Source organism: Mycolicibacter algericus DSM 45454, from assembly GCF_002086455.1.
GTDB lineage: Bacteria > Actinomycetota > Actinomycetes > Mycobacteriales > Mycobacteriaceae > Mycobacterium > Mycobacterium algericum.
This window is the reverse complement of sequence record NZ_MVHC01000007.1, coordinates 1-113,893: the sequence shown is the minus strand read 5'-3', so window position 1 is coordinate 113,893 and position 113,893 is coordinate 1. Positions and strand designations below refer to the sequence as shown.

The 113,893-nt window shown below is 67.9% G+C and carries 113 protein-coding genes and 1 tRNA gene (1 of these 114 cut by a window edge); 46 read left to right on the top strand and 68 right to left on the bottom strand.

Going from position 1 to position 113,893, the window contains the following annotated elements; genetic code table 11:
- From pstS to BST10_RS09535, 3 genes are all read right to left on the bottom strand, one after another.
- On the bottom strand, positions 1–979 hold the 5' portion of the coding sequence (pstS, locus tag BST10_RS09545) for a phosphate ABC transporter substrate-binding protein PstS (RefSeq protein ID WP_083037569.1). 125 nt of this gene lie to the left of the window's left edge; the window shows 979 of its 1,104 coding nt (coding positions 1–979); its start codon is at positions 977–979; the stop codon falls past the left edge of the window.
- A gap of 107 nt (positions 980–1,086) precedes the next feature.
- Positions 1,087–2,004: a mycothiol synthase gene (mshD, locus tag BST10_RS09540; RefSeq protein ID WP_083037568.1), complete on the bottom strand. Its 918-nt coding sequence runs from the start codon at positions 2,002–2,004 to the stop codon at positions 1,087–1,089.
- Positions 2,001–2,783: a winged helix-turn-helix transcriptional regulator gene (locus tag BST10_RS09535; RefSeq protein WP_083037567.1), complete on the bottom strand. Its 783-nt coding sequence runs from the start codon at positions 2,781–2,783 to the stop codon at positions 2,001–2,003. The genes mshD and BST10_RS09535 overlap by 4 nt, the downstream gene beginning before the upstream one ends.
- Positions 2,784–2,843: 60 nt before the next feature.
- Between BST10_RS09535 and lmeA the strand changes: the two genes are divergently transcribed.
- The 7 genes from lmeA to BST10_RS09505 all read left to right on the top strand — a co-directional run bounded on the left by lmeA (position 2,844) and on the right by BST10_RS09505 (position 6,704).
- Positions 2,844–3,635: a mannan chain length control protein LmeA gene (gene lmeA / locus BST10_RS09530; protein WP_041318756.1), complete on the top strand. Its 792-nt coding sequence runs from the start codon at positions 2,844–2,846 to the stop codon at positions 3,633–3,635.
- An 11-nt stretch (positions 3,636–3,646) separates the two neighbouring features.
- A complete protein-coding gene (locus tag BST10_RS09525) occupies positions 3,647–4,063 on the top strand; it encodes a thioredoxin family protein (RefSeq protein WP_083037647.1) in 417 nt (138 codons plus the stop codon).
- Positions 4,064–4,092: 29 nt separating this feature from the next.
- Entirely contained in the window at positions 4,093–4,182 is a 90-nt protein-coding gene (locus tag BST10_RS24335) for an Ms5788A family Cys-rich leader peptide (protein WP_369797625.1), read from the top strand.
- Between the two features lie 94 nt (positions 4,183–4,276).
- Positions 4,277–4,732, top strand: coding sequence for a DUF4395 domain-containing protein (locus BST10_RS09520; RefSeq protein WP_013830469.1), 456 nt, complete (start codon positions 4,277–4,279; stop codon positions 4,730–4,732).
- 39 nt (positions 4,733–4,771) lie between these two features.
- The gene (locus BST10_RS09515; protein WP_083037646.1) at positions 4,772–5,605 is read left to right on the top strand and encodes a sulfurtransferase; all 834 of its coding nucleotides are present in this window, start codon (positions 4,772–4,774) and stop codon (positions 5,603–5,605) included.
- A 1-nt stretch (position 5,606) separates the two neighbouring features.
- Positions 5,607–5,909, top strand: coding sequence for a DUF1416 domain-containing protein (locus BST10_RS09510; protein WP_041318762.1), 303 nt, complete (start codon positions 5,607–5,609; stop codon positions 5,907–5,909).
- A 165-nt stretch (positions 5,910–6,074) separates the two neighbouring features.
- A complete protein-coding gene (locus tag BST10_RS09505; RefSeq protein WP_083037645.1) occupies positions 6,075–6,704 on the top strand; it encodes a heme-binding beta-barrel domain-containing protein in 630 nt (209 codons plus the stop codon).
- Positions 6,705–6,716: 12 nt separating this feature from the next.
- Here the strand turns inward: BST10_RS09505 and BST10_RS09500 are convergent, their stop codons facing one another.
- Complete coding sequence (locus BST10_RS09500) at positions 6,717–7,583, bottom strand: aminodeoxychorismate lyase (protein ID WP_041318769.1); 867 nt, start codon at positions 7,581–7,583, stop codon at positions 6,717–6,719.
- A 46-nt stretch (positions 7,584–7,629) separates the two neighbouring features.
- Between BST10_RS09500 and ygfZ the strand changes: the two genes are divergently transcribed.
- On the top strand, positions 7,630–8,709 hold the full coding sequence (gene ygfZ, locus BST10_RS09495; protein ID WP_083037566.1) for a CAF17-like 4Fe-4S cluster assembly/insertion protein YgfZ: 1,080 nt from the start codon (positions 7,630–7,632) through the stop codon (positions 8,707–8,709).
- 148 nt (positions 8,710–8,857) lie between these two features.
- Positions 8,858–9,025 carry a DUF3073 domain-containing protein gene (locus BST10_RS09490; protein ID WP_013830475.1) on the top strand — a complete coding sequence of 56 codons (168 nt, stop codon included), beginning with the start codon at positions 8,858–8,860 and terminating at the stop codon, positions 9,023–9,025.
- Positions 9,026–9,048: 23 nt separating this feature from the next.
- Here the strand turns inward: BST10_RS09490 and purM are convergent, their stop codons facing one another.
- The 8 genes from purM to BST10_RS09450 all read right to left on the bottom strand — a co-directional run bounded on the left by purM (position 9,049) and on the right by BST10_RS09450 (position 16,588).
- Positions 9,049–10,140 (bottom strand): phosphoribosylformylglycinamidine cyclo-ligase, encoded by a 1,092-nt coding sequence (purM, locus tag BST10_RS09485; RefSeq protein ID WP_013830476.1) that lies wholly within the window; start codon positions 10,138–10,140, stop codon positions 9,049–9,051.
- 34 nt (positions 10,141–10,174) lie between these two features.
- Positions 10,175–11,416 (bottom strand): acyl-CoA dehydrogenase family protein, encoded by a 1,242-nt coding sequence (locus BST10_RS09480; protein ID WP_083037565.1) that lies wholly within the window; start codon positions 11,414–11,416, stop codon positions 10,175–10,177.
- Positions 11,413–12,561 (bottom strand): acyl-CoA dehydrogenase family protein, encoded by a 1,149-nt coding sequence (locus BST10_RS09475; RefSeq protein ID WP_083037564.1) that lies wholly within the window; start codon positions 12,559–12,561, stop codon positions 11,413–11,415. The genes BST10_RS09480 and BST10_RS09475 overlap by 4 nt, the downstream gene beginning before the upstream one ends.
- 88 nt (positions 12,562–12,649) lie before the next feature.
- The gene (locus BST10_RS09470; protein ID WP_083037563.1) at positions 12,650–13,495 is read right to left on the bottom strand and encodes a TauD/TfdA dioxygenase family protein; all 846 of its coding nucleotides are present in this window, start codon (positions 13,493–13,495) and stop codon (positions 12,650–12,652) included.
- Between the two features lie 34 nt (positions 13,496–13,529).
- Positions 13,530–13,865 carry a hypothetical protein gene (locus BST10_RS09465; RefSeq protein WP_083037562.1) on the bottom strand — a complete coding sequence of 112 codons (336 nt, stop codon included), beginning with the start codon at positions 13,863–13,865 and terminating at the stop codon, positions 13,530–13,532.
- Positions 13,862–15,076: an aromatic ring-hydroxylating dioxygenase subunit alpha gene (locus BST10_RS09460; protein WP_083037561.1), complete on the bottom strand. Its 1,215-nt coding sequence runs from the start codon at positions 15,074–15,076 to the stop codon at positions 13,862–13,864. Before BST10_RS09460 ends, BST10_RS09465 begins: the two co-directional genes overlap by 4 nt.
- Before the next feature lie 36 nt (positions 15,077–15,112).
- Positions 15,113–15,871 carry an SDR family NAD(P)-dependent oxidoreductase gene (locus BST10_RS09455; protein WP_083037560.1) on the bottom strand — a complete coding sequence of 253 codons (759 nt, stop codon included), beginning with the start codon at positions 15,869–15,871 and terminating at the stop codon, positions 15,113–15,115.
- A 114-nt stretch (positions 15,872–15,985) separates the two neighbouring features.
- On the bottom strand, positions 15,986–16,588 hold the full coding sequence (locus BST10_RS09450) for a TetR/AcrR family transcriptional regulator (RefSeq protein ID WP_041320201.1): 603 nt from the start codon (positions 16,586–16,588) through the stop codon (positions 15,986–15,988).
- A gap of 101 nt (positions 16,589–16,689) precedes the next feature.
- Between BST10_RS09450 and BST10_RS09445 the strand changes: the two genes are divergently transcribed.
- The 3 genes from BST10_RS09445 to BST10_RS09435 are packed head-to-tail and all read left to right on the top strand — an operon-like array spanning position 16,690 to position 20,347.
- A complete protein-coding gene (locus BST10_RS09445; RefSeq protein ID WP_083037559.1) occupies positions 16,690–17,844 on the top strand; it encodes a spirocyclase AveC family protein in 1,155 nt (384 codons plus the stop codon).
- Between the two features lie 5 nt (positions 17,845–17,849).
- Positions 17,850–18,668 (top strand): CbbQ/NirQ/NorQ/GpvN family protein, encoded by an 819-nt coding sequence (locus BST10_RS09440; RefSeq protein ID WP_083037644.1) that lies wholly within the window; start codon positions 17,850–17,852, stop codon positions 18,666–18,668.
- Positions 18,665–20,347, top strand: coding sequence for a nitric oxide reductase activation protein NorD (locus BST10_RS09435; protein WP_083037558.1), 1,683 nt, complete (start codon positions 18,665–18,667; stop codon positions 20,345–20,347). Before BST10_RS09440 ends, BST10_RS09435 begins: the two co-directional genes overlap by 4 nt.
- Here BST10_RS09435 and BST10_RS09430 read toward each other — a convergent pair.
- The 9 genes from BST10_RS09430 to BST10_RS09390 form a co-directional block, all read right to left on the bottom strand.
- Positions 20,344–20,799 (bottom strand): MarR family winged helix-turn-helix transcriptional regulator, encoded by a 456-nt coding sequence (locus BST10_RS09430; RefSeq protein WP_083037557.1) that lies wholly within the window; start codon positions 20,797–20,799, stop codon positions 20,344–20,346. The genes BST10_RS09435 and BST10_RS09430 overlap by 4 nt on opposite strands.
- Positions 20,800–20,815: 16 nt before the next feature.
- Positions 20,816–22,069 (bottom strand): metal-dependent hydrolase family protein, encoded by a 1,254-nt coding sequence (locus BST10_RS09425; protein WP_083037556.1) that lies wholly within the window; start codon positions 22,067–22,069, stop codon positions 20,816–20,818.
- Positions 22,066–22,395 carry a hypothetical protein gene (locus BST10_RS09420; protein ID WP_083037555.1) on the bottom strand — a complete coding sequence of 110 codons (330 nt, stop codon included), beginning with the start codon at positions 22,393–22,395 and terminating at the stop codon, positions 22,066–22,068. The genes BST10_RS09425 and BST10_RS09420 overlap by 4 nt, the downstream gene beginning before the upstream one ends.
- A 6-nt stretch (positions 22,396–22,401) precedes the next feature.
- Positions 22,402–23,664: an aromatic ring-hydroxylating oxygenase subunit alpha gene (locus tag BST10_RS09415; RefSeq protein WP_083037643.1), complete on the bottom strand. Its 1,263-nt coding sequence runs from the start codon at positions 23,662–23,664 to the stop codon at positions 22,402–22,404.
- Between the two features lie 138 nt (positions 23,665–23,802).
- Positions 23,803–25,320, bottom strand: a complete 1,518-nt coding sequence (gene purF / locus BST10_RS09410; RefSeq protein WP_083037554.1) for an amidophosphoribosyltransferase — start codon at positions 25,318–25,320, stop codon at positions 23,803–23,805.
- 52 nt (positions 25,321–25,372) lie between these two features.
- On the bottom strand, positions 25,373–25,762 hold the full coding sequence (locus BST10_RS09405; RefSeq protein ID WP_083037553.1) for a sterol carrier family protein: 390 nt from the start codon (positions 25,760–25,762) through the stop codon (positions 25,373–25,375).
- 41 nt (positions 25,763–25,803) lie between these two features.
- Complete coding sequence (locus tag BST10_RS09400) at positions 25,804–27,534, bottom strand: alpha/beta hydrolase (protein WP_083037552.1); 1,731 nt, start codon at positions 27,532–27,534, stop codon at positions 25,804–25,806.
- A gap of 10 nt (positions 27,535–27,544) precedes the next feature.
- Positions 27,545–29,848 carry a phosphoribosylformylglycinamidine synthase subunit PurL gene (gene purL, locus BST10_RS09395; RefSeq protein ID WP_083037642.1) on the bottom strand — a complete coding sequence of 768 codons (2,304 nt, stop codon included), beginning with the start codon at positions 29,846–29,848 and terminating at the stop codon, positions 27,545–27,547.
- Between the two features lie 21 nt (positions 29,849–29,869).
- Complete coding sequence (locus BST10_RS09390; protein ID WP_083037551.1) at positions 29,870–31,132, bottom strand: M18 family aminopeptidase; 1,263 nt, start codon at positions 31,130–31,132, stop codon at positions 29,870–29,872.
- Positions 31,133–31,184: 52 nt separating this feature from the next.
- Between BST10_RS09390 and BST10_RS09385 the strand changes: the two genes are divergently transcribed.
- On the top strand, positions 31,185–32,219 hold the full coding sequence (locus BST10_RS09385; protein ID WP_109559463.1) for a Dyp-type peroxidase: 1,035 nt from the start codon (positions 31,185–31,187) through the stop codon (positions 32,217–32,219).
- Positions 32,216–33,013: a family 1 encapsulin nanocompartment shell protein gene (locus BST10_RS09380; RefSeq protein WP_083037549.1), complete on the top strand. Its 798-nt coding sequence runs from the start codon at positions 32,216–32,218 to the stop codon at positions 33,011–33,013. The genes BST10_RS09385 and BST10_RS09380 overlap by 4 nt, the downstream gene beginning before the upstream one ends.
- A 14-nt stretch (positions 33,014–33,027) precedes the next feature.
- Here BST10_RS09380 and purQ read toward each other — a convergent pair whose 3' ends face one another.
- Both purQ and purS read right to left on the bottom strand, forming a co-directional pair.
- Positions 33,028–33,702, bottom strand: a complete 675-nt coding sequence (gene purQ / locus BST10_RS09375) for a phosphoribosylformylglycinamidine synthase subunit PurQ (RefSeq protein WP_013830498.1) — start codon at positions 33,700–33,702, stop codon at positions 33,028–33,030.
- Entirely contained in the window at positions 33,699–33,938 is a 240-nt protein-coding gene (purS, locus tag BST10_RS09370) for a phosphoribosylformylglycinamidine synthase subunit PurS (protein WP_013830499.1), read from the bottom strand. The genes purQ and purS overlap by 4 nt, the downstream gene beginning before the upstream one ends.
- An 83-nt stretch (positions 33,939–34,021) precedes the next feature.
- On the opposite strand from purS, the gene BST10_RS09365 reads away from it, so the two are divergent.
- Positions 34,022–34,660: an MBL fold metallo-hydrolase gene (locus BST10_RS09365; protein ID WP_083037548.1), complete on the top strand. Its 639-nt coding sequence runs from the start codon at positions 34,022–34,024 to the stop codon at positions 34,658–34,660.
- A 12-nt stretch (positions 34,661–34,672) separates the two neighbouring features.
- Here BST10_RS09365 and BST10_RS09360 read toward each other — a convergent pair whose 3' ends face one another.
- The 6 genes from BST10_RS09360 to BST10_RS09335 form a co-directional block, all read right to left on the bottom strand.
- Positions 34,673–36,328, bottom strand: a complete 1,656-nt coding sequence (locus BST10_RS09360; protein WP_083037547.1) for an FAD-binding dehydrogenase — start codon at positions 36,326–36,328, stop codon at positions 34,673–34,675.
- Between the two features lie 19 nt (positions 36,329–36,347).
- Positions 36,348–37,067: a DUF2334 domain-containing protein gene (locus BST10_RS09355; protein WP_083037546.1), complete on the bottom strand. Its 720-nt coding sequence runs from the start codon at positions 37,065–37,067 to the stop codon at positions 36,348–36,350.
- A 61-nt stretch (positions 37,068–37,128) separates the two neighbouring features.
- Positions 37,129–38,475 carry a DUF2254 domain-containing protein gene (locus BST10_RS09350; RefSeq protein ID WP_083037545.1) on the bottom strand — a complete coding sequence of 449 codons (1,347 nt, stop codon included), beginning with the start codon at positions 38,473–38,475 and terminating at the stop codon, positions 37,129–37,131.
- Complete coding sequence (locus BST10_RS09345) at positions 38,475–38,963, bottom strand: glutathione peroxidase (RefSeq protein WP_083037544.1); 489 nt, start codon at positions 38,961–38,963, stop codon at positions 38,475–38,477. Before BST10_RS09345 ends, BST10_RS09350 begins: the two co-directional genes overlap by 1 nt.
- Positions 38,964–39,004: 41 nt before the next feature.
- The gene (locus tag BST10_RS09340; protein WP_083037543.1) at positions 39,005–41,152 is read right to left on the bottom strand and encodes a S9 family peptidase; all 2,148 of its coding nucleotides are present in this window, start codon (positions 41,150–41,152) and stop codon (positions 39,005–39,007) included.
- Positions 41,149–42,045 carry a phosphoribosylaminoimidazolesuccinocarboxamide synthase gene (locus BST10_RS09335; protein ID WP_083037542.1) on the bottom strand — a complete coding sequence of 299 codons (897 nt, stop codon included), beginning with the start codon at positions 42,043–42,045 and terminating at the stop codon, positions 41,149–41,151. Before BST10_RS09335 ends, BST10_RS09340 begins: the two co-directional genes overlap by 4 nt.
- Before the next feature lie 227 nt (positions 42,046–42,272).
- Here BST10_RS09335 and BST10_RS09330 point away from each other — a divergent pair, with 227 nt between their 5' ends.
- From BST10_RS09330 to BST10_RS09315, 4 genes are read left to right on the top strand one after another with little or no spacing between them, the layout of a single operon-like run.
- Entirely contained in the window at positions 42,273–44,426 is a 2,154-nt protein-coding gene (locus tag BST10_RS09330; RefSeq protein WP_013830507.1) for a cellulase family glycosylhydrolase, read from the top strand.
- A 47-nt stretch (positions 44,427–44,473) separates the two neighbouring features.
- The gene (locus BST10_RS09325) at positions 44,474–45,112 is read left to right on the top strand and encodes a hypothetical protein (protein WP_013830508.1); all 639 of its coding nucleotides are present in this window, start codon (positions 44,474–44,476) and stop codon (positions 45,110–45,112) included.
- Between the two features lie 9 nt (positions 45,113–45,121).
- Complete coding sequence (locus BST10_RS09320; RefSeq protein ID WP_013830509.1) at positions 45,122–45,508, top strand: DUF6394 family protein; 387 nt, start codon at positions 45,122–45,124, stop codon at positions 45,506–45,508.
- Positions 45,509–45,511: 3 nt separating this feature from the next.
- Complete coding sequence (locus tag BST10_RS09315) at positions 45,512–47,266, top strand: NAD-binding protein (protein ID WP_013830510.1); 1,755 nt, start codon at positions 45,512–45,514, stop codon at positions 47,264–47,266.
- Here BST10_RS09315 and BST10_RS09310 read toward each other — a convergent pair.
- From BST10_RS09310 to BST10_RS09290, 5 genes are all read right to left on the bottom strand, one after another.
- The gene (locus BST10_RS09310; protein ID WP_083037541.1) at positions 47,178–48,218 is read right to left on the bottom strand and encodes a tellurite resistance/C4-dicarboxylate transporter family protein; all 1,041 of its coding nucleotides are present in this window, start codon (positions 48,216–48,218) and stop codon (positions 47,178–47,180) included. The two genes, BST10_RS09315 and BST10_RS09310, sit on opposite strands and share 89 nt — an antisense overlap.
- A gap of 6 nt (positions 48,219–48,224) precedes the next feature.
- On the bottom strand, positions 48,225–49,643 hold the full coding sequence (gene purB, locus BST10_RS09305) for an adenylosuccinate lyase (protein ID WP_083037540.1): 1,419 nt from the start codon (positions 49,641–49,643) through the stop codon (positions 48,225–48,227).
- 21 nt (positions 49,644–49,664) lie between these two features.
- The gene (gene pntB, locus BST10_RS09300) at positions 49,665–51,086 is read right to left on the bottom strand and encodes a Re/Si-specific NAD(P)(+) transhydrogenase subunit beta (protein WP_083037539.1); all 1,422 of its coding nucleotides are present in this window, start codon (positions 51,084–51,086) and stop codon (positions 49,665–49,667) included.
- Positions 51,087–51,118: 32 nt separating this feature from the next.
- A complete protein-coding gene (locus tag BST10_RS09295; RefSeq protein WP_083037538.1) occupies positions 51,119–52,642 on the bottom strand; it encodes a Re/Si-specific NAD(P)(+) transhydrogenase subunit alpha in 1,524 nt (507 codons plus the stop codon).
- A gap of 118 nt (positions 52,643–52,760) precedes the next feature.
- Positions 52,761–53,378, bottom strand: a complete 618-nt coding sequence (locus tag BST10_RS09290; protein WP_083037537.1) for a TetR/AcrR family transcriptional regulator — start codon at positions 53,376–53,378, stop codon at positions 52,761–52,763.
- Between the two features lie 79 nt (positions 53,379–53,457).
- Between BST10_RS09290 and BST10_RS09285 the strand changes: the two genes are divergently transcribed.
- Positions 53,458–54,294 carry an alpha/beta hydrolase-fold protein gene (locus BST10_RS09285; protein WP_083037536.1) on the top strand — a complete coding sequence of 279 codons (837 nt, stop codon included), beginning with the start codon at positions 53,458–53,460 and terminating at the stop codon, positions 54,292–54,294.
- A 241-nt stretch (positions 54,295–54,535) separates the two neighbouring features.
- On the top strand, positions 54,536–56,500 hold the full coding sequence (locus tag BST10_RS09280; protein WP_133054413.1) for a hypothetical protein: 1,965 nt from the start codon (positions 54,536–54,538) through the stop codon (positions 56,498–56,500).
- A gap of 49 nt (positions 56,501–56,549) precedes the next feature.
- Here BST10_RS09280 and BST10_RS09275 read toward each other — a convergent pair whose 3' ends face one another.
- The 8 genes from BST10_RS09275 to BST10_RS09240 all read right to left on the bottom strand — a co-directional run bounded on the left by BST10_RS09275 (position 56,550) and on the right by BST10_RS09240 (position 63,918).
- Positions 56,550–57,122 carry a hypothetical protein gene (locus BST10_RS09275; protein ID WP_083037534.1) on the bottom strand — a complete coding sequence of 191 codons (573 nt, stop codon included), beginning with the start codon at positions 57,120–57,122 and terminating at the stop codon, positions 56,550–56,552.
- Between the two features lie 54 nt (positions 57,123–57,176).
- Entirely contained in the window at positions 57,177–58,445 is a 1,269-nt protein-coding gene (purD, locus tag BST10_RS09270; RefSeq protein WP_083037641.1) for a phosphoribosylamine--glycine ligase, read from the bottom strand.
- 218 nt (positions 58,446–58,663) lie between these two features.
- Positions 58,664–59,542, bottom strand: a complete 879-nt coding sequence (locus tag BST10_RS09265) for an SDR family NAD(P)-dependent oxidoreductase (protein ID WP_013830520.1) — start codon at positions 59,540–59,542, stop codon at positions 58,664–58,666.
- Complete coding sequence (locus tag BST10_RS09260) at positions 59,539–60,291, bottom strand: enoyl-CoA hydratase/isomerase family protein (RefSeq protein ID WP_083037533.1); 753 nt, start codon at positions 60,289–60,291, stop codon at positions 59,539–59,541. Before BST10_RS09260 ends, BST10_RS09265 begins: the two co-directional genes overlap by 4 nt.
- Positions 60,292–60,308: 17 nt before the next feature.
- The gene (locus BST10_RS09255; protein WP_083037532.1) at positions 60,309–60,737 is read right to left on the bottom strand and encodes a carboxymuconolactone decarboxylase family protein; all 429 of its coding nucleotides are present in this window, start codon (positions 60,735–60,737) and stop codon (positions 60,309–60,311) included.
- A gap of 10 nt (positions 60,738–60,747) precedes the next feature.
- Complete coding sequence (locus BST10_RS09250) at positions 60,748–61,614, bottom strand: NAD(P)-dependent oxidoreductase (RefSeq protein WP_083037531.1); 867 nt, start codon at positions 61,612–61,614, stop codon at positions 60,748–60,750.
- 47 nt (positions 61,615–61,661) lie between these two features.
- Positions 61,662–62,414, bottom strand: a complete 753-nt coding sequence (locus tag BST10_RS09245) for an SDR family oxidoreductase (protein WP_083037530.1) — start codon at positions 62,412–62,414, stop codon at positions 61,662–61,664.
- Between the two features lie 34 nt (positions 62,415–62,448).
- Positions 62,449–63,918 carry an aldehyde dehydrogenase gene (locus tag BST10_RS09240; protein ID WP_083037529.1) on the bottom strand — a complete coding sequence of 490 codons (1,470 nt, stop codon included), beginning with the start codon at positions 63,916–63,918 and terminating at the stop codon, positions 62,449–62,451.
- 167 nt (positions 63,919–64,085) lie between these two features.
- Here BST10_RS09240 and BST10_RS09235 point away from each other — a divergent pair, with 167 nt between their 5' ends.
- The 10 genes from BST10_RS09235 (at position 64,086) to BST10_RS09190 (ending at position 73,395) form a co-directional block, all read left to right on the top strand.
- Positions 64,086–64,724 carry a TetR/AcrR family transcriptional regulator gene (locus tag BST10_RS09235; protein ID WP_041318792.1) on the top strand — a complete coding sequence of 213 codons (639 nt, stop codon included), beginning with the start codon at positions 64,086–64,088 and terminating at the stop codon, positions 64,722–64,724.
- Positions 64,721–65,956: a cytochrome P450 gene (locus BST10_RS09230; RefSeq protein WP_083037528.1), complete on the top strand. Its 1,236-nt coding sequence runs from the start codon at positions 64,721–64,723 to the stop codon at positions 65,954–65,956. Before BST10_RS09235 ends, BST10_RS09230 begins: the two co-directional genes overlap by 4 nt.
- A complete protein-coding gene (locus BST10_RS09225) occupies positions 65,957–66,787 on the top strand; it encodes an SDR family oxidoreductase (RefSeq protein WP_083037527.1) in 831 nt (276 codons plus the stop codon).
- Positions 66,784–68,139 (top strand): cytochrome P450, encoded by a 1,356-nt coding sequence (locus BST10_RS09220; protein ID WP_083037526.1) that lies wholly within the window; start codon positions 66,784–66,786, stop codon positions 68,137–68,139. The genes BST10_RS09225 and BST10_RS09220 overlap by 4 nt, the downstream gene beginning before the upstream one ends.
- Before the next feature lie 10 nt (positions 68,140–68,149).
- Complete coding sequence (locus tag BST10_RS09215; protein ID WP_083037525.1) at positions 68,150–68,353, top strand: ferredoxin; 204 nt, start codon at positions 68,150–68,152, stop codon at positions 68,351–68,353.
- 2 nt (positions 68,354–68,355) lie between these two features.
- Positions 68,356–68,919 carry a nuclear transport factor 2-like protein gene (locus tag BST10_RS09210; RefSeq protein WP_083037524.1) on the top strand — a complete coding sequence of 188 codons (564 nt, stop codon included), beginning with the start codon at positions 68,356–68,358 and terminating at the stop codon, positions 68,917–68,919.
- Between the two features lie 26 nt (positions 68,920–68,945).
- Positions 68,946–70,034 (top strand): NAD(P)H-dependent amine dehydrogenase family protein, encoded by a 1,089-nt coding sequence (locus tag BST10_RS09205; RefSeq protein WP_083037523.1) that lies wholly within the window; start codon positions 68,946–68,948, stop codon positions 70,032–70,034.
- An 8-nt stretch (positions 70,035–70,042) separates the two neighbouring features.
- Complete coding sequence (locus tag BST10_RS09200) at positions 70,043–70,783, top strand: glucose 1-dehydrogenase (RefSeq protein WP_083037522.1); 741 nt, start codon at positions 70,043–70,045, stop codon at positions 70,781–70,783.
- 68 nt (positions 70,784–70,851) lie between these two features.
- The gene (locus BST10_RS09195) at positions 70,852–72,102 is read left to right on the top strand and encodes a cytochrome P450 (RefSeq protein WP_370492387.1); all 1,251 of its coding nucleotides are present in this window, start codon (positions 70,852–70,854) and stop codon (positions 72,100–72,102) included.
- A gap of 162 nt (positions 72,103–72,264) precedes the next feature.
- A complete protein-coding gene (locus BST10_RS09190; RefSeq protein ID WP_083037639.1) occupies positions 72,265–73,395 on the top strand; it encodes an NDMA-dependent alcohol dehydrogenase in 1,131 nt (376 codons plus the stop codon).
- Positions 73,396–73,458: 63 nt separating this feature from the next.
- Here the strand turns inward: BST10_RS09190 and BST10_RS09185 are convergent, their stop codons facing one another.
- On the bottom strand, positions 73,459–73,989 hold the full coding sequence (locus BST10_RS09185; protein WP_013830536.1) for a YceI family protein: 531 nt from the start codon (positions 73,987–73,989) through the stop codon (positions 73,459–73,461).
- 112 nt (positions 73,990–74,101) lie between these two features.
- Between BST10_RS09185 and BST10_RS09180 the strand changes: the two genes are divergently transcribed.
- Positions 74,102–74,506, top strand: a complete 405-nt coding sequence (locus BST10_RS09180) for an HIT family protein (RefSeq protein ID WP_041320216.1) — start codon at positions 74,102–74,104, stop codon at positions 74,504–74,506.
- Between the two features lie 3 nt (positions 74,507–74,509).
- Here the strand turns inward: BST10_RS09180 and BST10_RS09175 are convergent, their stop codons facing one another.
- Positions 74,510–75,967: a sensor histidine kinase gene (locus BST10_RS09175; protein WP_083037521.1), complete on the bottom strand. Its 1,458-nt coding sequence runs from the start codon at positions 75,965–75,967 to the stop codon at positions 74,510–74,512.
- Positions 75,968–76,019: 52 nt separating this feature from the next.
- Positions 76,020–76,739 (bottom strand): response regulator transcription factor, encoded by a 720-nt coding sequence (locus BST10_RS09170; protein WP_013830539.1) that lies wholly within the window; start codon positions 76,737–76,739, stop codon positions 76,020–76,022.
- Between the two features lie 108 nt (positions 76,740–76,847).
- Here BST10_RS09170 and BST10_RS09165 point away from each other — a divergent pair, with 108 nt between their 5' ends.
- The gene (locus BST10_RS09165; RefSeq protein ID WP_041318804.1) at positions 76,848–77,609 is read left to right on the top strand and encodes an MlaD family protein; all 762 of its coding nucleotides are present in this window, start codon (positions 76,848–76,850) and stop codon (positions 77,607–77,609) included.
- A gap of 123 nt (positions 77,610–77,732) precedes the next feature.
- Here the strand turns inward: BST10_RS09165 and BST10_RS09160 are convergent.
- The 5 genes from BST10_RS09160 to BST10_RS09140 form a co-directional block, all read right to left on the bottom strand.
- Positions 77,733–77,808 (bottom strand) — tRNA-Thr (locus BST10_RS09160).
- A 104-nt stretch (positions 77,809–77,912) separates the two neighbouring features.
- Entirely contained in the window at positions 77,913–78,773 is an 861-nt protein-coding gene (locus tag BST10_RS09155; protein WP_083037520.1) for an alpha/beta fold hydrolase, read from the bottom strand.
- A 55-nt stretch (positions 78,774–78,828) separates the two neighbouring features.
- The gene (locus BST10_RS09150) at positions 78,829–79,689 is read right to left on the bottom strand and encodes an SDR family oxidoreductase (protein ID WP_083037519.1); all 861 of its coding nucleotides are present in this window, start codon (positions 79,687–79,689) and stop codon (positions 78,829–78,831) included.
- Between the two features lie 2 nt (positions 79,690–79,691).
- Complete coding sequence (locus BST10_RS09145; protein WP_083037518.1) at positions 79,692–80,519, bottom strand: SDR family oxidoreductase; 828 nt, start codon at positions 80,517–80,519, stop codon at positions 79,692–79,694.
- Positions 80,520–80,584: 65 nt separating this feature from the next.
- Positions 80,585–81,505 carry an enoyl-CoA hydratase gene (locus BST10_RS09140; RefSeq protein ID WP_083037517.1) on the bottom strand — a complete coding sequence of 307 codons (921 nt, stop codon included), beginning with the start codon at positions 81,503–81,505 and terminating at the stop codon, positions 80,585–80,587.
- Positions 81,506–81,569: 64 nt separating this feature from the next.
- Between BST10_RS09140 and BST10_RS23245 the strand changes: the two genes are divergently transcribed.
- Both BST10_RS23245 and BST10_RS09135 read left to right on the top strand, forming a co-directional pair.
- Complete coding sequence (locus BST10_RS23245) at positions 81,570–81,743, top strand: hypothetical protein (protein ID WP_165757185.1); 174 nt, start codon at positions 81,570–81,572, stop codon at positions 81,741–81,743.
- Positions 81,744–81,745: 2 nt separating this feature from the next.
- A complete protein-coding gene (locus tag BST10_RS09135; RefSeq protein ID WP_083037516.1) occupies positions 81,746–83,176 on the top strand; it encodes an alpha,alpha-trehalose-phosphate synthase (UDP-forming) in 1,431 nt (476 codons plus the stop codon).
- A gap of 1 nt (position 83,177) precedes the next feature.
- Here BST10_RS09135 and BST10_RS09130 read toward each other — a convergent pair whose 3' ends face one another.
- The 13 genes from BST10_RS09130 to BST10_RS09070 form a co-directional block, all read right to left on the bottom strand.
- Complete coding sequence (locus BST10_RS09130) at positions 83,178–83,717, bottom strand: hypothetical protein (protein ID WP_083037515.1); 540 nt, start codon at positions 83,715–83,717, stop codon at positions 83,178–83,180.
- Positions 83,718–83,733: 16 nt separating this feature from the next.
- On the bottom strand, positions 83,734–84,243 hold the full coding sequence (locus BST10_RS09125) for a mammalian cell entry protein (RefSeq protein ID WP_083037514.1): 510 nt from the start codon (positions 84,241–84,243) through the stop codon (positions 83,734–83,736).
- On the bottom strand, positions 84,222–84,887 hold the full coding sequence (locus BST10_RS09120; RefSeq protein ID WP_083037513.1) for a mammalian cell entry protein: 666 nt from the start codon (positions 84,885–84,887) through the stop codon (positions 84,222–84,224). The genes BST10_RS09125 and BST10_RS09120 overlap by 22 nt, the downstream gene beginning before the upstream one ends.
- The gene (locus tag BST10_RS09115; protein WP_083037512.1) at positions 84,884–86,590 is read right to left on the bottom strand and encodes an MCE family protein; all 1,707 of its coding nucleotides are present in this window, start codon (positions 86,588–86,590) and stop codon (positions 84,884–84,886) included. Before BST10_RS09115 ends, BST10_RS09120 begins: the two co-directional genes overlap by 4 nt.
- Positions 86,591–86,596: 6 nt before the next feature.
- A complete protein-coding gene (locus BST10_RS09110; RefSeq protein ID WP_083037511.1) occupies positions 86,597–87,754 on the bottom strand; it encodes an MCE family protein in 1,158 nt (385 codons plus the stop codon).
- On the bottom strand, positions 87,751–89,085 hold the full coding sequence (locus tag BST10_RS09105; RefSeq protein WP_019735974.1) for an MCE family protein: 1,335 nt from the start codon (positions 89,083–89,085) through the stop codon (positions 87,751–87,753). Before BST10_RS09105 ends, BST10_RS09110 begins: the two co-directional genes overlap by 4 nt.
- The gene (locus tag BST10_RS09100; RefSeq protein WP_019735975.1) at positions 89,082–90,167 is read right to left on the bottom strand and encodes a virulence factor Mce family protein; all 1,086 of its coding nucleotides are present in this window, start codon (positions 90,165–90,167) and stop codon (positions 89,082–89,084) included. Before BST10_RS09100 ends, BST10_RS09105 begins: the two co-directional genes overlap by 4 nt.
- Positions 90,127–91,164 carry an MCE family protein gene (locus tag BST10_RS09095; RefSeq protein WP_019735976.1) on the bottom strand — a complete coding sequence of 346 codons (1,038 nt, stop codon included), beginning with the start codon at positions 91,162–91,164 and terminating at the stop codon, positions 90,127–90,129. Before BST10_RS09095 ends, BST10_RS09100 begins: the two co-directional genes overlap by 41 nt.
- Positions 91,164–92,363: an MCE family protein gene (locus BST10_RS09090; protein WP_205277428.1), complete on the bottom strand. Its 1,200-nt coding sequence runs from the start codon at positions 92,361–92,363 to the stop codon at positions 91,164–91,166. The genes BST10_RS09095 and BST10_RS09090 overlap by 1 nt, the downstream gene beginning before the upstream one ends.
- 13 nt (positions 92,364–92,376) lie before the next feature.
- Entirely contained in the window at positions 92,377–93,219 is an 843-nt protein-coding gene (locus BST10_RS09085; protein ID WP_083037510.1) for an ABC transporter permease, read from the bottom strand.
- Positions 93,216–93,980, bottom strand: a complete 765-nt coding sequence (locus tag BST10_RS09080) for an MlaE family ABC transporter permease (RefSeq protein WP_083037638.1) — start codon at positions 93,978–93,980, stop codon at positions 93,216–93,218. Before BST10_RS09080 ends, BST10_RS09085 begins: the two co-directional genes overlap by 4 nt.
- 238 nt (positions 93,981–94,218) lie before the next feature.
- A complete protein-coding gene (locus BST10_RS09075; RefSeq protein ID WP_083037509.1) occupies positions 94,219–95,133 on the bottom strand; it encodes a 3-oxoacyl-ACP reductase in 915 nt (304 codons plus the stop codon).
- 77 nt (positions 95,134–95,210) lie between these two features.
- On the bottom strand, positions 95,211–95,405 hold the full coding sequence (locus tag BST10_RS09070) for a ferredoxin (RefSeq protein WP_083037508.1): 195 nt from the start codon (positions 95,403–95,405) through the stop codon (positions 95,211–95,213).
- 190 nt (positions 95,406–95,595) lie between these two features.
- Between BST10_RS09070 and BST10_RS09065 the strand changes: the two genes are divergently transcribed.
- Both BST10_RS09065 and BST10_RS09060 read left to right on the top strand, forming a co-directional pair.
- Positions 95,596–96,774, top strand: coding sequence for an acyl-CoA dehydrogenase family protein (locus BST10_RS09065; RefSeq protein WP_083037507.1), 1,179 nt, complete (start codon positions 95,596–95,598; stop codon positions 96,772–96,774).
- A gap of 10 nt (positions 96,775–96,784) precedes the next feature.
- Positions 96,785–97,882, top strand: a complete 1,098-nt coding sequence (locus BST10_RS09060) for an acyl-CoA dehydrogenase family protein (protein WP_083037506.1) — start codon at positions 96,785–96,787, stop codon at positions 97,880–97,882.
- A gap of 1 nt (position 97,883) precedes the next feature.
- On the opposite strand, the gene BST10_RS09055 is transcribed toward BST10_RS09060, so the two are convergent.
- The gene (locus BST10_RS09055; RefSeq protein ID WP_083037505.1) at positions 97,884–98,366 is read right to left on the bottom strand and encodes a nuclear transport factor 2 family protein; all 483 of its coding nucleotides are present in this window, start codon (positions 98,364–98,366) and stop codon (positions 97,884–97,886) included.
- 29 nt (positions 98,367–98,395) lie between these two features.
- On the opposite strand from BST10_RS09055, the gene fadD17 reads away from it, so the two are divergent.
- The 4 genes from fadD17 to BST10_RS22445 all read left to right on the top strand — a co-directional run bounded on the left by fadD17 (position 98,396) and on the right by BST10_RS22445 (position 102,831).
- A complete protein-coding gene (gene fadD17 / locus BST10_RS09050) occupies positions 98,396–99,916 on the top strand; it encodes a long-chain-fatty-acid--CoA ligase FadD17 (RefSeq protein ID WP_083037637.1) in 1,521 nt (506 codons plus the stop codon).
- 203 nt (positions 99,917–100,119) lie between these two features.
- Entirely contained in the window at positions 100,120–100,812 is a 693-nt protein-coding gene (locus tag BST10_RS09045; RefSeq protein WP_083037504.1) for a lasso peptide biosynthesis B2 protein, read from the top strand.
- Positions 100,812–102,605 (top strand): asparagine synthase-related protein, encoded by a 1,794-nt coding sequence (locus BST10_RS09040; protein ID WP_083037503.1) that lies wholly within the window; start codon positions 100,812–100,814, stop codon positions 102,603–102,605. The genes BST10_RS09045 and BST10_RS09040 overlap by 1 nt, the downstream gene beginning before the upstream one ends.
- Positions 102,606–102,663: 58 nt before the next feature.
- Positions 102,664–102,831, top strand: coding sequence for a lasso RiPP family leader peptide-containing protein (locus BST10_RS22445; RefSeq protein WP_109559461.1), 168 nt, complete (start codon positions 102,664–102,666; stop codon positions 102,829–102,831).
- A gap of 26 nt (positions 102,832–102,857) precedes the next feature.
- Here the strand turns inward: BST10_RS22445 and BST10_RS09035 are convergent, their stop codons facing one another.
- Positions 102,858–104,738, bottom strand: a complete 1,881-nt coding sequence (locus BST10_RS09035; RefSeq protein WP_083037502.1) for an ABC transporter ATP-binding protein — start codon at positions 104,736–104,738, stop codon at positions 102,858–102,860.
- A 301-nt stretch (positions 104,739–105,039) separates the two neighbouring features.
- On the opposite strand from BST10_RS09035, the gene BST10_RS22440 reads away from it, so the two are divergent.
- Complete coding sequence (locus tag BST10_RS22440) at positions 105,040–105,702, top strand: DUF3298 domain-containing protein (protein WP_235673642.1); 663 nt, start codon at positions 105,040–105,042, stop codon at positions 105,700–105,702.
- A 9-nt stretch (positions 105,703–105,711) separates the two neighbouring features.
- On the opposite strand, the gene BST10_RS09025 is transcribed toward BST10_RS22440, so the two are convergent.
- The gene (locus BST10_RS09025; RefSeq protein WP_083037501.1) at positions 105,712–106,143 is read right to left on the bottom strand and encodes a DUF6636 domain-containing protein; all 432 of its coding nucleotides are present in this window, start codon (positions 106,141–106,143) and stop codon (positions 105,712–105,714) included.
- A 144-nt stretch (positions 106,144–106,287) separates the two neighbouring features.
- On the opposite strand from BST10_RS09025, the gene BST10_RS09020 reads away from it, so the two are divergent.
- Positions 106,288–107,088, top strand: a complete 801-nt coding sequence (locus BST10_RS09020) for a serine hydrolase (RefSeq protein WP_235673643.1) — start codon at positions 106,288–106,290, stop codon at positions 107,086–107,088.
- Between the two features lie 42 nt (positions 107,089–107,130).
- Positions 107,131–108,684 carry a succinic semialdehyde dehydrogenase gene (locus BST10_RS09015; RefSeq protein WP_083037499.1) on the top strand — a complete coding sequence of 518 codons (1,554 nt, stop codon included), beginning with the start codon at positions 107,131–107,133 and terminating at the stop codon, positions 108,682–108,684.
- A 4-nt stretch (positions 108,685–108,688) separates the two neighbouring features.
- Here BST10_RS09015 and BST10_RS09010 read toward each other — a convergent pair whose 3' ends face one another.
- Positions 108,689–110,104: a WS/DGAT/MGAT family O-acyltransferase gene (locus BST10_RS09010; RefSeq protein ID WP_083037498.1), complete on the bottom strand. Its 1,416-nt coding sequence runs from the start codon at positions 110,102–110,104 to the stop codon at positions 108,689–108,691.
- A gap of 64 nt (positions 110,105–110,168) precedes the next feature.
- Positions 110,169–111,818: an acyl-CoA synthetase gene (locus BST10_RS09005; protein WP_205277429.1), complete on the bottom strand. Its 1,650-nt coding sequence runs from the start codon at positions 111,816–111,818 to the stop codon at positions 110,169–110,171.
- A gap of 60 nt (positions 111,819–111,878) precedes the next feature.
- On the opposite strand from BST10_RS09005, the gene BST10_RS09000 reads away from it, so the two are divergent.
- Positions 111,879–112,679, top strand: coding sequence for a crotonase/enoyl-CoA hydratase family protein (locus tag BST10_RS09000; RefSeq protein ID WP_083037496.1), 801 nt, complete (start codon positions 111,879–111,881; stop codon positions 112,677–112,679).
- Positions 112,679–113,701, top strand: coding sequence for an NAD-dependent epimerase/dehydratase family protein (locus BST10_RS08995; RefSeq protein ID WP_083037495.1), 1,023 nt, complete (start codon positions 112,679–112,681; stop codon positions 113,699–113,701). The genes BST10_RS09000 and BST10_RS08995 overlap by 1 nt, the downstream gene beginning before the upstream one ends.
- The last annotated feature ends 192 nt before the right edge of the window (positions 113,702–113,893 follow it).

Genomic DNA, 113,893 nt, shown 5'->3' with positions numbered 1-113,893 from the left:
CCGCCGCCGTATCCGCGTCGTAGCCCTTGGAGCAGACGATCTCATAGGTCACCAAGACTAGTGGGTAGGCAGCGGCCTGCTTGGTCCCGTAGAGCGACCGCAGGTCCAGTCGCATGTCATTGCTGTCCTCGGTCACGAACGCGGCGGACTGGATCGCCGCGCCGGCCGACTCGTCGGTGGCGGCGACCACGCCGGCACCCGAGTCGATCATCGCCGAGTGCAGGTTCGCCTGGTCGGCGAAGCCCTTCTCGACGTAACCGATGGCGCCGGGCGTGCTCTGCACGGCCTGCACCACGCCGGCCGATTTCTGCGCGCCCTCACCGACGCCGCCCTGGAACTCGCTGCCGTCGCCCCTGGTCCAGGCCTGCGGCGCGGCGGCGCTGAGGTACTTCTGGAAGTTGTCGGTGGTCCCCGAGGAGTCCGACCGGTAGATCGGCGTGATGGCGATCGCGGGCAGTTCCACGCCCGGGTTCAGGGCGACCAGCGCGGGGTCGTCCCAGCTGGTGATCGATCCGCTGAAGATGCGGGCCAGCACGTCCGCGTTGAGCACCAGGTGCTCCACCCCGTCGAGGTGATACGCCATGCTGATCGGACCGAACACCAGCGGCAGATGCCACGCGGGATTTCCGTCGCAGCGGGCGGCGGCCTGTTCGACCTGCGCCTCGCTCAGCGGCGAATCGGACCCGGCGAAATCGACGTGCCCGGCGATGAACTGCTCCCGGCCGGCACCGGACCCCGTCGGGTTGTACGACAGGTTCTTGCCCGCGCACTCCTTGCCCCACACCTGATTGAACACCGCGATCGCGTTCTGTTGGGCCGTCGAACCCTCGGCGGTCAGCGTGCTCTTGCCGGCACACTCGGCGGATCCCGACGCGCCGGCGCCGGCCGCACCACCGGAGTTGTCGTCACTGCCGCAGCCGCTCAGTGCCAGCCCCAGGGTCGCCGCCAACAGGGCAACACCCGCCGTTGTGGGTTTCATCGCTCCTCACTTCCTCGCTCAGGTTCAAATCCCCCCGGAACGTATGCGCCACTTATGGATGGGAACCGCATGGCAGGTGAACGGGCGGTGAATAGATAGCCGACCGGTCAACCTCCCTCCACCCCGGCGTAGGCGGTGTCGACGCTGTGCACGGCGAAGTTCAGCTGCCGGTAGGTCCGCAACGCCGCGGTGTTGTCCGCCTCGACGTAGAGCAGCACGGTCGGCGCGTCGAGGTCGGCGAGCTCCCGGGCCAGGTGAGCCAGGCCCACCTCGGTGAGCACCCCGCCCAGGCCGCGGCCCTGGGCGGCCGGATCGACCCCGACGACGTAGACCTCCCCGGCGGGTTCCGCGCCGGCGGTGCCGGGGTGGATCTTGGTCCAGTGGAATCCCAGCAGCGTCTGGTCGTCGGTCTCGTCGAAGGCCAGAAACAGCCCGTGCGGATCGAACCAGCCCTCGGCCCGCCGCTCGGCCAGGTCCGCCGCCGTCCAGCCGCCCTGTTCGGGGTGCCAGGCGAAGGCGGCGTTGTTGACGCGCAGCAACTCGGCGTCGTCCGCCGCGCCCGCATAGCTGCGGATCACCACCCCGGCCGGAATCGACGGCTCGGAGATCCCACGTAACGACCGTCGCATCTGCAGCAGCTCGCGCACCGTGACCAGTTGCAGCGCCGCGGCGGTGGCCCGAGCTGCCGGCAGCGTGCCGTGCGCCCAGAACCGGGTTCGCCCTCGGCTCTTCGCCAGCGCGGCGCGAACCATGGCGGAGCCGATACCGCGCCGCCGGGCGTGCGGCGCCACCACCAACTCGGCCATCGGAGCGGTGTCGTCCGGCGGCGCACTCAGGTTCAGGTAGCCCAGCAACCCGTCCGCGGCCGCGGCGACCAGGTGCCCGCTGCGGGTACCGGGGAGCTCGCGCAGTACCTGCTCCCCGACCGGCTCGACGCCGTCATGGTGCGCTGCGGCGGCGATCAATTCCCGAACCTGCCGCTGCTCGTCCTCGTCGAGCGCAGCGCGCCACCCCGGGGTGCTCACTGACTGGCCAGCGACTCGGGTGCACCGTCACCGGCGGAGTCCGCATCGTCGTCGGCCGCGAGATCCTCGCCCGCCTCGTCTTCGTTGCCCGATGCGCCCGCCGGTTTGCCCCGAACCGGCCGGACCGCCTTGTAACCGACATTGCGCACCGTGCCGATGAGCGACTCGTATTCGGGACCGAGCTTGGCCCGCAGTCGCCGGACGTGTACGTCGACGGTGCGGGTGCCCCCGAAGAAGTCGTAGCCCCACACCTCCTGCAGCAGCTGCGCCCGGGTGAACACCCGGCCGACGTGCTGGGTGAGATATTTGAGCAGCTCGAATTCCTTGTAGGTCAAGTCCAGCGGCCGGCCGCGCAGCCGCGCGGTGTAGGTGGCCTCGTCGATCACGAGCTCGCCCAGCTTGGTCTGACCGGAGGCTTGATCGGCGGCCGGGGCGGCACGCCGACCGGTCAACAACCGCAGCCGGGCGTCGACCTCGGCGGGTCCGGTGCCTGGCAGCAGGATCTCGTCGATACCCCATTCGGCGTTGACGGCCACCAGCCCGCCTTCGGTCACGACCGCTATCACCGGCACCGAGCCGGCGGTGGTGCTCAGCAGCCGGCACAGCCCGCGGGCCCCCGCCAGGTCGGTCCGGGCATCGACGATCACCACCTCCGCCGAACCGGCCTCTAGCAGCGCGGAGACCTCCGGCGGCGCTGTGCGCACGGTGTGTGCCAGCAGCGACAGCGACGGCAGCACCACTTCCGGGTGCAGGTCAGCGGTCAACAGCAGTAGCTCCAACGTGGCCCTCCAGCGTCCCAGGTGATCTAACGATAGCGTGCGACCTGCCAGAATGACCGGGTGCGCAGGGTGCTTATCGGGATATCGGCCGTGATCGCGGCGGTGGCGGTCGCAGCTGGCGGGGTCGATTTCGGGACCAGCGTCTACGCCGAATACCAATTGTCCCGGGCGGTGCGCCGGGCCACCGACCTCGGATCCGACCCCTTCGTCGCGATCCTGGGGTTCCCGTTCATCCCGCAGGCACGGCGGGATCACTACGACGAAGTGGAGATCAAAGCCCCTGCCGTCGAGCAGCCGATGGTCGGCAAGGCGATGCTGGAGGCCACCATGCATTCGGTCGACCTGAGCGAGGCGTCCTGGCGATTCCGGCCGGGCGCCAAGATCTCGGTCGCCAAACTGGAGAGCCGGATCATCATCGGCTCGGTGTACCTGGGTCGCTATCTGGGCATCCGCGACCTGATGGTGGAGGCACCGCCGAACGAGACCAACGACGCCACCGGCGGCACCACCGAGTCGGGGATCTCGAGCAATCACGGCCTGGTGTTCACCGGCACGCCGGCCGGCTACGGCAAGCGGGTGAGCGTGGCGGTGGACCTCTCGGTCGGCGGTGCTGACCACAGCACACTGGTGATCACCCCGACCGGGGTGCTCACGGGTCCGGATACCGCCGACCAGCACGTTCCCGAGGAGCAGCGGGCCGCGGTGCTGGCGGCGTTCCACGGCAGCGTGCCGCAGCAGCGGCTGCCGTTCGGGTTGGTGCCGACCAGCCAGGGTGCCCGCGGCTCCGATGTGATCATCGAGGGCATCGCCGAGGACATGACCGTCACCCTGCCGGAGTTCCGCCCGCGGTGAGCGTGGTCGCGATGCTCACCGGCCTGCTCCTGGCGGGCGTCATCGGGTGGTGGATGAGCCGGCGGGCCGGGGCGCTCAAGGCGGTGGCGGCCACCGCCCCGGAGATCGGCGCAGACGACGGCGGTGCTGCGTTTCTCGGGTTGCAGCCCGGCCGCCCGACCGTGGTGCATTTCTCCGCGCCCTGGTGCGGACCCTGCGCCGGGGTGCGGCGGGTGGTCGAGACGGTCTGCGACGACCTGGGCGGCCCGGGAGAGATAGCGCATCGCGAAGTCGACATCGACACCAACCCCGCTGCGGCGCGGCGGTTCTCGGTGCTGTCGTTGCCCACCACGCTGATCTTCGACGCCGCCGGCCGGCAGCGCTACCGGGCCGCCGGTGTGCCGACGGCCGCTGCGCTGCGGTCGGCGCTGGAGCCGTTATTGGCTTGAACGCCCCGGCATTGGGTAGGCTGTTCGTCGTGTTCGCCCGCCTTGAGCTTGTGCTCACCAAGCGTCGCGCAGTCGATCTGTGCCGCACCGCGGGCTGCTGCTGTTGTCGTTGCCGCTGAGTAGCCGCGTTCTCGCGTCGCTCTGGGAGCCGCCCGGTGAATCCGTGGCATGTCTCCACCCAGCCATTCGCCACGACAGCCAGGGAGCAACACCATGCCGGACACCTCCTCCGACACCGGGCAGGTAGACGTCCGGGGTCCCCGGTTCAGCGCCTGGGTCACCACCGCGGTGCTGGCGGCCGTTCTGCTCACCTTCGAGGTCAGCCCGGCCGGTGCGACCGTCTTGCTTGCCGGCCAGGCGGTGGCGTTCGCGATCGGCGCGGTGTCGGGCCCCCGGCGCCACCCCTACGGTGTGCTGTTCGCCCGACTGCTGGCGCCGCGGCTGAGTCCGGCCAGCGCGCGCGAGCCGGTGGCTCCGCTGAAATTCGCCCAGCTCGTCGGCCTGGTTTTCGCCCTGATCGGACTCGCCGGTTTCGCCGCCGCCCCGGTGGTGGGAATCATCGCGACGACCGTTGCGCTGGCGGCGGCCTTCCTCAACGCGGCCTTCGGCATCTGCCTGGCCTGTCAGCTTTACCCGCTCGTCGTCCGCCTGCGCCCGACGGCGGCATGACCGCAGCGGCTGCCTCGAATCACCGAAAGGATGCCCGCCATGGCTCGCTCTGACGTCCTGGTCTCCACCGACTGGGCCGAGAGCAATCTCGACGCGCCGGGCACCGTCTTCGTCGAAGTCGATGAAGACACCAGTGTCTACAACACCAACCACATCCCCGGCGCGATCCGACTGGACTGGCGAACGGACCTGCAGGACCCGGTCCGTCGCGACGTGGTCGACGCCGCCGGATTCTCCAAACTGCTCTCCGAACGCGGTGTCGGCAACGACGACACGGTGGTCCTCTACGGCGGCAACAACAACTGGTTCGCCGCGTTCGCCTACTGGTACTTCAAGCTCTACGGTCACGAATCGGTCAAACTGCTCGACGGTGGCCGTAAAAAGTGGGAGCTCGAGGGGCGCCCGCTCTCCGGTGAGCAGGTCACCCGTCCGGCCACGTCCTACACGGCCAAGCCGCTCGATGAGTCGCTGCGGGCGCGGCGCGACGAGGTGATCGCCGCGATCAACACCAAGAACCTCATCGACGTGCGCTCCCCGGAGGAGTTCTCCGGCAAGATCCTGGCGCCCGCGCACCTACCCCAGGAGCAGAGCCAGCAGCGCGGCCACATCCCCAGCGCGATCAACGTGCCTTGGAGCCGCACCGCCAATGAAGACGGCACCTTCAAGTCCGACGAGGAGCTGGCCAAGCTGTACGCCGCCGCCGGCTTGGACGGCGAGAAGGAGACCATCGCGTACTGCCGGATCGGTGAGCGCTCCTCACACACCTGGTTCGTGCTGCACGAACTCCTCGGACACCGGAATGTCAAGAACTACGACGGCAGTTGGATGGAATACGGCTCCCTGGTGGGCGCCTCGATCGAATTGGGAAGCTGATATGTGCTCTGGACCGAAACAAGGACTCGTCTTGCCGGCCAACGTCGACCTGGCGAAGGAGACGGTGATCACGGGCCGCGTGGTGGACAGCTCCGGTGCGACCGTCGGGGGCGCTTTCGTGCGACTGCTGGACTCCTCCGACGAATTCACCGCGGAGGTGGTCGCATCGGCGACCGGTGACTTCCGGTTCTTCGCCGCACCGGGCCTGTGGACGGTGCGGGCACTGTCCTCGGCGGGCAACGGTGACGCCGTGGTGTCACCGTCGGGCGCCGGTCTGCACGAGGTCGACATCAAGGTCGCCTGACGACTCGCGATAGACTGCCCCCGTGGTGCTGTTCTTCGAGTTGATGCTGGTGGCGGCTACGGGCCTGATCACCTGGTTCGCGCTGTACACGCTGTATCGGCTGATCACCGACGAGATGTGAGCGCCCCAGACGGTGACGCGCAGGGCGGCGGCGACCGTCCGGTCATCCCGGGTTCCGGTGACCGTGCGATAGCCGCGGCTGCCGAACGGGGCGCCCGGACCGCGGCCCGCAATATCCCGGTCTTCGAGGACCTTCCGGTCAGCGACACGGCCAACCTTCGTGAAGGCGCCGATCTGCACGACGCCCTGTTGGCACTGCTGCCGTTGGTCGGGGTGTGGCGGGGCGAAGGCGTGGGCCACCATGCGCACGGCGACTACCGGTTCGGCCAGCAGATCGTGGTCTCCCACGACGGCGGTGACTACCTGAACTGGGAGGCGCGGTCCTGGCCGCTCGATGATGCCGCCGAGCTCACCGGGCCGGCCCTGCGGGAAACCGGCTTCTGGCGTTTCAACAGTGATCCCGGCGATCCGGAGGAGTCGCAGGCGATCGAGTTGCTGCTGGCGCACTCGAGCGGCTACGTGGAGTTGTTCTACGGGCGCCCGCACGGCCCGGCGTCTTGGGAGTTGGTCACCGACGCGCTGGCGCGCAGCAAATCGGGTGCGCTGATCGGTGGGGCCAAGCGGCTTTACGGGATCGTCGCCGACGGTGACCTGGCCTACGTGGAGGAGCGGGTGGACGCCGACGGCGAACTGGTGCCGCACCTTTCGGCGCGGTTGGCCCGCTTCGTCGGCTGATCGGCCGCGGCGTCAACGGCCGATGGCCTGGTCCACCAGCCCGCTGATCTCTTCGCCGGGCATTCGCGGGTTGAGCACCCGGCCGTCCAGGGTGTTCACCCGCGCAGCCAGGGTGATGCTCGAGACCAGCCAGATATCTTGCGCGGCAACAAGGTCCGCGGCGCGCAGCGGCATGTACTCGCAGCGGTACCCGGCGCCACGCGCCACCTCGAACAGCGCCTCGGCGGTAGTGCCGCGCAGAATCGGCTGCGACGAGGGCGGGGTGATCAACCGTCCTGGTTCCACCAAGATGACGGTGGAGCGCGGGCCTTCCAGAACGAAGCCGTCGGAGCTGACAAAGATCACGTCGTCGGCGCCCTGCCTGGCGGCGTGGCGCAGCGCGGCCATGTTGACCGCGTACGACAGGGTCTTGGCGCCGGCCAGCAGCCACGGCATCGGCTCTCCTTGCGCCGGCACACCGCGGTCCAGGGTCAGCGCCGTCACGCCCGCTTGCCGTGCCGCGATGATGCGAGCCGGCAGCGGGGTGATCATCACGTATGCGGTTGGCTGCGGGTCATTTTGGGAGCCACTTTCCCGGCCGCGACTGTAGATCAGCCGCAGTGCCCCCTCGCCGGCCGTCGTCCACTGCCGCACCGCCGTGTCGATGGCGTCTCGCCACGCGGCCAGATCCGGCGCGGGCAGATCCATCAGCTCCGCCGAACGGGCCAACCGCTGTAGGTGGGCCTCGAGCAGACAGACCGAACCATCGCGCACCAGCAGCGTTTCGAAGACCCCGTCGCCGCGCAACACCGCCAGGTCGTCCGCGTGCAACAACGGGCGGTCCGCGGCCACCGGGCCGCCGCCCACGGTGACGATGGTCACGACGTCATCGGCGGGCATCGACCGGGCATAGACCCTGAGCGTAGCGGCTCCGTAGAGTTGACATGTGCCTGCCGTCCCCGCCCCAGATTCCGGGCCCGACGCCGGTGCGATCTGGCACTACGGCGATCCGTTCGGCGAACAGCGGTGCGCCCAAACCGAAGCCGTCCTGGTGGATCGTTCGCATCGCGCGGCGCTCACCGTGAGCGGCTCGGAGCGCCAGACGTGGCTGCACACGCTGTGCACCCAGCACGTCGCCGAGCTGGCTGACGGCGCCACCACCGAGAACCTGACCCTGGACGGCAAGGGCCGCATCACCAATCACTGGGTGCAGACCGAACTGGGCGGGCGCACCTACCTCGACACCGAGCCGTGGCTGGGCGATCCGCTGACCGAACACCTTCGCAAGATGGTGTTCTGGGCCGACGTGACGATCCAACCGGCAGATCTCGCGGTGCTGTCACTGCTGGGCCCCCGCCTCGCCGACCCCGCGGTGCTCGACGCACTGGGCGTTGCCGCGCCGCCCGGCGAGGCGGCGGTGGCGATCGGAGACGCCGACGGCTTCGTGCGGCGTGGCCCCGGCGAGCACGCGCTGGAGCTGGTGGTGCCGCGCGCCGAGAAGGGCGACTGGCAGCGCCGGCTGGCACGTGCCGGGGTGAAGCCGGCCGGTATCTGGGCCTACGAGGCCGAGCGGGTGGCGGCGCGGCGGCCGCGGCTGGGACTGGACACCGACGAGCGCAGCATCCCGCACGAGCTGAACTGGATCGGCGGTCCCGGCGTCGGCGCGGTGCACCTGGACAAAGGTTGCTACAGCGGGCAGGAGACTGTGGCGCGGGTACACAACCTGGGCAAGCCGCCTCGGATGCTGGTGCTGCTGCATCTGGACGGATCGGTGGACCGGCCGTCGACCGGCGACCCGATCTCTTCCGGTGGGCGCCCGGTGGGCCGGCTGGGCACCGTGGTGGACCACTTCGAGCTGGGCCCGATCGCACTGGCACTGCTCAAGCGCGGGCTGTCGGCCGAGACACCCCTGTCGACCGGGCCGGACGGGCAGGTCAGCGCGGTGATCGATGCCGAATCGATGCCGCCGCCCGATGCGCCGGGCGCGGGACGGGTCGCCGTCGACCGACTGCGCGGCCGGGCCTGATCCCGGAGTTGACGGGCGTCACACCTCACAGGCCTGGTCGGCAGTCGCGCGCGCGGCACGGTAAGCTGTCGGCAGGACAATACACACACTCAGATCGGAGCCGCCTGCTTGTTGGGGCCGCTCCGTTATTGCGCGAGGGGGTCCCCCCATGGGCCGCGGCCGGGCTAAGGCGAAGCAGACCAAGGTTGCTCGTGAGCTCAAATACAGCTCACCGACCACCGATTTCACCCAGCTACAACGTGAGCTGGCTGGGTCTGACAAATCCAACCACGACGGCGACGACTCGTGGAGCGGCGACGACGACTGGCGTCGCTGAGCACTGCGGCGTAGCGCCCGTCGTCAGAATCTCGGGTGCTGCCCGACGAGCTTGGCGCCGGCACCGGCCCTGGCGCTCTTGCCGGCCTTGGCCACTGTGCCGAGCGGCCAGCAGTCGACATGGCGAGCGGTCAGGATCGCAAGCGCCCGGTCGGTGTCTTCCGGTGCGACTATCGCGACCATGCCGACGCCCAGGTTGAACGTCTTCTCCATCTCGGCCCTGCTCACCCGGCCGCGCTGCGCGATCATGCCGAACACCGGCGCGGGCGTCCAGGTGCCCCGATCCACCTCGGCGATCAAGCCGTCCGGGATGACGCGGGCCAGGTTGCCGGCCAGCCCGCCACCGGTGACGTGACAGAAGGTCCGCACCTGCGTCTCGGCGGCCAGCGCCAGGCAGTCTTTGGCGTAGATGCGGGTCGGTTCCAGCAGTTCCTCGCCCAAGGTGCGGCCGAACTCCTCGACATGGCCGGCCAAGTTCATCCGGTCGATGTCGAGCAGCACCGCGCGGGCCAGCGAATAGCCGTTGGAGTGCAGTCCCGAGGAGCCCATCGCGATCAGCACGTCGCCGGGGCGAACCCGGTCCGGTCCCAGCACGTCGTCGGCCTCCACCACACCCACGCCGGTCGCGGAGATGTCGTAGTGATCCGGTTCCATCAGTCCGGGGTGTTCGGCGGTCTCGCCGCCCAGCAGCGCACAGCCGGCCTGCACGCAGCCTTCGGCGATACCGGACACGATCGCGCTGACGCGTTCGGGCACCGTGCGGCCGACAGCGATGTAGTCCTGCAGGAACAGTGGCTCGGCACCGCACACCACCAGGTCGTCGACCACCATCGCGACCAGGTCGATGCCGACGGTGTCGTGCTTGTCCATCGCCTGGGCGATCGCCAGCTTGGTCCCCACCCCGTCGGTGGAGGACGCCAGCAGCGGCTCGCGGTAATCGTTGCGCAGGGCGAACAGCCCGGCGAACCCGCCGAGCCCGCCCCGCACCTCCGGCCGGGTCGCCCTGGCGGCCAGCGGCTTGAACAGTTCGACGGCCCGGTCACCGGCCTCGATGTCCACACCGGCCGAAGCGTAGGTGACGCCCTGGGCGCTCGAATGTGCTGCGGGATCCGTCATCGCGGTAAGGCTACCGTGCTCGCGCGTGCCGCGGTCAGGCCCTGTTGTGTCGGACCTGGTTGAACGGGACGCCGCGGTCGGCGGCGTATTCACGGGGCAGGCCGAGGACCCGCTCGGCGATGACATTGCGGGCCATCTCGTTGCTGCCGCCGCCGAGCGCCACCGTCTGGCGGGACAGGTACCGCTTTCCGACCTTGAGCAACTGCGCGTCGTCGACGACGCCGAGCGGGCCGGCGACCTCGGTGGCGGTGTCGACCTCCAGGAAGGTGACGTCGGAATGGAACAGCCGGATGAGCGAGCCCGCGGCGGGCGGCAGCGCCCCGGTGCGCATGGCACGCCCGACATGGTCGACGAGACAGTCGCGGACCATCCGGCGGGCAAGCACCCGGCCGATCTTGTCCTGGGTCAACGGGTCGTCGGCGGTCCCGGCTTCGGCGGCAAGGGTGAGGAAGTCACCGGCGGCCATCTCGGTGCGTTCGGCGCCGCGGCCGCTGGCGAACTCCGAGCCCTGCCCGACCGCGCGCCGCTCATGGAACAACAGTCGGGAGGCGACGTCCCAGCCCTTGTTGACCTCACCGACCACCGCGTCGTCGCCGAGGCGCAGTCCGTCGAAGAACTCCTCGCAGAACTCGTTGGATCCGTCGACCTGTTCGATGCGCCGCAGTGTGACGCCGGGCGCGTCGATCGGCATCAGGAACATGGTCAGGCCGTCGTGCTTGGGCACCGTCACGTCGGTGCGGGCCAGCAGCAGCCCGTAATCGGCGGCAAAGGCACTGGTGCTCCAGGTCTTGGCCCCGCTGATCACCCAGCCGTCGCCGTCGCGGTCGGCGCGGGTGATCAGCCCCGCCAGATCCGACCCGCCACTGGGCTCCGAGAGCAGTTGGACGAGCACCTCGTCACCGCGTAGCGCGGCGCCGATGTGCTCGCGCTTCTGCTCCTCGCTGCCGGTGTCGAGCAGCGTCGCGCAGCAGATGGTGAAGGTCGGGACGTTGAGGATCAACGGCATCTCGTAGCCGTCGGATTCCACGTCGAAGGCCTTCTGGTAGCCGATGTCCAGTCCGAGGCCGCCGTATTCGCGCGGGAAACAGATCCCGGCGAAGCCACCCTCGTAGAGGCGTCGCTGGAGTTCGCGGGCACGCTGCCAGGCGCCCTCGTCGTCACGACCGTTGCGCGGCGGCTGCTGGGGGTCCAGCCGCGGCATGTTGTCGGCCAGCCAGGCACGCGCCCGGGCGGCGAACTCCGCCACGCTGAGCTCGGTTGCGGCGGTCTGGCTCATGCGGCGGGCTCCGTCGAGTTCGCGGCGGTGAAGATCGCCTGGTGATGCTCGCCCGGGGTGCCGAGCAGATTGCGGTACAACGTGATCCTCCGCAGATAGACGTGCAGGTCGTGCTCCCAGGTGACGCCGATACCGCCGTGCAGCTGGATGCACTCCTGGACCAGCAGGCCGGCGTGCTCCCCCAGATAGGATTTGGCGGCGCTGGCCCACATCCCGGCGTCCGGGGTGCGCGCGGCGATCTTGTCGACGGCGCCGGCGGTGATGGCGCGTGCCGCGTGCAGCCACATGGTCATGTCGGCAAGCCGGTGTTTGAGCGCCTGGTAGGACGCCAGCGGCCGGCCGAAACTGTAGCGGTCGCGACACCACTCGATGGTCAGCGCCAGCACGGCGTCCAGGATCCCGACGGATTCGGCGCACGCCAGCGCGATGCCGACCTGGGTCTGCCGGTCGATGAGGGCCGCGGTTTGCGCGGCCGTGCCGACGACCACCTCGGCCTCGACGTCGTCGAACTCGATGCGGGCGTACTGCTTCACCAGGTCGATACAGGTCTGCGGGCGCACCGTGACGCCCGGGGCGTCGGAGCGGATCAGGAACTGCTGCAGCGCGCCGTCGTCGGTGCGGGCGCCGACGAGAATCAGGTCTGCCTGCGCGCCGGCCTCGACCCGGTCCTTGACGCCGTTGAGCCGGTAACCGGTTCCGGCGGCCTTCGTGGTGGCCGTGGCGGTAGCGCTCGGCGCATGCGGGCGGAAGGCCCGACCCGGTTCATCCGCAGCCCAGGTGCCCACCTGTTCCCCGGCTACCAGCGCGGCGATGCTCTCGGCGTGGGCGTCGGCGTTGTCGGCGTCGATCAGACCGGCCAGCACGGTGCTCACCGGGTACAGCGGCCCCGGGCCCACCGTGCGCCCGCTCGCTTCGGCGATCGCCGCCAGGTCGTGCAGACCGCTTGCCGAGACGCTGCCGCCGCCGAGCTCCTCAGGCACCAGCAGGCCGGCCCAGCCGAGTTCAGCAGCCCGATTCCACCACGCCGGGTCATAGGAGCGGCCCTGGGCGTGCAGCTCGCGTTGCGCGCTGATCGCCGCGGTCTTGTCGAGAAACGCCCGCGCGGTCGCGACGAACAGCTCACTCTCGGTGGACAACTCGGTCATGTGGTCTCCTCCTGGACGCTAAAGGCCTTGACCGCCACGCCAAGTAGACCGTATCGCCGACCGTTCTGACACACCGGCTCCCGCCGGGTCACCGGATGGGCTCGTCGCCGAGCACCGTGGTGCGCAGCATCTCCCGCGGGGAGTCCGGATCGTACGGGGCGGCGCGGTGCAGCACGCCGCGGTTGTCCCAGATGACGGTGTCGCCGACCGACCAGTTGTGGCGGTAGACCTTGTCGGGGACGGTGGCGCGCTCGAGCAGTTCGGTCAGCAGCGCGCGCCCCTCGTCGAGATCCATGCCGACGATGTAGTCGGCGGAGGCGCCCAGCACCAATGACTTTCGACCGGTGTTGTGTGTCCACACCAGCGGATGGGTGTGGGTGGGCCGGGCCCGCCACCTCGCGAGCTCTTCCGGTGTCGGGTCGGGGGTGACCCGGCGCTGAGAGGCTTCCAGCGAGTGCACCACCTGCAGGGCGCCGAAGCGGTGCTGCTCCTCGTCGGTGAGCAGGTCGTAGGCGCCATAGGAACTGGCGAACTCGGTCTCGCCACCCCGCTCGGCGACCTGCACCGCGGAGAGCACGGTCGCCTTCTGCGGGCACTCGTCGCCCATCGGCGTGCAACCGTCGATGTGCCAGTCGAACGTGGCGCGCAGGTAGCTCGCGGCGGAATTCTTCGCGCTGTTCAGCGTGATCGGGTAGATCCCGGCCACCTCGTGGTGGCCGTCCGAGGAGAAGTCCACGCTGCCCAGCCGCCCGCAGAACGCCACCTGGTCGGTGGGCTCAAGATGCAGATCCCGAAACACCAGGACCCCGTTGCCCTCCAGCGCCTCGAGCACCGCGGCGCTGAGGTGATCGTCGTCGACCAGTCGTTCCGGCTGGACACCGATGACCTCGGCGCCCACCGAGGAGGTGAGTTTGTTGATGGTGAGCAGACTCATCGGCTGCGTCCTTTCGGGCAGGGCACTCCGGCGGTCACGGAACGGGCCAGCGGGTGCGGATCATGACCGCGTCGGCGGCGTCGACGGGGGCGGGCTGGTGCATGACCTCGACCGCCATGGCCACCATGACCAGGGAATAGATCAGGTGCAGCAGGTTGAGCGCGTCCTCGGGAAGCTCGTCGAGGGCGAACTTGTCGCAGTAGTCGATCGCCTCCTCCAACCGCGGGAAGAACGCGTCGTAGAACACCCGCAGCTCCGGGATGGTGCTGGCCAGCCGCTGACTGAATCGTTCGGTTTCGGTTGGCAAGCACCAGGTTTCGGCGAACCTCTCCAGCTCGGCGAAGGCGCTCGGCAGCTTCTTGGCGGTCACCGGGGCCCTCCCGCGCCGACGTGGTCGCGCCGGTAGTCGTCCACCCAGTCGTTGACCACCTGGTGCAGGTGCCGGACCAGGATCTCCTGATCGTTGAGCGGGAAGTCGTCGACGATGCCGTACTCCAGCGCGGCTTGGGTGCCGCCGAGCATGCCGGCGTCCTGAAGTGCGAACTCCTTGAGCACCACCGAGGCAACCTCGTGTTCGATGCGTTCACGCACGGTGCGGGCCGGGTGAAAGTAGGTGTGGGCCTCGAACCGGTGGGTGTTGTGCGACGTGGGCCAGTACCGGTAGAGCAGGTACCAGCCGCCGTAGATGAGGATCTCGGTGTTGGGGAAGATCTGGAAGTTGCTGATCCCCCATGGTTCGATGCCGCCCGGGTTCACCCCGGCCGGTATCTCACCGATATCGGGGGTCTCCCAAGGACCGACCAGTCCGCTGCGGGTGGCGCGCTCGATCGGGTACATGTACTCCGGCGGCAGCAACCAGCGGCGCCGCCCGGCGGTGGACACCAACCGGTGCGGCCCGTCGACTTGGAAGTGACCGCAGGTGAAGCCGGCATCGGGCACTCGCACCGCGGCGGGAACCTGCTGCGAGTGCAGCGCCGGCACGTGGTAGTACTCCTGGAACGCGTCGGCGAAGATCTTCCAGTTGCTGTTGTTGTGCGCCACCCAGTCGTAGCGTTCGGTCAGTTTCTCGAACGGGTAGTCGTCGAGACCGGTGATCATCGGCCCGAGGAATTCGCGCAGACCCTGCCGCGGTTCGGCGGCGAAGTTGATGAAGACGAAGCCGTTCCAGATGTCGCAGTGGACTGCGATCAGGTCCGGCTTGGCACCGTCGAATCCGTGGCTGCCGCGGCAGCGCTTGCAGGTGAACTCCTGGCATTGCCCGGCGGTCTCGCGGTCCGGGAAGTCGTCCCAGACCAGCTTCGTGGCGCACCGCGGGCAGACGTTGTGGAATGCGCGAACCCCGCCGTCGGTGCGCACCAGGATGACCGATGCCCGGGCCGCTTCGATCTCCTTGGTGACGTAACTGCCGTGGTCGGGCGCCTCCTCGACGCGGCCGACGTTGAGCCAGGCTCGTTTGAACACCGCCTCGCGCTCGACCTCGTAGAACTCGGGCGAGGTGGAGTCGGCGAACGAGACCGGGCCGGTGCCGAGCCCATAGTGCTCGGTCCACGAACCCACTGCGGGCCTACCGGATCGTTGCATCTGAACCTCCCTGATTACCCGGCGAAATACGCTGTGTCACATCACTGATCCGCCGTTGACGCCCAGCACCTGACCGGTGATGAAGCCGGCCTCCTCCGAGCACAGGAACCCGACAGCCGCGGCGATGTCGGCGCCGGTGCCCAGCCGGCCCAGCGGGATGTTGGCGGCGATCTGCTCGTTGGGCGGCAGGTGTCCGGCCGCCTGCGACTGGTGTTGCATGGGCGTCTCGATTCCCGAGGGCGGGATGTTGTTGACCGTGATGCCGCGGCCGGCGTACTCGCGGGCCAGCGACTTGGTCAGGGTGATGACCCCGCCCTTGGACGCCGCGTAGTGGGCCGCGAACGGTGTGCCGCGCTGGGCACTGGACGACGAGATCATCACGATGCGCCCCCAGCCGGCCTCGACCATGTCCGGTAGCGCGGCCTGGCAGCAGTGGAAGGTGCCGGTGAGGTTGACGTCGATGATTCGCGCCCACTCCTGCGGCGTGATGTCGGCGAAGGCGGAGTAGCCGAACACGCCCGCGCTGGTGACCAGTGCGGCGACCGGCCCCAGCTGGCTGCGCACCTTGGCCAGGCCGTCGTCGACGGCGACCCGATCGGTGACGTCGACCCCGACTCCCAGCGCAGTGACCCCCAGGCCGCGAAGGTCGTCGGTAACCCGCTGCGCAGCTTGGTCATCGACATCGAGAACGGCGACGCGATAGCCGCGGCGGCCCAGTTCGTGACAGGTGGCCTCGCCCATGCCGGAGGCTCCGCCGGTGACCACGGCGACCCGCGGCGACACCTCTGTGGTCATTGCATCCCCTTCGGCGCCGATCGGCGAATCACAACTGCGCACTGCATCGTGACGGATATTATCAAGTACTTGTCATTAATCTCAAGTGCCGGGCGCTGCACCGCTGACAACCGGTCAGGGCAGCTTGATCATGGAGACGTACATCGCCACGACCGGCCGATACAGATCGACGTCGTCGAGCCGGCTGGCCAGCACGGCCGAATCACTGGTGGCGACGAGAACCTGGGCCAGCGTCAATGCGGGGATCAGCAGCGTTCCGCCCAGCCGTTCGACACCGGCGACGATGAACTGCGCCAGCTGCTCGACGACCTCGGCCCGCTTGGCGGCGACCCGCTCCCGGGCGTCGGGGTTGCGCAGCAGATACAGCGCGAACTCGTGCCCGAGCGCGGCGTGCTCTGCGCCGCGGTCTTGACTCAGCTGCCGCCACCGCTCGGCGATGTCGTCGAGTTCCCGCGCCCCGATCTGACTCGCGCTCGCCATCACCTCGGCGAAGTTCTCGAAATAGCGCCGCCAGTACCGGTCGCTGACGGCCAGGAAGAGCTCCTCCTTGGCGCCGAAGTGCTTGTAGATGGCGCCCTTGGTGTAGCCGGCGGCCTGGGCGATGTCATCGAGAGTCGCGGTGGTGAAGCCCTTTTCGGCGAACACTTCTTCGGCGGCGTCCAGTAGCAGCGAACGCGTGTGAGCCAGCCGCCGCTCCCGGGTCCACCGCTCCACCATGCCCGAGATCATCCCACAGAATCTGCGATACCTATTGGCAACTCAGATACCGATGAGTATATTTCGGCACACACTGCGTCATCCGGGAAGGGGACCGCAACATGGGTAGCGGCGTGCCGAGCCAGCAGAACGTGTCAGTTGCCGCGCGGCCGGAGTCCGCCGGCAGTCGAGGCGGCGGGGCCATCCGGATCTGGGCGGCCGCCGGCGGCGCGCTGCTGGCGCTGCAGCTGTATGTGTGGGCGCGTTGGATCACCGGCCCGTACTTCGAACGCGTCCCGGTCGGACCGAACGATCCGCCGATGTACATGAAGGTTCCGCTGATGGCCAACGCCATCGTGCTGTGGGTCGGCCTGCCGTTCGCCATCTGGTGGTTCTTCATCCGCCCCTGGCGTCGCGAGCGGCGAATCACGTTGGACGGCATGCTCTTTTTATCGATCGGCCTGATGTTCTTCCAAGACCCGCTGCTCAACTACTTCAACACCTGGTGCACCTACAACACCTGGCTGTTCAACCGGGGCGCCTGGACGTCGCACATCCCCGGGTGGGCGTCACCGGAGGAACCCGGCCGCCAGGTCGCCGAGCCGCTGTTGACGAACCTTCCGGGCTACGCCTACGGGGTGCTGCTGATCACCATCGTCGGATGCGCCGTGATGCGAAAGATCAAGGCGCGCTGGCCCGGCATCAGCAATCTTCGCCTGATCGCCGTGACCTATGCGATCTCGTTCGTCTTCGACTTCGTCATGGAGGGCCTGGTCCTGCTGCCGATCGGCCTGTACACCTACCCCGGCGCCATCCGGTCGGTGTCGATCAATGCCGACACCTACTACCAATGGCCCGTCTACGAGGGACTCATGTGGGGAGCGGTGCAGGCGGCGCTGTGCTGCCTGCGTTACTTCACCGACGATCGCGGCCGCACCGTCGTCGAGCGCGGACTGGATGGCGTCCGCGGCGGATTCGCGCGGCAGCAGTTCACCCGGTTCCTGGCGATCTTCGCCGGGGTGAGCGCGTGCTTCTTCGCCTTCTACATGGGCCCGGCGCAATGGATCGCCCTGCATGCCGATCCGTGGCCGCAAGACCACCAGAAGCGCTCCTACTTCACCGGCGGCATCTGCGGCGACGGGACCGACAAGCCGTGTCCGCATCCGGCCCTGCCGATGCCGTCCAACCGGTCCGGCTACATCAATGTCGACGGCCAACTGGTGATGCCCGACGGGGTTTCGGTGCCCCCGATCGTGCCCTTCGAGCCCGGGAAGTAACAGTGCTGAACAACAGCTCCGCCACATCGGCCGAAAGCCGTACCGGGGCGCCCTTTTACCGGGCGGTCGGCGATGAGATCGAAGTCTTTCGGGCGGCGGCGCGTCGCGGGCTGCCGGTGCTGTTGAAGGGGCCCACGGGATGCGGGAAGACGCGTTTCGTGGAGGCCATGGCCGAGCAGTCGGGTCGCGAGCTGATCACCGTCGCCGGACACGAGGACATGACGTCGGCGGACCTGGTGGGCCGATTCCTGCTCAAGGGCTCGGAAACGGTCTGGGTCGACGGTCCGCTGACCCGTGCGGTACGCGAAGGCGCCATCTTCTATCTGGACGAGGTGGTGGAGGCGCGCCAGGACACCACCGTCGTCATCCATCCGCTCGCCGATCACCGCCGTGCCCTGCCGGTGGATCGACTCGGCACGACGGTGCCGGCGGCACCGGGGTTTCAGCTGGTGATCTCCTATAACCCCGGGTACCAGAGCGTGCTGAAGAATCTCAAGGAGTCGACCCGGCAACGGTTCGTCGCCATCGAGCTCGGCTTCCCGCCGGCGCAGGCCGAGATCGACATCGTCTCGCACGAAACCGGGGTCGATCCGCAGACGGCGCAGGCTCTGGTGGCACTCGGCAACGCCATCCGGAACCTGGACGGCTCACCGCTGCGCGAGGGCGCCTCCACCAGGATGCTGATCCTGGCCGGCGGCCTGGTCGCCGAAGGCCTCGGCCTGCGCAGCGCAGTCCAGGCCGCCATCGTCCAAGTCCTCTCCGACGACACCGACGTCATCCGCGCGCTCGGTGAACTCGCCGACGCCGTACTTCCCCCGATGTGAGCGCGCCGGGCCCGGCCACGCCCGACCGGTTCACGTTCATCGCCGGCTACCTCGCGGGCCGGTCGGTCGAGGTTGCGCAGGCGCCCGCGGGCGAGGCCGCACACACCAACGGGCATGCCATCTTCGTGTCGGCGGGCGCATCGGCGGCGACGCAGCGCCGCGAGATCCTGGTCCAGGGCGCGCTGCTGGGCGCCGGGAGCCTGGAACCGCGGCTGGTCAAGGCGCTGCGGGCACGCCCCTCGGTGGCCCGGCGCTATCTAGCGCTCGAAGGCGACCGGGTACTGAGCGACGTCGCCACCCGGCTGCCGCTGGCGGCGGCACTGCGCTCCGGGTCGCCGCCGCGTACCGCGACGGCCGACGAATCGCTGCGGCTGGCCAGAACGCGGGTCAACATCGCAGACCCACCGGAGTGGTTCGGTGTCATCAAACCCGCCCGGCTGTTGCAGTCGGCCGGCACCGCCAGCGCGAAAGCCGCCGACGCCGACCTGCGCTTCGAGCTCGTTGCCACCGACGCACCGGCAGACGATGACGATGACGAGACGGACGCCGGCCAGAGCAGGATCCTCAAGTTGTTCGACAACCCGGTCTTCAATTCGCCAGCCCTCTCCGAGTTTCTGCGAAAACTGCTCGGCGGCTCGCGGTCCGGCGACAGCAACTCCGGCGGTGAGCTGTCGGCCCGCACCCTGCGCCGGACGCGGTCGGCCGGACCGAACGCCCGCCCGCTGCCCAGCCGGATCCGATTCACCGACGAGAAGCCGGCGGCAACGGCGGGTATCGGCGGAGCCTGGTATCCCGAGTGGGATGTCTTCAGCAACACCTACCGGCCCAACTGGTGCCGCGTCGTCGATTTCCCGCTCACCGCCGCCGCACCCCCCTCCGGCGCCGGTGTGATCCACGATGATGTGCTTCGCCGGCGGCTGTCGCGGGTCGGCTTGGGGCCCAAGGTGTTACGGGGAAAGCCCGACGGGGACGAGCTGGACCTCGAGGCGCTCGTCGATGTGTTCGTGGACTTGCGCTCCGGCCATTCGCCACCGGAACACGTCTACACCGAACGGCGCAAGCTTGCCCGCAATCTCGGCGTCCTGATCTTGCTGGATGCGTCCGGATCGTCGACGGACACCGACCCGGCAGGCCTCGCGGTGCATGACCATCAGCGCCGAGCGGCCGCCACGCTGGCCGTCACGCTCGAGGAGCTCGGCGATCGGGTGGCCGTCTATGCGTTCCGGTCGCAGGGCAGGCACTGTGTTGAGCTGCCGGCGATCAAGACCTTCGGGCAACGTTTCGGTGCGGTCGGGCGGGCCCGGCTCAACCAGCTCCAGCCGTCGGGCTACACCCGGCTCGGCGCCGGGATCCGCGGCGCCGCGCAGATCCTCAAGGCCGAGGCGGGCACCCCCAATCGGCTGTTGCTCGTCTTGTCGGACGGCTTTCCCTACGACGTCGGCTACGAAGGCCGTTACGCCGAGGCCGACGTCGGCAAGGCCATCGAGGAACTCCGCGCAGACGGCCTCGGCTGCCTGTGTCTGACCATCGGCGCCACCGGCGAGACCGACCGGCCGGTCTTCGGCGCCGCCGGCCATGCCAGCGCCACGACGCTGGCCGCGTTGAGCCCGCGGATGGACGAGTTGTTCTCGGCGGCGCTGGCCGAACTCGCCGCGCCGAAACCCGGGCCCCGACGCTAGTGAGGCTCGACGTGGTCGTCGAACAGGGTATGCCCGGTGCCCTGCTCGACGACGCGGGTCAGCAGCGCCCGCAGCGTCTCCTGTTCCTGCGCGGTCAATACGCCGAACACCTTCTCGTGCGCGGCGATCGCGTCGGCGACCACCGCCGAGGCCACCGAACGCCCCTCATCGGTGAGATAGGCCCGCAGGATTCGGCCGTGCCGCGGATCCTGCTTGCGCTCCACCAGACCGCGTCCCTCGAGCGCGCTCAGCGCCAGCTGTACGCCCTGCGGAGTGATCAGCAGCCGGCGCGCCAACTCCGCGCCGGACAGCCCCGGCTCGCCGGCCAGTTGGCGTAACAACCCGATCTGGGCGGTGCTCACCCCGTAATCGCTGATCGCCTCGTTCACGGTGGTCAGCGAGTAGTAGAAGGCCTGCTTGAGCAGCCACAGGGTATTGCGGTTGAGATCCATGTCCCCACTTCCCAGGTCAGCTGCGCTTGAAGACTCGGCCGTCCTTCATGACGAACCGCACGTCACCGGTGACTGCGATGTCGCGGGTCGGGTCGCCGGGCACCGCGATGATATCGGCGCAGTAGCCCGGCGCCACCCGGCCGAGTTCGTGCTCGGCGGCGATGAGTTCGGCGCTGGTGGTGGTGGCCGCCCGCAGCGCCTGTACCGGTGTCATGCCGCGCTGCACCAGCGCCGCCAGCTCCTTGGCGTTCTGGCCGTGCGGGATGGCCGGCGCGTCGGTGCCGCACGCTATCTTCACGCCAGCGGCGATAGCCTTGGGCAGCATGGCTTTTGCGCGCGGAAACACCTCGGCGGCCTTCTTGCGCAGCTCGGGGGCGATACGGTCGACGGCCATCGCGTCGGTGAGATAGGTGGTGGACACCAGGAAAGTGCCGTGATCGACCATCATTGCGATGGTCTCGTCGCTGGCCAGGAAGCCGTGCTCGATGCAATCGATGCCGGCCCGGATGCAGGCCTGGATGGCGACGTCACCGACGGCGTGGGCGGCCACGCGCACCCCGGCCCGGTGGGCCTCGTCGGCGATCGCGGCGAACTCGGCATCGGAGTACTGCTGGGCGCCCGGCGAGGTGCTGTGCGACATGACGCCGCCGGACGCCGAGACCTTGATCAGCTTGGCGCCGTGGCGAATCTGGTACCGCACGCAGGCGATCACGTCGGGTACCCCGTTGGCGATGCCCTCGGCGACCGACAGTGGCATGATTCCGGGCGCCAACCGCTGGAAGACCGTCGGATCCAGGTGCCCACCGTAGGGCGTGACGGCATGGCCGGCGGGATAGATGCGCGGGCCGACGTGCCAACCCTGGTCGATGGCGCGCTGAAGTGCGACGTCGAGCAGATAACCACCGGTCTTGACCATCAGGCCGAGGTTCCGCACCGTGGTGAATCCGGCTTCCAGCGTGGTCCGCGCGTTCACCGCCGCCCGCAGTGTGCGATAGACCGGGTCGTCCTGTACACCGTGCATGGGCGTGGGCAGCCCTTCGGGGCTGCCCGGACCGCCGATGAGCAGGTTGAGTTCCATGTCCATCAGGCCGGGCAGCAACGTCACGTCACCGAGGTCGATGTCCTCGGCGGAATCGGCTACCGGCGCTTCGGGATTGAGCGCCGCGATGCGCCCGTCCTCGATCACGATGACGGCCGGCGACCGCAGCACGCCGGCATCGATGTCGAGCCACCGGGCGGCCCGCAGCACAGTGGTCCCGGTCTCGCTCACGGGAACGGCTCGGCGACGCACTCGATGACGGCGGCCCCGGAGTCGGGAACCGTGGGCTGCTTCCAGGATTCGGCCGGGAACGCCACCGTGATCATGGAATACAGCAGATGCATCAGGTTGAGGACGTCCTCGGGCAGGTCGTCGAGGCTGAACTTGTCGCAGTAGGCCAGCGCGTCTTCGGCGCGCGCCGTGATGGCATCGTAGAACGCCTGCATGTCCGCCATGGAACTGGCCATCCGCTTGGCGTAGCGCTCCGGTTCAGAGGCCAGGCACCAGCCGTTGAAGGGTTCGAGGTCGGAGAACTCGGTCGGCAGCATCGCGGTCATGGCAACTCACACCTTCGCGTTCGCGTGCTCGTATTCGGCGATCCATCGGGCGGTTTCGTGGTGGAAGTGCCGGATCAGCACCTCCTGGTCGTTGAGCAGGAAGTGGTCCACCGCTCCGGTGCCGAGCATCGTGTGGGTGGCCTCCAGCGTGCTGGCGTCCTGCAACCCGTACTCCTTGAACGATACGGCCGCGAGTTCCTGGGCGACCCGCTCGCGGGGCGTGCGCGGCTGCGGGAAGTACAGCGTGCCCTCGAAGATGTGCGACTCGTGCGACGTCGGCCAGTAGTGGTAGGTCAGGTACCAGCCCTGGCCCCAGAACAGGATGGTGAAGTTGGGGAAGATCTGGAACGAGTCCAGGCCCCAGGGATCGCAGTTGGCCGGGTTGAGGCCGTCGGGAACCGGACCGATGTCCGGCGGGTCCCACGGGCCGAACAACCCGCTCTGACAGATGTCCTCGATCGGCTTGCGCATCTCGGCCGACATCTCCCAGGCCCGCACCCCCGAGGTGCTCACCAACCGGTGCGGCCCCTCGAGCCGGTAGTGCGGCGCTTCGAAACCGGCCTCCTCGGCCGCCACCCTGAACGCTACGGGTGTCTGGTTCCCGTGTAACACCGGAGCGTGGTAGAACTCCTGGAACGCGTCCAGGAACAGCTTCCAGTTCGAGTTGACTTCCGAACGGTACTGCCAACGCGATGTCATCTTCCCGAACGGGTAACCCGCCAAAGCCGTGACCATCGGGCCGAGGAATTCGCGTAGCGACTGCTCGGGCGCCGCGGCGAAGTTGACGAAGATGAAGCCCTCCCAGACTTCGCAGTGCACGCCGACCAGCCCGTAGCGGCTCTTGTCCAGGTCGAAGAACTCCTCTTCCTGCTGCACGTAGGTCAGGTTGCCGTCGAGGTCGTAGCGCCAGCCGTGGTACTTGCAGGTGAACTGGCGGCAGTTCCCGCTGGTCTCCTCCAATGGCATGGTGTCCCACACCAGCTTGTTGCCGCGGTGCCGGCAGACATTGTGGTAGGCCTTGACCTCGTCAGATGTCGTGCGCGCCACGATGATCGAGGTGTTGGCGACCTTGAGTTCCTTGGTGTAGTAGCTGCCCTTGCGTGGAAGTTGTTCCACCCGACCGACATTGAGCCAGGCGCGCTGGAAGATCGCCGCCCGCTCCTTCTCGTAGACCGCGGGGCTGATGGAATCGCGGTAGGACACCGGTTCGGTACCGAGTTCATAGTGCTGGGTCCAACTGCCCTCGGGCGGCTTGGGAAAACGCGCCACAACCACTCCTGTCCTGGCCTGATGACGTCAGGGACGAGCTTCGATGGCGCCGACGCTATCGAAGTGACCGATCTAGTGTCAAGTAGTTGATACTTGTGCCGGGGCTTCGGCCCGAAGGGCCGCGGATGCCGCGGGTGGTTAGGGCTTACTCAGCGCCGGGTCGATGTCACTCTCGGCCTGTAATGCGGTGGTGGCAAGCATCTGCTCGACGACGTTCTTGCCCAGCGCACTGTCACCGGGCAACTCGATCGGGTAGTTGCCGTCGAAGCAGGCGCTGCACAGTCGCGACTTGGGCTGCTCGGTGGCCGCGATCATGTCCTCCAGCCCGACGTAGCCCAGACTGTCCGCGCCGATGGTGCGCCGCACCGCCTCGAGCATCTCGGTCTCGTCCTCGACGACGTTGGCGATCAGCTCGGCCGGTGAGGCGAAGTCGATGCCGTAGAAGCACGGCCATTTCACCGGTGGGGACGCGATCCGTACGTGCACCTCGATGGCGCCCGCCTCGCGGAGCATCCGCACCAGTGCCCGCTGGGTGTTACCGCGCACGATCGAATCGTCGACGACGATGAGCCGCTTGCCGCGGATGATCTCGCGCAGCGGGTTGAGTTTGAGACGGATGCCGAGCTGGCGGATGGTCTGCGACGGCTGGATGAAGGTCCGCCCGACATAGGCGTTCTTGGTCAGGCCCTGCCCGTAGTCGATGCCGGACTCCTGGGCGTACCCGACCGCGGCCGGGGTGCCGGACTCGGGCACCCCGATGACCAGGTCGGCGTCGACCGGATGTTCGCGGGCCAGCCGGCGGCCGATCTCCACCCGGGTGGCGTGCACCGACCGGCCGCCGATGGTGCTGTCGGGTCGGGCGAGGTAGACGTACTCGAACACGCAGCCCTTGGGGGTGGGGTTCGCGAATCGGGACGAGCGCACCCCGTCGGCGTCGATCGCCAGCAGCTCACCGGGTTCGATGTCCCGAACGAACGAGGCGCCGACGATGTCCAGCGCCGCGGTCTCCGACGCCACCACCCAGCCGCGGTCGAGCCGCCCCAACGACAGCGGGCGCACACCCCACGGGTCGCGGGCCGCGTAGAGGGTGTTCTCGTCCATGAATGTCAGGCAGAAGGCGCCGCGCGCGGTCGGAAGCAGTTCCAGCGCCGCCTGCTCCAAGCTGGTGTCTGCGGCGCCGTGCGCCAGCAGCGCTCCCAGGATGTCGGAGTCGGTGGTGGCCACGCCGGGACGACGGGTGTCGATCAGCCCCAGCCGGCGGGCGCGGCCGGCCAACTCGGTGGTGTTGACCAGGTTGCCGTTGTGGCCCAGCGCCACCCCGGTGCCCGCCGCGGTGTTGCGGAACACCGGCTGCGCGTTCTCCCAGGTGGTGTCACCGGTGGTGGAGTAGCGGCAGTGGCCGATCGCCACGTGGCCGGGCATCGCCGCCAGCGTCTGCTCCTCGAACACCTGGCTGACCAGGCCGAGGTCCTTGAACACCAGCACCTGCGACCCGTCGCCGACGGCGATACCGGCGGCCTCTTGACCGCGGTGCTGCAACGCATACAAGCCGTAGTATGTGAGCTTGGCTACGTCTTCGCCGGGAGCCCAAACGCCGAATACGCCGCACTCCTCGCGGGGGGAGTTCTCAAGGTCTACGGGCTGCTGGTCCGGCACGTTTTAGCTGCTCCAGGGGGACGGGCCTCAAGTGACGGTCTTCAGTCTACGGTCAACATGCGTCAAGTTTCACCAACGGCAGCCATCCGGCGATCTCGGCGGCCCGCGAGCCGGACAATCGCAGCTTCGCGGCGGCGGTCGCCTCGGCGGTGCTGAGCAGGCCGGCGGCCAGCAACAGCCAGCTGCGGGGGTCGGTCTCGACGACGTTGGGCGGGGTGCCTCGGGTGTGTCGCGGCCCGGCGATGCACTGCACCGCGACAAAGGGCGGCACCCGCAACTCGACGCTGGCGCCCGGGGCCGCCTCGGCCAGGCTGCGGGCGGTCAGCCGGACCGCGGCGGCCAGCTCGGTCCGGTCCGGGGCGGGCAGGGTCTCGTCGCGCAGCCACGCGGCGACCGCCAGCACGGCGGCGCGCGTCTGCGCCGGATCGGCGGGGGCGGGCATGTGCCTCAGGGTATTCGGGTGCCGCGGGGCTCGTCGCAGCCCTACGACACCGGGCCGTCGCTACCACGCGCCTCGCGCAACGCGGCGCGCACCCGCTCGGTGTCGGCCGGTGTCCAACCCTGCTGCGGCAACACCGCCATCCAGCCGTCCAGGATGGTGTCGGAGTAGTTGTGGCCGTGCCCGGCCGGCATCGCTTCGCCGTGCGCCAGGTCGGCACTGACCTGCCAGAACGTCACCACCGGGTACCAGCGCATCGACGCGGTGCGGTCCGGGCCGGGAGGCTCGGTGAGCCAATCCGGCCGGGCGAACAGCAGATCCGGCGACCACCACACCACCGGGTCGGAGGCGTGCTGCAAGAACAGCACCCGCGGGCCGTCCCACGGCGGCGTGGCGATCCGGGCGATCTCGGCTGGATACGTGGCCTGCGAGAACCGCACGGTGCGGCCGTTGTCGTAGCGCGGCAGCGTCGCGGTGCTGCCCGGGTCGCGTCGCACCATCAGCGCATGCCACAGCGGGCTGGCCTGCGGGGGTCCCACCCACAGCACCGCGTCGAAACCCATCTCGGCGATGTCGGGCAGCCAGTCGAACGCGGCCTGACCGGCCATCGCTCCCAGGCTTTCGCCGTAGAGCACCAGCTTGGGCCGATGGTCGGCCGGCAGGCGTTGCCAGCGCTGCGCGATGGTATGCACCAGCAACCGGCCGGAGTCCATCGATTTGCGCTGGTCGGCCAGGAAGGAGATCCAGCTCGGCAGGTAGGAGTACTGGACGGCGACGATCGCGGTGTCACCGTTGTAGAGCAGCTCCAGCGAGTCCGCGGCAGCCGGATTGACCCAGCCGGTGCCGGTGGTCGGTATCACCACCAGCACCCGGCGGTCGAAGGCCCGGGTGCGTTCCAGTTCGTCGACCAGCAGTTCCATCCGGTCCTGGTCGTCGTCGGCGCTGTGCAGGCCGGCATAGACACGGATGGGCTCGCGGGCGGGCCGCCCGTTGATCCGGCTCAGCTCCCCCGCGTGTGCACCGCCGGAAACGAAGCTGCGGCCCTGGCTGCCCAGGGTCTCCCAGGGCGCCAGCGACGCCGGGCTGCCGGACCGCTCCGGCTGCTGCGGCTGGATCGCCCAGGGTTTGGTGGCGCTGTTCTCGGGCTGGAACACCGCGCTGGCACCGGCGAAGAAGCCGCGGATGAGCACCCCGTTGATCAGGCTGACCAGCAGCACGACGACGATCGCGGTGCCGATGAAAAGCGCGACCTCGCTGTGCAGATGCCATCGCCGGATCAGCGCCCGCGCCAGCAGGCGGCTGGCGTCGATCAGCGTGCGCACCGTCGACACCAGGGCGGCGGCGACACCGCTCGCAACGGCCAGCGTGCGCAGGTAGCCCAGCGTTGCCGGGCCCTCGATGCCCAGCAGTTCGGAAACCTGCCGCTGCCAGCCGGCGGCCGGGATCAGCATGAGCACGCACGCGGTCGGCGCCGCCACCACGACGGCCGCCTTCAGCACGAGCAGCACCCGTTTCGACGGCGGCCACCACCGGGCGCCGCGCAGCACGAACCGGTCGACCGCCGCGCCGATCACCACTCCCAGGCCGTATCCGAAAGCGGCGTTGATGCCACCGATCAGCCCTTGGAACAGCCAATCGCGCGGTAGCAGCGACGGGGTCAGCGACAGACAGAAGAACAGCGCGCCGAACGCCACGCCGACGAACTTCAGCCGCAACAGCCCCCACGCCCACACGAAAAGTGGATGCCTGCCCGGGGGTGCGGCCGTGGTCCCCATGCCGGTACGGCTATCCGAAGATCCCCGGCAGCACCGCCTCCGACGTGCTGCGCAGTTCGGCCAGCGACACGCTGAACTGGCCTTGGACCTCGACCTGCTGCGAGGCCTGGTCCACCACACCGACGCGGGTCACCGGCAGACCGCGTGCCTCGCACATCGACCGGAACCGACTCTCCTCGGTGCGCGGCACCGCGACCAGCACCCGCCCCGCCGACTCGGAGAACAAGAAAACAAACGGGTCGGCAGCCTCGGGGCCCTCGGGAATGAGGATGCGACAACCGGTTTCGCCGGCGATCGCCGATTCGACCACGGCCTGGATCAACCCGCCTTCACTCAGGTCGTGGGCGGCGGAGACCAAGCCGTCGCGCGATGCCGCGCGCAGCACGTCGGCGAGCAACTTCTCCCGCTGCAAGTCGACCTTCGGCGGCAGGCCACCCAGGTGGTCGCCGGTCACCTGCGCCCAGATCGATCCGTCGAACTCGTCGCGGGTGTCACCGAGCAACAGCAACGTCTCGCCCGGCTCGACGCCGAACGCGGTCGGCAGCCGGCGGTTCACATCGTCGATGACGCCGAGCACCCCGACCACCGGGGTGGGGTGGATCGGTGTCGCGCCGGTCTGGTTGTAGAAGCTCACGTTGCCGCCGGTGACCGGAATCCCCAGTGCCGCACAGCCGTCCGCCAGACCGCGCACCGCCTCGGCGAACTGCCACATCACGCCGGGGTCTTCCGGGGACCCGAAGTTGAGGCAGTTGGTGACGGCGACCGGCGTGGCGCCGGTGACCGCCACGTTGCGGTAGGCCTCCGCCAGCGCCAGTTGGGCGCCGGCGTAGGGGTCCAGCTTGGTGTAGCGGCCCGAGGCGTCGGTGGAGATGGTGATTCCGCGTCCGGATGCCTCGTCGATGCGCAACATGCCGCCGTCGGCGTGCTCGGCCAGCACGGTGTTGCCGCGCACGTAGCGGTCGTACTGCTCGGTGATGAAGGCGCGGCTGCACAGGTGTGGACTGCCCAGCAGCGCAAGCAGAGTCGCGCGGAGCTGCTCGCCGGAGGCCGGTCGCGGAAGTTTGTCGGAGCGGTCGGCGTTCAGCACGTCCTGGGTGTCGGGGCGCTGCACCGGGCGGTGGTAGACCGGTCCCTCGTGGGCAACCGTGCGGGGCGGCACGTCGACGACGGTCTGCCCGTGCCAGGTGATCTGCAGCCGGTCGCCGTCGGTGACCTCACCGATCACCGTGGCCAGCACCTCCCACTTGGCGCAGACCGCCATGAAGGCGTCGACGTTCTCCGGGGCCACCACGGCGCACATCCGCTCCTGCGATTCGCTGGAGAGCACCTCGGCGGGGGTCATGTTCGCCGCCCGCAGCGGAACCTTCTCCAGTTCGACCGCCATGCCACCGTCACCGGCCGATGCCAGCTCGGAAGTGGCGCAAGCCAATCCGGCGCCGCCGAGGTCTTGGATGCCGACCACCAGGCCGGCGGCGTAGAGCTCCAGGCAGCACTCGATGAGCACCTTCTCGGTGAACGGGTCCCCGACCTGAACCGACGGGAGTTTCTTTCTGCCGCTGCCGGTTTCGTCGCCACCGAAAGTGTCCGATGCCAGCACCGACACGCCGCCGATGCCGTCCAGCCCGGTGCGCGCCCCAAACAGGATGATCTTGTTGCCGGTGCCCGATGCGAACGCCAGGTGCAGATCTTCCTTCTTGAGCACCCCGACGCAGAGCGCGTTGACCAGGGGGTTGCCGGCGTAGCAGGGGTCGAAGACGGTCTCGCCGCCGATGTTGGGCAGGCCCAGCGAGTTGCCGTAGCCGCCGATGCCGCGCACCACCCCGTCGAGCACCCGGCGGGTGTCGGGGGCGTCGGCGGCGCCGAACCGCAACTGGTCCATCACCGCCACCGGGCGCGCGCCCATCGCCATGATGTCGCGCACGATGCCGCCCACCCCGGTGGCCGCGCCCTGATAGGGCTCCACGTAGGACGGGTGGTTGTGCGACTCGACCTTGAACGTGACCGCCCAGCCGTCGCCGATGTCGACCACACCGGCGTTCTCACCGATCCCGGCCAGCATGGCTTTGCGCATCTCATCGCTGGTGGTCTCGCCGAAGTAGCGCAGGTGCACCTTGGAGGACTTGTAGGAGCAGTGTTCGCTCCACATCACCGAGTACATGGCCAGCTCGGCGTCCGTGGGCCGGCGGCCCAGGATGTCGCGGATGCGCTGGTACTCGTCGTCTTTGAGGCCCAGCTCGGCGAACGGTTGCGGATGGTCGGGGGTAGCGGCGGCGTGTTCGACGGTATCTATGGCAGGCCCGGGCGTCACGGCCACAGTGTAGGGCACCGATTTCACTCAGTCCGGCGCCAGGAACGCCGCCAGCGCTGCCGCGTAGGCCGCGACGTCGCGCGCGCCCATGAGCTCGCGTGCCGAATGCATGGCCAGTTGCGGTGCGCCCACGTCCACGGTGGGGATACCGGTGCGCGCCGCACTCATCGGGCCGATGGTCGACCCGCACGGCAGGTCGGCGCGATGCTCGTAGCGCTGCAGCGCGACCCCCGCTTGGTCGCAGGCCTGCGCGAACGTCGCTGCGGTGCGGCCGTCGGTGGCGTACCGCAGGTTGGGTTGCACCTTGAGCACCGGTCCGGCGTTCACCGCGATCTGATGGCCCGGCTCGTGCCGGTCGGGGTAGTTGGGGTGGGTGGCGTGGGCCATGTCCGCCGACGCCAGCGTCGAGCCGGCCAGCCGGCGCAGCAGGTCCTCCCGGTCGCCGCCGGCGGCCAGGGTGATGCGCTCCAGGACGGTGAGCAGCAGATCCGACTGGGCGCCGTGATCCGAGGTCGAACCGACCTCCTCATGGTCGAACAGCACCAACACCGGCAGGTAGCGACTACGCGTGGTGGTGGCCGTGGCGACCAGCGCGGCCAGCGCCGCGTAGCAGCTGGCCTGGTTGTCCAGCCGCGGCGCGCTGACGAAGTCGCGGCCCAGCCCGGTCACCGCCGACGGCGCCAGGTCGTGGGTCATCAGGTCGAAGCCCAGCACGTCGCGGGGTTCCACACCGGCGCGTCCCGCCACATAGCCGAGGAAGTCCGGAGACCGCCCATCGCCCCAAACCGCGTTGACGTGGCGCTGCGGATCCAGCTTGACCGCTGCACGGTCGTCGGCCAGGTGGATGGCCAGCTGCGGCACCCGCAGGATCGGCTCGTCGATGCGGACCAGGTGGTGGGTTCCGTCTCGCAGCGAGAGCCGCCCGCTGACGCCCAGGTCGCGGTCCAGCCAGGAGTTCAGCCAGGCGCCGCCGTAGGGCGCCAGCGCCACCAGCTGCCAACCGGCGACCTCGCGGGCGGGATGCTGCTTGACCCGCAGGTTGGGGCTGTCGGTGTGGGCGCCGACGATCCGGAACGGGGCGGCCGGGTCGGTGGCGCCGGCGGCGTCCCAGGCCATCAGCGAGCCGGCCCGGACGGTGAAGTAGCGCCCGGGGGCCCCGGGCCACCGATCGGCCTCGGCGAGCTCGGTGTAGCCGGCTGCCCGCAGCCGTTCGGCGACGGTCAGACAGGTGTGAAAGGGCGATGGAGAGGCGTCGATGAACTCGCATAACCCGGTCGCGGTGGCCGCCATGGGCTCAAGTCTTTCGCATCCGGACCCGGGCGGGGACGTTAGGGTCGATACCGTGCCGTCCCTTCAGCCAGTCACCACCCCGTTGACCTGTGCGGCCATTTTCCTGGTCGCCACCATCGAAGAGGGCGGTGAGGCCGCGGTACACGAGGCGTTGCCGGACCTGGCGGGATTCGCGCGGGCGATCGGCTTCCGCGACCCGACCAAGCGGCTGGCGCTGGTGACTTCGATCGGCTCGGACGCCTGGGACCGGTTGTTCACCGGGGCCCGCCCGGCCGAGCTGCATCCGTTCGTCGAGTTGACCGGTCCCCGGCACACCGCGCCGGGGACCCCGGGCGATCTGCTGTTCCACATCAAGGGCGAGACGATGGACGTCTGCTTCGAGCTGGCGGGACGCATCGTCAAGGCGATCGGCGACGGGATCACGGTGGTCGACGAGGTGCACGGCTTCCGGTTCTTCGATAATCGCGACCTGCTCGGGTTCGTCGACGGCACCGAGAACCCGGTCGACGAGGAGGCGCTCGAGGCCACCGCGGTGGGCGACGAGGATCCCGACTTCGCCGGCGGATCCTATGTGCACATCCAGAAGTACCTGCACGACATGGCCGCCTGGGAGGCGCTGCCGGTCACCGAGCAGGAGCGGGTGATCGGCCGCACCAAGGCGGACGACATCGAGTTCGACGACGACGTGAAGCCGGCGAACTCGCATATCGCGCTGAACGTGATCACCGACGAGGACGGCAACGAACTGGACATCGTGCGGCACAACATGCCGTTCGGCTCGGTGGGCTCCGGCGAGTCCGGTACCTACTACATCGCCTATGCGCGCAGCCCGGAGATCACCGAGCAGATGCTGCGCAACATGTTCCTGGGCGACCCGCCGGGCAACACCGACCGCATCCTGGATTTCTCCACCGCGATCACCGGTGGACTGTTCTTCACCCCCACCGCCGACTTCCTCGACGATCCGCCGCCGCTCCCGGGCGTGGCGGTCCCGGCCCCCACTGAGTCCGCCACGCCCGTCGAGACCGCCGGACCCGGCGTTGACGGCTCACTGAATATTGGCAGCCTGAAAGGATTCTCGCAATGAACAACCTGTATCGCGACCTGGCCCCGGTCACCGAAGCGGCCTGGGCCGACATCGAGCAGGAGGCCGCCCGGACCTTCAAGCGGCACATCGCCGGGCGCCGGGTCGTCGATGTGAGCGAGCCGGCCGGACCGACGGCGGCCGCGGTGGGCACCGGCCGGCTGACCGGGATCGCTGACCCGGCCGACGGTGTGGTCGCGCACCTGCGCGACAGCAAACCGCTGGTGCGCCTACGGGTTCCGTTCACACTGTCGCGTGCCGAGATCGACGATGTCGAGCGGGGCTCGCAGGACCCCGACTGGGACCCGGTGAAAGCGGCGGCCAAGAAGCTGGCGTTCGCCGAGGACCGGATCGTCTTCGGCGGCTACCCGGCCGCCTCGGTGGAGGGCATCCGCAGCGCGAGCTCGAACCCGGAGCTGACCCTGCCGGAGGACCCGCGCGACATCCCGGACGTGATCACCCAGGCACTGTCGGCGCTACGGCTGGCCGGGGTGGACGGCCCGTACTCGGTGCTGTTGTCGGCGGACGCCTACACCAAGGTCGCCGAGACCTCCGATCACGGCTACCCGATCCTGGAGCACCTGCGCCGGCTGGTCACCGGCGACATCATCTGGGCACCGGCGATCGACGGCGCGTTCGTGCTGACCACCCGGGGCGGCGACTTCGATCTGCGCCTGGGTACCGACGTGTCGATCGGTTACCTGTCGCACGACGCCGAGAACGTGCAGCTGTACCTGCAGGAAACGCTGACATTCTTGTGCTACACCGCCGAGGCCGCGGTCGCGCTGACCTGCTAGCACGTTCGCGCGGCTCAGGCCGCCAGCACCGCGTCCAGTGCGGAGTAGAACAACCCCAGCCCGTCGTCACTGGGACCGGTCAGGGCTTCGATGGCGTGCTCGGGGTGCGGCATCAGACCGACCACCCGGCCGTTGGCCGAGCTCACCCCGGCGATGTCCCGTAGTGAGCCGTTGATGTTGTCCAGGTAGCGGAACACCACCCGGCCTTCGCCCTCCAGCTCGTCGAGCACCTGCGGGGGGGCGACGTAGCGGCCCTCGCCGGACTTCAGCGGCACCAACAGGTCCGCGTCGGCGTCGAACCGGGAGGTCCAGGCCGTCTGGTTGGAGGCCACCCGCAGCCAGACGTCGCGACAGACGAAGTGCAGGCCGGCATTGCGGGTCAGCGCACCGGGCAGCAGCCCGGCCTCGCAGAGCACCTGGAAACCGTTGCAGATGCCCAGCACCGGTAGACCCCGCTTGGCGGCGTCGACGACCTCCCCCATCACCGGGGCGAACCGGGCGATGGCGCCGGCGCGCAGGTAGTCACCGTAGGAGAACCCGCCGGGCACCACCACCGCGTCGACCCCCTTCAGGTCGGCGTCGGCGTGCCACAGGCTGACCGGTTCGGCACCGACGAACCGGACGGCGCGTTCGGCGTCGATGTCGTCGAGGGTGCCGGGAAAGGTGATGACGCCGACCCGGATGCTCACGGCGTCTCCCGGCTGATGGTCCAGTCCTCGATCACCGTGTTGGCCAGCAGCGATTCGGCGATCTCGGCGAGTGCGGCATCGTCGATCGAATCGTCGACCTCGAGTTCGAAGCGCTTGCCCTGCCGCACGTCCGACACGCCGGTGTGTCCGAGCCGGGAAAGCGCTCCGGCGATCGCCTGCCCCTGCGGGTCGAGGATCTCGGCTTTGGGCATCACGTGCACAACCACCCGGGCCACGCGCGCTCCCTACTGTCGATGAGGATCGGTCGCGTCAACAATACCGATGCCCATCCGTGGCGCCGGAGCGCACAATCGTAGGCATGCGACTGACTCACTTCGGCCATTCCTGTCTGCTCGCCGATTTCGTCGACACCACGGTGCTGTTCGACCCCGGAACCTTCTCGCACGGCTTCGAGGGCATCACCGGGCTGACGGCCATCCTGATCACCCACCAACACCCCGACCACGTCGACACCCAGCGGCTACCGGCCCTGATCGACGCCAACCCGGAAGCCGCGCTCTACGCCGACCCGCAGACCGCCGCCCAACTCGGATCGCCGTGGCGGCCGGTGCACGTCGGGGATTCCTTCGAGCTCGGCTCGGTGCGGGTGCGCGGTGTCGGCGGGCAGCATGCGGTGATCCATCCCGAGCTGCCGATGATCGACAACATCTCCTATCTGGTCGGTGACGCCGGGCATCCGGCCCGGTTGATGCACCCCGGCGACGCGTTGTTCGTGCCCGGCGAACCGGTGGACGTGCTGGCGGCCCCGGCAGCGGCGCCGTGGATGAAGATCGCCGAGGCGGTCGACTATCTGCGCGCGGTGGCGCCGCGCGCCGCGGTGCCGATCCATCAGGGCATCATCGCGACCGACGCCCGTGGCATCTACCACGGCCGGCTCGCCGAGATGGGGCGCACCGACTTTCAGGTGTTGCCGCCCGAGAGTGCCGTGGCTTTTTAACCGGCGGTGCCTTTAGGTGATATCGCCGGCGGCTCCCCGGCCGGCGGCACGTCCGGAGAAGATGCACCCGCCCAGGAAAGTGCCCTCCAGCGCCCGGTAGCCGTGCACCCCGCCGCCCCCGAAGCCCGCCACCTCGCCGGCCGCGTACAGCCCGTCGATCGGCTTACCGTCGCCGCCGAGCACCCGGGAGTCCAGGTCGGTCTCCAAGCCGCCCAACGTCTTACGGGTCAGAATGTGCAGCTTGACCGCGATCAGCGGACCGGCAGCCGGATCGGTCAACCGGTGCGGGGCCACCACCCGGCCCAGCCGGTCACCCAGGTAGGCCCGGGCCCCGCGGATCGCGGTGATCTGACCGTCTTTGGAGAACCGGTTGGTCACCTCACGGTCGCGCGCGGTGACCTCGGCAGCCACCGTCGCGTAGTCCAGCGGCGCCACGTCGGGCAGCTCGTTCATCCTCGCGACCAGATCACGCAGCGAATCGGCGCTGACGAAGTCGATCCCGCGGTCGACGAACGCCTGCACCGGCGGCGGTGGCCCCGACCGCGCCCGCGACGCGATCAACTTCCGCAGGCTGCGCCCGGTCAGGTCCGGGTTCTGTTCCTGACCCGACAGCGCGAACTCCTTCTCGATGATCTTCGCGTTGAGGACGAACCAGGTGTAGTCCTGCCCGGAGCGGGCGATGTGCTCCAAGGTGCCCAGGGTGTCGAAGCCGGGATACAGCGGCCCGGGCAGCCGGGCGCCGGCCGCGTCCAGCCACAGCGGCGACGGGCCGGGGATGATCCGGATGCCGTGGCCCGGCCAGATCGGGTCGTAGTTGGTGATGCCCTCGGTGTAGTGCCACATCCGGTCCCGGTTGATCACCCGGCCGCCGGCCGCCTCGGTGATCCCGACCATCCGGCCGTCGACGTGGGCGGGCACGCCGGCCAGTAGTTGTGCGGGGACACGGCCCATCCGCTCCGGCCAGTTCTGCCGCACCAGCTCCAGGTTCCCGCCGATACCGCCGCTGGTCACCAGTACCGCGGGCGCACGGAACTCAAACTGCCCCAACGTGTTCCGTGACGATGCGACACCGCGCGGCGTAGTCGACGGTTCCAGCACACTGCCCCGGACCCCGGTCACCCGGCCGCTTTCGACGATCAGTTCGTCGACCTGGTGGCGGTGTGCGAAGCGGACCCTGGAGCGGCCCCGCAGCCGGCCCGCGAAGATCTCGACCAGCGCCGGCCCGGTCCCCCAGGTGATATGGAACCGCGGCACCGAGTTGCCGTGCCCGATCGCGCCGTAACCACCCCGCTCGGCCCAGCCGACCAGCGGGAAGACTTTCAGGCCGCGGGCGGTCAGCCAGCTGCGCTTCTCGCCGGCCGCGAAGTCGACGTAGGCGTGCGCCCATTGGCGCGGCCAGTGGTCCTCGGGCCGGTCGAAGCCCGCGGTGCCCAGCCAATCCTGCAGTGCCAGTTCATGGCTGTCGCGCACCCCGAGCCGCCGCTGCTCGGGGCTGTCGACGAAGAACAGGCCACCGAAGGACCAGAATGCCTGCCCGCCCAGATTCGCGCTGTTCTCCTGGTCGATGATCAATACCCGCTGGCCGCGCTCCACCAGTTCGCAGGCCGCCACCAGGCCGGCCAGACCCGCCCCGACGATGATCGCGTCGGCGTCCGCCCTATCGCTCATGGCGTTCCAGGGTAACGACTCAGGCGCTCAGCTCCGAGGCCACGTCGGCTACGTCGGCCGCGACCGGCCACCGGTAGGGCACCGGTCGGCAGCCGTAGCCCAGCGCCGTGTCCACCGCGTCCAGCATGGCCGCCACCACGCCGGGTTGGCTCAGCTGTCGAGCACCCACCGAGAGCCGCACCACCCCGCCGCGGCGTGCGATGCGTTCACTGGTCCCCACCACCATCCGGCACCACCAGGGCGCGGTCAGAAAACCGGCCCCGACGCCGACCACCCGGGCCCGCACCGTGCGGTCGAGCACCAGGTCGGTCATGGCGTGCAGTCCGGCAAGAAGGCGGAACCCGTTGCGCGGCAATGCCAACACGGTTCCCGGCGATACCGTCCAGCCCGGCGCGGCGAACAGCCGGGTGCGCAACCCGAGGTGTTCCAGCACGCGGTCGGCGCCCAGTAGCCGCAGGTTGGCCTCGTGCGCGGGCAGGGTGGCGAACTCGCCGCGACGCTTCTTGGTGGCCGCCTCATCGAAACCGTGCAGCACGATCGCGGCGCCGGCTGCCCGCCGTTGCGTCAGCCAGTCGACGGTGCCCGGGTCACGGTCGAGCCGGTAGTCGGCGCCCAGCCGCGGTGCCACCAGCAGCGACACCGGTACGGCGCGGGTGTCCAGTTGCGCGCAGAACGCCTCGGCATCGGCGCGGCTACGTGCACCGATGCCCGAGACGGAGACGATCAACTGGCCGGTCACGCCATCATTGTGGCCGGTGCAGGTGACCGGCCGGTGACATCGGGAAAGACGTCAGCCGGCGTTACGGGTTCATCCGGCGGCGACGACTGTGGTTGGCCGGGTCGGTGCTGTTGGCGGCGATCGCCCGCAACCGTGCCAGGTCGCGGGGATGCAGGTTCGGCATCTTGGCAAGCGAGTCCAGCAGCAGGTCGGCCTGCTCACGCAGCGCGGGAAGGTGCTCGGGACGGCCGGCCTCCTCGACATGACCGGCCAGCATCCGCAGCACCCGCAAGATCGCGGCCGCCACCATGGGCTGAGCCGGTGCGACCTGACGGAGCTGATCGAAGCCGTGCGCGATGTACTCCTTGGCGTTGAGGCCCCAGGGCCGCAGCAGTATCCGCCCTTCCGGGCCGGCTACCGCCACCAGCGGCAACGGCGCCACCAGCAGGCGGCGCAGCAGGCTGCCGACGCGCAGCGTCGCCTCCACCGCGGTGGTGGGGTCGTTGATCGCCGAACTCAGTGCGCGCAAGCCGATGTCGACGAGCTGGCGGAACGCGAAGTCGACGTCTTCCTGCATGGTGCGGCTGTCGCTGACGGCGATCGCCCTGGTCAGCTTCTGCCGCACCCGGTCCGGGTTGTCCGGCGCCGGCCAGATCGTGACCAGCGGCTGGCCCAGGTGAATGTAGGCGCCCACTCGGGTGTCCAACCGGATCTTGGTGTTCGGTGGGATGGCGGCCAGCAGCCGCCGGGTGTCGACCCGGCTGATCCAGCCGTTGCCCGGCGAGGTCAGTCGCAGCGCGTCCCGCGGAGCGTCCATGTCGGTTTCGGGGGCCGGTTGCTCATCGGCTGCGGCGGCCATGACGGTGTCGATCACCATCGAGCCCTCCGCCGCGATCTCCCGCACCACCTGACCGACCTCGAGCCGATGGGCCAGGTGGTCGATGTGGGCGATGATCGTGATCACCGTGACGATCGTCAGCACGACCGCGACCGTCACCGTCACCGGCGGCGCGCGGTGCGGCGAGGATCCGTCCAGATCCGGCAGGCTCAGCACGCAGTACACGAACGTCGCGACCAGCAGGCCGATCACGACCTGGCTGAGCCGATCCCGGATGAACCAGCGCATCACCCGCGGCGACAGCTGCGAACTGGCCAGCTGCAGGCTCACGATGGTCAGCGAGAAGATGACCCCCGCGGTGGTGATGGTCGCGCCGGCGATGGTGGACAGCAGCCAGGTGGCCACCCCGCTGTCCATCTTCAGCAGGAAGCGGGGCGACGGGCCGACGTGCCGATCGAGCACTCGGCTGCCGACGGCCAGCAGCATGCCGCCGAACACGATCAGCAGCGGCAGCAGAAACAGACTCTCGCGAAACCGGTAAGCCAGCGCCAACGCCCGCACACTCGGGAAGCGCTCCGAGCTGGGACGCATCAGCTTGGCAGGACCGCCTCGATGGCGGCGATCACCTCGGGCGCATCGGGCACCGTGGTGGGCCGGAAGCGATTTGCCACCACCGTCCCCGGAGCGAGCAGAAACTTCTCGAAGTTCCATTGCACGTCGCCGGCGGTGCCATCGGCGTCGGCGGTCTTGGCCAACTCGGCATACAGCGGGTGACGATCATCGCCGTTGACGTCGGTCTTGGCCAGCAGCGGAAACGTCACCCCGTAGGTGGTCGAGCAGAAGTCCTGGATCTCCTCGGCGGTCCCGGGCTCCTGACCCATGAACTGGTTGCAGGGCACCCCCAGCACCGTCAGACCGCGGTCGGCGTAGTCCCGGGCGAGCTTCTCCAGGGCGCTGTATTGGGGTGTGAGCCCGCATTTGGACGCGACGTTGACGACCAGGACCGCTCGATCGGCGTAGTCGGCCAGGGACGTGGACCGGCCGTCGAGGGTGGTCAGCGGGATATCGGCGAGGCTCATGGCCGCGAGGTTACCCGTTGCCGGTGGCGACTGCGATCAGCTCAGCCCGATCGGTGTTCGCCGGGAACGTCGCAGCCGGCCATGGCCAGCAGCCAGGCGTAGCAGAACGCGGTTTCCTTCCAGCGTTCGTACCGCCCGGAGATGCCGCCGTGGCCGGCGCTCATCTGGGTTTTCAGCAGTACTTGGCCGGCGTCGGTCTTGTTGTGGCGCAGCGCCGCAACCCACTTGGCCGGCTCGACGTAGAACACCCTGGTGTCGTGCAGTGACGTCATCGCCAGGATGGGCGGGTAGTCCCGGGCCGTGACGTTCTCATACGGCGAATAAGACTTCATGTAGAAGTAGACGTCCTTGTCGTCCAGCGGGTTTCCCCACTCATCCCACTCGGTGACCGTCAGCGGCAGCGACGGGTCCAGGATGGTGGTCAGCGGGTCGACGAACGGAACCTGGGCCACCACGCCGGCGAACAGTTCCGGTGCCAGATTGGTGACCGCGCCCATCAACAGTCCGCCCGCACTGCCGCCCATCGCCACCAGGCGCCCCGGTTCGCAGACCCCGGACTCGACCAGGTGGCGTGCCACGGCGACGAAGTCGGTGAAACTGTTCTTCTTCTCCAGCAACTTGCCGTGCTCGTACCAGAGCCGGCCCAGTTCGCCGCCGCCGCGGACGTGCGCGACGGCGAAGACCATGCCCCGGTCCAACAGCGACAGTCGGGCGATCGAGAACTGCGGGTCCTCACACATCTCGTAGGCGCCGTAGCCGTAGAGCAGGGTCGGCGCCGGTAGCTCGATGCCGGCCCGGTGCACGACCGAGACCGGGATGCGGGTGCCGTCCTCGCCGTAGGCCCAGTCGCGGTACTCCACATAGTCTTCGCGGCGGTAGTCCCCGAGTACCGGCTGTTCCCGTAGCAGTGTGCGTTCGCCGGTCGCGAGGTCGATGTCGTAGATGCGAACCGGCGTGATGAACGACGTCGCACCCACCCGGAGTTTGGGGCAGTCCCAGTTCGGGTTGGCCGCCAGGCCCGAGGAGGTCAACTCGGTGTCGAATGTGATCTCCTGCGGCGGTGAATAGTCGCCGTCGCTGCTGATCGGCCACAGCTGCAGCCGCGGCAGCCCCTCGGCGCGGTAGCCGACGACGAGGTGGTGCGCGAAGGCGTCCACTCCGTCGAGCCGGACGTCATCGGCTCCGGCGATCAGGGTCTGCTGCGCGGCCGGGTTCCCCGCGTCCGCCACGGGCACCTGCACCAGGGTGAAGTTGACCGCGCCGTCATTGTGCAGGATGAGAAACCGGTCGCGGCCGTCGAGGATCGCATGCTCCACCGAGTACTCGACGCCCTCGCGGCGGGGCAGCACCACGGTGAACTCCGCGTGTGGGTCGGCGGCGTCGGCGTAGTGCACCTCGGAGGTGACCGCCGAGCCGGCGGCGATTAGCACGTAGGCGTCACTGCGGGTGCGCCCCACCGACAGCCAGAACCGCTCGTCATCCTCGTGATAGACCTGCTCGGCGGGTTGACCGGCGCCGATACCGTAGCGCCACACCGTGTCCGGGCGCCAGGCCGCGTCGACCGTGACGTAGTAGACGGTGCGGCTGTCGGTCGCCCAGGTCACCCCCGCGCCGATTCCGGCGATCTCGTCGGGGAACAGTTCGCCGGTGCGAAGATCCTTGAATCGCAGCGTGTATCGCTCGTCGCCGACGACGTCGACGGAGTATGCCAAGATGTTGCCGTCCGGACTGACACCGGCGGCGCCCAGTGCGAAGAAATCGTGCCCCTCGGCTTCGGCGTTCTGGTCCAGCATCAGCTGCTCGCCGGGGATCTCGATGTCCCCGGCGAGTCGAGGTGGATCCCAGTCGTCGGGCGAGCTGACGGGACAGCGGCATTGGACGCCGTATTGCTTACCTTCGAAGGTGCGGGCGTAGTACCACCAGTCGCCGCGCCGGGTCGGCACCGACAGGTCGGTTTCCTTGGTGCGGGCCTTGATCTCGTCGAAGACGCGTTGCTGCAACGGTTCCAGGTGCTCGGTAGCGGCGTCGGTGTAGGCGTTCTCGGCTTCCAGATGAGCGATCACCGCGGGGTCGGACTTGTCGCGCAGCCATTCGTAGGGGTCGACGAAAACGTCCCCGTGGTGGGTGCGGGTACTGTGCACCCGCTTGGCCGACGGGGGATCCGGCAGCGTTCGTGAACCGTCGGTCATGCCGCGTGGCCGACCCAGTCATCGAAGGACAGGCCCGAGATCCGTTCGTAGGCCTCGATGTAACGGGCGCGGGTGGCGGCGATGATCTCGTCCGGCAACGGCGGAGGCGGCTCGGTACCGGCCCTATCCCAGCCCGAGTCTGGGCCGGTGAGCCAGTTGCGGACGAACTGTTTGTCGAAGCTCTCCTGCACCACGCCGGCCCGGTACTGATCGGCTGGCCAGTACCGCGACGAGTCGGGGGTGAACACCTCGTCGGCCAGCAGCAGGTTGCCGTGTTCGTCGACGCCGAACTCGAACTTGGTGTCGGCGATGATGATCCCCTTCGTCAGCGCATGGTCGGCCGCCTGCAGGTAGACCTGCAGGGTGCGGTCGCGCAGCTGGCCGGCCCGCACCGGGCCCACCAGGTCGATCACCCGAGCGAACGGGATGTTCTCGTCATGTTCGCCGATCTCGGCCTTGGTGGCGGGGGTGAACAGCGGGTTGGCGAACTTGCTGGCCTCCACCAACCCCGGCGGCAGCGGGATGCCGCAGACCGATCCGCTGCGCTGGTAGTCCAGTAGGCCCGAGCCGGTCAGGTAGCCGCGCGCCACACACTCGATCGGCATCATCTGCAGTTCGTGCACCACCAGCGCCCGGCCCAGCACCTCCTCGGGGACGCGCGGATCGTCGGGCGGGCCCGCCAGGTGGTTGGGCGCGTCGACCAGGTCGAAGAAGAAGACGCTCATCGCGGTGAGGATGCGCCCCTTGTCGGGGATCTGGCTGTCGAGGATGTAGTCGAACGCCGAGATCCGGTCGGTGGCGACGAACAGTAGGTGGTGGTCGTCGATCCGGTACAGTTCGCGGACTTTGCCGCTGGCCAGGTGCTGATAGTCGGAGAGCGCGGGACGCGACATTGCGCCAGCCTAACCGGGCGAACATGCGCGACGCGCCGGCGGCGGGCGCGTGGGCACTCCGCAAGGCGGGGGATCCCCGAACCACTGATGGGGCCGCCGCATCAACCTGGCCGAGTGGCCGGTCGTCCACAAACCCGGACAACGACCCAATCATCGCCTACAGTTATTTGTTAGGCTTCTCACACCTGACTCATATTTAAAATCCAGCCGCGAGGGATCGTCCAGCCATGGCTCACGCACACACCGTCTCGGAGAATCGCCGGCCGCCGCGGCTGAGCGGCCGCACCCGACTGGCCGGCGCGGCCGTGGTAGCCGGGGTGTCGTTCGGGTTCGGCCTGGCCCCGGTGAGCGCCCCGACCGCTCACGCCGAGGTCATCGAGGACGCCTTCGACCAGCTGCTGGCCGGGATCGCCGCCGACTGGGGCGACCCGTTTGCGGCGTCGGCCACCAGCTTCGACTTCACCGACTGGTTCCAGCACTCGATCTACCTACCGGTGCACGACGGACTGCAGCAGTGGCTGGACAGCACAGCCGGCCAGCAGGTGGCCGAGTTCCTCAACGGGTTCGGCTCGCATGTGATCGGTGACGGGGCCGCCGGCACCGCAGACAACCCGAATGGCGGCGCGGCCGGTTGGTTGTTCGGCGATGGCGGCGCCGGCTGGGACAGCGACCAGGCCGAGGTCGGCGGCGGAACCGGCGGCGCGGCGGGACTGTTCGGCAACGGAGGCGCCGGCGGCGCGGGCGGTGCCGGGGCTCACGGCGGCGCGGGCGGGGCCGGCGGCTGGCTGCTGGGCAACGGTGGCGCCGGCGGCGACGGTGGCGCCGGCGGTGACGGCGGTGACGGCGGCAACGGCATCGGGCTGTTCGCCGCCGGCGGGCACGGCGGTGACGCCGGCGACGGCGACAGCATCAGGTCCGTTGCCGGGCACCCGGTGCCGGCCCTGGGCGGGGCCGGCGGCAACCCGGGGGTGGCGGGCACCCACGGCGCGGTCGGCGCCTTCGGCACCGCGGGCGGCGGCCCGCCCACCGGAAGCGGTGCCTTCAGCACCGCCGGCACCTGGCTCACCGACGCCGACGGCCGGGTGCTGATCCTGCACGGCGTCAACGAAGTCAACAAGGGTGCGCCGTTCACCCCGGAGGCCAACCACTTCGACGAGCAGCACGCCGCGTACCTGGCCGCCAACGGCGTCAACGCGGTGCGGGTCGGGATCATCTGGGCCGGGGTCGAGCCCAACCCCGGCGAGATCGACTATGGGTACCTGGCGTCGATCAAGGCCACCGTGGACCTGCTCGCCAAGCACGGCATCGTCAGCGTCCTCGACATGCACCAGGATCTGTACAGCGACACCATCACCGGCATCGGTGACGGGGCGCCGGAGTGGGCAGTGCAGACCGGCGATGCGCTCAACATCAACTTCGGCTGGCCGTGGAACTATCCGCTCAACTTCGCGGTGAACCACGCCTGGGACGCGTTCTGGACCAACTCCGCAGCACCGGACGGGATCGGCCTGCAGAACCACTACGCCGCGATGTTCCAAGCTGTCGCCGGCTACTTCAACGGCAACCCGAATGTCGCCGGCTACGAGATCATGAACGAGCCCTGGCCGGGCTCAGGCTATCTGTCGACCGCGTTCGGCAACCCGTTCTTCGACACCCAACAGCTGTCGCCGTTCTACGACCAGGTGACCGCGGCGATCCGGTCGGTCGACCCGACCACCCCGATACTCTTCGAACCCAACACGCTGTTCGGCAACCTGCCGGTGCCCACCCACGTGACCCCGCCGGACGATGACAACCTCATCTTCGCGTTCCACAGCTACTGCCCGTGGTTCGAGGTCCTGGGCACCGACATCGGTTGCTCGGCCTACGAGGGCTTCATCATGGATCAGGCCGCCGCCTACACCCAGACCCACGGCCTGCCGGGGATGCTCACCGAGTTCGGCAACACCACCGTTCCCGGCGTCATCAGCAACGCGACCGGCGCCGCCGACAAGCACGGATTCGGCTGGCTGTTCTGGGATTACAACAACGTGCTGGTCGGTGACATGGCGCAGCCGCCGACCGGGGACAACGTGGCGACCGACGCGATGCTCACCCTGGCCGCGCCTTACCCGCAGGCGGTGTCGGGCATCCCGGGCACCTGGTCGTTCACCGAAGGCACCTTCGCGTTCAGCTACTCCACCGCAATGGCCGACGGCTCCGGCCAGTTCGCCGCCGGCGCGCACACCGACATCTCAGTGCCGACCAGCATCTACCCGGACGGCTACCAGGTGGTGGTCACCGGCGGCGAGGTCGCCTCGGAGCCGAACGCCCCGGTGCTGGTGATCGCCTCCGACGCCGGCGCTTCCGTCGTCACGGTGACGGTGACGCCCAACAGCTGAGCCGCACCACCGCACCAGACGGCATCAACTGTGCTGGGATCAACGACATGACGTCACGGTTGCTGCCCTACGCCACCTCCCCCGGCCGCCTGCTGGCTCAGTTGTTCAGCGACGCCATCGTCGCGGTCTGGACCTTCCTGTGGGTGCTGGTCGCGCTGGCCGTGCACGGGGCCGTCGCCACCATCGCCGGGGTCGGACGGCAGTTCGAGCAAGGCGCCAACGGGGTGGCCGAGAGCCTGGCCTCGGCCGGGCACAGCGCGGATCGCATTCCGCTGGTGGGCGATGCGGTGAGCAAGCCACTGACCGCGGCCGGCGAGGCGGCAGTCGACATCGCCGGCGCCGGCCACAACCTGAACACCACCGCCGGCTGGCTGGCCTACCTGCTGGCGATCGCGGTGGCGGCGCCACCGATCCTGGCGGTCGCGATGCCGTGGCTGGCGTTGCGGCTGCGATTCTTCCTGCGCAAACGGGCGGTGCTGGCGCTGGCCGCCACGCCGGCCGGCCTGCAGTTGCTGGCACTGCGCGCGCTGGCGAACCGGCCGCACCGCGCGCTGACCGCGGTCAGTCCCGACCCGGTCGGCGCATGGCGGCATCAAGACCTCCCCGTGATCGCCGAACTCGCCGCCGTCGAGCTACGGTCTGCCGGGCTGGCGCGACATCCCCGATCCCTGAGCGCGGCGAGTTAGGCTGCGGTCGTGAACCTCGAGAAGGTGGTTTTCGGTTTCTTTGTGTTGCTAGCGGCGACATTGAATTTCGGGTTCTTCGTCGGCGACATCGGCGACCCGCTCATCCACAATCCGTGGGAACTCTTCCTCGCCCTCATCGTCGCCTTCATCACCTCGATCCTGAAGTTCGGTGACCGCACCCAGCTCGGAGCGGTCCATCTGGCGACGAGCCTGGTCGCGCTGCTGCAGCTCGCCGGCGCAGCGACGATGTGGGTTTACTACACCCAGGTGTCCAGCTACGGGCTGGACGCACATGCCATCGCCAGCGTGGTGTCGCTGTCCGGCGGGGCGCTGTTGGCCAACATCGTGTCGGTCACGCTGCTGGTGGTCGAAACGGCGTCCTTCAGACGTCGATAGCAGATGCCCAACTCCCTGCACCTCTTGGCGTTCTGGACCCGGCGACCGAACAAGCCGCGGCCCAAGCCGATCCGAGTCCCGACGACGGTCGAGACCACCGAGGTCATCTTCTTGTTCATGCGGCGGATGCGCGCACCGTTCATTGTCGTCATCGCCATGTTCAGCGTCTGCACCACCGGCTTGATGCTGATGCCCGGTGTCGATGCGCAGGGCAATCCCTACCGGCTGACCGTCTTCGATGCGTTCTACCAGATGACGATCACGTTGACGACGGTCGGCTACAGCGAGGTGCCTCACGCCTTCAGCTACCCGCAGCGGATGTGGCTGTCGATGTCGATCTACCTGGTCGTGATCAGCTGGGCCTTCGCCATCGGCGTCTTCTTCTCCGTCATCAACGACACCGCCTTTCAGGACGCCATCGCCGCGCAGCGGTTTCGCCGGCAAGTCCGCCGGATGGTCGAGCCCTTCGTCATCATCGCCGGCTACGGCCAGGCCGGCCGGGCCGTCGGCGCCGAACTCGACGAACACGGGCGCCGGTTCGTCGTCATCGACAAACAGGAATCCAGAGTCGCATCGGTGACATCGGGGCAACTCAGTTCCGACGTCCCGGCGATCGAGGGAGATTGCGCCAGCCCGCCCGTGCTCGGCGTGGCCGGCCTCGCTCACCGCGACTGCGAGGGCGTCCTGGCCTTGACGAACGATGACGACGCAAACCTCGCGGTGGTGATGACCGTGGCGCTGCTGCGGCCTGAAGTGCCCGTGTTCACCCGCTGCAGCGACCCGAAGATCCAGGCCCGTATCGAGCGCTTCGCTCCGGCGGGAATCATCAACCCCGCTGACCGGTTCGGTGACTACCTCGCGCTGTCCATTCATCGCCCGGTCAATCACCAGCTGCTTCGCTGGCTGATGGACAACGAAGAAGACCAGCTGCCGCCATTGCGGCGGGGACTGGCCACCGGCCGCTGGGTGGTCTGCGCCGACCCCGAGTTCGGTGACGAACTGGTACGTGATCTCACCGCCAGCGGGCTGGCCGTAGACCTCGTCGACCCCGCCGAGGATGAACTCGACGTCGCCGATGCCGTCGGATTCATCGCCGGGACGAATAGCGACACCACGAACATCGCCGTAGCAGAGCAGGCAAGGTTGGCCAACGCGGACGTCTATCTGGTGGTCCGCCAACAGACCAACGCCAAGAAAGCCCTGCTCGACGCGTTGCAGATCGACTCGGTTTACATCGCGCCCGAGCTCGTTGCCCGCGAGGTCCTGGCCCGAACCCTCACACCGGTGTTCTGGAGCTTTGTTGAACACGCCTTCGGGCGCGATGAAGCTTGGGCCACCAGGGTGCGCGACCACCTGCAGGAGACCTGCGGGCGGCGCACGCCCAGTCGTGATGTCATCGTGTTGTCGGCCGAGCAGGCTCCGGCGATCGCGGACTGGTTGCGACGTGGGGAGACGCTGACGTTGGGCGATCTCATCCGCCGGCCCGACGACCGGGAGGTGCGGTTGCCGCTGGCCGCGTTGGTGCTGATGCGAGACGGTGCGCCGACGTTCATGCCGGACCCGGACACCACACTGGCGCTCGACGACCAGGTGCTGCTCGTCGGCAAGCCCGAGGGGCTGTCCCAGGTGCGCGAGGTGTGCAACTACCCTGCCACGGTGGAGTACCTGGCTACCGGCCGCGACGTGCCCTTGACGTGGGTATGGGCCAGGCTGACCGCGCGGATGCGCCGCCGCGCCGATGCAGCGCGGCCGCACTGAGGGCTCGCGCGCGCAGCAACCCGGCGACTGCCACGATCAGCCAGGCGGTCAACGCGTTCCAGTAGAACACCAGCGACAGGGTCTGCAGTGCGGGCATCCGCAGTTCGGTGGCCATCGCCCCGGTGGCCACCGAGTACATCCCCAATGGGAATACCAGCGCCCACCACGCGCCGGTCAATTTGAGGACCGCCGGGCGCCGGTTGATCCGGTGCAACACGAAGTAGACCAGCGGAGGGATCCATAGGCTGGCCGCTACCCAGGTCACGGCGGTGACGGCCCGTACGGCCCCGGCCGGCCAGCCCACCGCCACGCCGTAGATGGTGTGACCGGCCAGGGTGGCGATCGCCAACGCCCCCATCAGAATCCAGTCGTCCGGTTCGAGGCCGTCCCGGTCTTTGCGCTCGTGGACGGCGCGCCACAGGATCAGCCAGGTCATCGCGATGTAGATCGCGATCGCGAGCAGCCAGACCGCCATGGCCACCGCCGTCCAGCCGCGATCACCGGTGTGCCGGGCGACCTGAGCGGCGAGGATCGCCAGCCCCGATGTCCCGACGCTGGCCAGTTCCCAGGCGCCGTGGGCACTGCCACGCAGCGCGACCCGACCACCGGCAGCCAGGTTGCGGCACGTCAAGATCAGCAACACCAGCCACGCCGTCAGCGCAATCGCGCCCAGCATCCGCACCACCACCGGGTGGGTGACAAGCCGCGAATCCAGCACCGCGCACGCGGCGACGAACGTGAACAACCGCAGCGTCACGTCGGGGTCGCGAAGGTCCCAGCGGGTGACGGCGCGCGCTGCGACTGCCCCCAACACCACCAGCAGACCGGTTGCCAGTACCCCCAAAGTGTCTGAAAGCCACCAATATTGATGATTGCGGGCGGCAATCGACAAGATGCCGGTGGCCATCACCGCCGCGAAGGCGTCCGGTCCCGGCCACCGCGTCACGCTCATGCGCGGTTAGAGAATCGCGCCTGGAACGTAGCCGGCCGCCGACGGATACCGCTCGACCAGCGCGGTGACCTCCGCCATCATCTGGTCGACCTGGTCGGCAGCCGCACCGGTGAACGCCTGCCGGTCGGCGATCGCCACATCGAGGGCGGCGCGGTCCAGCGGCAGCCGCTCGTCGGCGGCCAGCCGGTCCAGCAGGTCGGGTTCGGCGCCGCGTTCGCGCATCGCCAGGGCGACGGCCACCGCGTGCTCCTTGATGACCTCGTGGGCGGCTTCTCGACCCATCCCGGCGCGCACCGCGGCGATCAGCACCTTGGTAGTGGCCAGGAACGGTAGGTAGCGGTCCAGTTCGCGGGTGATCACCGCCGGGTAGGCGCCGAATTCGTCGAGCACGGTCAGGAACGTCTCGGTCTGTCCGTCGATGGCGAAGAACGCATCCGGTAGCGCGACTCGGCGCACCACCGAACAGAACACGTCGCCCTCATTCCACTGTGCGCCGGCCAGTTCGGCGGCCATCGACGCGTAGCCGCGCAGCACCACCTGTAATCCGTTGACCCGCTCGCAGCTTCGGGTGTTCATCTTGTGGGGCATCGCCGACGAGCCCACCTGGCCGGGCGCGAAACCCTCGGTGACCAGTTCGTGACCGGCCATCAGCCGGATGGTGTGGGCCAGCGACGACGGCCCGGCGCCCAGTTGCACCAGCGCGGACACCACATCGTGGTCCAGCGATCGGGGATAGACCTGGCCGACACTGGTCAAAACCGTGGAGAATCCCAGGAATTCGGCAACTCGGCGCTCCAGTTCGGCGAGCTTGGCGGTGTCGCCGTCGAACAAGTCGAGCATGTCCTGGGCGGTGCCCATCGGGCCTTTGATACCGCGCAGCGGGTAACGGCCGATCAGCTCTTCCAGCCGCTGCAACGCGATCAGCGTCTCCTGGGCGGCCGAGGCGAACCGCTTTCCCAGCGTGGTGGCCTGGGCGGCGACGTTGTGGCTGCGCCCGGCCATCACCAGCTCACGGTTGGCCTCCGCGTGCAGAACCAGCCGGATCGCGACTGCCACGCCGTGTCGGTGCACCAGCCTCAGAGACTGCAGGATCTGCAGCTGTTCGACGTTCTCGGTCAGGTCGCGGCTGGTCATGCCCTTGTGGACGTGCTCATGGCCGGCCAGCGCGTTGAACTCCTCGATGCGCGCCTTGACGTCGTGGCGGGTGATTCGCTCGCGGGCGGCGATCGACTCGAGGTCGACATTGTCGAGCACGGCCTCGTAGTCGGCGATCGCTTCCTCGGGTACCGGCACGCCGAGCTCGGCCTGCGCCCGCAGCACCGCCAGCCACAGTCGGCGTTCGGCGACGATCTTGGCCCGCGGCGACCAGATGTCGGTCATCGCGGCGCTGGCGTAGCGGGTGGCCAGCACGTTGGGGATGCTCACGAGCAGCTAGCTTACGGCCCCCTACAGCGCGTGCAGGATGTCCTCGACCCGATCCTTGGCGTCCCCGAAGAGCATCGCGGAGTTCTGCCGGAAGAACAGCGGGTTCTGCACGCCGGCATAGCCCGATGCCATCGAGCGCTTGAAGACGATCACGTTGTCGGCCTCCCACACGGTCAGCACCGGCATGCCGGCGATCGGGCTGCCCGGATCCTCGGCGGCGGCCGGGTTGACGGTGTCGTTGGCGCCGATCACCAGCACCACCGAGGTGTCGTCGAAGTCGTCGTTGATCTCGTCCATCTCCAGGACGATGTCGTAGGGCACCTTGGCCTCGGCCAGCAGCACGTTCATGTGCCCCGGGAGCCGGCCGGCGACCGGGTGGATGCCGAAGCGCACGTTGACCCCGCGCTCGCGCAGTTTGCGGGTCAGTTCGGCGACGCCGTACTGGGCCTGCGCGACGGCCATGCCGTAGCCCGGGGTGATGACCACCGAGTCGGCGCCGGCCAGCAGTTCTGCCACCCCTTCGGGGGTGATCTCACGGTGCTCGCCGTAATCGGTGTCATCCGACGGGCCGGCCTCGATGCCGAAGCCACCGGCGATCACCGAGATGAACGACCGGTTCATCGCCTTGCACATGATGTAGGACAGGTAGGCACCCGAGGAGCCGACCAGTGCACCGGTGATGATCAGCAGGTCGTTGGAGAGCAGGAAGCCCGATGCCGCAGCCGCCCAGCCAGAGTAGCTGTTGAGCATCGAGACCACGACCGGCATGTCGCCACCGCCGATGGAGGCGACCAGGTGCCAGCCCAGCGCCAGCGCCAGCACGGTGACCACGATCAGCAGCCACAGCTGCGGCTCGTTGACGAACCACACCGTCAGCGCGAAGAACGCCACCAGGGCGCCGACGTTGAGGAAGTTCTTGCCGGGCAGCATCAACGGGTTGGACTTCATCCGCGCCGACAGCTTGAGGTTGGCCACGATGGAGCCGGTGAAGGTGACCGCACCGATGAACACGCCGATGAACACCTCGGCGGAGTGGATGCCCAGCAACCCCGAGGCCGCCAACTCCTGGGCGTCGGCCCCCTGCATGTCGGCTTCGATGTGCAGGTAACCGTTCCAGCCGACCAGCACGGCGGCCAGACCGACGAACGAGTGCAGCAGCGCGATCAGCTCGGGCATGCCGGTCATCTCGACGACCTTGGCCCGCCACAGCCCGATCGCCGCGCCCACCACGGTCGCCCCGATCAGCAGCGCCAGGCCGACCGGCTGGATGCAGCGGTTGACCGCCAAGGCGATCGTCGCGGCCAGCGCCACCGTCATGCCGAGAATGCCAAAGCTGTTGCCGACCTTGGACGTTTCGTGCTTACTCAGCCCGGCCAGCGCCAGGATGAACAACAGCGCCGCGACGATGTATGCCGCCGAGGCGGCGGTGTCGATCGAGAACATAGGGGTCTACTCCAAATCGGGGTGCGCAGCGCCTAGCTGCGGGAGAACATGGCCAGCATGCGGCGGGTCACCGCGAAACCGCCGAAGACGTTGATGCTGGCCAGCAGGATCGCCGCGGTCGCCAGTGCCGTGATGGCCGGATCGCCGTGCCCGATCTGCAGCAGCGCACCGACGACGATGATGCCCGAGATGGCGTTGGTCACCGACATCAGCGGCGTGTGCAGCGCGTGGTGCACATGCCCGATCACGTAATAACCGATCACGATCGCCAGCGCGAAGACCGTCAGGTGCACCTGCAGCGCCGCCGGCGCCAGCGCCACCAGCGCGAACAGCACCGCCGCCGCGGCTACCACCAGACCCAGCCGCCGACCGGCCGTCATCGGCGCCTTCGACTCCTGTTTGGCCACCGGAGCTTCGGCGGCCTTGGCGGGGGCGGCCGAGACCTGTACCGGCGGCGGCGGCCAGGTCGACTCGCCGTCGCGCACCACGGTCATCGACCGCTGCACCACGTCGTCGAAGTCCAGCACCAGCTGGCCGTCCTTGCCCGGCGTCATCAACTTCATCAGGTTGACCAGGTTGGTGCCGTAGAGCTGCGACGCCTGCGCGGGCAGCCGGCCGGCCAGATCGGTGTAGCCGATGATCGTCACCCCGTTGTCGGTGACGACGGCCTGGTCGGCCACCGTGCCCTCGACGTTGCCGCCGTTGGCTGCGGCCATATCCACGATCACGCTGCCCGGGCTCATCGAGGCGACCATGTCGGCGGTGATGATCCGCGGTGCCGGCTTACCGGGGATGAGCGCGGTGGTGATGATGATGTCGACGTCTTTGCACTGCTCGGCATAGAGCTCGGCCTCGCGGGCCTTGTAGGAGTCGCCCATCTCTTTGGCGTAGCCGGTTGCCGAGACCTCGGCCTCGGGATCTTCGATCGACAGATACTCGCCGCCCAGGGATTTCACCTGATCGGCGACCTCCGGCCGCGGGTCGGTGGCCCGCACGATCGCTCCCAGGCTGCCGGCTGCGCCGATCGCGGCCAGGCCGGCGACGCCGGCGCCCACCACCAGCACCTTGGCCGGTGGCACCTTTCCGGCGGCGGTCACCTGGCCGGTGAAGAAGCGGCCGAACACATGGGCGGCCTCCACCACGGCGCGGTAGCCGGCGATGTTGGCCATCGAGCTCAGTACGTCCAGCGACTGCGCACGCGAGATCCGGGGTACCGCGTCCATCGACAGTGCCGTGATCGGCCGGCGGGCCAGATCCTCCACCCGATCCGGGTTCAGTGCCGGTGCCAGCAGGCTGACCAGCGTCGCGCCCGGCTTCATGGCATCGAGCTGCTCGGTCGCGGGGGCGTTGACGCCGAAGACGATGTCAGCGGCGCGGGCGTCGCCGATTGTGGCGCCGGCTTCGACGTAGGCGGCGTCGGTGAACGACGACGCCTCTCCCGCACCGGCGTCCACCACCACCTCGTAGCCGAGCTTGATCAGCTGGGCGACCGTGGTTGGCGTCGCCGACACGCGCGTCTCACCGGGCTGCGCCTCGGATAGGACACCGATATTCATGACGTAGCTCTCCGCATTCGCTTCTCGTAGGCGTTTCTGGGCGTCTTGGCACCCCCCGGTTACCCGCCAGTAGCAAAGTAGCGACAAAGGGGTCGAGGCAGCATACCGTGTGAGCTTCTCAGGCTGACACTGCGCGCTGATCCAGCGGCGCGAGCAGGTCGATAACGTCGATCACCGCCGCCCGGGCGACGGCCCGCGGTCCCTGGCGGTCATCAACCAGGGCCGCCATCACCGCCCCATCGACCATGCAGACCAGCGCATGCGCCATCTCGACCCGGGCGATCCGCCCGGAACGCTCGACGGCTTCGGCGACGGCATCGGACCGTTGGTGCAGGATGCGGCGCTGGATTTCGCGGAGGGCGGGCTGCCGGGCGCAGACGATGGACCGCTCATACCGCGAGATGAGCTGTTCGGTGACCTGCGAGCCGTTCTCCTCACCCACCAGCAGATCCACCAGCATGTCGGCCGTCGTTTCGGCGCTGCGCCGGCGCCGGGACAGGCCGGCGATGCGGGCCCGCAGCTGAGCGACCTCCAACATTCCGATGTGTTCCACCGCGCTGGCGATCAGGTCCTCCAGCGACGAGAAGTAATAGGTGGTCGACGCCAGCGGCAGGCCGGCCCGCTGCGCCACCGCGCGGTGTCGCACCGCTTCGAACCCACCCTCACGCAGTAGCTCGGCGGCAGCGCTGATCAGCGCATACCGTCGGCGTTCGCCCTTGGGCGTGACCGCTGTCATCACGCCTAGAGATGCTGCCAGCAGAGCTATCGCCGCATCATGGGTTTGCGTCTTTTCGGACAAACCGCGCTCCGCTGGCATGATGGCCGCCATGCCCGGGTTGAGCCGACGAGCGGCGTTGCGACTCGGGGCCACCGTGGGCGCGGCGGGCGCGTTGGGCGTGAGTTCGTTGATCGGCGTCCGGCCCGCGCGGGCCACCCCGACGCTGCCCACCATGACGACCGGTTCGTTCGCCTCGGCCGCGCGCGGCGGGATCTCGACCAATTGGGCGATCGCCCGGCCGCCGGGACAGACCGAGTCACTGCGCCCGCTGATCGCGTTGCACGGCAAAGGCAGCGACGCGGCGACGGTGATGGCCGGCGGAGTGGAACAGGGCCTCGCCGAGGCGGTCGCCGCCGGCCTGCCCCCGTTCGCGGTGGTGGCCGTCGACGGCGGCGGCAGTTACTGGCACCGGCGCACCTCCGGGGAGGACTCCGGCGCGATGGTGACCGACGAGTTGCTGCCGCTGCTGACAGACCAGGGACTGGACACTTCTCGCGTGGCGTTCATCGGCTGGTCGATGGGTGGCTACGGCGCGCTGCTGCTCGGGGGCCGCCTCGGTCCGCGCCGAACCGCGGCGATCTGCGCGGTGAGCCCTGCGCTGTGGCTGTCGCCCGGTGCGACGGCGCCGGGCGCGTTCGACGGCGTGGCGGACTTCGCGGCGAACTCCGTCTTCGGGATGCCGGCCCTGGGATCGATCCCGATCCGGGTGGATTGCGGCGACTCCGACCCCTTTTACTCGGCGACCCGGGCTTTCATCGACCAGCTGCCCAATCCCCCCGCCGGCGGCTTCTCCCCCGGCGGGCATGACGGGTCCTACTGGAGCTCGCAGCTCCCGGCCGAGCTGACCTGGGTAGCCCCGCTCTTGACTGCTTAGTCAATTCCTCAGCCCCAACCTGGGATAGCGAGACCGACGTATCCTCGCAGCCCGGCCGCACCCATTACCGCAAATATGTGTCTACGTCCGAGATTCCCTCGTTTTGTCCGCTAAACCAGCCGAAATTTCCCGCATCATGGCCCGAATTGCCCTTGTGTGACAAAGAACACTCCGAGTAATTTTTCTAAACGTACTCATAGGTAACTCGACTATTCCTGAGCCCGACAGATGGGAACTCCCGATGACGAATCGAATCCGGATGGCCGCTGCTGTCGCCGCAGCCGGCGGCGGAATTCTGACCGCGGCGTTTCTGCAGGCGGCCACGGCTGTCGCAGACAGCGGATCCGAGACCGGCTTCACTATCGGCGATATCAGCTTCACCGACCCGGTGGCGATCGACGCTCTGACCGGCACGCAGACCGATGGCTATGAAGCTCTCACCCCGATGTTCGCCAATTCCCCGCTGCTGTCGCTCGGCAGCGACAGCCTGCTGGGTCTCTTCAGCCTCGGGTCGCAGCAGTTCACCATCGAGGACAGCAGCGGCGAAACGCTCGGCACACTTCTGACCTCGACCAACGTTCAGAATCTCCTGGGCATCGTCACCGCGCAGTTCACCGTCACCAGCAGCACTGCGGCCGACGGCCTGACCGCCGCGCAAGCCGCCGAGCTGCCCACCGACGGCACGGTGTACAGCATCACCAACCTCGGCGGCGGCTTCGCGAACGTCTACGTGGCCGTGCCCAACGCCGACGGCACGGCCGCGTCCAGCATCACCAACACGTTCGTCACCCCGTTCGGCAACTTCGACCTACCGACCCCCTATGACGCCATCGCACCGCTGGACCCGGGCGTCCCTCTGGAAGCCCTGGGGAACGCATCCGGCATCAGCGGTCTCAGCGACAACGCGTTCACCATCGGGGACACCACCTTCGACCCGGGCAGCGACGGCATCGACATCCCTATGCCGTTGTCCTTGTCCAGCTTCGCGCCGCTGCTGCGTTTGGAAGCCAGCGCCCTCAATATCTCCGGTAGCGGCCTGGAAGGCACCCAGGCGGAGCAGGAATTCACGGTGTACGCCGACGGTACCGACGCTGGCACCGTCCACACCTTCCTCTGGTACTCCGACGTGCTCGGGATCGACAGCACCCAGTTCACCGTCGGCGCCATCGACCCGGCCACCTCCACGCTCGAAAGCGCCCTAGCCGCCGACCTCGACTTCAGCAGCGCCGATTTCACCGCAGCAGAGCTGGCGAATGCCCTGGCCGCCAATAGCGACATCCTGCACTATGGCAGCGGTGACATCACCAGCAATGATGTTCTCATCTCGCTTCTTCCCAGCGATCTCAACCTCGCCGGCAGCGACATCACCAACGATGACATCGCCAGCGTGCTCAACAACATCAGCCTTGCGGGACTGCCCACCGTCGGGACGGTCTACAGCGTCACCGATTTCGGTGGTGGTTTTGCAAACGTCTACGAAGCCACCCCGGGAACCGGCGGCGGGTCGGCCAGCATCACCAACACCCTGGTAACCCCGTTCGGTAACCTCAACCTACCGACGACCTTTGACGCGACCGCACCGCTGGACCCAGCTGCGCCGTTGGGTGCGCTCGCCGCGACATCTGACAGCGCCGCCCTCAGTGACAACGCGTTCACCATCGGCGGTACCACCTTCGACCCGGGCGCAGACGGGTTCAGCACCGACGCCAGCTATCCGCTGTTCGGTATCGCACCGCTGCTGCAGATTTCCGGCGTCAACGCGCTCGGGGCCTTCCTGCCTACCCAGGACGGCATCTCCGTGTACGACGACAGTGGTGCCACGCTGGGCACGGTCAGTTTCGGCGAGAACATGTCGAACATTCTCGGGATCGAGACCACTCAGTTCACCGTTACCTCGGTCGACGCCGCTTCCGGTCTGACCGACGCCCAGCTTGCGGACCTGCCGACACTGGGCACGGTCTACAGCGTCACCGACCTCTGGGGCTTCACCAACGTCTACGAGGCCATCCCGAACGCCGACGGGACGGCGGCCGCCAGCATCACCGACACCTTGATCACCCCGTTCGGCAACATCGACCTGTCGGGCATGTTCAGCATGTTCGACGCTATCGCGCCGCTTGACGCCGGCGATGCCGTGTCGGGCATCGACGACGCGACGTCAGCGGTCGTATCGGCTTGGGATCCGCTGGCGTTCTTGGGTTTCTGAGCTAGGGCCGGCTGATCGGACCCGGCAGAGTCCGGTCAGCCGGCTGCGGTTACTGGCAGAGCTTGCCCAATGCCGCGATGCGCGCGTCAAGATCGCGCCCCAGCTGCTCCCGTTCTGAATTCGGTTGCCCGACTAGGTAACTGAGGTTCAGATGCTCAAGCTCGCCGGCCATCGCGCGGGCCGCTTCCGCGATATCCTGTGAAACGGCGGCCTTCTCTTCAACGCGACCCCGCAGGTATGCGGCACCCGCCGTCAGGGACAGCCTCGCGTTGGCGGCCACCGCAAGCTGGGCAACCGGGTTCTCGGGATCCGGGTTCTTCAGGTGCATGTTGTTGGCCACCGCCTGGCGCGCGAGCACTGCCGCAGCACACACATCTTTCTTCGCGTCGGCAACCTGCTGATCCGAGAAATTGGCCGACGTCGCGGATGCCGGGAGCCACCAGGCAACCGCCGCGCCGGCCAAGGCTCCGGCGACGAGCGCAATCGCCGCCGCGAGAAGCAGGGGCCCCTGAGCTGATTTCACCGGCGCTTGGGCCGCCGGTCGTTTCGCAGCCGCAGGCTGCTCCGATGGGTGATCCTCGTCGGCCGACTCAGCAGCGTCCAGCTCGGTTTCGTCAGACATACTGGGTAACTGTACCGGCGCCCTCGCCGAGCCGACCGAGGATGTTGGGCTCGGCTAGATCCGAATCTTGTCCTCGGCGGCCGCCAAGCCGATATCGGTGCGGAAGTGGCTACCGGGCAAGCGGATCGAACCGAGGGTCCGGTAGGCGGCCGCGCGGGCCGCGGCCAAGTCGTCGCCGACACCCACCACCGATAGCACCCGGCCACCGGAGGACACCACCGCCCCGTCCTCGCGGAGCACGGTGCCGGCGTGCAGCACGGCCTCACCCTCGGCGCCCACGATCACGTCCCCGACGCGGGGCCGGCCGGGATAGTTCTCCGCGGCCAGCACCACCGTCACCGCCGAGCTGTCCCGCCAGCGCAGCGCACCGAACTCGCTGAGCCCACCGGTGGCGGCGGCGTGCAGCAGCTGCCCGAGCGGCGACTCCAGGAGCGCCAGTACCGCTTGGGTCTCCGGATCCCCAAAGCGGCAGTTGAATTCGACGACAGCCGGCCCGGTCGAAGTCATCGCCACTCCGGCGTAGAGCAGCCCGGCGAACCGGCTGCCGCGGCGCACCAGTTCGGCGGCGACCGGCTTGACGATGTCGGCGACGATCCCCGCCGCAGCCTCTCGGGACAGCCAGGGCAGCGGGGCATAGGCACCCATGCCGCCGGTGTTGGGGCCGGCATCACCGTCACCGACCCGTTTGAAATCCTGCGCCGGCAGTAACGGAACCACCGTGTCGCCGTCGACGACACAGAACAATGACAGCTCGGGGCCATCCAAAAACGATTCCAACAGCACCGGATGTCCGGCGTCGAGCAGTCCGGCGGCATGCGCCCGGGCCACTGCGCGGTCCGGCGTCACCACCACTCCCTTGCCGGCGGCCAGCCCGTCGTCCTTGACCACCCAGGCCGCCTCGCCGGCATCCGGGCCGAACCGGCTCAGGGCAGCGTCCAGGTCGGCCGGGCTGTCGACGATCTCCGAGCGGGCGGTGCGCACCCCAGCCGCGGCCATCACGTCCTTGGCGAACGCCTTGGAGCCTTCGATGCGCGCGGCGTCCCGGGACGGCCCGAAGCAGGCGATGCCCGCGGCCCGCACCGCGTCGGCAACGCCCAACACCAAGGGCACCTCGGGCCCGATCACCACCAGGTCAGCAGCGACGTCACGGGCCAGGGCGGCGACCGCCGGACCGGAGGTGATGTCGACCTCGCGTTGTTCGGCGACCGCTGCGGTGCCGGCGTTGCCCGGTGCGATCACCAGGTGATCGACTTTCGGGTCGTTGCGAAGGGCCATGAGGAGCGCATGTTCCCGGGCGCCGGAACCGATCACCAGGACGCGCATCGGCGCCACTCCTCTCTCATTTCCCCTCGCATCGTCGTCGGCGGGGCGCGAGACCAAGGATATATAGCAAGACCGCCCGGTACGCGGCGACGGGCCTACGTGACCGCCCCCCCGGAGGGCACCGTCTGCGCCATCGCCACCGTCGCCGCCGTTACCGCCGTCGCCATTCAGCCCGCCCGGCTCGGCGCTGCTGGCGTCTCCCGAGTACTTTCAGCGGGTCAACTGCCCGTCACCATGGCGTGCAACTCCGCGATCGACCATGGTGATGAGCCATGGTGATCGCGGTAGCCCAGCACCGCGGGGGCGGGACGGTCGAATCGGCCGACGAAGCCTCCGGATGCCAGGAACACCGAGCCGGTCACCGTGCTCGCCAGGTCGCTGGCCAGGTAGGTATACAGCGGTGCCACGTAGCCGGTCGGCGCCGGATCCAGCGACGCCTGCATGGTGAACTCATCCAGCAGTCCCCGGGCGTGCAGGTCGCGGATGTGCTGCTCGTAGTCGGCGCCGGTCGACAGACGCGTCTTCGCGCCCGGACAGACGACATTGGCCCGAACGCCGTGCTCCGCGAGCTCGGCCGCCATCGCCAGCGTCAGGGAGTTGATCGCCCCCTTGCCGGCGGGATAGCCGGTGCCGCCGTAGTCGCCCAGGAAGGCCACCGAACCGCTGTTGACGATCGACCCCCGTCGCTGCTCGGCCATGATGGGGGCGGCGGCCCGGCAGGTGTGGAATGCCGTGCCGAGATGAGCGTCGAGCAGTTCCTGGAACTGCGCGCCGGATATCGACAGGATCGAGGAACCGGGCGGTTCAGCGATGCCGGCGCAGTTGATCAGCACATCGACGCTGCCGTATTCGTCCCGGCAGGCCGCCATCAACGCCGTCGCGGTCGCCTCGGCGTTGGCGGCCCCGGCTACCCCGACGGCCCGACCTCCCGAACCGGTGATCGCCGCGACGGTGCCGTCCACCGCATCCGGATCCCGGCCGTTGACCACGACGCCGGCGCCGCAAGCCGCGAGTAGGTCGGCGACCGCCCGGCCGACGCCCCGGCTGCCGCCGACGACGACGGCGGCCCGCCCGGAAAGCAATGTCTCGTCGGTCATGGTGTCGAGGTGAAGGCCGCCAGCGCCTCGGCGTTGGCGCCGGAACCCATCAGCTCGACGAAGTAGGCGTTCTCCCGCTCGCGGGCGGCCGCCACCCCGGGCAGGGTGGGCGCAGCGATGCTCTTCTTGACCGCCATCAGGCTGGCGAGCGGTCGCGCAGCGAGGACCTCGGCGTGCCGATGCGCCTCCGCCATCAGGTCATCGGGCTCGCAGACCTTCCAGACCAGGCCCATCTCCAGGGCTTGCTCGGCGGTGATCCATTCCGAGGACATCAGCAGCCAGGCGGCGTTCTGCCGGCCGATCAGTCGCGGCAGCAGATACGACGAGGCCGCCTCCGGCGCGACACCGAGACTGGTGAACGGGCACATCAGCCGTGCGGTCGACGACATGAACGCCAGGTCCGCGTAGCCGAGAATGGTCGTGCCGATGCCGATCCCGATTCCGTTGACCGCGCAGATCAACGGCTTCGCGAACCCGTTGAGCGCGTCGATCAACCCCAGGAAGCCGTGCCGGCCCGGAGTGAAATCCGTTGCGGTGACGCGCGCCTGCATCTCCTTGAGGTCGGTCCCGGCGCTGAAGGCGCGGCCGGCGCCGGTGAGCACCACGACCGCCACCTCGGGATCCTGCGCGGCCTCCAGCAGCGCCTCGGTGGTGGCGTCGTAGAGCGCCTCGTTGAAGGCGTTGAGCGCCTCGGGTCTCGTCAGGGTCAAGGTCCGCACCCGCCCCGCCGTGGTGATCTCCAGGCTCATGCTGCTCTCCGCATTCCCTACCCGCCGCCGTGCATCTTGACCGCGGCGTCGACGTTGGCCTTCTTGTCCTCGGCCTGGCCCTTAGCCGCGGCCTTCTTACGCCTGGCCACGACGGCGTCGACCGCGCCGTTGAGCGCCGATCCCAACGGGAACCCGAGGTAGTGGGTCACAAAGACCGCCATCTCCTTGAGTTCGGCCTCGGTGAGCTCGCCGTTGAGCAGTGCGGCATTGATCTGTATCTCAGCCAGGTCGCGGTTGCCGACCGCGGCCACCGCCGTCAGCGTCATGATCCGCTTGTCGCGCATCGACAACCCCGGGCGGGTCCAGATCTTGCCGAACAGGTGGTCGACGGTCAGATCGAAATACGGGTCGCCCTCGAAGTCGGGCATCTCCCAGCCGTAGACCTCGTTCATCTTGGCCAGCCCGGTACGGCGCAGTTCGTCCATCAGATCTCTCCTAGTCGTTGGTATGCGGCACACCGAGGCCCGCGGCGAGCCCGGCCAGCGCAACCTGGGCGAGCGGAAGGTCGACTCCGGTGGCCTGGCCCAATGCCAGTGCGAGGCTGAGGTCTTTCTCCCCGAGCCCGCGGGTATGGGTGAAGGCATCGTGCAGGAAGTGGTCCGCCGGCAAGGGCGCCGTCGAGTCGAGCAGCATGATCGCGCCGGGCCCGCCGGTGAGCGCGTCGGTGTGCCGCACCACGCGGCCCAACGCCTGCAGATCCAGCCCTGCCGCCTCGGCCAATTTCATGGCCTCACCGGCAGCGGCGTAAGCAGTGAACGTCAGCATGTTGCGCGCCAGCTTCATTCGGGTGCCCGCCCCGGGCTCGCCGGCATGGATGACCAGCGACGCCCATTGCTTGAACGCCGGCTTGATCTGTTCGTAGACCGCGCGGTCGGCGCCGACCATGGTGGCCAGCTGACCCTTCTCGGCGGCGCCGGCACCGCCGCTGACCGGTGCGTCGATGACGTGGATACCCTGCGGCTTCAGCTGCCCGGCCAGCTCGGCAGCGGTGGTGTCGGCGATGGTCGAGTGGATCGCGATGACGGTGCCCCGCTTCGCGTTGACCGCCAGTTCGGCGACGACCTCGCGGACCTGGGCGTCATCGAGCACCGTGACGCTGATGATGTCGGCTGCCGCCGCGACGTCCGCGAGGCTGTCAGCCGAGCTGGCCCCGGCCTCGACCAGCGGGGTCATCGCTTCGGCGCGCACGTCGAAAACCGTTACACCGCCGGGCCACTCGACCATCCGCTTGGCCATCGGCGCACCCATGTTCCCGAGCCCGATGTAGCCGAGGCGCGGCGTTGCCTCAGTCGCTGCGCTCATAAATTCCGACTCCTCCTCATCGCTTCGCTCTGCGTCGTCGCCGGTGGCTATGAGCGGATGATCTGTCCGCCGTCGACGTTGAAGATCTGTCCGGTGATCCACGACGCCTGGTCCGACAGCAGGAACAGACACATCGGAACCAGGTCCTCGGGCGTGCCCATCCGTGCGAGCGGCAGCTGCTGCACCATCTGCTTCACAATGGCCTGCGGAGTGGTGACTCGGTTGGCCTCGGTGTCGATCGGGCCCGGTGCGATCGCGTTGATCCGGATGTTGCGCCAGCCCAGCTCACGGGAGAGCTGCTGGGTCAGGCCGTTGACACCGACCTTGGCCAGCCCGTAGAAGTTCGCGTACACCCACGCCGCGGTCGACGACTGGTTGACGATGGCGCCGCCGCCGCGCTGGGCCATGTGCTCGTAGACCGCGCGGGTGCAGATCAGCGCACCGTCGAGGTTCACCCGCATGAACTTCTCGTAGTAGTCCCACGGCACGGTCAGCAGCCCGTCGAGCTTCATGCCGCCGAAGATCGCGGCGTTGTTGACCAGGTAGTCGATCCCGCCGAATTCATTGACCGCCGCATCGGCCATGGCCTGCGCGGACTCCGGGTCGGAGACGTCGACTTCCACCGCGAGGGCCTTGCCGCCGTCAGCGACGATCTGCTTGGCGACGTTCTGCGCGCCCTCGAGGTTGATGTCGGCGACCACCACGGCGGCGCCCTCAGCGGCCAGCGCCGCCGCGTATGCCTGGCCGATCCCGCCACCGGAGCCGGTGACGATGGCCACCTTGTCGTCGAATTGCCCCATCTGCTTGTTCTCCCTTGAATCCCGTTATCGATTATCAGTTCGCTGCTGTCGCAATGGCTTTGATCTCCAGGTATTCCTCGAACCCGGCGACACCCATCTCGCGTCCGTTGCCGGACTGCTTGTATCCGCCGAACGGCACGTCCGCCGAGTACCAGACCCCGCCGTTGACGTTGACCGTCCCGGCCCGCATCCGGGCCGCCACCGCGGCCGCTCGCTGCGCGGCGGCGCCGTAGACGGTGGCAGACAGCCCGTAGGGCGAGTCGTTGGCGATCCGCACCGCGTCGTCGTCGCCGTCGTGGGCGATCACGGTGAGCACCGGGCCGAAGATCTCCTCCCGGGCCACCCGCGCATCGTTGGTCAACCCGGCGATGACGGTGGGCTCGATGAAGAAGCCGGCGGGTTGATCGGCCGGGCGGCCACCGCCGCAGGCGAACTCACCACCCTCGGCCAGGGCCAGGTCCAGGTAGCTCTGCACCCGGTCGCGCTGGCGCGCCGAGATCACCGGACCGCAGACCGTGCCGGGCTTGGTGGGGTCGCCGGGCTTGATCGAGCCCATCGTGCCGGCCGCGATGGCCACTGCCTCGTCGTAGCGAGCCCGGGGCACCACCAGCCGGGTGGTGATCGCGCAGCCCTGCCCGGCGTGCAGACAGACCGAGAAGCCCGCCACCGAGCAGGCCGCGGCGAGGTCGGCGTCGTCGAGCACCACGAAAGCCGACTTGCCCCCCAGTTCCAGAAAGACCTTCTTGATGGTGGCGGCCGCGTCGGCCATCACGCTGCGGCCGGTGGCCGTCGAACCGGTGAACGAGACCATGTCCACCCGAGGGTCTCCTGCGAGCATGGCGCCCAGCGTGTGGTCGGTGGAGGTGACGATGTTGACGACGCCCGGCGGGATATCGGTGTGCTCGGCGATCAGCTCCCCGAGCACTGCGGCGACCCACGGGGTGTCGGGCGCGGGTTTGAGTACCACGGTGTTACCCGCGGCCAGCGCCGGGCCGAGCTTGGCCAGATTGATCTGGTGCGGGAAATTCCACGGCGTGATGGCGCCCACGACCCCGACCGCCTCGCGCACCACCGACCGGCGAGTGGGAATGCCCAGCGGGGTGGCATGGCCGAGATCCTGCGTCCATTCGTAGCTTTCGGCGGTGTCCGCGGCGAACCCGAGGTCTTCGACCGGGCCTTCAAGCTGGGCACCGGCGGTGAGCATCCGCGGCGCACCCACCTCAGCGATCGTCAGCTCCCGCAGCTCTTCTACCTGCTCGCGCATGGCCTCACGCAGCTGGCGTACGCAGCGCACCCGCAGCTCGGTGTTGGTCGACCAGTCGGTGTCGTCGAATGCCCGCCGTGCCGCGTCGATGGCGCGGTCCATGTCGGCGCTGTCCGCGTTGGCCGCCTCGCCCAGCACCTCCTCGGTGGCCGGGTTGACGGTGGCGAACCCGCCGGCCCCGCCGGCGGTCAGCTTTCCGTCGATGAGCAGCCGGCTCACGCCGTCGGCCAGTAGCGCCATCAGTCACTCCCACAGCTTCCCGGTGCCCGTCCGAAATTGGACACTTGTCTGTTATCGCTCGGTCGAACCCTAGCGGCAGAATTGCGACTCTGGCAACCCGGCGGCCGAGAAAACCTTATTTCCCAGCAGACTTGCCCAACCAAGCCGCCGTCGGCTACGTTGGACAGGTGTCCAGCGAATCCGTGGCGGCAGTCACACCGGCGAACGGCGCACCGGCGGTACCGTCGACGGTTGCGGGCGCCCCGGGCACCCGCAACCGTCGCCAGGAGGAGACCTTCCGCAAGGTGCTGACCGCCGGGGTCGAGATGTTGCGCGAAAAGTCCTACGCGGACCTCACCGTTCGTGCGGTTGCGGCGCGGGCCAAGGTCGCCCCGGCGACCGCCTACACCTATTTCTCGTCGAAGAACCACTTGATAGCCGAGGTCTACCTGGACCTGGTGCGTCAGGTTCCGTACTTCACCGATGTCAACGAGCCGATGCCCAGCCGGGTCAACCAGGCGCTGCGGCACCTGGCGCTGGTGGTCGCCGACGAACCAGAAGTCGCGGCGGCCTGCACCGCGGCGTTGCTCAGCGGCAGCGGCGATCCGGCGGTGCGCACGGTGCGAGACCGGATCGGCGCGGAGATCCACCGCCGCATCGTCTCTGCGATCGGCCCCGGCGCGGATCCGGAGAAGGTCTCCGCGTTGGAGATGACGTTCTTCGGCGCGCTGGTCAACGCCGGCAGCGGCGCCTTCACCTACCACCAGATCACCGATCGGCTGTCCTATGTGGTCAGCCTGATCCTCGAATCAGGAGCTTCGCGATGAGCTTGCAGGCTGTGACTTCCCAGACCTCCGGCCCGCCGGTCCTCAACCCGTACGACTACGACTTCCACGAGGACCCGTTCCCGTACTACAAGCGGCTGCGCGACGAAGCCCCGGTGTATCACAATGAAGAGCTCGACTTCTGGGCGATCTCGCGCCACACCGATGTGCTGCACGGGTTCCGCAACAGCGACGCGCTGTCCAACCGTGACGGTGTCTCCCTGGATCCGGTCTCCCGCGGCCCGCACGCCCAGCTGGTGATGTCGTTCCTGGCGATGGACGACCCGCAGCACCTGCGGCTGCGGACCCTGGTGTCCAAAGGCTTCACGCCGCGCCGGATCCGCGAGCTCGAACCGAATGTGGTGCGGCTGGCGCGCCAGCATCTGGACAACGCTATCCAACCGGGCTCCGACGGCACCTGCTCGTTCGACTTCATCAACGACTTCGCCGGCAAACTGCCGATGGACGTCATCTCCGAGCTGATGGGAGTGCCGGAGGCCGACCGGACTCGGATTCGCGAGCTGGCCGACGGGGTGCTGCACCGCGAGGACGGGGTGACCGATGTGCCGCAGTCGGCGATCCAGGCGTCGATGGATCTGATGACCTACTACAACGAGATGATCGCCGACTTCAAGAAGAATCCGGCCGACAACCTGACCTCGGCACTGCTGGAGACCGAAGTCGACGGAGACCGGCTGGGCGACTCCGAGATCCTGGCGTTCCTGTTCCTGATGGTGATCGCCGGCAACGAGACCACCACCAAGCTGCTCGGCAGCGCCATCTACTGGGGGCACCGCAACCGCGACCAGCTGACGCCGCTGTTCGCCGACCGTTCCCGGATCCCGCTGTGGGTCGAGGAAACGCTGCGTTACGACACGCCCAGCCAGATTTTGGCGCGCACCGCCGCCGAGGACTACACGGTGGGCGGCACCACCATCCCGGCCGAGTCGGTGGTGCTGCTGCTGCCCGGTTCCGGTAACCGCGACGAGCGGGTCTTCGAGGACCCCGACACCTTCCGGATCGGCCGGGACATCGGCTCCAAGCTGCTCAGCTTCGGCAGCGGCGCCCATTTCTGCCTCGGCGCGCACCTGGCCCGGATGGAGGCCCGGGTGGCCCTTGAAGAACTCTTCAACCGGATCAGCGACTACCAGGTCGACGAAGCCAACGCCGTACGGGTGCATTCATCGAACGTGCGCGGCTTCGCCGACCTCCCCATCACCATCAAGGAGGCCTAAGTGCCACGTTTCGACCCGCCCCCAGCTCGCCGGCCCGCCATCGTCGCCGGGGCGTCCTCGGGTATCGGTGCCGCCACGGCTGAAGAGTTGGCACGCCGCGGTTTTCCGGTGGCCTTGGGAGCGCGTCGCGCGGACAAGTTGGCGAAGCTCGTCGATACTATTCGCGCCGACGGCGGCGAGGCGGTGGCGTTCCCACTGGACGTCACCGACGCCGACTCGGTGAAATCTTTTGTGGCGTCCAGCATTGATGCGTTGGGCGAGATCGAGCTGCTGGTCTCCGGGGCCGGCGACATGTTCCCCGGCCGCATTCACGAGATGAGCACCGAGGCGTTCAACGACCAGATCCAGGTGCACCTGATCGGCGCCAACCGGCTCGCGACCGCAGTGGTGCCCGATATGGTGGCCCGCCGGCGCGGTGACGTGATCTTCGTCGGCTCCGATGTGGCACTGCAGCAGCGCCCGCACATGGGCGCCTATGGCGCAGCCAAATCCGCACTCGTCGCCATGGTGAACAACATGCGGATGGAGTTGGAGGGCACCGGGGTCCGGGCCTCGATCGTGCACCCGGGCCCGACAATGACCGAGATGGGCTGGAAGCTCTCCGCCGAGCAGGTGGGCCCGATGCTGCAGGACTGGGCCAAGTGGGGCCAGGCCCGGCACAGCTACTTCCTGCGGCCCGCCGATCTGGCCCGCGCCATCGCGTTCGTCGCGGAGACCCCACGCGGGGCCCATGTCGTCAACCTGGAAGTGCAGCCGGAGGCGCCGCTGCACGACACCGACTCCGATCGCCAGCACCTGCAACTGGGTGAGGAAGGAATGCCGCAATCATGACTGTCACGACTGAGGTTCCCCGGGTCTCGGGAGGCGAGGCCGAGCACGGCCACCTCGAGGAGTTCCGCACCGACCCGATCGGGTTGATGCAGCGGGTGCGCGACGAATGCGGGGACGTCGGCTGGTTTGACCTGGCCGGCCGAAAGGTGGTGCTGCTGACCGGCGCCGAGGCCAACGAGTTCTTCTTCCGGTCCACCGACGACGAGCTCGACCAGGCCGCGGCCTACCCGTTCATGACCCCGATCTTCGGCAACGGCGTGGTGTTCGACGCTCCGCCGGAACGACGCGCGGAAATGCTGCACAACACCGCGCTTCGCGGCGACCACATGAAGCGGCACGCCAGCACTATCGAGCACGAAGTGCGCAAGATGATCGAGGGGTGGGGTGAGAGCGGTGAAATCGATCTACTGGAGTTCTTCGCCGAACTGACCATCTACACCTCGACGGCCTGCCTGATCGGGCAGAAGTTCCGCGAGGAACTCGACCACCGGTTCGCCGAGCTGTACTACGAGCTGGAGCGCGGCACCGACCCGCTGTGCTACGTCGACCCGTATCTACCGATCGAGAGCTTCCAGCGCCGCGACGCGGCCCGCGTCAAGCTGGTCGAGCTGGTGCAGGGCATCATGGACGGCCGAATCGCCAATCCGGAGACCGACAAGAGACGCCGGGACATGATCGACGTCATGGTCTCGATCCCCGACGAGAGCGGCAATCCGCGGTTCTCCGCCGACGAGATCACCGGGATCATCATCTCGATCATGTTCGCCGGCCACCACACCAGCTCCGGGACTTCCGCCTGGACGCTGATCGAGTTGTTGCGCCACCCGGAGGCACACGCGGCCGTCATCAGTGAGCTCGATGAGCTCTACGCCGACGGCGGTGAGGTGAGTTTCCATGCGCTGCGCCAGATCCCGAACCTGGAGAACGTGCTCAAGGAGACGCTGCGGCTACACCCGCCGCTGATCATCTTGATGCGGATGGCCAAAGGCGAGTTCGAGGTCTGCGGCTACCCGATCCACGAGGGCGACATGGTGGCGGCCTCTCCGGCGGTCTCCAACCGGATCCCGGAATCCTTCCCGGAGCCGAATGAGTTCGTGCCGGAACGCTATAACGAGCCGCGGGAGGAAGACGTCCTCCAGCGCTGGACCTGGATTCCGTTCGGAGCGGGCCGGCATCGCTGCGTCGGCGCGGCGTTCGCCACCATGCAGATCAAGGCCATCTTCTCGGTGCTGCTGCGCGAGTATGAGTTCGAGATGTCGCAGCCGCCGGAGACCTACCGTAACGACCATTCCAAGATGGTGGTGCAGCTTGCCCGCCCGGCCAAGGTGCGCTACCGGCGGCGAACCAAATAAGGGGGTTCCCATGGCTTTTCGAGTCAAGGTCGATCTGGACCTGTGCCAGGGCCACGCCATGTGCGAGCTGGAGGCGCCCGACTATTTCCGGGTGCCCAAGCGCGGCAAGGTCGAGATCCTCAACGACGAGCCACCGGAATCCGACCGTCGCCAGATCGAAGAGGCCGTGCGGGCCTGTCCCACCCGAGCGTTGTCCATTGAAGAGAAGGAATAGAAATGCCGACCTCCCACCCCCACTCCCGCGAGATTCTCGAAGACTGGGTCGAGCGCTGGTTGCAGGCCAACCGTGACGCCGAAGCCGCCGGCGACTGGCGCAATCTGGCCGACTTCTACACCGACGATGCCACCTACGGCTGGAATATCGGCCCCAAGGAGGACGTCATGTGCGTCGGCATCGACGAGATCCGGGACATCGCCCTGGGCCTGGAGATGGAGGGGCTGGACAACTGGCAGTACCCGTACCAGAAGGTGCTCATCGACGACAAGCAGGGCGAGATCGTCGGGTTCTGGAAACAGGTCGCGACGGACTCCGATGGAGTCGAATCGGAGATCTACGGCTTCGGCGGCAGCTGGTTTCGGCTCGCCGACAAAGACGGGCGGCCGCTCATCGAGTGGCAGCGTGACTTCTTCGACTTCGGTCACGTCCAGAAGCTCTACCTGGATCTGATGACTGCCGGCAAACTCTCCAAAGGCATGCAGAAGCGCATCGAGCGCAGCCTGGCCGGCGAGAAGCTCCCCGGCTACTACCCGCTCGGCAAGTCGCCGGTACCGCTCTGGTAGCCCACAACTGACACCCAGGAGAACACGTGGCCATCCGTGTCGCTCTGATCGGCACCGGCAACGCGGGGCGCATCGCCCTGCGGGGGCTGATCGGCAATCCCGCATACGAGCTCACCGGGGTGTGGGTCTCGACGGCCGCCAAAGTGGGTCGCGACGCCGGTGAGTTGGCCGGCCTCGACGTCCATACCGGCATCGCCGCTACCGATGACTTCGATGCGATCATCGGAGCCAAGCCGGACGCTGCTGTCTACTGCGCCATGGGGGACACCCGTCTGCCCGGCGCCCTGCGCGACGTCTGCCGGCTGCTCGCGGCGGGCATCAACGTCATCGGCACCGCGCCCGGGGTACTGCAGTACCCGTGGGGTGTCATCCCGGATAAGTTCATCACTCCCGTCGAAGATGCTGCCCGCCAGGGCAATGCGAGTGTCTACGTCAACGGCGTCGATCCCGGCTTCGTCAATGACCTGGTGCCGTTGGCGTTCGCCAGCACGTGCGAACACGTCGAGCAGATCCGCTGCCTGGAGATCGCCGACTACGCGACCTATGACGGTGCCGAGGTGATGTTCGACGTAATGGGCTTCGGCAGTCCCCTCGACGAAGTCCCGATGCTGCTGCAGCCCGGCATCTTGAGCATCGCGTGGGGCGCCGCGATGCGCGAGCTGGCCAACGGGTTGGGTGTGACCCTGGATGCCATCACCGATTCCGCTGAGCGTGAACCGGCGCCTGAGGCGTTCGACATCGCGGCCGGGCACATCCCCAAGGGCGGTGTCGCCGCACTCAAGTTCGAGATCCGCGGCATCGTCGACGGCCATCCGCTGATCGTGGTGGAGCACGTCACCCGACTGCGCAGCGACCTGCGGCCGGACTGGGCGCAGCCGGCCCAACCGGGTGGCTCCTATCGCGTGGAGATCACCGGCGAGCCCTCGTACACCGTCGACATCCGCCCGACCAGTCGCCACGGTGACCACAACTACGCGGCGATCGCGGCCGGGGTGGGACGAGTCGTCAACGCCGTTCCCGCCGTTGTCGCAGCACCGCCGGGCATCGTCACCACATTGGACCTGCCGTTGGTCACCGGCGGCACACAGATAATCACCGAATCATCGAAAGGCTGAGGACAGCTATGGGGCGTGTCGCCGGAAAAGTAGCTCTGATCAGCGGCGGTGCGCGTGGGATGGGCGCATCTCACGCTCGCATGCTGGTCGCCGAGGGCGCCAAAGTGGTCATCGGCGACGTGCTCGACGAGGAGGGTGCGGCGCTGGCGGCCGAGCTCGGGGACGCCGCGGTCTACGTGCACCTCGACGTCCGGGACCCCGAGCAGTGGGCCGCTGCCGTGACCGCCGCCGTCGACGGGTTCGGCAAGCTGAACGTGCTGGTCAACAACGCCGGCACCGTTGCGTTGGGCTCGCTGCGCAAGTTCGACCTGGACCAGTGGCACGCCGTGATCGACGTGAACCTCAACGGCACCTTTCTCGGCATGCGGGCGGCGATCGACTCGATGATCGCCGCGGGCGGCGGATCCATCATCAACGTGTCCTCCATCGAGGGGCTGCGCGGCGCACCGATGGTGCACCCCTATGTCGCCTCGAAGTGGGCGGTGCGCGGGCTGTCCAAGTCCGCCGCCCTGGAGCTGGCGCGTCACAACATCCGGGTCAATTCGCTGCATCCGGGATTCATCCGCACCCCGATGACCGAGCATCTGCCCGAGGACATGGTCACCATCCCGCTCGGCCGGCCCGGCGAGTCAGAGGAGGTCTCCACCTTCGTGGTCTTCCTGGCCAGCGATGAGTCCTCTTATGCCACCGGTTCGGAGTTCGTCATGGACGGCGGTCTGGTCACCGACGTGCCGCACAAAACCGGTTGACATCAGGTCATACACATGACCATCATGTGTATGTTCGAAGTTGGCTCGGCAGCCCGCGACAATCAGAGGTGTTCGTCTTGACATCAACGCAACCAGCCTGTCCGTTCGGCCCGGGTTTCGATTTCACCGATCCGGACGTCCTGTTGCACGGCATGCCGATCGCCCAGTTCGCCGAGTTACGCAAGACCGCCCCGGTCTGGTGGAACGAGCAGCCCGCGCACAGCAACATCTTCGATGACGGCGGCTACTGGGTGGTCAGCAAACACCAACACATCAAAGAGATCTCACGCGACAACGAGGTGTGGTCGACCAACGCCAAGGGCGCAGTGATGCGGCTGCCCGACGGCATCACCGCCGACCAGTTGGAGCTGACCAAGGCGCTGCTGATCAACCATGACCCGCCCGAGCACACCCGGCTGCGCAAGCTGGTGTCCCGATTGTTCACCCCGCGATCCGTGGGCGCGTTGGAGGAGAAGCTGGCGCAGTCGGCGCGCGATATCGTTGCGGCGGCCGCCGAGAAGGACAGCGGCAACTTCGTCGATGACATCGCGATGAAGCTGCCGCTGTTGGCGATCGCCGATCTGATCGGGGTGCCCGAGGCCGATCGCGAGAGGTTGTTCCACTGGACCAACTCGATCATGAACACCGATGACCCCGACTTCGACTCTGATCCGGCCATGGCCAATGCCGAGTTGATGGGTTACGCCTACACCATGGCCGAGCAGCGGCGGCGCTGCCCGGCCGACGACATCGTCACACGGCTGGTCCAGGCCGACATGGACGGTGAATCACTCGGCGAGACCGAGTTCGCGTTCTTCGTGATCCTGTTGGCGGTGGCGGGCAACGAGACCACCCGCAACGCCATGACTCACGGCATCAACGCCTTCGCGGAGAACCCCGATCAGTGGGAGCTCTACAAGCGGGAACGCCCCGAGACCGCCGTCGACGAGATCGTCCGCTGGGCCACCCCGGTGCATTGCTTTCAGCGCACCGCCAAGATCGACACCGAGATCGGCGGGGTGCCCATCGGGCAGGGACAGCGGGTCGGCCTGTTCTACAGTTCGGCCAACTACGACGAGGAGGTCTTCGAGCGACCCTTCGCTTTCGACGTCCTGCGTGATCCCAACCCGCATCTGGCGTTCGGTGGACAGGGTACGCACTACTGCATCGGCGCGAACCTGGCCCGTATGGAGATCCGGTTGATGTTCGATGAGATCGCCAACCAGCTACCCGACATCACCAAACTGGCCGAGCCGCAACGGCTCCGTTCGGGCTGGATCAACGGGGTCAAAGACCTACAAGTCGCCTACCACGGCTAGACCCGATCCATGGCACTCTCGGTCAATCAGACGGTTGGTTGGGCGACCCCTTCCCCCGGGCTGTGACGGGCTATAGGCTGCGACGAGTGGGCTGCCCAGAGTCCCGAGCTAGGACCGGGGCCGTTTCCTAGCCGGATATTCGAGAATGAAAGCAGGTTCGTGGTGAAGACAAAGGGTGCGTTGCTCTGGGAGTTCAACAAGCCGTGGTCGGTCGAGGAGATCGAGATCGGTGAACCCCAGAAGGACGAGGTCAAGATCCAGATGGAGGCGGCCGGGATGTGCCACTCCGACCACCATCTGATGACCGGAAGCATCCCGATGGCCGGTTTCCCCGTCCTCGGCGGGCACGAGGGCGCGGGCATCGTCACCGAAGTCGGCCCCGGCGTGGAGGACATCGCGCCCGGTGACCACGTGGTGCTGTCCTTCATTCCCTCCTGCGGTAGCTGTCCGACCTGCCAGTCGGGGCTGCGCAACCTGTGCGACCTGGGCGCGGGACTGCTCAACGGCGTGGCGGTCAGCGACGGCACCTTCCGCGTCACGGCCCGCGGCCAAGGCGTGTACCCCATGACGCTGCTGGGCACCTTCTCGCCGTGGATGGTCGTGCACAAGACATCGGTGGTGAAGATCGACCCGGCCATCCCGTTCGAGGTGGCCTGCCTGGTGGGTTGCGGCGTCACCACCGGTTACGGCTCGGCGGTGCGCACCGCCGACATCCGTCCCGGCGACGACGTCGCGATCGTCGGCGTCGGCGGGGTGGGCATGTCTGCCCTGCAGGGCGCGGTCAATGCCGGCGCGCGCAACATCTTCGTCATCGATCCGGTTGATTGGAAGCGTGACCAGGCACTGAAGTTCGGTGCTACGCACGTCTATCCGGAGATCAATGCCGCCATGGGCGGGATCATGGAGGTCACGGCGGGGCTGATGGCCAAGAAGGTCATCGTCACCGTCGGTGAGGTGCACGGCACAGACGTCGACAATTACATGATCCTGACGGCCAAGGGCGGAACCTGTGTGCTCACCGCGATGGGCAGCATGCTCGACAACCAGGTCACACTCAACCTGGCGATGCTGACACTGCTGCAGAAGAACCTGCAGGGCACCATCTTCGGCGGCGGCAACCCGCAATACGACATCCCGCAACTGCTGTCGATGTACAAGGTGGGCAAGCTGAACCTGGATGACATGGTGACCCGCCAGTACCAACTCGAGCAGATCAACGAGGGCTACCAGGACATGCTCGACGGCAAGAACATCCGCGGCATCATCCGCTACACGGATTCTGATCGCAGTTGACTCTGCGCTGAGGGCGAAGAAGTGCGAGAAGCACCCGCCCTCAGTGCAGAGTCAACGCCAGGACTAGACCTTCCGGAACACCACGCTGGCCTTCAGCTTGGTCTTGTTGCCGACCATCCCCAGAAAATTGCCCTCGACTGCGAACTGCTTGCGAGTGACGGTTGTCTCGGTGGTCAGCCGCACGCCACCGTCACCGAGCGGGGTGATGTCGACCTTCAGCGGCAGCGGCCCGGTGATGCCCTTGACGGTCAGGTCGGCGTTCAGTCGGGCCGCGTCGCCACCGGCCGGTTCCCCGCTCTTGACCACGATGGTGATGTCGGGGTAGTGGTCGGTGTCGAAGAAATTCGACCGCCGCAGATCATGGTCGCGGGTGCCCAGGCCGGTGTCGATCGAAGCGGCCTTGATATCGATGCGGCCCGACACGGTCTTGGCGTCCTTGATCTCGCCACTGCCAGAAAAATCGGTGAACGCGCCACGTACCTTCAGCGCGCCCCACATCGTGCCGTTCTCGAACCGGATGCTCGACTGCTCGGTATCGAGGCTCCAAACGCCGACCGCCTCGGGACTGCTGAGAAATGTTGTGACAGCTGACATCTCATCTCCTCTACCTGTGGCGTGACGAGCACCCGCCAGGGGCACCAGCGTGTCTTCGATAATACGCAGCTACGCCCGCTATATCCGGCACTCGACGCATATGCTGAAGTTCATGAGCACTGTCTTCACCAAGATCATCAACCGGGAACTGCCAGGTCGATTCGTTTACGAGGACGACGACGTCGTCGGTTTCCTGACCATCGAACCGATGACGCAGGGCCACACCCTGGTAGTGCCCCGCGCCGAGATCGACCAGTGGCAGGACGTCGACGGCGCCGTGTTCGCCGGGGTGATGGCCGTGGCGCAGCGAATCGGCAAGGCGGTGTGCCGGGCGTTCGACACCGACCGCGCCGGCATGATCATCGCCGGCCTGGAGGTCCCGCACCTGCACGTCCACGTCTTTCCGACTCGCAGCCTGTCCGATTTCGGCTTCGCCGGCGTGGACCGCAACCCGTCACCGGAATCGCTCGACGAGGCGCAAACCAAGATCAAGGCTGCGCTGTCCGAGATTCCTTGATGTTCAGTTGATTTCGGCGGGTAACTCGGCCGGCTGGGCCGCCGTCTCGGCAAGACGAGGTACTGCGACCCGAAAGGTGCAACCCTGACCGGGTGGCGAGCTCACGGTGACGGTGCCGTGATGGGCACGGATCAGCGAGTCGACGATCGAGAGTCCCAGACCCGTGCCGCCGCTGACTCTCGCCCGCGACGAGTCGGTGCGAAAGAAGCGCTCGAAGGCCCGCTGCACGTCCTCCTCGCTCATCCCGGGACCCTGGTCGACGACCTCGAGGATCGCGTCGCCGCCGGCGGTCCCGACCCGCACGGTGATCGCGGCGTCTTCCGGAGTGTGCTCCAGCGCATTGGACATGAGATTGCTCAGCACCTGACGCAGCCGGGCTTCGTCACCGAGCACCTCGGGGGTGCCCGGGCCGTCGAAGACCTCCAGTTCGATGGCGCGGTCCGGCGCGATCGCCCGGGCGTCGTGCACCGCGTCGGTCGCCAAGACCAGCAAGTCGACCCAGCGCCGCTCCAGCGGCCGCTGGGCATCCATGCGGGCCAGCAGCAGTAGATCCTCGACGAGCAGGCCCATCCGGCGGGCTTCGCTCTCGATGCGAGACATCAGCAACTCGACGTCACGGGCCGCACCCTGCCGGTACAACTCCGCGAAGCCGCGGATCGTGGTCAGTGGCGTGCGTAGCTCATGGCTGGCGTCGGTGATGAACCGGCGCATCCGCTCCTCGGAGACACGCGCGTTGTCCGCCGAGGCAATCGAGGAGGCCACCGCCTGCTGAATCTGCGCCAGCATGCCGTTGAGCGCGAGCGAGAGGCGCCCCACCTCGGTGCGCGGATCACGTTCGGGCACACGGCGATCCAACTGGCCGGCGGCGATCGCCGCCGCGGTCCGCTCAACCTCGGCCAACGGGCGCAGGCTGCGGTTGACCACCAGATACCCGGCGGCCCCGAGCACCAGCAGTACCCCGACACCGATCGCCACCCGCGACCATGCCAAGTAGCGCAGCGTGGCCCGCGGGTCCGACAGATCCCTGGCCACCGTGATCAGCCGGCCGCTCTCAGCGTGCACCGACAGCGCCCGCCACTGCACGCCCGACCCGTCGACCGAGCCGATCGTGACCGGCACCGACCCCACGTCGTTGTCCGGTGGCAACAGCGGCTCGGCATTCTGATCGTTGACGACCGTCCAGACGCTGCCGTCGGGGTCGACGTCGCGAACATAGAAGCTCGTCGGCGGCCGGCCGGGGTTGGGATCCTCGTCCGCCTTCACCGGTGACCGCCCGCGCTGCTCAAGCGCCCAACCGTGCGCCGCGTCGATCAGCGTGGCGTCGATCCTGCTGATCAGCCGGTGCCGCAGGATGGTGGTCACGGCGTATCCCTGTGCCAGCAAGCCGATAGCCACCATGGCCAGTGTGGCGGCGACCAGGCTGACGCGCAGGGGCAGGATGCCGCGCGGGGGTTTCGCCATCCCTCTATCCTTCGTCCGATCCCCCGCGCCCGGCAATCACCGGCGGCATTCGCTAGCGCGGCTCGCGCAACACATAGCCAACTCCGCGCAGCGTGTGCAGTAGTCGCTTCTCGCCGGTGTCGATCTTGCGCCGCAGATAGGAGACGTAGGACTCCACCACATTGACGTCACCGCCGAAGTCGTAGCGCCAGACGTGGTCGAGGATCTTCGGCTTGCTCAGCACGGTGCCGGCATTGATCACGAAATAGCGCAGCAGGGTGAACTCGGTGGGCGACAACGACACCGGCTGACCCGCCTTCCATACCTCGTGGGTGTCCTCATCGAGTTCGATATCGGCGAAGCTCAGGCGCGAGTTGCGTGGCTCACCGGCACCTTTGCCGGCCCGGCGCAGGATGACTCGCAGCCGGGCCACCACCTCCTCCAGGCTGAACGGCTTGGTCACATAGTCGTCGCCGCCGAGGGTCAGGCCGGTGATTTTGTCCTGCAACGAGTCACGCGCGGTCAAGAACAGTGCCGGGGCGTCGATACCGTCGGCGCGCAGCCGGCGCAGCACACCGAACCCGTCCATCCCCGGCATCATCACGTCCAGGATCACCGCGTCCGGCCGGACCTCGCGCGCACGGTCCAGCGCCGCCGGCCCGCTGGATGCGGTGTAGACCTCGAACCCCTGGAATTTCAAGCTGACCGACAGCAGCTCGACGATGTTGGTCTCGTCATCGACGACCAGGATGCGGGCCTCCGGTGCGGCGTCTTGCGCAGCTGTAGCTCCCATGGGGTCAATTCCCTCCCGAACGGGTGAAAATAAACTGGAAACCGGCTGTGTGTTTGTTGTCAATCAAACTACCTGATATCGGTGGGGTTTCGCCCCTACACTGACCTGGTGGGCCTGGCCAAACAGCTGATCGCCGTGTCGACCGCGCCGGCGCGGATCGGTCTTTCCATCGCCGATGCCGGACTCGGGGTCGCCACCGCGGCGCTCGGGCTGGCCCGGCAGACCCTCGGCGAACCCGAGACCCACGGGCCCGCCAACTCAATGGCACAGATGCTGGGCCTGGAGGACGCCATCGCCCGGGCCAACCGGCTCGCCAAATTGATGGACGACGACGCCCCACTCGGCCGCGCCCTGGCTCCGGGCGGCCCGGCTGACCGACTGCTGGCTCCCGGGGGCCTGGTCGACCAACTGACCGGGCCGGGAGGCGTCCTCGACCGGCTCACCGCCGAAGGCGGCGGGCTGCAGCGGGCATTGCAACCCGGCGGACTGGTGGATCAACTGACCGACGAGAACGGATTGATCGAGCGACTGTTGTCCGAAGACGGCCTGGCCGACCGCCTGCTGGCCGAGGGCGGGCTGATCGACAAGCTCACCGCGCGCAACGGCCCGCTGGAGCAGCTTGCCAACGTCGCCGACACGTTGAGCCGGCTGGCCCCGGGGATGGAGGCGCTGGAGCCCGCCATCGAGACCCTGCAGGAGGCGGTGATCGCGCTGACCATGGTGGTCAACCCGCTGAGCAACATCGCCGAGCGCATTCCGCTGCTGCCGCGCCGGTCCAGTCGGCGCCCGCCGCCACCGCGGACCGTACGCTCCCAGCGAGTGGTCGACCCGGACCCGACCGACCTCGAGCGACCGACCGAGCCCCATTAGGCTCTGGCACCGTCTACGATGGCGTCGCGCGACCCCCGGTGCGCTCCCAGCGGGCGACTGAGTCTGCAGCCGAGACAGGTCACTGTCATATGACAGACGCTATCCGCCGGTACCGAGAGGTAATGGAGCCGCGTGAGAGACTCGAACTCTCGACATCCGCTTTACAAGAGCGACGCTCTACCAACTGAGCTAACGCGGCCGGGGCCGGCTCGATGAGCCATGGCGATTGTACGACGGGTGGTGCCGCCCGCTCCCGCCGACTTGGGCGGAGGACGGCCAAAGCCGGCGCTGCCGGGCGTGGAATCAATCGCGCCGCAAGAAGTCCAGCACCACCGACTCGAAGGCGTCTTTGGCCTCGATCATCGTCCAGTGCCCGCAGTTGGGGAATACGTGGAACTCCGCGTTGGGGATGGTGCGCATCGGGATCAGCGCCATGTCCAGCGGGCTGACCCGGTCGTCGCGGCCCCAGGTGACCAGGGTCGGTGCCTTGACCCGGTGCATCATCGACCACGGCAGCGGGCCCTTGGACGCCTGCATCATCTTCACCATGTTGGTGAAGGCTTCCTTGCCGTACATCCGCCGCGCACTCGCCAACGTCTCGGCGTCGGTCGCCAGGGCCCAGCGCTCCTCAATGAGCTGCTCGGTGATCACCTTCGGGTCGTAGACCATCGACTCCAGCCACCGGATCAGGCTCTCCCGGCTGGGGTTGTCGGTGAATTCCTGCAGCAGCCGGATGCCCTCGGCCGGCCCGGGGGTGAGAAGGTTGGTGCCGATGCCGCCGATGGTCACCAGCTTGCGCACCTTCTCCGGGCTGTTGATGGCGTAGTTGATGCCGACGCCGCCACCCATCGAGTTGCCGACGATGCTGAACTGGTCCAGGCCCAGCGCGTCGGCGAACTGCCCGACCGCGCCGAAGGCCGACACCATCGGGTGCCCGCCGAAGTCGTCGCTGACCCCGAACCCGGGGAATTCCAGCACGAGGCAGCGGAAGTGCTCGGCGAAAGCCGGCAGCACCCCGCGGTAGTTGCGCCACCCGGTGACGCCCGGTCCGGAGCCGTGCAGCAGCAGCAATGTCGGGCCGTCACCGGCCTCGTGGTAGCGCAGCACCCCCTGCTCGATGGTGACCTCGCGCAGGGTCTCGTCGTGGCTCAGCTCTGCCGGCATTTCTCTCCTCAAGATCTCTCGAAGTCTTCTGACACGCTAACGCGAACGGCGCCGGTCAATGCGCCGGGGGAGCCGCACCGCGGAACGCCCTGAACCGCACCAGGTAGCGCGGTAGCCGCGACAATCCGACGCTGCGCGGCCAGTCGTCAGCGCGGAAGTAGGCGTCCGAACCGCCGTCGACAAAGATCACGCTGCCGCAGAGGAATTCGGCGGCATCGGAGAGCATGAACAGCATCCAGTCGGCCAGCTGGCCGGGATCGCCGAAGCCGCCGACCGGTACCGGAAAGCTGCGGACCGCGGTCTCCTGCCTGGGGGAGGCGAGCTGCTTCTCCAGCAGCGGCGTCATGATCGCCCCCGGCGCCAGGGCGTTGAGCCGAATCCCCGCCCCCGCCCACGGCGGCTCGACGGCCCGTCGGCGCACCCAGTGCGACACCGCGATCTTGGAGGCCGCGTAGGCGAACGACGGCGCGCCCGGCCCGAGCAGTCGCAGCCGGCGCAGCGCCTTGGCCGCTTTCCCGGCCAACAGTGCCCGCACCGCCGATCGCGGCACCACCGGCACCGTGGTCGTCGAATTGCTGGCGACGACCACCACTTTGGCGGCGCCGGATGCGGCCAGCGCCGGGCGCCATGCCTCCAGTAGCTCGACGACCCCGAAATAGTTGACCTGCAGGATCAGCCGCGTCGCGCCCGGGGTGGGCCCGACGCCGGCGGCCAGCACCGCACCGTCCAAGCGACCCCCGCACAACGCGAGCACTTGCTCCCCCGCCGCTGCTCGTCCCTCGGGGCCGGACAGGTCAGCGATGACCTCGGCATCGCGCAGGTCGACGCCGATCACGGTGTGCCCGGCCGCGCGCAGCTTCTCCGCGGCCTGCTGCCCCATACCGGATGCCGAGCCGGTGACCGCGTAGACGCCCACGGCTATTCGCCGACCACGCCGCGCAGGCCGTCGGCGCCGAACGCCGGCTCCAGCATCGCCGTGAAGTCCGGGCCGCGGCGCAGCATCTGCCCGCCGTCGACGTTGATGACCTGGCCGGTGATGTAGCCGGCAGCGTCGCTGAGCAGGAACAGCGCCAAGTCGGCGACATCTTCTACCTCACCGACCCGCGGCAGCGGGGTGCTGACCCGGTAGTCCTCGGCCAGTGCCGGGGTATCGAGGACCACCGACACCAGGTCGGTGCGGGTCAGGCCGGGGCGGATGCTGTTGACCCGCACCCACGAGGCACCCAGTTCGTCGGCGGCCAGCTGCATCAAATGGTCCAGCGCCGACTTGGTGGGACCGTAGGCGCCGAACCAGCGGTGGGTGTTGCTGGCCGCGATCGAGGAGATCCCGACGAAGGAGCCGCCGCCGCCACGCACCAGCGCCCGCCCGGCGTGTTTGAGCACGTACATGGCGCCGTTGATGTTGAGGTCAACAGTGCGCCGCCACGCCTCCGAGTCGATCTGGGTGATCGGACCGATGGTCTCCGAACCGCCGGCGCAGTGCACCACCCCGTGCAGCCGACCGCTTCCGCTCACGGCGGCGTCGACGGCTGCGATCACGCTGTCCTCGTCGGTGACGTCGGTCGCCTGGTGGCGTACCCCGATCTCGTCGGCCACCGCGGCCAGCCGCTCGGCATTACGGCCGACGATCAGCACATCGGCCCCGGCGGCGGACAGCGCGGCCGCCACCGCCTTACCGATACCGCTACCGCCACCGGTGATCAGGTAACTGCGGCCGTCGAACGAAATCCGCGACGAAAGTGTCACACCGACCCCTCACACCAAAACTGGAACATGTTCTACCCATGGAACCATGCTGGCCGGAGCTGTGGCTACGGCTGGTCGCGACGGGCCACGTCAGTGGCCTTGGCGGTGCGCCAGTCGGGTACCTCCGGCGGCAGCGCGACCGGAAACTTGTTGTCGTTATGCGCCGACCAGTGCGCGTGGCCGAGTTGATGGATATGGAACCCGTGGCGCAGCGCCTCGGAAAAGCCCATGGCGTCGGCGGCGGCGTTGACCGAGTCCTTGATCAACAGCGCGGCCATGGTCGGAAGCTGCGCGATGCGGCGGGCGAACTCCAGTGTCTTGTCCGCCAGTTCCTCGACACCGAACACCTTGGAGACCATTCCCAGCCGGTAGGCCTCGTCGGCATCCAGCGAGTCCCCGGTCAGCAGCAGTTCCTTGGCCTTGCGCGGGCCGAACTCCCACGGGTGGGCGTAGTACTCGACGCCCGGCATGCCCAGACGCACCCCCACCACGTCGGAGAACCGGGCGTTGTCGGCGGCGACGATCAGATCGCACGCCCAGATCAACATCAACCCGGCGGAGATGGCGTTGCCCTGCACCTGCGCGATGGTGATCTTGCGCAGCTCCCGCCAACGGCAGGTGTTCGAGAAGTAGTAGTGCCACTCCTGCAGGTAGGTTTTCTCGACGACCGGTTCCCGGGTGCCGCCGTGGCTCCGGAAACTCGGGTGCTGGCCCGGCCCGGCCCGGCGCTCGGCCACCGCCGCCTCCGAGCCCAGGTCGTGGCCGGCGGAGAAATTCTCACCGCGCGCCGCCAGTATCACCACCCGCACGGCGTCGTCGGCCTCGGCCCGGGCGAACGCTTCGTCGAGCTGCACCAGCAGGGTGCGGTTCTGCGCGTTGTGGGTCTCCGGACGGTTCAGCCAGATCCGGGCGATGCGGCCGTCGTCGAGGATTTCGTAGTCGACGAGATCGCCGACCTGCTCTGATGTGGTCTCCGATGTCGCCACTGGACCTCCGCCCTCGTTGTCGTCCGCCTCACAGGTTACGGCGCACTTCGCTAGAGTCGACGGCATGCCTGCTAAATCCGAACCCGCCGAGATCGACGACGTGGAACCGCTGGCCGACAGCACCGCACGCCAAGCGCGGCGAGTCGTAGCCGCCTACGCTGAGGACGCCGACGAGTGCCGGGTCTTCCTGTCCATGCTGGGGATCGGTCCGGCGAATACCGAGAAGCCCGGGGCCTAGCGGTGCCGGGGTCGGGGGGCCAGGCCGACTTCGTGGTGGTGGCCAACCGGCTGCCGATCGACATCGACGTACTGCCCGACGGCACGACGGCGTACAAGCGCAGCCCCGGCGGGTTGGTCACCGCGCTCGAGCCGCTGTTGCGCAAGCGCCACGGCGCCTGGGTGGGTTGGCCCGGCACTCCGGACGGGCCCGCGGAGCCGATCGATATCGAGGACCTGCGACTGCATCCGGTAGCACTGAGCGCCACCGATATCGCCGACTACTACGAGGGATTCTCCAACGCGACACTGTGGCCCTTGTACCACGACGTGATCGTCAAGCCGATCTACCACCGGCAGTGGTGGGAGCGCTACGTCGACGTCAACCGCCGGTTCGCCGAGGCCACGTCGGAGGCCGCCGGACCGGGCGCGACGGTGTGGGTCCAGGACTATCAGTTGCAGCTGGTGCCCAAGATGCTGCGAAGTCTGCGTCCGGACCTGACCATCGGATTCTTCCTGCACATCCCGTTCCCACCGGTGGAGCTGTTCATGCAGCTGCCGTGGCGCAGAGAGATCGTCGACGGCCTACTCGGCGCCGACCTCGTCGGTTTCCACCTGCCCGGCGGCGCGCAGAACTTCCTGTTCCTGTCCCGCAACCTGACCGGCGCGGCCACCTCGCGCGGCGCGGTGGGGGTTCGCGGCAGGTTCGGCGAGGTGAGTCTGCCTGACCGAACCGTGCGTGTTGGCGCCTTTCCGATCTCGATCGACTCCGGCGAGCTCGACCACAAGGCGCGTGAGCGGGGAATCCGGCGGCGCGCCAAGGAGATCCGGGCCGAATTGGGTCATCCGCGCAAGATCCTGCTCGGCGTGGACCGGCTGGACTACACCAAGGGGATCGACGTCCGGCTCAAGGCGTTCAACGAGCTGCTCGCCGAGGGCCGCGCCAAGCGCGACGACACCGTGCTGGTGCAGCTGGCGACACCCAGCCGGGAAAGGGTGGAGAGTTACCAGATCCTGCGCGAGGACATCGAACGCCAGGTCGGTCACATCAACGGCGAGTACAGCGAGGTCGGTCACCCGGTGGTGCACTACCTGCACCGCCCGGTCCCCCGCGACGAGTTGATCGCGTTCTTCGTGGCCAGTGACGTCATGCTGGTAACCCCGCTGCGCGACGGGATGAATCTGGTCGCCAAGGAGTACGTGGCTTGCCGCAGCGACCTGGGCGGCGCCCTCGTCTTGAGTGAATTCACTGGTGCGGCAGCAGAATTGAAGCAATCCTACTTGGTCAACCCGCACGACCTGGAGGGCGTCAAGGATGCCATCGAGGCGGCGATCAACCAGAACCCCGAAGACGGCCGCCGGCGTATGCGTGCGCTGCGCCGCCAGGTGCTGACCCACGACGTCGACCGCTGGGCCCGATCCTTCCTGGACTCGCTCGCCGAAACGGCCGACTAGCTCAGCTGCACAGGTGAATCGGGTTGTCCTGACAGGTCAGCGGGTAGCGGACCACCGGGTTGGGCAGCGGCGACACGAACGTCAGGGTGAACGGGTGCTTTTCGAGCCCGGGCTGCCAGCCGCAGACCGCATTGTGTGACTGGGTGTAGGTGCCGCGCAGCGACGTGTCGAACTGGTACATCTCTTCGCTGCCGGCGGTGCTGCCGTCCGGGCATCGGGTACCGGCCAGCAGCGGCGTGTGGTAGGACCACAGGCCGTTGGACAGCCGGTAGGAGCCGGCCTGCCCCGGCGGGCCGTTGCTTTCGACCTGCAGCCGGCAACCGATCGCCAGATTCAGCGGCACCCGGCCGTCGCCCACGGTGGGCACGCACAGCGGGTAAATCTTCCACGTCGCCGTGGTGCCGGCGCCGTTGTAGGTGTAGATGCCCTCCAGGGTGCCTTCCGGCAAGGCATCGTCGTCCGCGGCGGCCTCGACGGCCAGCCCGGCGCTCGCCGCCACCGCGATGCCGAACGCGGCCAGACCGCGAATGAGCTTCCTCATGGCGCAATCCTCTCAGCTAGATCGGCGCGATGTTGCTGATCAGCCACTTGCTGTCGACCTTGCGGAAGTCGACCCGCAGCCGACTGCCCTCGTAGAACTTCTCCTTGGACTTGCCCGTGACGGTGCGGTTGACGAACACCAGCACCGAACCGGTGGTCCGCTTCGCGTCCAGCGGTCCCACGCCGACGACGTCAACCTGGTTCACCAGCTGCTTCTCCCGGGCCTGCGGGATGATCTCGTTGACGGCCCGGGCCTCGAACTCACGCCGGTAGTCGTCGGTGAACATCGGATAGGTTTCGGTCAGGCTGCGTTCCACGGTGGTGTAGTCGTAGCCGAGCACCTTGGGGATCTCGTCGGCGGTCAGCTTGGCCAACTCGGTGCGGGCCAACTCCTGCCCCCGCGTCGCGACCCGGCTCCAGTACAGCGAGCCGGCGGTGGCGCCCAGACCGACGAACACTCCGAGCAGGACCACCAGCAGAGCCACCAGGGCCGACCATCGCCGGTTCATCGACTGCCGTCCGGCCATTTGAGGTCGTAGGCGGTCATGTTGCCGGCATCGTCTTCGTGCACGATGATCCGCAGCGCGTAGGGCTGCGACGGCTTGTTGACGCCGTCGGCATCCGTGGCGGTCGCGCGCATCGCGACCAGGACCGAGGCGTTGCCGGCCACTTCATCGCGATCCTCAAGGGCTGCGGCGTTGATGACCGCCTCCGAGCTGTGCTTGGTCTCTCGCAGCAGCGCCTTGAGGTTGTCCGCGTTGCCGGCCATGGTGTCGCGCAGCGGTCCGCTGGTGCCGGCCACGAAGCGGTCCACCTGCTCGTTGATGGTGTCGGGCGTGTAGGTGTACATGTTCAGCACGGTCTGGACCGCGGTGTCGACGAAGCGCTGGTCACGACTCTCGGCCGCGGTGGCGTGCCGGTGTTGCAGCAGCAGCACGCCGACCAGACCGCCCAGCACGACGCTCGCCACCAGGGCGGCCGCTGCCGCAACGACAGCGGCCTGACGCGCGTTGGGCTGTCGCCGCGGCGGTGGGCCGACCGGGCGGACCGCCCGCACGGCGGCCCGACCCGGGGTCGGAACGACGGTCGTGGCGACCTCGGCGGCGTCACCGGCCGGTCCGGCGGCCCGCGAGGCCCGGCGACGAGCTCTGGCCTCCTCGGGACCGGTCACGTCTGCCTCGGCTCGAGCATCAGGTCGGCCCAGTTCTCGGCCGGCAGCCATTTGTCGGCCCCCGAGACGAACACTCCGGTGCCGCCCGCCGGGTCGACGAACTTCCCGGTGCGTTGGTCATAGCTGCTGTAGGCGACCCCGTTGGCCTGCGCCTCGGCCGGCAATGGTCCGGGAGCGGGCCCGGGGGCCGGTCCCGGCGCGGGGTCCCGTCCGTAGGGCGGCAGGCCGCCGTTGCCGCCGGGGCCGGTCGGCAGGTTCTGGTCCGGCGGGGCGTAGTACGGCCACGGTGCCGGCGGATTCGGGCCGAGTTCGTTCGGCGGGTAGGGCAGCGGGTACGGCGGATTGGGCGCCGGACCGGGACCGGCCGGCACACCGGGAGGCAGCGCGACCACCGGCGGGCCGGGGTCGTAGTCCGAACTCGGTGGGATGTACGGGAATTTGTTCATCGGCGTGATCATCCGCGGGTCGGTGATCGGCGTGTCGTACGGCACCGGCGGACCCCGCCACGCATTGCTGCCGATCGGGACGAAACCCTTCGGGTCACGGCAGAGCTGAATGGTCGGCGCCCGCTTGCCGGGATACTCCATGCACGGGTAGTTGCGCGCCCCGCGGACCGCGACCGAATCGTTCTGGGCCGCTTTGCAGTACAGCTCCTTGGGCAATTCACGCACTGTCTCATCAGCGGGCGTGCGCATCTCGGTGAACGGCAGGAACCCCACCGTGCACGGCGGCGGGTCGTGCATGTCGATCTTGAAGTCCAGCTTGACGCCCTCTTCCATCGGGACGCCACCGGCAACCGTCATCAGCGCCGCCATCAGTGCGGGGAACACCACCAGCGCCTGCTCGATCGAGTTGCGGTAGATCACCCCGACCCGGCCGAAGTTGGCAATGCTGGCCGCCAAGGTCGGGAACGAGGCCCGGATCCCGCTGAAGGTGGTGTTCGCCTCGTCGGCGACACTCGGCAGGACCTGCAGCACCTCGCGGAGTTGCGGATCGGCATTGCGCACCTCGGTGGTGACCACCGCCAACGATCGGGCCAGCGTCTTGATGTCGTCGCCGCTGCGGATCTGGGCATCCAGGAACGGTTCGAACTGATCGATCAGGCCCTCGGTCGCCGCGAAATTGGTGTTGGCTTCATCGATCAGCTGCCGCGACGACGCGATCATCCGGGCCAGCTCCTGCCCGGAACCGTTGAAGCCCTCGAAGGTGTTGCGCAGCAGGTCGCGAAGGCGGCTGTTGGCGACGCTGTTGACCAGTGTCTGGGCCTGGTCGAGCATCCCAGCGATGTCCTGGCCTATCGCGGTGCGGTCCTGGCCGATCCGCGCGCCGTTGTGCAGCGCCCCGGCGGCCGCGGCTCCTTCCGGTGGAACCAGGTCGATGTACTGCTCCCCGATCGCAGACATGCTCTTGACGGTTGCGGTGACGTTGCCCGGGACCTTGGTGCTGCTGTTGAGCCGCATCTGGGCGTCGATCCCATGGTCGGTGAGACGGACGTCTTCCACCCGGCCCACCGTCACGCCGCGGTAGGTCACGTTGGCGCTCTGGTAGATTCCGCCGCCGGCGATGAAATCGGCGGTCACCTTGTAGGTTCCGATCCCCATCCGGCTGGGCAGGTGCAGGTACAGGATCGAGATCGCGCCGACGGCCAGCACGGTGACCACGGCGAAGATCCCGAGTTGGATTCGGACGAGGCGGGTCAGCATCGCAGGTCATTCCTCATATCGGACAGCCGTGCCGGGCGGGATCTTGAACGGGTCGGCCGCCTGCCCGGACAGGTTCGCCATTTCACCGATCAAGAAGTCGGGCGGATTGAGCACGTCGTGCATGTGCGGCATGTTCGGGTCGAACGCGCCGGTGGTGAACACGGTTTCGCCGAATCGCCGCAGCGTCATGTCGAAGGTGACGTAGACGTTCAGGAAGTCGCCGCGCACCGCGTTGCGCAGATACATCGACGGGAACGGGAAGGTCGGAATGAACGGGAACGCCGTTACCAACTCGTTGGCGTTGTCGGCGAACGCCTTGATGACCGGGTAGAGGTCCTTGATGTCGGCGGCGAAGTCCTCTTTGGTCTCCGTCATGATCCGTGACCCGACGGTCGCCAACCGCTGCAGCGCTCCGAACGCATCCACGATGTTGGCGCGGTTGTCGTTGAGCACCTGCAGCGCACCCGGCATGGTCTCCAGGGCCCGCGCGAGGCTGGGGGCACTGCGGGCCAGGGTAACGCCGATCCGGTTGAGCCCCTCGGCGGCGGCGATGATGTCATGGGCCTGGCGGTCCAGCGATGCCGTCAGCTCGGCGAGCCGGGGCAGCAGTCCGGCGAAGGTGCCGGCCCGCCCGGCGACCGCCGCGTAGGCCTCCTCGGTGATGTCCTGCAGCGCGCCGAGATTGCCCTGGTTCACCACCACGCCCAGTGAGGACAGCACCTCTTCGGTGCTGGGGTAGCGCCCGGTGCGGCTGAGCGGGATCTGGTCGCCGGGAGCGAGTCGGCCGGTCGGGGCCTCGTCGTGGGGTGCGGAAAGTTCGATGTGCTGGGATCCCAGCAGCGAGGTCTGGGCGACTTTCGCGGTGGCATTGGCCGGAAGCTGAACATTGCCGTCCAGCGACAGTTTGACCGCCGCAAAAAAGCTGCCGTCCGGTTGCTGCACGGCTTCCAGACCGGAGACGCTGCCCACGGTGACGTCGTCGACCATCACCGGCGAGTTCTGCGGCAGCGTGGTCACGTCCGGTAGTTGCACCGTGATGTTGTAGGACCCTCGGCCGTGGCCCGCGGTGCCCGGCATGTTCAGCGAGTTCAGCCCACCGAACTGGCAGCCGGACAGCACCAGCGCTCCGGCCCCCAGAACGCAGGCAAGAGATTTCACCCTCATCCGCCCTCCCGTGGTGCGCCGGCCCCGGGCCGCTGCGGGCCGTGCGGACCGGGTGCCTGGCCCAGCTGTCCCGGCTCCGACGGCGGCAGGAACAGCGCGGCGACGTCATCGGTGCTCGGCGGCGTGACACCCGGTGCAGGCATCCACTTCAGGTAGGGCACCGGTGTCTGCGCCTTGGCTTCGGTCTCCGGGGTGTCGTAGATGATCTGGCCCTTGTAGGCGGTGATCGAGTTGATCGGATGGAACAGGAACGGCACGAAGTTCATCGACCAGCGCCGCATCACCGGCCCCATCCGCTCCTTGCAGATCTCGGCCCGCTTGAAGTTGTCCGGCACCGAGCCGACGTCGAAGATTCCGCCGCAGATGAACTGCACCGGGTTGGCGAAGTCGGGCAGCGACAGCAGACCGCTCAGGGTGCCCTGCGCGGGGTTGTAGATCTGGTAGAAGTTGACCAGGCCGTGCGGGGTGATGTGCAGCACCTGCTCGAAGTTCTCACTCTGGTCGCTGAGCAGCTTGCTGAACTCCGAGAGCTTGTTGACCTGCGCGATCAACGCGTCGTTGTTGTCGTGCAGGAATCCGCGCACGTCGCGCAGCGCCTGGTTGAGGGTGCCCAGCGTGACATCCAGGTCGACCGAGCTGTCTGCGAGCACCGCCGAGACGGCCGCGGCATGATCGGTGAACTGCACGATCTGCTCGTTGCTGCCGGACAGTGCGTCGACCAGCACCTGCAGGTTCTTGACGGTGCCGAACAGATCCGTGCGCGAGTCACCGAGCCGTCCTGTGGTCGCCGACAGCTCCCGCAGTGCGCTGCGGAACGAGTCCCCGTTGCCGTCGAAGGTGTCAGCGGCCTGGTTGACGACCGCGCTCAGCGCGCCGTTGAGTTTGCCCTGCTCGGGCGCCAGTTGCGCACTGAGCTGCGTCAGTTCCTTCTTGACCTCGTCCCATTCGACCGGGACCGCGGTGCGGTCTTCGCCGAGCACCGCGCCGTCGGCAAGCCGCTCGCCGCCGGTGTAGGCCGGAGCCAGTTGAATGACCCGCGCCGAGACGATGTTGGGCGCCATCAGCACCGCGTGCACGTCGGCCGGCAACGGCACGTCCCTGTTCACCGACATGGTGATCTTGACGTTCTCCGCGCGCGGCTCGATGGACTCGATCCGGCCGACCGGTACCCCGACCACCCGAACGTCGTCGCCCGGGTACAGGCCCACCGCCGAGGCGAAGTAACCGGTGATCCGGTAGCCGCGCTGCGCCGGCAGCACCAGGTACACACCGGCGGCCAGCAGCGCGGCCAGCGCCCCGGCGAGCAGAATCCGCAATGACGGTCGCGTCATGGCGACTTCGGCTTTATCACGGTGCGCTCGGAGATCATCCCGCGCAGGTAGTCGGCCAGGCTGTCCGGTAGCTTGCCGGGCTGGAAGTACATGTCGAGCAGCACCTCCGACATGGTGGGCGGCGGCATGCCGTAGAGGTTGATCTGGAAGCCCGGACCCGAGGCCACCACCTCACCGAGCGTGGTGGCGTATCCGGGCAGCCGCTCCATCGCCCCGGCGATCCGGTCCTTGCGTTCGATCAGGTTGTCCATCACCAGGTTGAGTTTGTTCAGGGTCGGGCCGATTTCGGCCTTATTGTCGGCGACGAAGCCGGAAAGCTGCTGCGACACATCGTCGATACCGCCGATCAGCGCACCGATCGCTTGACGGCGTTCGTCCAGCGCTGCGAAAAGTTGGTTGCCGTCGAGCACCAGCTGGTTGACCTGCTCGGCACGCTGGTTGAGTACTCCGGTGACCGACTTGGCGTGGGTCAGCAACTGGCCCAGCGCTTCATCGCGGCGGTTAATGCTGCGCGACAGGGCGGCAACCCCGTCCAGCGCCCCGCGCAACTGCGGCGTCGCCTCGCGCATCGAATCGGTGAGCACCTGCAACGCTTCCTCGAATCGCGGCTTGTCCAGATCCCGGGCGTTGCCGCCGAGGTCCTGCAGCGCGTTGTTGAGGGTGTACGGGGCACGGGTGCGGTCCAGTGGAATCTCGGTGACCGAACCGGCGCCGGCGGGCGTGATCGACAGTGCCTTCTCGCCCAGCACGGTGTCGGTGCGGATCGCGGCCAGCGACTGGTCGCCCACCCGGATGTTGCGGTCGACGGAGAAACTCACTTTCGCGCTGGCTCCGGCCAGCACCACCTTGGTCACCTTGCCCACCCGGATACCGGACACCGTCACGTCGTTGCCGGGAATGATGCCGCCGGCGTCGGCGAAATAGCCTTGGTAAACCTTGCCCTGCGGCCAGAACGGCAGGCTGGTGTATCCGAAGGAGACCAAGAGCACGCATGCCACCAGTGCGATGCCCAATGTGCCGGTGCGAACCGGGTTTACGCGGTCAATTTTTGACAGGAGAGCACCTCCCCTTGCTGGTGTCATTCTGGCCGCCCATCGGCAGAATGATGTCGCTGCCCGCCGGCCCGTTCAACTTCAGGGAGACCGTGCAGTAGTTGATGTTGAAGAACGAGCCGTAGGCGCCGAGCGCATTGAGCCGCAGGTAGTTCTCCTCCAGCGGGTCGATGACGTCGTTGAGTTCCTGTTTGCGCTTATCCAGCACGGTGGCCAGCGGCCGGGCGTTCTCGATCACGCCCTGCAGCGGCCGGCGGGTGCGGCGCAGTGTGTCGGTCAGGTCGGTCTCCACCGACGCCAGCGGTCCGATCGCCCCGGCGATCGCGTCCTTGCCCTCTGCCAATCCGGTGATCAGCTGCTGCAGCCGGTCGACGGTGGCGTCGAACTGCTCCCGCTTGTCATCGACGGTGGACAGCACCGTGTTCAAGTTGTTGATCACGTCGCCGATCAGCTGGTCGCGGGAGGCCAGTGTGGTGGTGAACGAGTTGGTGCTGGAAAGCATCTGCGTCAGCGCGCCGCCCTGGCCCTGCAACAACTCGATGATCGCGTTGCTGACCTCATTGATCTTGTTGCCGTCCAGACCCTTGAGCACCGGGCGCATCCCGCCCAGCAGCGCGTCCAGGTCCAGCGCCGGCTGGGTGTTCTTCCGCGCGATGGTGCCGCCGGGCGGTAGTTTGCGCAGATCGCCGGCGCCGGAGGCGATCTCCAGGTACCGGTCGCCGACCAGGTTCTCGTAACGGATCAGCGCGCGGGTCGAGTCGTAGATCTGGTAACGCTTGTTGACGTCGAAAGTGACGTTGACGCTGTTGTCGCCGGCCAGCTCGACGCGTTTCACCGTGCCGACCGGGATTCCGGCGATCCGCACATCCTCGCCGCCCTTGAGCCGGGAGGCACTGGCGAAATTGGCGTGGTACGTGTGGTTGGACGCGAACCGGAACTCGCCGAACACCACCACCAGCCCGGCCGACACCAGCAGCATGGCGAGCGTGAAGATGGAGACCTTGATCAGCGTGCTGCGGGTGCTCATCAGTACTCGTCCCGTTCGGCAAAGGCCCCGTTGAACAGGAACTGCGCGGTCGACGGCGCGTCGAACTGCACCTCGGTGTTCGGCTGAAACGGGATGTAGGCGCTGTCGGTGACCAGGAACGGCGACCGGAACCAGGAGCCGCCGTACTGCTTGCTCGGAATGTCCGGCAGGCCACGACAGTTGGGGCCACCGGTCGCGTTGGCCACCGGCAGGCTCTCCGGATAGGTGTAGGCCGGTGCGCCCGGGATGAAGCTGGAGTGCACGTAGAGCGCCGGCTTGGTGCCACCGATCGACGGACCGAATTTCTCCAGCGCACCTTGGATTCCCCGGAACAGGCAGCCGAACTCCGGCGAGTACTCGGCCAGCAGAGAGCCCAACGCCCGGAACCGGGTGATGCCGGCGATGAAGTCGTCAGCGGCCGGCGCGAACGTGTCGTAGCCGTTGTTGGCCAGCCCGGTGGTCGCCAGCAGCGCCTTGTTCAGGTTGTCGCGCTGGTCGACCAGCGTCTTGCTGATCGTCGGAACATTGTCGAAGATGGTCGCCAGATCCGGGGCGGCGTCGCCGTAGATGTTGCCGACCACCGCGGTCTTGGCGAAACCCGACTGGAGCTGCGGCAGTTTCGGGTTGAGCTTCTCCAGGTAGCCGTTCAGCCCGGACAGCAGCGCGCCCAGGTTGTCGCCGTTGCCGCGCAATCCTTCGGCCAGCGCGCTGATAGATCCGTTGAGCTGCACCGGGTCGATCTTGTCCAGCAGATCGGTCAACTTCTGGAACAGCGTGTTGGCTTCCAGCTGCACGTCGGAGGCCTGCACATCGGCGCCGCTGCGCAATGCCTTACCCGACGGCACCGGCGGCGGAATGAACTCCACCGCCTTGGCTCCGAAGATGGTGTTGCTGGCGATGTGCACGGCGGCGTTCGACGGGATGTATCGCATCGCGGCGCTGTCGATGGCCAGCGCGAGCTTGGCCTGCTGGCCCTGATACGTGATCTCCTTGACCTTGCCGATCTGGATACCGCGGTATTTGACCTTGGCGTCCCTCTCCATCACCAGGCCGGCCCGCGGCGACGTGACGGTGACCTTATCGGTGGAGCTGAAGACGGAGACATAGGACAGATAGGTGAAGACGGTGGCGGCAACCAGGAGCGCACCCAGGACTGCCGCGGCAATCCGCACCTGGGTACGCCTCGATCCGTTTTCCACCCGTATGTCCTTGCTATCCCGAGAGGTTGAAGTTACCGGACCCGCCGTAGACGGCGAGTGAAACGAACAACGTAATGACTACCACGACCACCAGCGACGTGCGCACCGCCTGACCCACCGCGATACCCACGCCGACGGGTCCGCCGGCCGCGTTGAAGCCGTAGTTGGTGTGCACCAGCATCACCGCGATCGACATGATGATCGCCTGCAGGAAGGACCACAGTAGGTCGGTCGGAATAAGGAAGGTATCAAAGTAGTGGTCGTAAAGGCCTGGCGACTGCGCGTTGATGAACACCGTGGTGGACCGGGCCGCGAAGAACGCCGCCAGCACCGACAGTGAGTACAGCGGGATGATCGCGATCAGGCCCGCCACCAGCCGGGTGGATACCAGATACGACACCGCGTGTACCGCCATAGATTCGACGGCGTCGATCTCCTCGGCGACCCGCATGGCGCCGAGCTGGGCGGTGGTGCCGGCACCGATGGTGGCCGCGAGCGCGATCCCAGCCACCACGGGTGCGACGATGCGCACGTTGAGGAACGCCGACAGGAACCCGGTCAACGCCTCGATGCCGATGTTGCCCAGCGACGAGAATCCCTGCACCGCGATCACGCCGCCGGAGGCCAGGGTCAAGAAGGTGGCCACCCCGACCGTGCCGCCGATGATCGCCAGCGCGCCGGTGCCCATGGTGATCTCGGCGATCAGCCGGACCGTTTCCTTGCGGTACTTGGTCAGCGCGTTGGGCACGTAACGAATCGACTCGGCGTAGAACAGGGCCTGCTCGCCGAAGTTGTCGTAGGCCTTGGGCGCCCACCGGAACAGCCGCCGGAATCGCAGCGTGGCGTCGTAACTCATTTGACCAGCACCCGCACGCTGATCGCGGTCATGACGACGTTGATGACGAACAGACAGATGAAGGCGTAGACGACGGTCTCGTTGACCGCGTTGCCGACCCCCTGCGGACCGCCCTTGGCGGTCAGCCCGCGGTAGCACCCGATCAGCCCGGCGGCGGTGCCGAACAGCAGCGCCTTGATCTCGGCCATCACCAGCTCCCCGAGCCCGGTCAGCACGGTCAGCCCGTTGATGAAGGCGCCCGGGTTGACGCCCTGCAGAAAGACGGAGAATACATAGCCCCCGACCAGGCCGATCGCGCACACCAGGCCGTTGAGCAGCAGCGCGACGAACGTCGAGGCCAGCGCCCGGGGTACCACCAGCCGCTGGATCGGGTCGATGCCGAGCACCCGCATCGCGTCGATCTCTTCGCGGATGGTGCGCGCGCCCAGGTCCGCGCAGATCGCGGTGGCGCCGGCACCGGCCACCACCAGCACGGTGACCACCGGGCCCAGCTGGGTGATGGTGCCGAATGCGGTCCCGGCGCCGGACAGGTCGGCGGCGCCGATCTCCCGCAGCAGGATGTTGATGGTGAACGCCACCAGCACGGTGAAGGGGATCGCGACCAGCAGGGTCGGCACCAGCGACACCCGGGCGATCATCCAGGTCTGGTCGAGGAACTCACGGTATTGGAACGGCCGGCGAAACATCGCCCGGAATGTCGCCAGCGACATCTCTACGAAACCGCCCACGGCCCGAGCCGGAACCGTGAGCTGTTCGATCAAGGCACGTCCTTCCCTCAGGTCGGGCATCCGGCTGCCGGTGGTCGCAAAACTGTATCCGGCCACCTCACGTGACCGGCGCTGTTCGCGTGATTCACCGTCCGGCCCTCGTGAGCCGGCTCATAGTAACTAGAACACGTTCGGAGTGTCAAAGGACACGTTTTAGTAAAAGAAACGGATTATTTATGCTGGTCAAAGCAATTGTGATCCACGCCTCGCTGAAACGCGTTCTAACCGCGTTCTAATCGGCGTCCATCAACTCCGAAGCTGAGAAGGTCCGCTTCGGATCGCGATCCGAGAAGTAATTCGCCAGCGTGTCCGCCAACCGGGTCGGATCCCAGGCCTGTCCGTCGGCACTGAACTTATGTTCCACCGTCGGCGCGGCCATCAGCATTACCTCAGGTCCGTACACCACGAAGACCTGACCGTTGACCGAGTCCGATGCCGGCGACGACAGGAACCGGACCAGGGTGACCACGTGCTCGGGCGACAGCGGGTCGATTTCCCCGTCGCCAACCTTGGCCTCACCGAAGACGTCGGCGGTCATCGCGGTACGGGCCCGCGGGCAGATGGCGTTGGCGCGCACGCCGTAGCGACTGAGCGCCCGGCTGGCCGACAGCGTCAGGGCGGTGATGCCCGCCTTGGCCGCGCCGTAGTTGGCCTGACCGACCGGACCCATCAGCCCGGCTTCCGAGGACGTGTTGATGATGCGGCCGTACACGGTTCCGGCGTCAGCATCTTTGGCCCGCTGGCGCCAATACGCGGCCGCGTTGCGCGTCAACAGGAAATGCCCGCGCAGGTGCACCGCGATCACGGCGTCGAAGTCGTCATCGGACATGTTGAACAACATCCGGTCGCGGGTGATCCCGGCGTTGTTGACGACGATGCTCAGCCCGCCCAGGCCGTCGGCGGTGCTCACCAGCTCGTCGGCGGTGGAGCGCTGGCTGATGTCCCCCGCCACCGGCACCCCCTTGCCGCCGGCGGCGGCGATCTCGTCGATCACGTCGGAGGATTCCAGCGCCGGCGCGATGTCGTTGACAACCACGGTGGCTCCGGAACGGGCCAGCCCGATCGCTTCTGCCCGGCCCAACCCGGCGGCGGCGCCGGTCACCACGGCGACCTTCCCGGTCAGATCGATCGCGCTGTTCGCAGTCATGTACGCCGCTCCTGTCCCCTCGCGGCGCCCTCGTCGCCTGCGGTTATGAATACCTCTAGTCCCCTGCCGGGCCGAGGTTAGTCGTCAACGCGGCGCAGCGCGGCACGGGGGCACTCGGCGATCGCCTGCATAGCGTGGGCTTCCCGGTCCGCCGGGACCGGCGCCATCTTGACCACGGCCTGCTCGTCGTCGTTCAGTTCGAACAGGTCGGGGTCGATTCCGACGCAAATCGCGTTGCCCTCGCAGCGATCCAGGTCCACCTCAACTCGCATGACGCTCTCCTTGCAAAGCCCGAGACGGCCACCAGCATGGTCCGTCAGTGTCCGCTAATGCCACCATACGATCCAACAGCAGCCGTACACGACGAGGTAGGGCCACTGGACCCTAGCGACTAGAACGTGTTACAACGGGCTGTCGACGACAATTTTATCGTGAGCCCGATCACCAGCGAAGGACGACCCGATGCAGATCAGTTACACCGCTGAGCAGGAAGAGCTGCGTCGCGAACTGCGCTCGTATTTCACGACGCTGATGACCCCGGAGCGCCGGGAGGCGCTGAGTTCGACGCAGGGCGAGTACGGGACCGGCAACGTCTACCGCGAAACGGTCGCCCAGATGGGCAAGGACGGCTGGCTGACGTTGAGCTGGCCCACTGAGTACGGCGGCCAGGCCCGCTCGGCGATGGATCAGCTGATCTTCACCGACGAGGCCGCGATCGCCGGTGCCCCGGTGCCGTTCCTGACCATCAACAGCGTCGCCCCGACGATCATGGCCTTCGGCACCGAGGAGCAGAAGAAGTTCTTCCTGCCCAAGATCGCCGCCGGCGAGCTGCACTTCGCGATCGGGTACTCCGAGCCGGGTGCCGGAACGGACCTGGCCTCGCTGCGCACCACCGCGGTACGTGACGGCGACGACTACGTGATCAACGGCCAGAAGATGTGGACGTCGCTGATCGCCTACGCCGACTACGTGTGGCTGGCGGCGCGGACCAACCCGGAGGCCAAGAAGCACCGCGGCATCTCGATGCTCATTGTTCCCACCACGGCCGAGGGCTTTTCCTGGACGCCGGTGCACACCATGGCCGGCCCGGACACCAGCGCGACGTACTACTCCGACGTGCGGGTGCCGGTGTCCAACCTGGTCGGTGAGGAGCACGCGGGCTGGAAGCTGGTGACCAACCAGCTCAACCACGAGCGGGTCGCACTGGTGTCGGCGCAGCCGATCTTCGTGGCGCTCGACGAGGTCCGCGAGTGGGCGCAGCACACCAAAGACAGCCACGGCAACCGGATCATCGACTCGCAGTGGGTGCAGCTCAACCTGGCCCGGGTGCTCGCCAAGGCCGAGGTGCTCAAGCTGATCAACTGGGAGCTGGCCTCATCCGACAGCGCCTCGCCGTCCCCGGCGGACGCATCGGCGGCCAAGGTGTTCGGCACCGAACTGGCGACCGAGGCCTACCGGTTGCTGATGGAGGTGCTCGGCACCGCCGCCACCGTGCGGCAAGACTCCCCAGGTGCGCTGCTGCGCGGCCGGGTGGAACGCATGCACCGGGCGTGTTTGATCCTGACCTTCGGCGGCGGCACCAACGAGGTGCAGCGCGACATCATCGGCATGGTCGCCCTGGGCCTGCCCCGCAACCGGTAAAGGACTCGTTATGGACTTCTCCACAACCGAAGCAGCACAAGATCTCTCGGGTCTGGTCGGCACCATCGTCGAGGCGGTGTGCACCCCGGAACACCAGCGCGAGCTGGACGGGCTGGAGCAGCGGGTCGACACCAAACTGTGGCGCAAGCTCGTCGAGGCCGACGTGGTGTCCAGCGCGGCGAGCGAGTCGCTGGGCGGCGGCGGCTTCGGCGTGCTGGAGCAGGCGGCCATCCTGACCGCTCTGGGTCGGCAGCTGGCCGCGGTGCCCTACCTGGAGTCGGTGGTGCTGGCGGCCGGGGCACTGGCCAAGTTCGGCTCCGCGGAGCTGCAGCAGGCCTGGGGCGCCCCGGCAGTGGCCGGCGCGAAGATCCTGACGGCTGCGACCGACGGCGACATGGGTGAGGGTCCGGTCCAGGCAGCGGCGACCGGTTCCGGCTTCCGCCTCACCGGTACCCGCACGCAGGTCGGGTTCGCCCCGGTGGCCGACGCCTTCCTGGTGCCGGCCGAAACCGATTCCGGCACACGAGTTTTCCTGGTGGCCGCCACCGATCCCGGCGTGACGGTTACTTCGCTGGCGACCACCGGCCTGGGCAGTGTCGGCCACCTCGAGCTGTCGGGAACCGAGCTGGAGTCCGGCCGTCTCGTCGGCGGCGCCGAGGTCCTCGACCACCTGAGCACCCTGGCCGCGCTGGGCCGCAGCGCCTACCAGTTAGGGGTGCTGGAGCGCGGCTTGGCCCTGACCGCCGAATACGCCCGCGAACGCGAACAGTTCGACAAGCCGATCGGCAGCTTCCAGGCCGTGTCCCAGCGGCTGGCCGACGGCTACATCGACGTCAAGGGGCTGCGGCTCACGCTGACCCAAGCGGCTTGGCGGGTCGGCGAGGAATTGCCGGCGACCAGCGAGGTCGCCACGGCCGCGTTCTGGGCGGCGGACGCCGGACATCGGGTGGCGCACAGCATCGTCCACATCCATGGCGGGGTCGGCATCGACACCGACCACCCGATTCACCGCTACTTCCTGGCCGCCAAGCAGACCGAGTTTGCGCTCGGTGGCGCTACCGGCCAGCTGTTGGCGATCGGTCGCGAGCTGGCCGACACCCCGGTCTAGGTCAGCGGTGCAGCGCATCTCCGAACGTCACCTTGAACCCGGGAAGGTCCGACAACGGCACGGTGGCGTCGTAGGTGCGCTGGTAGCCGGTGGCGCTGATCTTCCAGCCGTCGGCGGTGCGGCGGTAGGTGTCGTGATAGAACGCGGCGCCGATCAGCATCAGGTTGAAGTCGGGCATGATCACCCGGTCCTGCAGGTACCAGATGCCGGTAGCACTGTCCGCGCCGGTGAGGGTGATCTCGGGGTGGTTGACCCGGTGCTCGCTGATCAAGTTTCCCGGCAGCGATGTCCGCATGAACTCCACCAGCGAGTCGCGGTCGGAGAAGCTGTGATCGCTGCCCATCGACTTGCCGTAGTCGGCGGTGATGTCCTCGGCCAGCGTGGCGGCGAAGTCGTCCCAGTGCTTGGTGTCCAGCGCTCGCAGATAGCGGTACTTGACCTGCTTGATTGCCTCGATGTCGGCGAAGGCGTCGAATTCAGTCACCGCACCATTGCAGCACTAATGTGACCAGCATGTCAGCACCGGCTCTCATCGACGAAAAACCCACCGTCACCGGGCTGCTGGCCCCGCTGGCCGACGTCGACGACCGCGGCGTCTACTACCTGGACGATTTCATCAGCTGGCGCAGCCACATCGCGGCCGGCGCTCGGTTGGGCGCCGCGCTGCACGCCAGGCTCGATCCGGACAAGCCGCCGCACGTCGGCGTGCTGCTGGGCAATACCCCGTTCTTCTCGACACTGTTGGTGGCGGCCGCACTGACCGGCCTGGTGCCGGTGGGACTCAACCCCACCCGCCGGGGGACAGCCCTGCTGCGCGACGTGGCCCACGCCGATTGCCAGCTGGTGCTGACCGACAACAGCACCGATGCCGAGGTCGCCGGCGCGATCGATGTCGAGTCGCCCTCCTGGGCCGACGAATTGGCCGGCTTCGGCGATGCGTCGGTGACGTTCCGCGCCGCCGAACCCGATGACCTGTTCATGCTGATCTTCACCTCGGGCACCAGCGGGGATCCGAAGGCGGTGCGCTGCACCCATGAGAAGGCGGCGGCCCCCGGGCTCATGCTCGCCCAGCGGTTCGGTCTGACGTCCGCTGATGTCTGCTACCTGTCGATGCCGCTGTTCCACTCCAACGCGGTGATGGCGGGTTGGTCCGTGGCGCTGGCGGCGGGAGCATCGATCGCATTGCGCCGAAAGTTCTCGGCGTCAGGGTTCATTCCCGACGTTCGCCGCTTCGGCGCCACCTACGCCAACTACGTCGGCAAACCGCTGTCGTATGTGCTGGCCACGCCGCAGCGGCCCAACGACGCCGACAACCCGCTGCGGATCCTGTACGGCAACGAGGGCGCGCCGCGGGATCTGGAGCGGTTCGCCGAGCGGTTCGACTGCACCGTCATCGACGGTTTCGGCTCCACCGAGGGCGGGGTGGCGATCGGCCGCACCCCGGACACACCGATCGGTGCACTGGGCCCCTTGACGGGCGGGAACACCATCATCGACGTCGATACCGGCGAAGAATGCCCGCCGGGCGTGGTCGGCGAACTGGTGAACACCAGCGGACCCGGCCAGTTCCGGGGCTACTACAACGATCCCGAGGCCGAAGCGCAGCGGATGGCGGGCGGGATCTACCACACCGGCGACCTGGCGTACCGCGACGACGCCGGGTATGCCTACTTCGCCGGCCGGTTGGGGGATTGGATGCGGGTGGACGGCGAGAACCTGGGTACCGCGCCCATCGAACAGATCTTGCTGCGGCACAACGCTGTCGTCGAGGCGGTCGTTTACCCGATACCCGATCCCGCGGTGGGTGATCAAGTGATGGCAGCACTGGTGCTTGCCGCGGGGGCATCGTTCGACGTGGATGAATTCCGGTCATTCCTGGCCGAGCAACCCGACCTGGGACCCAAGCAGTGGCCGTCGTATGTCCGGGTGGCCGCCGCGCTACCGCGCACCGAGACGTTCAAGGTGCTCAAGCGGGTGCTGTCTGCCGAGGGCCTGGAGTGTGCCGATCCGGTGTTCCAGATCGAGCGCCCCTGAGGAGGGGCCGGGGCTACGTCTCCGGCCAGCCGACACACCTTGCCGGGAAATGGGCTTACCGCTACTATTTCGGAAATCTCTTCGAGTTGGCGCACCACAGGGCTATTTCGGACCGCCACCGAGCATCCACCCGGCCACGAACGACATCGGCAACCTCGTGCCGACCACGGCGTCGCCTCGACACCCCACCGGACGCAAACATCGTGACCCATCCGGCGCCCACACACCCGCCGCAGCTGTTCTGCGCGCCGAACCTGCGCTGCGCCGAGGTGGCCGGACAGCTGGTGGTACTGGATCTGTCCGCGGGCGTCTACGACGTGATCAACGAGGTCGGTGCGGCCATGTGGGCACAACTGACGCGGTTACCCGACGAGCGCAACATCACCGGCCTCGCCGAAGAGTACGGCGTCGCGCCTGCCACGCTGGAAGCCGACTTCGCCGACTTCGCCACGGCCCAGCTTGCCGCGGGTCGCCTCGTCACCGATCAGCGGACGACGCCGCCATCCGTCGAGCGGTCACCGCGGCGCACCCCGACCATTCTGCGCGCGTTGCGGGAACGTGTTGCCGCAGAGCGTGATCTGCGAAGGGGCTTTGCAACGGCCTACGCGAATCGGGTAGGGCCGACGGCCGACACCGCTGCGCCGCGCACCGCCGTGGAACTCTTGATGAGACGCTTCCGGATCGCCGAGGGCCTCTACCCGGCCCGCCAGGCTCCGCTGGATTGTTTGCCGCGCTCGCTCGCTCTGACCCGCTTTCTGCGAACCGCCGGTTGGCCGGCTCGGCACGTGATGGGCGTGGCGCTCTACCCGTTCGAGGCTCATGCCTGGGTGGAGTTGAACGGGACCGCCCTGAATGAGGGTGACCTGCGGCGCTTCACCGTGATCCAGCAGGCGTGATGCAACCGGCCCGGCCATCACTGGATGGATTCCTGGTAGCGCTGCCCACCGAGACACCGGCACGTGTCCACGGGTGGCCTGGATTTCAGCGGGTCGGCGAATCCGCGGTGTGGTTCCATGGCTTCCTCGCGAGCCCGGCATCGCTCCGACGGGAGCTGGACCTGGCGAAGTCGGCACCCTTGGCGCAGATCGTGGCGGCTGGATTGCGGCGGTGGCCTGCCGACGCGGCCGAACGTATGGTCGGCGAGTACGCCGCAGTGGTGGTGGACGGCCCCGACGCCGTCCTGTTCGGGGATCGCATGGGCCTGCGCCCGCTGTACTTCGCCTGCGGGGCGGACGGCACCGTGGTGTCGACCGACCTCGGCGCCCTGGCCCGCCAGACCGGTGCCTGGCATGAACCCGACGAGGACTACCTGGCCGATATGTTCAGCACCGGCTTGCATCTGGGGCCCCGAACGCCGTATCGCGGCATAAGCCGGCTGCAACCCGGCGAGTTCGCCAGCTGCCGGGCGGGCCGCCTGCGGGTACGAGGTGGTTGGCGTCCCCTCTCGGAACCGCGTCCCGGAACCTTCGACGAGCACCAGGATCTACTGCGCGCGACCGTCAAACATGCTGTCGCGGGGGCATTGTCGTCTGACGGTACGGACGCCGTCGAGTTGTCGGGCGGGCTGGACACCTCGACCGTCTTGGCGGTGGCCACCGGCATCGCGCCGATACATGCGCTCAGCTTCGTCCATCCCGGCTCCCCGGGCAGCGACGAGTCGTCTTGGATCCGGGCTGTGCTTCGATCGACGCCGGCACCGTGGCATCCGATCGACGCCACCGAGCACGGGCCCTTCACGGCGGGGCCGGAACTGGGCACCTTCCTGCCGGCACCGACACGCCGGATTCTCAACTGGGCGCCCAGCGCTGCCGAGGAGGCTCTTGCGAGGGGGCTGGGGGCGTCGACGATTCTCACCGGCGAGGGCGGGGACGCCGTGTTCTTCGCGGGCCTGCTTCCCTGGTACTTGGCCGACCTGTTGCGCACGGGACGATGGGCGCAACTACAGCGCGAGTCGCTGAGATGGGGCGCCCAGTCCGAACTGGGGCGTTCCGCCGCGTTCTGGGTACGGCGTGCGGCGATCGACGGGCTGCGGCGATGGCGAAGCGGCCGGACGCTCACGCTGGAACCACCCCGGCCCATCGCCGCATCGGCACCGTGGTTACGCCAGGCCTACATCGAGCGTCACCGCCTGCAGCACCGGGCACAGGTCACCACGACCGTCCGTGCGCGGTCGGTGCACGGCCAGGCCGTCGTGGAGAACGTCCTGCGCTGCGTCGAGTTCGCCAGATCCCGCCAGCTGTTCGCCCCGGAAGGCGTCGAACTGCGTCATCCGCTGTTGGCGCCGTCGTTGGTCGACGTGGCAATGACCACCCCGTGGGACATCGCCGCAGATCCTCGGATCGACCGTGCCGTGCAACGGTACGCGTTCGCCGGGCTGGTCAGCGAGACCGTACTTCGCCGGCGATCGAAGTCGATCGCCGACGAGGCGATATTGCACGGCTTTGAGCGCCATCCCCGCTGGCGCGAATACCTCGGCGCGAATCCGCAGATCGTGCAGCGCGGCTATGTCGACGCCGACGCCTGGGACCGCGCGCTGCGCTCCGCCGGCCGCATCGGTGCGGTGACTCAGTTCTACACCGCGATGCAGATCGAGGTCTGGCTGCGCCACCTGCATTACGCGGCCGACCCGACACAACGGATTGCCGAGTCAGAGTACTTTAGTCCCGGTTCGGCGGATTCCGGGAATTGATCATTGGTAGCTCGTACACTTTTGTAGCAAACAGGAACCCGATCACGGAGGTCTTACGGTGCAGAGCTACTCTTCCCCACAGGTGGTGCGCGTCGGGGACGTGCGTGATGCCACCCAGGGCAGCGGTAACTACCTTTCCGACAGCAGTACCGGCTACGGCTACATGGGCTGGTACAGCCGGCACTACGACACCCCCGACACGGTGGCACCGCTGCCGCCGCGCTGACGGCCGCCGCCGCGCGCCCGCCCCGGTCAGCGGAGCCCGTTGTCCGGCCGTTGAGTTGGCGCGGCCAACCGATCACCGCTGAGCAATGCGGGATCCGCATTGTCCGCTGCGTACAGGCGCGTGTACAGGCCGCCGATCGCGAGCAATTCGTCATGGGTGCCCTGCTCCACCGCACGCCCCTGGCTGAGGACGATGATCCGATCGGCCACCGAGGCAATGAAATCCATGTCATGGCTGACTACCAGGCAGGTTCGATCGCCGGCATATTCGCGGATCACTGCGGTCACCCTCGCCCGCTGATCCGCATCCAGGTTCTCGGTCGGCTCGTCGAGCAGTAACACCTCGGGCCGGCGGAGCAGGCACCGGGCGAAGGCGATCAATCGCTTCTGGCCTCCCGACGGCACCTCCACATCGATGACGGTGTCGTAGCCGTCTCGCACCTTAGCCGGGTCGCAGATCACGCTATGAACGTGCGCCAGCTCGCATGCCGCTTCGATGTCACTGTCGGTGGCGTCCTGTCGGCCCAGCCGCACATTTTCGCGGATGGTGTCTTTCAAGAAGAACGGGAACTGCGCAAGCTTGGACACCTGCTCACGCAGCGAATGCAGCGTCACATCGCGGATATCGCGGCCGTCCAACAGGATCCGGCCCCCCTGTGGATCCAGGAACCGGAGCAACAGATTGAAGACGGTCGACTTGCCTGATCCGATCGGACCGACCAGCGCGACCGTTTCTCCCTCCGCGATCGAGAATGACAGCCCGTCGAGTATCTTCTGGTGCGGCGAGTAACTGAATGTCACGTCGTCGAATACCACGTTGCCGCGGACCTCACCGAGCGGCGTGGCGTTCGGTCGCTCCCGCACGGTCGCCTCGGTGTCGAGGAGTTCGTACGTTGACGCAATGTGCGGAAGGATCGACTTGTACGTCGTGTACGCCAACACCATCCGCTGCACCGCCGCGAACATCGTTGGCACGTAGGCGATGAACACCACCAGGCCCGCGAAGGTGAGGCCGAAACGGTTGCTGAATGCGATACCGGTGATCAACACCAGCACCGTACTCAGTGCGATGAAAACCTGAACTCCGTTGGCCGCGGCCTGCATCCAGATCCTCATCGCGGCCATATTTCTCGTTGCGGACGTCGACGAGATGCGGAACAACTCGTTGCGTTGCCGTTGGGCATTGAAGACCTGAATCTCGGCGATACCACTGGTGGTCTCCGCGAGTTCGCTGCTCATGGCGCGGTTTGCCATCATCGCCCGTCGGGTGGCGGCCTGAAGCCTCTTTCCCGCGAGGCGAAGTGCCATCAGCGCCAAGGGGGTCAACACCAGCGACACGATCGTCATCTGCCACGACAGCGCCAGCAGATAGCTCAATGCGATCAGCAGCACCACGGCGTCGACCGCCGGTGGGACAAGGCACTCGGTCAAGAGCCGCTGAACACACGGGGCCTCTTGCTGTACTCGCTGGATAAGCGCACCACTGCGCGCACCTATGAAGAAATCCAGTGACAGCGATTGAATATGGCCGTGAACGCGCTGGAGGATCGCGCTGAGCAGCTTCCGCTCGACGTGTGCGCCGACCCAGGCGTTGGCGAAACTCAGGGCTTGCGCGAGCACCAGCGAAACCGCCCATACCGCCAGCAGCGTCGCGAAAGTCACCGGTGTTGTCAGCCAACCGAATATACCGGTGGACCCATCGCTTTCGCGGCTCAGCAACGCCCCCCGCGAGCCCCACACGTCAGCCAGATTGCCGTCCATGCCCGCAACTGCGACCGCCTGCATCAGCGGCCCGAACGCCGCGTTGGACACGAACGGCAGCGCGGTGACGAACAACCCCAGCAGGACCGAGAGCAGTACCGTGCCGCGGACCGTGTGCAGCATGACCAGGCTGCGTCGGATGTACATGGACCCGCTCCTCGATCAAGGCGTCGGCAGGGTTGTCAGTCCGCGACACCGCTTTTCCCAGCGCAAACCCGGTGACAGTGAGATGATCTGCTGATGTCGTTCCAGTAACCCGCCGACCACAGCTTCTGTGGCCAACCCGGAAAGCCCTGCGCGCCTGATGCCCCACATCGTCACGACATCCCTCGCAGCAATCGTCGCAGTGGCGTTCGTTTCGGTGACATCATGCGGCAACACCGAATCGCGTTCGGCAACACCGCAACCGACTTCGACTCAGGCGTCACCTCGGACGCCTGCCGACCCCATGCCAGCCGCCGCCTCGGAATCGGGAGAGTCCAATGGCAAGACGTATACCGTCGCGGCCGCCACGATCGCCGGAGCCACTCCGGACGGTGGCGGACGCTGGCACGCCGAGGTCGCTCAGGTGTCCGGTGGTGACCCCTCGGTGGCCGAGGCGTTCAACAAGGCCGGTGACGCCTCGGCCCGCGGCCAGATCGAGCAGGTGCGCACCGATGCGGACTCGGTACCGTCGTGGACCTTCGAAGTGAAGTCCGAGTTGTTCTTTCGGCCTACTGCGCTCGCGCAACTTCTCACCGGTGTGTACTACGCGCACGGGGCCGCCCATCCGAACAACTACGTCAGCACGGTCGTCATCGACAGCCGTAGCGCCAGGCCCATCACGTTGAGCGACCTGTTCTCCGATGAGCAGGACGGCCTCAACCGGCTCTCGGAACAGACCAAGCGGATATGGCCGACGGTCTACGGTGACGGTGGCGAGCCGATGCTCGACGAACCCGGCAACCGGCCGATCGCGGAGAACTTCGCGAACTGGATTCCGACCGCCGACGGCTTGGAACTTCATTTCGCCGACTACCAGTTCGGGCACGGTTTGCCGGTGATCACCGTGCCGTGGGCGGCGCTGACCGACGTGCTGGCGCCCGACATGGCGGTGCTTGCACAGCGGTGAGCACAAGGCTCAGAAGAGCCGGTAGGAGTCGCGTGCGATCTCGAACCCGTGACCGTCGCGGTTCTCGCAACGGATACCGGAGGTCTCGCTGACGCAGCTGTAGCCGGGCATCTTCTCGCGATCCCCGTACTGCAGCGTGCGCGCGTCGCCACCGAAGGTGGTGTCGCCGGCGCAGACGAACTCCGGCTTACCGGTGGCCTCGAGGTTGATGCCCTGGCCGTATCCGGTCTGACTCGGACAGTCTGCCGGCCGGGGCGGCGGCGACCAGTCCCGATCCCGGACGTCGCACCGGACCCAGTCCGAATCGGCCAGGCATGCGATGTTTCCGCTGGGAGACTCGAAGAAGTGCATCTCCGACTCGGCGGCGGCAGCGGCAGCGCCGCCGATCGCCGCGGCGGTCAGAGTTGCGGCGGCGACCACTGCGTGGACGAGGGCTCTCATACCGAGACGATAATCCAAAATAGAAATGAGTGCGGTTCTTCGCGAACCTTTTCCGTATCGGTGGCCTCGAAGGGTGGGGTATGGCTGCCGACCCGCCCCACCGACCACCGCGATTTCCGCCGCTTGGCACGCAATACTGAAGTAATGCCTGCTGCCCGTCGAGCACTCGTCGCGGCCCTGGTCACCGTGTTGGCCCTGGCCTCCCCTGTTTTGCCGGCCTCCCCCGCCGCCGCCGATCCGCTGCAGCCCGCGTTCGCGCAGCTCGCCGGCACCATCCCGGCCACCATCGGTATCGCCTACGCCCCGGTCGGCCAGAACCGCACCGGCACGCTCGGTACCCTGCAGAACGGGGTGGCCTGGTCGACCATCAAGGTCCCGCTGGCAATCGCGGCGATCCATGCCAACCGCCCGAATGCCCAAGACCTCGCGGCCAGAGCCGTCACCGCCTCGGACAACGACGCCGCCGAACAGTTGTGGTCTGAGCTCGGGCCGGCGCCGCAGGCCGCCCAGCAGGTGCAGGCCGTGCTGCGGGCCGGCGGTGACACCGGCACCGCGGTCGAATCCCGGCGGCTGCGGCCCGAATTCAGCGCCTTCGGCCAGACGCAGTGGCCGCTGGCCCGCCAAGCGGTGTTCGCCGCTCACCTGCCGTGCATGCCAGCTGCCGCACCCGTGGTCAGCCTGATGAAAAACACCGTGACCAACCAGCGCTGGGGCCTGGCGAAGATCGGCGCACCGACCAAGGGCGGCTGGGGCCCCGGCACCGGTGGCGGCTACCTGGTGCGGCAGTTCGGCATCGTCGGTACCCCGCGCGGCGATGTCGCGGTGGCGATGGCCGCCGAACCGAACAACGGCAGCTTCGATGCCGGGGTGGCCGCGCTCGACCAGATGACCGAGTGGCTCAGCGCCAATGCCGCCGCGCTACCGGGCGGCCGCTGCGCCGGGTAGGTTGGCGGCTAACCACTTGTTACCCGCGAGTAGGAGACAGCCATGCCCGCTCCGTCCACCGCAGAATTCGACCGGCTGCGCGCGCTGGTCGCCATCGATGACGCTGACGCCCGCCAGTCGAAGACCATCGACGAGGTCTTCACCGGCAAACCACTGACCACCATCCCGGTGGGCACCGCCGAGGATGTGACAGCGGCCGTCGCCAAGGCCCGCGCCGCCCAGCAGCAGTGGGCGGCCCGCAGCGTCAAGGAGCGCTGCGCGATCATCGAGCGCTACCGCGATCTAGTGATCGCCAACCGGGACTTCCTGATGGACGTCGCCCAGGCCGAGACCGGCAAGGCCCGTTCGGCGGCCCAGGAGGAGATCGTCGACATCATGCTCAACGCGCGCTACTACGCGCGCCAGGCCGCCAAGTTGCTGGCCCCCAAGCGGGTGCAGGGTCTGCTGCCGGGCATCGTCAAGACCGTGGTCAACCACCACCCGAAGGGCGTCGTCGGGGTCATCTCACCGTGGAATTACCCGATGACACTGTCGATTTCGGACGCCATCCCCGCATTGCTGGCCGGTAACGCCGTGGTGGTCAAACCGGACAGCCAGACCCCGTACTGCACGCTGGCCAACGCTGAACTGCTGTATCAGGCCGGTCTGCCGCGTGAGCTGTTCGCGGTGGTGCCCGGCCCGGGGTCGGTGGTGGGGACCGCGATCGTGCAGCAGTGCGACTATCTGATGTTCACCGGATCCAGCGCCACCGGCCGTTCGCTGGCCGAGCAGTGTGGCGCCCGGCTGATCGGGTTCTCCGCGGAACTGGGCGGCAAAAACCCGATGATCGTCACCAAGGGCGCCGACCTGTCCGAGGTCGCCAAGGCCGCCACCCGCGCCTGCTTCTCCAACGCCGGCCAGTTGTGCATCTCGATCGAGCGGATCTATGTCGAGCGCGAGATCGCCGACGAGTTCGCCAGCAAGTTCGCCGAGCAGGTGCGTGCCATGAAGCTCTCGGGCGCCTACGACTTCTCCGCCGACATGGGCAGTTTGATCTCCGAGGACCAGATCAAGACCGTCTCCAACCACGTCGATGATGCGAAGGCCAAGGGCGCCAAGGTTATCGCCGGCGGAAACGCCCGTCCGGACCTCGGACCGCTGTTCTTCGAGCCAACCGTGCTCACCGACGTCACCGACGAGATGGAGTGCGCACGCGACGAGACGTTCGGCCCGGTCGTGTCGATCTACCCGGTCGACAGCGTCGAAGAGGCCATCGCGCGCGCCAACGACACCGAGTACGGTCTCAACGCCAGCGTGTGGGCTGCAACCAAGGCGCAGGGTGAGGCGATCGCCGCCCGGATCAAGTCCGGCACCGTCAACGTCGACGAAGGCTACGCACTGGCATTCGGCAGCACCGCGGCGCCGATGGGTGGGATGAAGGCGTCCGGGGTGGGCCGCCGCCACGGCGCCGACGGCATCCTGAAGTACACCGAGTCGCAGACGGTCTCCACCGCCCGGATCCTGAACTTGGATCCGCCGCTGGGCATCTCGGGCCCACTGTGGCAGAAGCTGCTGACCCCGATGATCCGTCTGGTGCAGGCACTACCCGGCCGGTAGTGCTTCAACGCCTCCCGGCCCGGGGCTTACTCCGACCGGCGGCGTGCTCCAGATCCGCCAGCGCCGGTTCGATGGCATCGGCCATCTTGTGGATGTCCTCGGCGACTTCCGGCGTGGTCACGAACCCGAAGTCGAGGTGGTCGCGATAGGAGAAACAGGTGATGTTCAGCGCCACATCCATGACCGGCGGCCCCAGCGGCACCAGCGATTCCACTTCCGCGCCGGCCATGTAGAGCGGGAACGACGGGCCGGGAACGTTGGAGACGACGAGGTTGATCGGGGCGAGCCGATTCGACAGGCCGGTCGCGGTGTAGGCGCGCGCGGCAAGCTGCAGCAGCCCGGGCGGGGTGGTGTCGGTCAGTCCCATGATCTGGTGCGCAGACAGCGCCTTGGCCATCTGCTTGGCGCTCTGGGTGTTCTCGTGGATCATCTTGAGCCGCTGACCGGCGCCCTCGAGATCGGTGGCCAACGACACCGTCATCGAACTGACCTTGTTGCCGACCTCGCCCTGGCTCGCCTCGGTGCGGGTCGACACCGGGATCTGAGCGACCAACGGCTTGTCCGGCAACTCCCCGCGCTCACTCAGATATTGCCGGACGGCGCCGGCGACCATGGCGAGCACGACGTCGTTGAGTTTCACGCCGTAGGCGTCCTTGACGGCCTTGACCCTGGCCAACTCGACGCGGCAGGCGGTGATCCGCCGGTGCGGCGACACGCTGGCATTGAACCGGGTCACCGGGGCGTCGAAGTAGCGTGGCGGTTTACGTGCCACGCCCAGACCGATCGTGGCGATCTGCTGACGGACGGTCTGTTGCAGCAACCGGCCGATGCGAAACGGCGTCATGACCGCGACGTTGACCAGCGCACCGATGGCACGGCGCTCGAAGCTGGGAATGCCGTCATCGGTTGGCGATCCGATCGCTTGCGGTTCCGGTGGACGCGGCTCCGGCGTGACGTCCAGCATGATCTCGGAGAGGCCCGCGCCCGAGACGCCGTCGACGATCGCGTGGTGCATCTTGGTCAGCGTCGCGACCCGGCCGCCGTTGACCCCCTCGATCACCCACACTTCCCACAGCGGTCGGGAACGGTCCAGTTTGTAGGACATCAACCGGCCTACGAGCTCTTCGACCTCGCGGCGCCCGCCCGGGGCCGGGACGCCGATACGCCGCACATGGAAGTCGATGTCGAGTTCGTTGTCTTCGACGAACCACGGCCGGTCCAGACCCAGCGGCGCACCGGCGACCTTCCAGCGCAGCTGCGGCAGTTGCGGTAGTCGCTCGATCAGAAGTTGGCGGACCAGCTCAAAACTGTAATTCGGTGCCTGGCTGGTATCCAGGATCGCCAGCCCACCGATGTGCATGTGCCAGCCCGCAGTCTCGGCAGACCAGAACGCGGCGTCGACGCCCGAAAGTCGCTGCATCGACCGAGACTAGCCCCGCGACCCCGGTCACCGGATGCGGATCGCGGGAATCTCGCTGGGCGCATCACATGTGGTTGGCGTGTACCTCATCGGCGGGACGGGCTTCGGTCTGCTCCTTGGCCCACCGGTAGTCGGGCTTGCCGGCCGGGGAACGCTTGACCTCGTCGACGAACCACAGACTGCGGGGCACCTTGTAGCCGGCGATCTCGGTGCGTGCGCAGGTGTTGATCTCCTCCAGCGACGGTCGAGCATCGCCGCGCGGCTGCACCACCGCGGCCACGTGTTGGCCGTAGCGGGCGTCGGGCACGCCGACCACCAGGGCGTCGAACACGTCCGGGTGGGTTTTGAGGGCGGCTTCGACCTCCTCGGGGTAGATCTTCTCGCCCCCGGAGTTGATCGACACCGAGCCGCGACCGAGCATGGTGACGGTGCCGTCGGCCTCAACCTGCGCGTAGTCGCCGGGGATGGCGTAGCGCACGCCGTTGATGGTGCGGAAGGTTTCCGCGGTCTTCTTCTCGTCCTTGTAGTAGCCGACGGGGATGTGGCCGCGCTTGGCGATGATGCCGCGCACGCCGGAGCCGGGCTGGACTTCGTTGCCGTCCTCGTCGAGCACCACGGTGGTCTTGTCGATGGTGACCCGGGGGCCGCCGGTGTGCGCCTCGCCCTTGGCGACGATGCTGGTGCCACCGAAACCGGTCTCGCTCGACCCGATGGAATCGGTGATGATCCGGTTGGGCAGCAGCTCCAGCAGCTTCTCCTTGATGCTGGGGCTGAACAGCGCCGCGGTGGATGCCAGCAGGAACAGCGATGACAGGTCGTACTCTTCGCCGTCGGCCTGGGCGGCCAGCAGCGCGTCGAGCAGCGGGCGCGCCATGGCGTCGCCGGTGAAGAACAGCAGGTTCACCTTGTGGTCGTGGATGGTGCGCCAGACCTGATCGGGGTCGAATTCCGGTGCCAGCACCACGGTTTGGCCGCTGAACAGCGACATCCAGGTTGCCGACTGGGTGGCGCCGTGGATCATCGGCGGGATCGGGTGGCGGATCATCGGCGGGTTGGCGGCGGCCTGCTTGGCCAGGTCGTACTCGTCGGCAATCGGCTCGCCGGTGGCGAAGTCGGTGCCGCCGAACAACACCCGGTAGATGTCCTCGTGGCGCCACATCACGCCCTTGGGGAACCCGGTGGTGCCGCCGGTGTAGAGCAGGTAGATGTCGTCGGCGCTGCGCGGGCCGAAGTCGCGCTCCGGTGAGCCCTGCGCCAGTGCGGCCTCGAACTCCACACCGCCGTAGCGGGCGTAGTCCAGATCGCTGCCGTCCTCGACCACCAGGATGGTCTTGACGTTCGGGGTGTCGGGCAGGACCCGGGCCACCCTCTCGCTGTACTGCCGCTCGTGCACCAGCGCGACCATGTCGGAGTTGTCGAACAGGTAGCGCAGCTCGCCCTCGACGTAGCGGAAGTTGACGTTGACCAGGATGGCGCCGGCCTTGATGATGCCGAGCATCGCAACGACGATCTCGTTGCGGTTGCGGCAGTACAGGCCGACCTTGTCGTCCTTCTTGACGCCCTGGTCGATCAAGTAGTGGGCCAGCCGGTTGGCCTTCTCCTCCAGTTGGGCGTAGGTCAGCTGCTCGTCCCCACAGATCAGGGCAACCCGATCCGGAACGGCGTCGACGGCGTGTTCGGCGAGATCCGCGATGTTGAGAGCCACACCACACAAACTAGAACGTGTTACATTTCGTTTTCAAGTCGAGGCCTCAACGCGGAAAGGCGGACGCCGGTGAGCGAGTCGTCACAACAGCCCCACGCCCTGGTTGAACAGCGCGGACACACGCTGATCGTCACGCTGAACCGGCCCGAGGCCCGCAACGCGTTGAGTGGCGAAATGCTGGCGATCATGGTCGAGGCCTGGGACCGGGTGGACAACGACGACGAGATCCGCTCGTGCATTCTGACCGGGGCGGGCGGCTACTTCTGCGCGGGCATGGACCTCAAGGCGGCCAACAAGAAGGCGCCTGGCGACTCATTCAAAGACGGCAGCTACGACCCGTCGCGCATCGACGGACTGCTCAAGGGCCGCCGGCTGACCAAGCCGCTGATCGCCGCGGTCGAAGGACCCGCAATCGCCGGGGGCACCGAGATCCTGCAGGGCACCGACATCCGCATCGCCGGGCAGAGCGCCAAATTCGGCATCTCCGAGGCCAAGTGGAGCCTGTACCCGATGGGCGGCTCCGCGGTGCGTCTGGTGCGCCAGATTCCCTACACGATGGCCTGCGATCTGCTGTTCACCGGTCGGCACATCACCGCCGCCGAGGCACTGGAGATGGGCCTGATCGGCCACGTGGTGCCCGACGGTGCCGCGCTGGACAAGGCGCTGGAGATCGCCGAGCAGATCAACAACAACGGTCCGCTGGCGGTGCAGGCGATGCTGCGCACCATCCACGAGACGGAGGGCATGCACGAGAACGACGCCTTCGCGATCGACACCAAGATCGGCATCAAGGTGTTCTTGAGCGAGGACGCCAAGGAGGGGCCGCGCGCCTTCGCCGAGAAGCGCAGGCCCGAGTTCAAGAACCGCTGATGCGGATCGCGGTCACCGGCGGCACCGGCTACGTCGGTGCCCACACCGTCAAGGCGATGTTGGAAGCCGGGCACGCGGTCCGGTTGTTGGTCGCGCCGGGCTGCGGCGACGAGCCCGTCCTCCCCCGGCTTCGCGAGTTGGGCGCACTGGAGGTGCTCAACGGCGACATCCGCGACACCGCAGTGGTGACCGCGCTGCTGGACGGCTGCGACGCGGTGCTGCACGCCGCGGGGGTGGTCGGCACCAACGATCGGCAAGAGAAGTTGATGTGGGACATCAACGCCTATGCCACCGAGGCGATCCTGACCCGCGCGGTGGAAGCGCGGCTGGACCCGGTGGTGTCGGTCAGTTCGTATAGTGCGCTGTTCCCGCCGCCCGACGGTGTGATCGGCCCGGACTCGCCCACCGTGCCCGGGCGCAGCGCCTACGCCCGCACCAAGGCCTACGGCGAGCGGGTGGCCCGGCGGCTGCAGGACGAGGGGCACCCGGTCGTCGTGACCTATCCCTCCAGCGTGGTCGGTCCGGCGTTCTGGACGGCACCCGGCGTCACCGAGCGGGGCTGGGCGCCGATCGTGAAGTACCGGGTGGCGCCGGTAGTGCGCGGCGGCATGGCGATGGTCGACGTCCGCGATGTCGGCCGAGTGCATTCGTCTTTGATGCAGCCCGGTCGAGGCCCGCACCGCTACCTGTGCGGCGGGATCATGGTCGGCTTCGACGAGATGATCGCCGCGGTGGAGCGGGGCCTGGGCAAGCCGGTGCGCCGAATCCGGGTGGCCCCCAGCGTTTTCAAGGGCATCGGCCGAGTCAGCGACCTGGCCAGCAAGCTGCTGCCGCTGCCCGAGTCGCTCAGCTACGAGGCGGCCTGGCTGCTGACCTCGGCCACCCCGACCGACGACTCGGCCACGTTGGCGGATCTCGGCTTGCAGTGGCGTTCGCCCGTGGAGGCGATTGTGGAGTCTTTGCGGGCTGGGCTCAGCCCCGCTGCGCCGGTCCTGCCGCCAACCATCCCGCCGAACGTGTAACCACTGCGAAATTTCGGTGGCATTTTCGCAGCCAGTACACGTTCGGCGGTTGTGTCAGTGGTAGTTGGCAGACTCCCGCCATGGCGACACCGTTCCTGGGCAGCGAGGCCGTCCGGGTCGCGCCCCGTGGGGTGGTGTAAGTAGGGCCAGCGTTTCCGCGTGAGGCTCTGTGGTTTTCACTATGCCGTGAGA

Excerpts from the sequence above, each read along its gene's own strand:
- BST10_RS22440 (WP_235673642.1), top strand. The coding sequence starts at position 105,040 with ATGCCAGCCGCCGCCTCGGAATCGGGAGAGTCCAATGGCAAGACGTAT.
- BST10_RS09345 (WP_083037544.1), bottom strand. The coding sequence starts at position 38,963 with ATGAGCCTCGCCGATATCCCGCTGACCACCCTCGACGGCCGGTCCACG.
- BST10_RS09095 (WP_019735976.1), bottom strand. The coding sequence starts at position 91,164 with ATGAGCACCCGCAGCACGCTGATCAAGGTCTCCATCTTCACGCTCGCC.
- BST10_RS09480 (WP_083037565.1), bottom strand. The coding sequence starts at position 11,416 with ATGAGCCAGACCGCCGCAACCGAGCTCAGCGTGGCGGAGTTCGCCGCC.
- BST10_RS09520 (WP_013830469.1), top strand. The coding sequence starts at position 4,277 with ATGCCGGACACCTCCTCCGACACCGGGCAGGTAGACGTCCGGGGTCCC.
- BST10_RS09125 (WP_083037514.1), bottom strand. The coding sequence starts at position 84,243 with ATGGCCGGACGGCAGTCGATGAACCGGCGATGGTCGGCCCTGGTGGCT.
- BST10_RS09470 (WP_083037563.1), bottom strand. The coding sequence starts at position 13,495 with ATGAGTCTGCTCACCATCAACAAACTCACCTCCTCGGTGGGCGCCGAG.
- BST10_RS09455 (WP_083037560.1), bottom strand. The coding sequence starts at position 15,871 with ATGACCACAGAGGTGTCGCCGCGGGTCGCCGTGGTCACCGGCGGAGCC.
- BST10_RS09085 (WP_083037510.1), bottom strand. The coding sequence starts at position 93,219 with ATGAGTTACGACGCCACGCTGCGATTCCGGCGGCTGTTCCGGTGGGCG.
- BST10_RS09185 (WP_013830536.1), bottom strand. The coding sequence starts at position 73,989 with ATGTCAGCTGTCACAACATTTCTCAGCAGTCCCGAGGCGGTCGGCGTT.
- BST10_RS09310 (WP_083037541.1), bottom strand. The coding sequence starts at position 48,218 with ATGAGCGTGACGCGGTGGCCGGGACCGGACGCCTTCGCGGCGGTGATG.
- BST10_RS09060 (WP_083037506.1), top strand. The coding sequence starts at position 96,785 with ATGGACTTCTCCACAACCGAAGCAGCACAAGATCTCTCGGGTCTGGTC.
- BST10_RS09525 (WP_083037647.1), top strand. The coding sequence starts at position 3,647 with ATGCTCACCGGCCTGCTCCTGGCGGGCGTCATCGGGTGGTGGATGAGC.
- BST10_RS09350 (WP_083037545.1), bottom strand. The coding sequence starts at position 38,475 with ATGCGTCCCAGCTCGGAGCGCTTCCCGAGTGTGCGGGCGTTGGCGCTG.
- fadD17 (WP_083037637.1), top strand. The coding sequence starts at position 98,396 with ATGTCAGCACCGGCTCTCATCGACGAAAAACCCACCGTCACCGGGCTG.
- BST10_RS09180 (WP_041320216.1), top strand. The coding sequence starts at position 74,102 with ATGAGCACTGTCTTCACCAAGATCATCAACCGGGAACTGCCAGGTCGA.
- BST10_RS09020 (WP_235673643.1), top strand. The coding sequence starts at position 106,288 with ATGCCTGCTGCCCGTCGAGCACTCGTCGCGGCCCTGGTCACCGTGTTG.
- BST10_RS09115 (WP_083037512.1), bottom strand. The coding sequence starts at position 86,590 with ATGCTGACCCGCCTCGTCCGAATCCAACTCGGGATCTTCGCCGTGGTC.
- BST10_RS09015 (WP_083037499.1), top strand. The coding sequence starts at position 107,131 with ATGCCCGCTCCGTCCACCGCAGAATTCGACCGGCTGCGCGCGCTGGTC.
- BST10_RS09105 (WP_019735974.1), bottom strand. The coding sequence starts at position 89,085 with ATGACGCGACCGTCATTGCGGATTCTGCTCGCCGGGGCGCTGGCCGCG.
- BST10_RS09215 (WP_083037525.1), top strand. The coding sequence starts at position 68,150 with ATGGCTTTTCGAGTCAAGGTCGATCTGGACCTGTGCCAGGGCCACGCC.
- pntB (WP_083037539.1), bottom strand. The coding sequence starts at position 51,086 with ATGTTCTCGATCGACACCGCCGCCTCGGCGGCATACATCGTCGCGGCG.
- BST10_RS09365 (WP_083037548.1), top strand. The coding sequence starts at position 34,022 with ATGCGACTGACTCACTTCGGCCATTCCTGTCTGCTCGCCGATTTCGTC.
- BST10_RS09380 (WP_083037549.1), top strand. The coding sequence starts at position 32,216 with ATGAACAACCTGTATCGCGACCTGGCCCCGGTCACCGAAGCGGCCTGG.
- BST10_RS09295 (WP_083037538.1), bottom strand. The coding sequence starts at position 52,642 with ATGAATATCGGTGTCCTATCCGAGGCGCAGCCCGGTGAGACGCGCGTG.
- BST10_RS09450 (WP_041320201.1), bottom strand. The coding sequence starts at position 16,588 with ATGGTGGAGCGGTGGACCCGGGAGCGGCGGCTGGCTCACACGCGTTCG.
- BST10_RS09025 (WP_083037501.1), bottom strand. The coding sequence starts at position 106,143 with ATGAGAGCCCTCGTCCACGCAGTGGTCGCCGCCGCAACTCTGACCGCC.
- BST10_RS09170 (WP_013830539.1), bottom strand. The coding sequence starts at position 76,739 with ATGGGAGCTACAGCTGCGCAAGACGCCGCACCGGAGGCCCGCATCCTG.
- BST10_RS09070 (WP_083037508.1), bottom strand. The coding sequence starts at position 95,405 with ATGCGAGTTGAGGTGGACCTGGATCGCTGCGAGGGCAACGCGATTTGC.
- BST10_RS09335 (WP_083037542.1), bottom strand. The coding sequence starts at position 42,045 with ATGTCGCGTCCCGCGCTCTCCGACTATCAGCACCTGGCCAGCGGCAAA.
- BST10_RS09175 (WP_083037521.1), bottom strand. The coding sequence starts at position 75,967 with ATGGCGAAACCCCCGCGCGGCATCCTGCCCCTGCGCGTCAGCCTGGTC.
- BST10_RS09220 (WP_083037526.1), top strand. The coding sequence starts at position 66,784 with ATGACTGTCACGACTGAGGTTCCCCGGGTCTCGGGAGGCGAGGCCGAG.
- BST10_RS09250 (WP_083037531.1), bottom strand. The coding sequence starts at position 61,614 with ATGAGCGCAGCGACTGAGGCAACGCCGCGCCTCGGCTACATCGGGCTC.
- BST10_RS09405 (WP_083037553.1), bottom strand. The coding sequence starts at position 25,762 with ATGCCCGCCCCCGCCGATCCGGCGCAGACGCGCGCCGCCGTGCTGGCG.
- BST10_RS09420 (WP_083037555.1), bottom strand. The coding sequence starts at position 22,395 with ATGACCGCGATGCTGCCGACCGAGTTCTCCGACCTCGAACCCTTCAAC.
- BST10_RS09460 (WP_083037561.1), bottom strand. The coding sequence starts at position 15,076 with ATGCAACGATCCGGTAGGCCCGCAGTGGGTTCGTGGACCGAGCACTAT.
- BST10_RS09035 (WP_083037502.1), bottom strand. The coding sequence starts at position 104,738 with ATGTACATCCGACGCAGCCTGGTCATGCTGCACACGGTCCGCGGCACG.
- BST10_RS09500 (WP_041318769.1), bottom strand. The coding sequence starts at position 7,583 with ATGCCCGCCGATGACGTCGTGACCATCGTCACCGTGGGCGGCGGCCCG.
- BST10_RS09490 (WP_013830475.1), top strand. The coding sequence starts at position 8,858 with ATGGGCCGCGGCCGGGCTAAGGCGAAGCAGACCAAGGTTGCTCGTGAG.
- BST10_RS09510 (WP_041318762.1), top strand. The coding sequence starts at position 5,607 with ATGTGCTCTGGACCGAAACAAGGACTCGTCTTGCCGGCCAACGTCGAC.
- BST10_RS09130 (WP_083037515.1), bottom strand. The coding sequence starts at position 83,717 with ATGAGGAAGCTCATTCGCGGTCTGGCCGCGTTCGGCATCGCGGTGGCG.
- BST10_RS09430 (WP_083037557.1), bottom strand. The coding sequence starts at position 20,799 with ATGGATCTCAACCGCAATACCCTGTGGCTGCTCAAGCAGGCCTTCTAC.
- purM (WP_013830476.1), bottom strand. The coding sequence starts at position 10,140 with ATGACGGATCCCGCAGCACATTCGAGCGCCCAGGGCGTCACCTACGCT.
- BST10_RS09065 (WP_083037507.1), top strand. The coding sequence starts at position 95,596 with ATGCAGATCAGTTACACCGCTGAGCAGGAAGAGCTGCGTCGCGAACTG.
- BST10_RS09240 (WP_083037529.1), bottom strand. The coding sequence starts at position 63,918 with ATGGCGCTACTGGCCGACGGCGTGAGCCGGCTGCTCATCGACGGAAAG.
- BST10_RS09325 (WP_013830508.1), top strand. The coding sequence starts at position 44,474 with ATGACGTCACGGTTGCTGCCCTACGCCACCTCCCCCGGCCGCCTGCTG.
- BST10_RS09245 (WP_083037530.1), bottom strand. The coding sequence starts at position 62,414 with ATGGGGCAATTCGACGACAAGGTGGCCATCGTCACCGGCTCCGGTGGC.
- BST10_RS09155 (WP_083037520.1), bottom strand. The coding sequence starts at position 78,773 with ATGCCGGCAGAGCTGAGCCACGACGAGACCCTGCGCGAGGTCACCATC.
- BST10_RS09285 (WP_083037536.1), top strand. The coding sequence starts at position 53,458 with ATGATGGCCGCCATGCCCGGGTTGAGCCGACGAGCGGCGTTGCGACTC.
- BST10_RS09230 (WP_083037528.1), top strand. The coding sequence starts at position 64,721 with ATGAGCTTGCAGGCTGTGACTTCCCAGACCTCCGGCCCGCCGGTCCTC.
- BST10_RS09110 (WP_083037511.1), bottom strand. The coding sequence starts at position 87,754 with ATGAGGGTGAAATCTCTTGCCTGCGTTCTGGGGGCCGGAGCGCTGGTG.
- BST10_RS09330 (WP_013830507.1), top strand. The coding sequence starts at position 42,273 with ATGGCTCACGCACACACCGTCTCGGAGAATCGCCGGCCGCCGCGGCTG.
- BST10_RS09360 (WP_083037547.1), bottom strand. The coding sequence starts at position 36,328 with ATGAGCGATAGGGCGGACGCCGACGCGATCATCGTCGGGGCGGGTCTG.
- BST10_RS09260 (WP_083037533.1), bottom strand. The coding sequence starts at position 60,291 with ATGAGCCTGGAGATCACCACGGCGGGGCGGGTGCGGACCTTGACCCTG.
- BST10_RS09210 (WP_083037524.1), top strand. The coding sequence starts at position 68,356 with ATGCCGACCTCCCACCCCCACTCCCGCGAGATTCTCGAAGACTGGGTC.
- purD (WP_083037641.1), bottom strand. The coding sequence starts at position 58,445 with ATGCGCGTCCTGGTGATCGGTTCCGGCGCCCGGGAACATGCGCTCCTC.
- BST10_RS09315 (WP_013830510.1), top strand. The coding sequence starts at position 45,512 with ATGCCCAACTCCCTGCACCTCTTGGCGTTCTGGACCCGGCGACCGAAC.
- BST10_RS09275 (WP_083037534.1), bottom strand. The coding sequence starts at position 57,122 with ATGTCTGACGAAACCGAGCTGGACGCTGCTGAGTCGGCCGACGAGGAT.
- BST10_RS09255 (WP_083037532.1), bottom strand. The coding sequence starts at position 60,737 with ATGGACGAACTGCGCCGTACCGGGCTGGCCAAGATGAACGAGGTCTAC.
- BST10_RS09400 (WP_083037552.1), bottom strand. The coding sequence starts at position 27,534 with ATGGGGACCACGGCCGCACCCCCGGGCAGGCATCCACTTTTCGTGTGG.
- BST10_RS09475 (WP_083037564.1), bottom strand. The coding sequence starts at position 12,561 with ATGACCGAGTTGTCCACCGAGAGTGAGCTGTTCGTCGCGACCGCGCGG.
- BST10_RS09340 (WP_083037543.1), bottom strand. The coding sequence starts at position 41,152 with ATGACCGACGGTTCACGAACGCTGCCGGATCCCCCGTCGGCCAAGCGG.
- BST10_RS09040 (WP_083037503.1), top strand. The coding sequence starts at position 100,812 with ATGCAACCGGCCCGGCCATCACTGGATGGATTCCTGGTAGCGCTGCCC.
- BST10_RS08995 (WP_083037495.1), top strand. The coding sequence starts at position 112,679 with ATGCGGATCGCGGTCACCGGCGGCACCGGCTACGTCGGTGCCCACACC.
- BST10_RS09290 (WP_083037537.1), bottom strand. The coding sequence starts at position 53,378 with ATGACAGCGGTCACGCCCAAGGGCGAACGCCGACGGTATGCGCTGATC.
- BST10_RS09515 (WP_083037646.1), top strand. The coding sequence starts at position 4,772 with ATGGCTCGCTCTGACGTCCTGGTCTCCACCGACTGGGCCGAGAGCAAT.
- BST10_RS09200 (WP_083037522.1), top strand. The coding sequence starts at position 70,043 with ATGGGGCGTGTCGCCGGAAAAGTAGCTCTGATCAGCGGCGGTGCGCGT.
- BST10_RS09280 (WP_133054413.1), top strand. The coding sequence starts at position 54,536 with ATGACGAATCGAATCCGGATGGCCGCTGCTGTCGCCGCAGCCGGCGGC.
- BST10_RS09445 (WP_083037559.1), top strand. The coding sequence starts at position 16,690 with ATGGGTAGCGGCGTGCCGAGCCAGCAGAACGTGTCAGTTGCCGCGCGG.
- BST10_RS09075 (WP_083037509.1), bottom strand. The coding sequence starts at position 95,133 with ATGACTGCGAACAGCGCGATCGATCTGACCGGGAAGGTCGCCGTGGTG.
- BST10_RS09265 (WP_013830520.1), bottom strand. The coding sequence starts at position 59,542 with ATGACCGACGAGACATTGCTTTCCGGGCGGGCCGCCGTCGTCGTCGGC.
- BST10_RS09390 (WP_083037551.1), bottom strand. The coding sequence starts at position 31,132 with ATGGCGGCCACCGCGACCGGGTTATGCGAGTTCATCGACGCCTCTCCA.
- BST10_RS23245 (WP_165757185.1), top strand. The coding sequence starts at position 81,570 with ATGCCTGCTAAATCCGAACCCGCCGAGATCGACGACGTGGAACCGCTG.
- BST10_RS09100 (WP_019735975.1), bottom strand. The coding sequence starts at position 90,167 with ATGACACCAGCAAGGGGAGGTGCTCTCCTGTCAAAAATTGACCGCGTA.
- BST10_RS09010 (WP_083037498.1), bottom strand. The coding sequence starts at position 110,104 with ATGCAGCGACTTTCGGGCGTCGACGCCGCGTTCTGGTCTGCCGAGACT.